This window comes from Bradyrhizobium macuxiense (genome assembly GCF_007993935.1).
Lineage (GTDB): Bacteria > Pseudomonadota > Alphaproteobacteria > Rhizobiales > Xanthobacteraceae > Bradyrhizobium > Bradyrhizobium macuxiense_A.
In genome coordinates, this window is sequence record NZ_VITY01000020.1 from 1 (window position 1) to 115,343 (window position 115,343).

100 protein-coding genes and 1 pseudogene are annotated in these 115,343 nt (G+C 60.0%); 24 read left to right on the top strand and 77 right to left on the bottom strand.

What is annotated here, in order from left to right; translation table 11 throughout:
* Window positions 1-648: 648 nt before the first annotated feature.
* Window positions 649-1,773 carry a PLP-dependent aminotransferase family protein gene (locus FBZ93_RS36440; RefSeq protein WP_208764110.1) on the bottom strand — a complete coding sequence of 375 codons (1,125 nt, stop codon included), beginning with the start codon at window positions 1,771-1,773 and terminating at the stop codon, window positions 649-651.
* 103 nt (window positions 1,774-1,876) lie between these two features.
* On the opposite strand from FBZ93_RS36440, the gene FBZ93_RS36445 reads away from it, so the two are divergent.
* From FBZ93_RS36445 to FBZ93_RS36455, 3 genes are read left to right on the top strand one after another with little or no spacing between them, the layout of a single operon-like run.
* On the top strand, window positions 1,877-2,344 hold the full coding sequence (locus FBZ93_RS36445; protein WP_146992227.1) for a cupin domain-containing protein: 468 nt from the start codon (window positions 1,877-1,879) through the stop codon (window positions 2,342-2,344).
* Window positions 2,345-2,351: 7 nt separating this feature from the next.
* A complete protein-coding gene (locus tag FBZ93_RS36450; RefSeq protein WP_246667789.1) occupies window positions 2,352-3,668 on the top strand; it encodes an MFS transporter in 1,317 nt (438 codons plus the stop codon).
* A gap of 18 nt (window positions 3,669-3,686) precedes the next feature.
* Entirely contained in the window at window positions 3,687-4,418 is a 732-nt protein-coding gene (locus FBZ93_RS36455) for an NAD-dependent epimerase/dehydratase family protein (protein WP_146992228.1), read from the top strand.
* 157 nt (window positions 4,419-4,575) lie between these two features.
* Here the strand turns inward: FBZ93_RS36455 and FBZ93_RS36460 are convergent, their stop codons facing one another.
* Window positions 4,576-5,766, bottom strand: a complete 1,191-nt coding sequence (locus tag FBZ93_RS36460) for a CaiB/BaiF CoA transferase family protein (protein ID WP_208764111.1) — start codon at window positions 5,764-5,766, stop codon at window positions 4,576-4,578.
* A 25-nt stretch (window positions 5,767-5,791) separates the two neighbouring features.
* The gene (locus tag FBZ93_RS36465; protein ID WP_146992230.1) at window positions 5,792-7,090 is read right to left on the bottom strand and encodes an enoyl-CoA hydratase-related protein; all 1,299 of its coding nucleotides are present in this window, start codon (window positions 7,088-7,090) and stop codon (window positions 5,792-5,794) included.
* Window positions 7,091-7,214: 124 nt separating this feature from the next.
* Here FBZ93_RS36465 and FBZ93_RS36470 point away from each other — a divergent pair, with 124 nt between their 5' ends.
* The 5 genes from FBZ93_RS36470 (at window position 7,215) to FBZ93_RS36490 (ending at window position 12,171) form a co-directional block, all read left to right on the top strand.
* Window positions 7,215-8,396 carry an acyl-CoA dehydrogenase family protein gene (locus tag FBZ93_RS36470; RefSeq protein WP_146992231.1) on the top strand — a complete coding sequence of 394 codons (1,182 nt, stop codon included), beginning with the start codon at window positions 7,215-7,217 and terminating at the stop codon, window positions 8,394-8,396.
* 71 nt (window positions 8,397-8,467) lie between these two features.
* Window positions 8,468-9,226: an SDR family oxidoreductase gene (locus tag FBZ93_RS36475; protein ID WP_146992232.1), complete on the top strand. Its 759-nt coding sequence runs from the start codon at window positions 8,468-8,470 to the stop codon at window positions 9,224-9,226.
* Window positions 9,227-9,243: 17 nt separating this feature from the next.
* Window positions 9,244-10,038: an enoyl-CoA hydratase-related protein gene (locus tag FBZ93_RS36480; RefSeq protein WP_146992233.1), complete on the top strand. Its 795-nt coding sequence runs from the start codon at window positions 9,244-9,246 to the stop codon at window positions 10,036-10,038.
* Between the two features lie 33 nt (window positions 10,039-10,071).
* Entirely contained in the window at window positions 10,072-11,001 is a 930-nt protein-coding gene (locus FBZ93_RS36485; protein ID WP_146992234.1) for a 3-keto-5-aminohexanoate cleavage protein, read from the top strand.
* A 24-nt stretch (window positions 11,002-11,025) separates the two neighbouring features.
* Window positions 11,026-12,171: an acyl-CoA dehydrogenase family protein gene (locus tag FBZ93_RS36490; RefSeq protein WP_146992235.1), complete on the top strand. Its 1,146-nt coding sequence runs from the start codon at window positions 11,026-11,028 to the stop codon at window positions 12,169-12,171.
* Between the two features lie 22 nt (window positions 12,172-12,193).
* Here FBZ93_RS36490 and FBZ93_RS36495 read toward each other — a convergent pair whose 3' ends face one another.
* From FBZ93_RS36495 to FBZ93_RS36505, 3 genes are read right to left on the bottom strand one after another with little or no spacing between them, the layout of a single operon-like run.
* Window positions 12,194-13,378 carry an acyl-CoA dehydrogenase family protein gene (locus FBZ93_RS36495; RefSeq protein ID WP_146992236.1) on the bottom strand — a complete coding sequence of 395 codons (1,185 nt, stop codon included), beginning with the start codon at window positions 13,376-13,378 and terminating at the stop codon, window positions 12,194-12,196.
* On the bottom strand, window positions 13,371-14,252 hold the full coding sequence (locus FBZ93_RS36500) for an HpcH/HpaI aldolase/citrate lyase family protein (RefSeq protein WP_146992237.1): 882 nt from the start codon (window positions 14,250-14,252) through the stop codon (window positions 13,371-13,373). Before FBZ93_RS36500 ends, FBZ93_RS36495 begins: the two co-directional genes overlap by 8 nt.
* A complete protein-coding gene (locus tag FBZ93_RS36505; RefSeq protein ID WP_146992238.1) occupies window positions 14,249-14,701 on the bottom strand; it encodes a MaoC family dehydratase in 453 nt (150 codons plus the stop codon). Before FBZ93_RS36505 ends, FBZ93_RS36500 begins: the two co-directional genes overlap by 4 nt.
* Before the next feature lie 143 nt (window positions 14,702-14,844).
* Between FBZ93_RS36505 and FBZ93_RS36510 the strand changes: the two genes are divergently transcribed.
* The gene (locus tag FBZ93_RS36510) at window positions 14,845-15,858 is read left to right on the top strand and encodes an NADP-dependent oxidoreductase (RefSeq protein WP_146992239.1); all 1,014 of its coding nucleotides are present in this window, start codon (window positions 14,845-14,847) and stop codon (window positions 15,856-15,858) included.
* 64 nt (window positions 15,859-15,922) lie between these two features.
* On the opposite strand, the gene FBZ93_RS36515 is transcribed toward FBZ93_RS36510, so the two are convergent.
* Complete coding sequence (locus tag FBZ93_RS36515; RefSeq protein ID WP_146992240.1) at window positions 15,923-16,798, bottom strand: SDR family oxidoreductase; 876 nt, start codon at window positions 16,796-16,798, stop codon at window positions 15,923-15,925.
* Here FBZ93_RS36515 and FBZ93_RS36520 point away from each other — a divergent pair.
* Window positions 16,797-17,732 (top strand): enoyl-CoA hydratase/isomerase family protein, encoded by a 936-nt coding sequence (locus FBZ93_RS36520; protein WP_208764112.1) that lies wholly within the window; start codon window positions 16,797-16,799, stop codon window positions 17,730-17,732. The two genes, FBZ93_RS36515 and FBZ93_RS36520, sit on opposite strands and share 2 nt — an antisense overlap.
* Window position 17,733: 1 nt before the next feature.
* Here FBZ93_RS36520 and FBZ93_RS36525 read toward each other — a convergent pair whose 3' ends face one another.
* The 3 genes from FBZ93_RS36525 to FBZ93_RS36535 form a co-directional block, all read right to left on the bottom strand.
* Window positions 17,734-19,359, bottom strand: a complete 1,626-nt coding sequence (locus FBZ93_RS36525; RefSeq protein ID WP_146992242.1) for an AMP-binding protein — start codon at window positions 19,357-19,359, stop codon at window positions 17,734-17,736.
* Between the two features lie 128 nt (window positions 19,360-19,487).
* Window positions 19,488-20,288: an enoyl-CoA hydratase/isomerase family protein gene (locus FBZ93_RS36530; protein ID WP_146992243.1), complete on the bottom strand. Its 801-nt coding sequence runs from the start codon at window positions 20,286-20,288 to the stop codon at window positions 19,488-19,490.
* 47 nt (window positions 20,289-20,335) lie between these two features.
* Window positions 20,336-21,217, bottom strand: a complete 882-nt coding sequence (locus tag FBZ93_RS36535; RefSeq protein WP_146992244.1) for an SDR family oxidoreductase — start codon at window positions 21,215-21,217, stop codon at window positions 20,336-20,338.
* Window positions 21,218-21,514: 297 nt separating this feature from the next.
* Between FBZ93_RS36535 and FBZ93_RS36540 the strand changes: the two genes are divergently transcribed.
* Complete coding sequence (locus tag FBZ93_RS36540; protein ID WP_167529383.1) at window positions 21,515-21,964, top strand: MarR family winged helix-turn-helix transcriptional regulator; 450 nt, start codon at window positions 21,515-21,517, stop codon at window positions 21,962-21,964.
* Between the two features lie 52 nt (window positions 21,965-22,016).
* Here the strand turns inward: FBZ93_RS36540 and FBZ93_RS36545 are convergent, their stop codons facing one another.
* Together FBZ93_RS36545 and FBZ93_RS36550 are read right to left on the bottom strand one after the other, a co-directional pair.
* Window positions 22,017-22,919, bottom strand: a complete 903-nt coding sequence (locus FBZ93_RS36545) for an SDR family oxidoreductase (RefSeq protein WP_146992246.1) — start codon at window positions 22,917-22,919, stop codon at window positions 22,017-22,019.
* A gap of 16 nt (window positions 22,920-22,935) precedes the next feature.
* Entirely contained in the window at window positions 22,936-24,195 is a 1,260-nt protein-coding gene (locus FBZ93_RS36550; protein WP_433995470.1) for an ABC transporter substrate-binding protein, read from the bottom strand.
* 886 nt (window positions 24,196-25,081) lie between these two features.
* Between FBZ93_RS36550 and FBZ93_RS36555 the strand changes: the two genes are divergently transcribed.
* A complete protein-coding gene (locus tag FBZ93_RS36555) occupies window positions 25,082-26,131 on the top strand; it encodes an HD-GYP domain-containing protein (protein ID WP_146992247.1) in 1,050 nt (349 codons plus the stop codon).
* Window positions 26,132-27,320: 1,189 nt separating this feature from the next.
* On the opposite strand, the gene FBZ93_RS41535 is transcribed toward FBZ93_RS36555, so the two are convergent.
* The 5 genes from FBZ93_RS41535 to FBZ93_RS36580 all read right to left on the bottom strand — a co-directional run bounded on the left by FBZ93_RS41535 (window position 27,321) and on the right by FBZ93_RS36580 (window position 34,048).
* Window positions 27,321-27,563: a GSU2403 family nucleotidyltransferase fold protein gene (locus tag FBZ93_RS41535; protein ID WP_246667790.1), complete on the bottom strand. Its 243-nt coding sequence runs from the start codon at window positions 27,561-27,563 to the stop codon at window positions 27,321-27,323.
* A 30-nt stretch (window positions 27,564-27,593) separates the two neighbouring features.
* Entirely contained in the window at window positions 27,594-28,310 is a 717-nt protein-coding gene (locus FBZ93_RS36565; protein WP_433995471.1) for a response regulator, read from the bottom strand.
* A gap of 80 nt (window positions 28,311-28,390) precedes the next feature.
* Complete coding sequence (locus FBZ93_RS36570; RefSeq protein ID WP_146992248.1) at window positions 28,391-31,447, bottom strand: efflux RND transporter permease subunit; 3,057 nt, start codon at window positions 31,445-31,447, stop codon at window positions 28,391-28,393.
* A gap of 25 nt (window positions 31,448-31,472) precedes the next feature.
* Window positions 31,473-32,588 (bottom strand): efflux RND transporter periplasmic adaptor subunit, encoded by a 1,116-nt coding sequence (locus FBZ93_RS36575; RefSeq protein ID WP_433995472.1) that lies wholly within the window; start codon window positions 32,586-32,588, stop codon window positions 31,473-31,475.
* Complete coding sequence (locus FBZ93_RS36580) at window positions 32,585-34,048, bottom strand: efflux transporter outer membrane subunit (RefSeq protein ID WP_349643278.1); 1,464 nt, start codon at window positions 34,046-34,048, stop codon at window positions 32,585-32,587. Before FBZ93_RS36580 ends, FBZ93_RS36575 begins: the two co-directional genes overlap by 4 nt.
* Between FBZ93_RS36580 and FBZ93_RS40915 the strand changes: the two genes are divergently transcribed.
* Window positions 34,038-34,709, top strand: coding sequence for a hypothetical protein (locus FBZ93_RS40915; RefSeq protein ID WP_167529384.1), 672 nt, complete (start codon window positions 34,038-34,040; stop codon window positions 34,707-34,709). The genes FBZ93_RS36580 and FBZ93_RS40915 overlap by 11 nt on opposite strands.
* 191 nt (window positions 34,710-34,900) lie before the next feature.
* Here the strand turns inward: FBZ93_RS40915 and FBZ93_RS41540 are convergent, their stop codons facing one another.
* The 3 genes from FBZ93_RS41540 to FBZ93_RS36600 all read right to left on the bottom strand — a co-directional run bounded on the left by FBZ93_RS41540 (window position 34,901) and on the right by FBZ93_RS36600 (window position 36,553).
* Window positions 34,901-35,497, bottom strand: coding sequence for a TlpA family protein disulfide reductase (locus FBZ93_RS41540; RefSeq protein WP_283810881.1), 597 nt, complete (start codon window positions 35,495-35,497; stop codon window positions 34,901-34,903).
* A gap of 4 nt (window positions 35,498-35,501) precedes the next feature.
* Entirely contained in the window at window positions 35,502-35,822 is a 321-nt protein-coding gene (locus tag FBZ93_RS36595) for a hypothetical protein (RefSeq protein ID WP_246667792.1), read from the bottom strand.
* Window positions 35,823-36,151: 329 nt separating this feature from the next.
* Window positions 36,152-36,553, bottom strand: a complete 402-nt coding sequence (locus tag FBZ93_RS36600) for a DoxX family protein (RefSeq protein ID WP_146992251.1) — start codon at window positions 36,551-36,553, stop codon at window positions 36,152-36,154.
* A gap of 123 nt (window positions 36,554-36,676) precedes the next feature.
* Here FBZ93_RS36600 and FBZ93_RS36605 point away from each other — a divergent pair, with 123 nt between their 5' ends.
* Window positions 36,677-37,693 (top strand): LysR family transcriptional regulator, encoded by a 1,017-nt coding sequence (locus FBZ93_RS36605; protein WP_246667793.1) that lies wholly within the window; start codon window positions 36,677-36,679, stop codon window positions 37,691-37,693.
* Between the two features lie 555 nt (window positions 37,694-38,248).
* Here FBZ93_RS36605 and FBZ93_RS36610 read toward each other — a convergent pair.
* The 15 genes from FBZ93_RS36610 to FBZ93_RS36680 form a co-directional block, all read right to left on the bottom strand.
* Window positions 38,249-38,887, bottom strand: coding sequence for a TetR/AcrR family transcriptional regulator (locus FBZ93_RS36610; RefSeq protein WP_167529385.1), 639 nt, complete (start codon window positions 38,885-38,887; stop codon window positions 38,249-38,251).
* A gap of 401 nt (window positions 38,888-39,288) precedes the next feature.
* On the bottom strand, window positions 39,289-40,968 hold the full coding sequence (locus FBZ93_RS36615; RefSeq protein ID WP_146992253.1) for a methyl-accepting chemotaxis protein: 1,680 nt from the start codon (window positions 40,966-40,968) through the stop codon (window positions 39,289-39,291).
* A 291-nt stretch (window positions 40,969-41,259) separates the two neighbouring features.
* Complete coding sequence (locus FBZ93_RS36620; RefSeq protein ID WP_146992254.1) at window positions 41,260-42,894, bottom strand: thiamine pyrophosphate-binding protein; 1,635 nt, start codon at window positions 42,892-42,894, stop codon at window positions 41,260-41,262.
* Window positions 42,895-43,004: 110 nt separating this feature from the next.
* A complete protein-coding gene (gene leuB / locus FBZ93_RS36625) occupies window positions 43,005-44,117 on the bottom strand; it encodes a 3-isopropylmalate dehydrogenase (protein ID WP_146992255.1) in 1,113 nt (370 codons plus the stop codon).
* The gene (gene leuD, locus FBZ93_RS36630) at window positions 44,114-44,755 is read right to left on the bottom strand and encodes a 3-isopropylmalate dehydratase small subunit (RefSeq protein WP_146992256.1); all 642 of its coding nucleotides are present in this window, start codon (window positions 44,753-44,755) and stop codon (window positions 44,114-44,116) included. Before leuD ends, leuB begins: the two co-directional genes overlap by 4 nt.
* Window positions 44,752-46,161: a 3-isopropylmalate dehydratase large subunit gene (gene leuC, locus FBZ93_RS36635; RefSeq protein ID WP_146992257.1), complete on the bottom strand. Its 1,410-nt coding sequence runs from the start codon at window positions 46,159-46,161 to the stop codon at window positions 44,752-44,754. Before leuC ends, leuD begins: the two co-directional genes overlap by 4 nt.
* A 127-nt stretch (window positions 46,162-46,288) precedes the next feature.
* On the bottom strand, window positions 46,289-47,128 hold the full coding sequence (locus FBZ93_RS36640; RefSeq protein ID WP_146992258.1) for an SDR family NAD(P)-dependent oxidoreductase: 840 nt from the start codon (window positions 47,126-47,128) through the stop codon (window positions 46,289-46,291).
* A 13-nt stretch (window positions 47,129-47,141) separates the two neighbouring features.
* The gene (locus tag FBZ93_RS36645) at window positions 47,142-48,371 is read right to left on the bottom strand and encodes an ABC transporter substrate-binding protein (protein ID WP_146992259.1); all 1,230 of its coding nucleotides are present in this window, start codon (window positions 48,369-48,371) and stop codon (window positions 47,142-47,144) included.
* A gap of 363 nt (window positions 48,372-48,734) precedes the next feature.
* Entirely contained in the window at window positions 48,735-49,622 is an 888-nt protein-coding gene (locus tag FBZ93_RS36650; RefSeq protein ID WP_146992260.1) for a VOC family protein, read from the bottom strand.
* A gap of 92 nt (window positions 49,623-49,714) precedes the next feature.
* The gene (locus tag FBZ93_RS36655) at window positions 49,715-50,497 is read right to left on the bottom strand and encodes an SDR family oxidoreductase (RefSeq protein ID WP_146992393.1); all 783 of its coding nucleotides are present in this window, start codon (window positions 50,495-50,497) and stop codon (window positions 49,715-49,717) included.
* A gap of 39 nt (window positions 50,498-50,536) precedes the next feature.
* Window positions 50,537-51,304, bottom strand: a complete 768-nt coding sequence (locus tag FBZ93_RS36660; RefSeq protein ID WP_146992261.1) for an alpha/beta fold hydrolase — start codon at window positions 51,302-51,304, stop codon at window positions 50,537-50,539.
* 205 nt (window positions 51,305-51,509) lie between these two features.
* Window positions 51,510-52,733, bottom strand: a complete 1,224-nt coding sequence (locus FBZ93_RS36665; RefSeq protein WP_146992262.1) for a cytochrome P450 — start codon at window positions 52,731-52,733, stop codon at window positions 51,510-51,512.
* 19 nt (window positions 52,734-52,752) lie between these two features.
* Window positions 52,753-53,700 (bottom strand): PDR/VanB family oxidoreductase, encoded by a 948-nt coding sequence (locus FBZ93_RS36670; RefSeq protein WP_146992263.1) that lies wholly within the window; start codon window positions 53,698-53,700, stop codon window positions 52,753-52,755.
* Window positions 53,701-54,078: 378 nt separating this feature from the next.
* Window positions 54,079-55,302 (bottom strand): ABC transporter substrate-binding protein, encoded by a 1,224-nt coding sequence (locus FBZ93_RS36675; RefSeq protein WP_167529386.1) that lies wholly within the window; start codon window positions 55,300-55,302, stop codon window positions 54,079-54,081.
* Window positions 55,303-56,071: 769 nt separating this feature from the next.
* Complete coding sequence (locus tag FBZ93_RS36680) at window positions 56,072-57,037, bottom strand: LysR family transcriptional regulator (RefSeq protein ID WP_208764113.1); 966 nt, start codon at window positions 57,035-57,037, stop codon at window positions 56,072-56,074.
* 344 nt (window positions 57,038-57,381) lie between these two features.
* Here FBZ93_RS36680 and FBZ93_RS36685 point away from each other — a divergent pair, with 344 nt between their 5' ends.
* Window positions 57,382-58,023 carry a TetR/AcrR family transcriptional regulator gene (locus FBZ93_RS36685; protein ID WP_167529387.1) on the top strand — a complete coding sequence of 214 codons (642 nt, stop codon included), beginning with the start codon at window positions 57,382-57,384 and terminating at the stop codon, window positions 58,021-58,023.
* Window positions 58,024-58,166: 143 nt separating this feature from the next.
* A complete protein-coding gene (locus FBZ93_RS36690; RefSeq protein ID WP_146992266.1) occupies window positions 58,167-59,021 on the top strand; it encodes a fumarylacetoacetate hydrolase family protein in 855 nt (284 codons plus the stop codon).
* 261 nt (window positions 59,022-59,282) lie between these two features.
* Here the strand turns inward: FBZ93_RS36690 and FBZ93_RS36695 are convergent, their stop codons facing one another.
* The 12 genes and pseudogenes from FBZ93_RS36695 to FBZ93_RS36750 all read right to left on the bottom strand — a co-directional run bounded on the left by FBZ93_RS36695 (window position 59,283) and on the right by FBZ93_RS36750 (window position 73,416).
* Window positions 59,283-60,680, bottom strand: a complete 1,398-nt coding sequence (locus FBZ93_RS36695; protein ID WP_146992267.1) for an MmgE/PrpD family protein — start codon at window positions 60,678-60,680, stop codon at window positions 59,283-59,285.
* Window positions 60,681-60,703: 23 nt separating this feature from the next.
* Complete coding sequence (locus FBZ93_RS36700; protein ID WP_146992268.1) at window positions 60,704-61,858, bottom strand: CaiB/BaiF CoA transferase family protein; 1,155 nt, start codon at window positions 61,856-61,858, stop codon at window positions 60,704-60,706.
* A gap of 16 nt (window positions 61,859-61,874) precedes the next feature.
* Window positions 61,875-62,744, bottom strand: coding sequence for an FAS1-like dehydratase domain-containing protein (locus FBZ93_RS36705; RefSeq protein WP_146992269.1), 870 nt, complete (start codon window positions 62,742-62,744; stop codon window positions 61,875-61,877).
* A gap of 128 nt (window positions 62,745-62,872) precedes the next feature.
* A pseudogene (locus FBZ93_RS36710) lies at window positions 62,873-63,953 on the bottom strand (maleylacetate reductase).
* Between the two features lie 6 nt (window positions 63,954-63,959).
* Window positions 63,960-64,799 carry an intradiol ring-cleavage dioxygenase gene (locus FBZ93_RS36715; protein ID WP_146992270.1) on the bottom strand — a complete coding sequence of 280 codons (840 nt, stop codon included), beginning with the start codon at window positions 64,797-64,799 and terminating at the stop codon, window positions 63,960-63,962.
* Between the two features lie 180 nt (window positions 64,800-64,979).
* Window positions 64,980-65,678 carry an alpha/beta fold hydrolase gene (locus tag FBZ93_RS36720; protein WP_167529388.1) on the bottom strand — a complete coding sequence of 233 codons (699 nt, stop codon included), beginning with the start codon at window positions 65,676-65,678 and terminating at the stop codon, window positions 64,980-64,982.
* 93 nt (window positions 65,679-65,771) lie between these two features.
* Window positions 65,772-66,992: an FAD-dependent oxidoreductase gene (locus FBZ93_RS36725; protein WP_167529389.1), complete on the bottom strand. Its 1,221-nt coding sequence runs from the start codon at window positions 66,990-66,992 to the stop codon at window positions 65,772-65,774.
* Between the two features lie 175 nt (window positions 66,993-67,167).
* Window positions 67,168-67,938, bottom strand: coding sequence for an SDR family NAD(P)-dependent oxidoreductase (locus FBZ93_RS36730; protein WP_146992273.1), 771 nt, complete (start codon window positions 67,936-67,938; stop codon window positions 67,168-67,170).
* Between the two features lie 186 nt (window positions 67,939-68,124).
* Window positions 68,125-69,324 (bottom strand): NAD(P)/FAD-dependent oxidoreductase, encoded by a 1,200-nt coding sequence (locus FBZ93_RS36735; RefSeq protein WP_146992274.1) that lies wholly within the window; start codon window positions 69,322-69,324, stop codon window positions 68,125-68,127.
* Window positions 69,325-69,335: 11 nt separating this feature from the next.
* Window positions 69,336-70,691: a cytochrome P450 gene (locus FBZ93_RS36740; RefSeq protein ID WP_146992275.1), complete on the bottom strand. Its 1,356-nt coding sequence runs from the start codon at window positions 70,689-70,691 to the stop codon at window positions 69,336-69,338.
* Window positions 70,692-70,962: 271 nt separating this feature from the next.
* A complete protein-coding gene (locus FBZ93_RS36745; RefSeq protein ID WP_146992276.1) occupies window positions 70,963-71,757 on the bottom strand; it encodes an aspartate/glutamate racemase family protein in 795 nt (264 codons plus the stop codon).
* Between the two features lie 771 nt (window positions 71,758-72,528).
* Window positions 72,529-73,416 (bottom strand): LysR family transcriptional regulator, encoded by an 888-nt coding sequence (locus FBZ93_RS36750; RefSeq protein WP_146992277.1) that lies wholly within the window; start codon window positions 73,414-73,416, stop codon window positions 72,529-72,531.
* Window positions 73,417-73,531: 115 nt separating this feature from the next.
* On the opposite strand from FBZ93_RS36750, the gene FBZ93_RS36755 reads away from it, so the two are divergent.
* Both FBZ93_RS36755 and FBZ93_RS36760 read left to right on the top strand, forming a co-directional pair.
* A complete protein-coding gene (locus FBZ93_RS36755) occupies window positions 73,532-73,942 on the top strand; it encodes a DoxX family protein (protein WP_146992278.1) in 411 nt (136 codons plus the stop codon).
* 2 nt (window positions 73,943-73,944) lie between these two features.
* Window positions 73,945-74,763, top strand: coding sequence for a DODA-type extradiol aromatic ring-opening family dioxygenase (locus FBZ93_RS36760; protein WP_146992396.1), 819 nt, complete (start codon window positions 73,945-73,947; stop codon window positions 74,761-74,763).
* A 430-nt stretch (window positions 74,764-75,193) separates the two neighbouring features.
* Here the strand turns inward: FBZ93_RS36760 and FBZ93_RS36765 are convergent, their stop codons facing one another.
* The 3 genes from FBZ93_RS36765 to FBZ93_RS36775 all read right to left on the bottom strand — a co-directional run bounded on the left by FBZ93_RS36765 (window position 75,194) and on the right by FBZ93_RS36775 (window position 77,960).
* Window positions 75,194-75,514 carry a 2Fe-2S iron-sulfur cluster-binding protein gene (locus FBZ93_RS36765; protein WP_146992279.1) on the bottom strand — a complete coding sequence of 107 codons (321 nt, stop codon included), beginning with the start codon at window positions 75,512-75,514 and terminating at the stop codon, window positions 75,194-75,196.
* 10 nt (window positions 75,515-75,524) lie between these two features.
* Window positions 75,525-76,748 (bottom strand): cytochrome P450, encoded by a 1,224-nt coding sequence (locus tag FBZ93_RS36770; protein WP_146992280.1) that lies wholly within the window; start codon window positions 76,746-76,748, stop codon window positions 75,525-75,527.
* A gap of 147 nt (window positions 76,749-76,895) precedes the next feature.
* Complete coding sequence (locus FBZ93_RS36775) at window positions 76,896-77,960, bottom strand: ABC transporter substrate-binding protein (RefSeq protein ID WP_146992281.1); 1,065 nt, start codon at window positions 77,958-77,960, stop codon at window positions 76,896-76,898.
* Window positions 77,961-78,165: 205 nt separating this feature from the next.
* Between FBZ93_RS36775 and FBZ93_RS36780 the strand changes: the two genes are divergently transcribed.
* Window positions 78,166-78,519 (top strand): hypothetical protein, encoded by a 354-nt coding sequence (locus tag FBZ93_RS36780; RefSeq protein WP_146992282.1) that lies wholly within the window; start codon window positions 78,166-78,168, stop codon window positions 78,517-78,519.
* Between the two features lie 4 nt (window positions 78,520-78,523).
* On the opposite strand, the gene FBZ93_RS36785 is transcribed toward FBZ93_RS36780, so the two are convergent.
* The 14 genes from FBZ93_RS36785 to FBZ93_RS36855 form a co-directional block, all read right to left on the bottom strand.
* Window positions 78,524-80,137, bottom strand: coding sequence for a bifunctional 3-(3-hydroxy-phenyl)propionate/3-hydroxycinnamic acid hydroxylase (locus tag FBZ93_RS36785; RefSeq protein WP_146992283.1), 1,614 nt, complete (start codon window positions 80,135-80,137; stop codon window positions 78,524-78,526).
* A 164-nt stretch (window positions 80,138-80,301) separates the two neighbouring features.
* A complete protein-coding gene (locus FBZ93_RS36790; RefSeq protein WP_146992285.1) occupies window positions 80,302-80,784 on the bottom strand; it encodes a MaoC family dehydratase in 483 nt (160 codons plus the stop codon).
* Window positions 80,784-81,239 (bottom strand): MaoC family dehydratase, encoded by a 456-nt coding sequence (locus FBZ93_RS36795; RefSeq protein WP_146992287.1) that lies wholly within the window; start codon window positions 81,237-81,239, stop codon window positions 80,784-80,786. Before FBZ93_RS36795 ends, FBZ93_RS36790 begins: the two co-directional genes overlap by 1 nt.
* 147 nt (window positions 81,240-81,386) lie before the next feature.
* The gene (locus FBZ93_RS36800; RefSeq protein ID WP_146992288.1) at window positions 81,387-82,502 is read right to left on the bottom strand and encodes a CaiB/BaiF CoA transferase family protein; all 1,116 of its coding nucleotides are present in this window, start codon (window positions 82,500-82,502) and stop codon (window positions 81,387-81,389) included.
* 141 nt (window positions 82,503-82,643) lie between these two features.
* Window positions 82,644-83,117: a PaaI family thioesterase gene (locus FBZ93_RS36805; RefSeq protein ID WP_146992290.1), complete on the bottom strand. Its 474-nt coding sequence runs from the start codon at window positions 83,115-83,117 to the stop codon at window positions 82,644-82,646.
* A gap of 63 nt (window positions 83,118-83,180) precedes the next feature.
* Window positions 83,181-84,050, bottom strand: a complete 870-nt coding sequence (locus tag FBZ93_RS36810; RefSeq protein ID WP_146992292.1) for an SDR family oxidoreductase — start codon at window positions 84,048-84,050, stop codon at window positions 83,181-83,183.
* A gap of 40 nt (window positions 84,051-84,090) precedes the next feature.
* A complete protein-coding gene (locus FBZ93_RS36815; protein WP_146992293.1) occupies window positions 84,091-85,260 on the bottom strand; it encodes an acyl-CoA dehydrogenase family protein in 1,170 nt (389 codons plus the stop codon).
* Between the two features lie 166 nt (window positions 85,261-85,426).
* Window positions 85,427-86,989, bottom strand: a complete 1,563-nt coding sequence (locus tag FBZ93_RS36825) for a long-chain-fatty-acid--CoA ligase (protein WP_146992296.1) — start codon at window positions 86,987-86,989, stop codon at window positions 85,427-85,429.
* Window positions 86,990-87,094: 105 nt separating this feature from the next.
* Window positions 87,095-87,886, bottom strand: a complete 792-nt coding sequence (locus FBZ93_RS36830) for an enoyl-CoA hydratase-related protein (RefSeq protein WP_146992298.1) — start codon at window positions 87,884-87,886, stop codon at window positions 87,095-87,097.
* Window positions 87,887-88,608: 722 nt separating this feature from the next.
* Window positions 88,609-89,319, bottom strand: coding sequence for a GntR family transcriptional regulator (locus tag FBZ93_RS36835; protein ID WP_146992300.1), 711 nt, complete (start codon window positions 89,317-89,319; stop codon window positions 88,609-88,611).
* A 268-nt stretch (window positions 89,320-89,587) separates the two neighbouring features.
* The gene (locus FBZ93_RS36840; protein WP_146992302.1) at window positions 89,588-90,805 is read right to left on the bottom strand and encodes an NAD(P)/FAD-dependent oxidoreductase; all 1,218 of its coding nucleotides are present in this window, start codon (window positions 90,803-90,805) and stop codon (window positions 89,588-89,590) included.
* Between the two features lie 316 nt (window positions 90,806-91,121).
* A complete protein-coding gene (locus FBZ93_RS36845; protein WP_146992398.1) occupies window positions 91,122-91,901 on the bottom strand; it encodes an enoyl-CoA hydratase-related protein in 780 nt (259 codons plus the stop codon).
* Window positions 91,902-92,512: 611 nt separating this feature from the next.
* Window positions 92,513-93,382, bottom strand: a complete 870-nt coding sequence (locus tag FBZ93_RS36850) for a fumarylacetoacetate hydrolase family protein (protein WP_146992304.1) — start codon at window positions 93,380-93,382, stop codon at window positions 92,513-92,515.
* A 159-nt stretch (window positions 93,383-93,541) separates the two neighbouring features.
* Window positions 93,542-94,738 (bottom strand): acyl-CoA dehydrogenase, encoded by a 1,197-nt coding sequence (locus FBZ93_RS36855; RefSeq protein WP_167529391.1) that lies wholly within the window; start codon window positions 94,736-94,738, stop codon window positions 93,542-93,544.
* A gap of 283 nt (window positions 94,739-95,021) precedes the next feature.
* Here FBZ93_RS36855 and FBZ93_RS36860 point away from each other — a divergent pair, with 283 nt between their 5' ends.
* The 3 genes from FBZ93_RS36860 (at window position 95,022) to FBZ93_RS36870 (ending at window position 97,937) form a co-directional block, all read left to right on the top strand.
* Window positions 95,022-95,924 carry a VOC family protein gene (locus FBZ93_RS36860; RefSeq protein WP_146992306.1) on the top strand — a complete coding sequence of 301 codons (903 nt, stop codon included), beginning with the start codon at window positions 95,022-95,024 and terminating at the stop codon, window positions 95,922-95,924.
* A gap of 71 nt (window positions 95,925-95,995) precedes the next feature.
* The gene (locus FBZ93_RS36865) at window positions 95,996-96,877 is read left to right on the top strand and encodes an alpha/beta hydrolase (protein WP_146992308.1); all 882 of its coding nucleotides are present in this window, start codon (window positions 95,996-95,998) and stop codon (window positions 96,875-96,877) included.
* A 1-nt stretch (window position 96,878) separates the two neighbouring features.
* Complete coding sequence (locus tag FBZ93_RS36870) at window positions 96,879-97,937, top strand: Ldh family oxidoreductase (protein WP_146992310.1); 1,059 nt, start codon at window positions 96,879-96,881, stop codon at window positions 97,935-97,937.
* Between the two features lie 339 nt (window positions 97,938-98,276).
* Here FBZ93_RS36870 and FBZ93_RS36875 read toward each other — a convergent pair whose 3' ends face one another.
* From FBZ93_RS36875 to FBZ93_RS36905, 7 genes are all read right to left on the bottom strand, one after another.
* Complete coding sequence (locus tag FBZ93_RS36875; protein ID WP_146992311.1) at window positions 98,277-99,461, bottom strand: lipid-transfer protein; 1,185 nt, start codon at window positions 99,459-99,461, stop codon at window positions 98,277-98,279.
* A 409-nt stretch (window positions 99,462-99,870) separates the two neighbouring features.
* Complete coding sequence (locus tag FBZ93_RS42025; RefSeq protein WP_433995473.1) at window positions 99,871-100,491, bottom strand: flavin reductase family protein; 621 nt, start codon at window positions 100,489-100,491, stop codon at window positions 99,871-99,873.
* A gap of 54 nt (window positions 100,492-100,545) precedes the next feature.
* The gene (gene eno / locus FBZ93_RS36885; RefSeq protein WP_146992315.1) at window positions 100,546-101,832 is read right to left on the bottom strand and encodes a phosphopyruvate hydratase; all 1,287 of its coding nucleotides are present in this window, start codon (window positions 101,830-101,832) and stop codon (window positions 100,546-100,548) included.
* Window positions 101,829-102,857, bottom strand: a complete 1,029-nt coding sequence (locus tag FBZ93_RS36890) for a phosphotransferase family protein (RefSeq protein WP_167529392.1) — start codon at window positions 102,855-102,857, stop codon at window positions 101,829-101,831. The genes eno and FBZ93_RS36890 overlap by 4 nt, the downstream gene beginning before the upstream one ends.
* A gap of 77 nt (window positions 102,858-102,934) precedes the next feature.
* Window positions 102,935-103,900, bottom strand: a complete 966-nt coding sequence (locus FBZ93_RS36895) for a C-terminal binding protein (protein WP_146992318.1) — start codon at window positions 103,898-103,900, stop codon at window positions 102,935-102,937.
* A gap of 27 nt (window positions 103,901-103,927) precedes the next feature.
* Window positions 103,928-104,707, bottom strand: coding sequence for an HpcH/HpaI aldolase family protein (locus tag FBZ93_RS36900; RefSeq protein ID WP_146992319.1), 780 nt, complete (start codon window positions 104,705-104,707; stop codon window positions 103,928-103,930).
* Window positions 104,708-104,738: 31 nt separating this feature from the next.
* Window positions 104,739-106,100, bottom strand: a complete 1,362-nt coding sequence (locus tag FBZ93_RS36905) for an NtaA/DmoA family FMN-dependent monooxygenase (RefSeq protein WP_146992321.1) — start codon at window positions 106,098-106,100, stop codon at window positions 104,739-104,741.
* Between the two features lie 134 nt (window positions 106,101-106,234).
* Here FBZ93_RS36905 and FBZ93_RS36910 point away from each other — a divergent pair, with 134 nt between their 5' ends.
* Window positions 106,235-107,053 (top strand): helix-turn-helix domain-containing protein, encoded by an 819-nt coding sequence (locus tag FBZ93_RS36910; RefSeq protein ID WP_146992323.1) that lies wholly within the window; start codon window positions 106,235-106,237, stop codon window positions 107,051-107,053.
* A gap of 267 nt (window positions 107,054-107,320) precedes the next feature.
* On the opposite strand, the gene FBZ93_RS36915 is transcribed toward FBZ93_RS36910, so the two are convergent.
* Window positions 107,321-108,181 carry an isocitrate lyase/PEP mutase family protein gene (locus FBZ93_RS36915; protein WP_146992325.1) on the bottom strand — a complete coding sequence of 287 codons (861 nt, stop codon included), beginning with the start codon at window positions 108,179-108,181 and terminating at the stop codon, window positions 107,321-107,323.
* Between the two features lie 244 nt (window positions 108,182-108,425).
* Here FBZ93_RS36915 and FBZ93_RS36920 point away from each other — a divergent pair, with 244 nt between their 5' ends.
* On the top strand, window positions 108,426-109,259 hold the full coding sequence (locus tag FBZ93_RS36920) for an amidohydrolase family protein (protein WP_167529393.1): 834 nt from the start codon (window positions 108,426-108,428) through the stop codon (window positions 109,257-109,259).
* A 107-nt stretch (window positions 109,260-109,366) separates the two neighbouring features.
* Here FBZ93_RS36920 and FBZ93_RS36925 read toward each other — a convergent pair whose 3' ends face one another.
* The 5 genes from FBZ93_RS36925 to FBZ93_RS36945 form a co-directional block, all read right to left on the bottom strand.
* Window positions 109,367-111,424, bottom strand: a complete 2,058-nt coding sequence (locus FBZ93_RS36925) for an acetoacetate--CoA ligase (RefSeq protein WP_246667796.1) — start codon at window positions 111,422-111,424, stop codon at window positions 109,367-109,369.
* Window positions 111,425-111,839: 415 nt separating this feature from the next.
* Window positions 111,840-112,334: a flavin reductase family protein gene (locus FBZ93_RS36930; RefSeq protein WP_146992331.1), complete on the bottom strand. Its 495-nt coding sequence runs from the start codon at window positions 112,332-112,334 to the stop codon at window positions 111,840-111,842.
* Window positions 112,335-112,377: 43 nt separating this feature from the next.
* Entirely contained in the window at window positions 112,378-113,166 is a 789-nt protein-coding gene (locus FBZ93_RS36935) for an ABC transporter permease (RefSeq protein ID WP_146992333.1), read from the bottom strand.
* Window positions 113,163-113,987: an ABC transporter ATP-binding protein gene (locus FBZ93_RS36940; RefSeq protein ID WP_246667794.1), complete on the bottom strand. Its 825-nt coding sequence runs from the start codon at window positions 113,985-113,987 to the stop codon at window positions 113,163-113,165. Before FBZ93_RS36940 ends, FBZ93_RS36935 begins: the two co-directional genes overlap by 4 nt.
* Window positions 113,988-114,015: 28 nt before the next feature.
* The gene (locus FBZ93_RS36945; RefSeq protein ID WP_146992334.1) at window positions 114,016-115,074 is read right to left on the bottom strand and encodes an ABC transporter substrate-binding protein; all 1,059 of its coding nucleotides are present in this window, start codon (window positions 115,072-115,074) and stop codon (window positions 114,016-114,018) included.
* Window positions 115,075-115,343 lie beyond the last annotated feature (269 nt).

Here is a 115,343-nt window from a genome sequence, read left to right on the forward strand (position 1 = left end):
AGGTCCCACACACCGCTTTCCTGCAAAATCGAATACTTTCTCAACACAATTTTTGCTTATTTTTCAGGTCAATCCGCATTCTTCACGGACGACTAATGAAAGAGGCCGCCAACTGAGGCGGCCTCCGTATTGAGCGGCCCCAGCAACTTTGGGGGCCTTGTAGGGGAAGGCTTGTTGCTGGGACCATCTACCGGCCCTGTAGCGTGGTGGGCCAGGTCCTCATAAAAGCAGTGCGAGTGCCGCAATAGCGACGGGACAGAGTCCCCATATCACGATGCCGGCGCGGAAAAGGGTTTCTGCCATGGCGCATCCCCACACCTGAGGGAACGCCTCAGTGTAGGTCCGGAACTTTTCTCGCGGAAAGTGCAATCTGTGCCAATCGGTTCACCACCGTAATCCTACGGGGCGGCCTCATTTCCTGCCATACCGCCCTCTGATCCTGCCGGTGCCCGGAACTCCATTCACCCACGGAGAACCCCGGTAATCCATCTCCGCAGTGGATTTGGAACGAATCGGGGATCATCAAAATCTATGTGCCCAGAACAGGGAATAAGGCTTCTCGGTAGGACTACTGTGAACGTCGTGCGCCGCATGGGTTGAGGATGGGTTAAGTCCAAACTAGGCCACTCGAATTTTCAAAACAGGCCACTAGGGATGGAAGTAGGCCAGCGCCCCTGCGCCGATGAAATCGGCGACGACGCGCTGCTTCAGCGTCGCATGCCCCAGGTGTCGGAGGCGATTGAAGCGCGTGAACGCTGCAATGAGCTGCTCTGGCACGACGAGATATCCAAGACGCAGGCCCGGGTACAGGACCTTGCTGAAGGTGCCGGCATAGATCACTCGCTGGTCGCGATCGAGGCTCTTGAGCGCAGGCAGCGGTCGGCCCACGTAGCGGAATTCGCTGTCGTAGTCGTCCTCGATGATCCAGGCACCGGCGGCGCCGGCCCAGGAAAGAAGCGCTAGTCGCCGCGGCAGCGACAACGCGACTCCGAGCGGGCTCTGATGCGACGGCGTGACCACGGCGAGCCGCGCGCGGCGCGCCCGTGCGAGGCCATCTGACACGCGCAGGCCCTCGGTATCCACGCGGATCGGAACCAGCCTCGCGCCCGCGGCTTTCAACGCCTCGGCGGCGGGCGGATAGCTGGGGTCTTCGATCCAGACCTGGTCGCCCATTCGCAGGAGAACGCCGGCAACGACGTTGAGGGCATCCTGGTAGCCGTTAGTTATCAGAATGTGGTCGGCGGAACAGCGGACGCCGCAGGACGTCGCGAGGTATCCGGCAATGGCCTCACGCAACGGCGCATAGCCGGCCGGATCGGGATATGCCATGTTGGCAGGTAAGAGGGCGCGCGCATGGCGCGCGACCAGCCGGGACCAGACCTTGCGCGGAAACGCGTCGAGTGCCGGCAGCGCCATTTGAAAAGGCCGCGGCACCTGGACCGCAAATCTCCGGGCCGATGTCGAAAAGCGCTGCCTGCTGACGGCATCTGCGACGACGTAGCGGTCGAGATCTGCGCTGACCACGGTGCCCGCCGGCCCGCGGCCGACCACGTAGCCCTCGCCGGCGAGGATTGCATAGGCCGCGTCCATCGTGCCCCGCGCAGTACCAAACTGCTCGGCGAGGCTGCGTGTCGACGGCAGACGATCGCCCGGCCGTAGCTGACCCGAGCTGATCGCGGTCCGGATGTATTCGTACACCTGGCGATAAAGCGGGTTGACGTCATCGCGCACGAGCGCCAGGCCACGCAGGCGTCTGTCCAGCGATCGCATCATGGCCTAGTCGATATAGCACCTCTTGGCACTACCAACTAGGCCATCCGACGCCTAGCTGTCGGGCGTTGCCGGCTCTTCGGCAGCGGAGACAAAGGAGGCCGTGATGACCCCTGACACCAGGATCGAAGCCACCGTGACAAGACGAGGATTCAACACCGCTTCCCCCCTCCCGTTGATCCTGACCGTGGCAGCGACACTGCCGCGCGCCGCTGTCGCGGCGACAGCTCCCGAAGGTGGCGCCTCCACGCGGCGCGAGGTGATCAAGCAACGCCTGCCTGGCGAACCGCAGCGCGACATCACCCTGGTTGAGGTGACCTATCCGCCGGGATCCGGATCGCCGCCGCACATGCATGCCAACGGTGTCATGGCATTCGTCGTCTCGGGCGCGATCCGCTCGAAGGTCGGCGACGGGCCAGAGCAGACATTCCACGCCGGAGATGCATGGTGGGAACCGGTAGGCGCGGTCCATCGCGTCTCGCGCAACGCCAGCTCCACCCAGGCCGCGACCCTCCTCGCGATCTATATCGCTCCGGCCGGCGCGGGCCCGGCCGACCTGATGAAGCCGATGTGAGCAAGCCATGGCCAATGCGCATGTCGGGGCGCATCGTCCGCCAGTGGTTGGCACGCACACACCGCCACAGGCGGCCAGGCAGTCACCCGCACTGACGCGAGACCTCGAGTTGCTGTTTGCGGCGGCGGTCGGCGTGATCGTGCTGCCGCTCTATGCGCCGCAGCCGCTCATCGACCTGATCGGGTCGTCGCTGGGCTTCTCGCTGGGCGCCGCATCGCTCATCGCGATGACGCCCATGCTCGGTTATGCGACAGGACTCGTCCTGCTGGTGCCGCTGATCGATATCCTCGAGAACCGGCGCGTGATCTTGTTGACGCTCCTCGTCGACGTTGTTGCCCTCGCCGGCGCGGCGGCAGCGCCTTCCGTGGCGCTATTTCTGCTCGCGGCGTTTGCGGGCGGATGCACAACCAGCGCCATACAAATGGTCGTTCCGGTTGCGGCAAGCCGCGCCGACGAGGCGCAGCGCGGGCGGGTAATCGGCAACGTCATGAGTGGCTTGATGATCGGCATCCTGCTGTCGCGCCCGATTGCAAGCCTTGGGGCCGCCGCCTTCGGCTGGCGTGGCGCCTATACGATCGACGCGATTGCCGTGGCGCTGATCGTGGTCGCTCTGCAACGGGTCCTGCCTCGGCGTCAGCCGGCGGTCGGGGTCACTTATGGCGCGCTGATCGCATCGCTGTGGATGCTGCCGGTCAAGGAGCCCGTGCTGCGCCGCCGCGCGCTTTATCAGGGGCTGTGCATGGGCGCCTTTGGCATCTTCTGGACCGCGGTCGCCCTGCGCCTCGCAGCTCCACCATTTGGATTGGGTCCGGTCGGGATCGCGCTGTTCGCCCTGGCCGGCGTTGGCGGAGCGGTCGTCGCCCCCATTGCGGGCTGGGCAGGCGATCGGGGGTGGACAATGCGCGCGACGCGGCTCGCCCACGCAACGGTGATCGCGGCGTTGTTCCTCGCTGGCGCTGCCGGCGCCGGCTGGTTCGGCTTCGATCCAGCCGTGCGGCCAGTGCTGTCGCTCGGCTTGCTCGCCGCCGCTGCCGTCGCCCTCGATTTCGGGGTCATCGGCGACCAGACGCTCGGCCGCCGCGCCGTCCACCTGGCTTGCACGCAGGCGAGCGGCCGGCTCAACGGGCTCTACACCGGCTTGTTTTTTGTCGGCGGTTCTGCCGGCTCGGCGCTCGCCGGCATGGCGTGGGTGGAAGGCGGATGGACGCTCGTCTGCGCGGTCGGCCTCGGTTGCGTCGCGCTGGCGCTGGCGCTGACGTCGATCCAGCAGTCCGACGACGGGCCGCGCACATCTGACGAAACCACCTGCCGATCTGACGGTTAATGTTGAGGAGATCGTGTCATGAAGATTTTCCTGGCCGGAGCTGCAGGCGCCATCGGCAAGCGTCTGGTCCCGTTGCTGCTCGATGCCGGACACCATGTCGTCGGCACGACGCGCTCTGCGGACAAAGCGGATGCGATGCGCGCGGCTGGCGTCGAGCCCGTGGTCCTCGATATCTTCGACGCGCCGGCATTGTCGCGGGCGGTTGACGCCGCCCGGCCGGACATTGTGGTCGATCAATTGACCGACCTCCCGCACGGCCTGGATCCGGCGCGGATGGCCGAGGGCTCGCGGCGCAACGCGCGCATGCGCCGCGAGGGGACCCGCAACCTGGTTGCCGCCATGATCGCTGCCGGCGTGCATCGGCTCATTTCGCAAAGCATCGCCTGGATGTACGCGCCCGGAGCGGAGCCCCACGCCGAAGACGACCCGCTCGACGTGCAGGCGGCGGGGCCGCGTGCGGATACGGCGGACGGCGTCGCAACGCTGGAGCGGCTGACCGTTGCGTCACCACCGATCGAAGGTGTCGTCCTCCGCTACGGTCATCTCTACGGGCCGGGCACTGGCGCGGACGCCGCTGAGATACCGTCGTTGCACGTCGATGCCGCGGCTTCGGCCGCTTTGCTGGCAATCGAGAACGCGCGGCGCGGAATCTACAACATCGCCGAACCAAACCGATATCTGACCATCGACAAGGCGCGAAGCGAGCTCGGCTTCGACCCAAGCTTCCGACTAACGGCGCGAGTCACCTGAAATGCCCTGACTTGCTCCGAAAAGCGTAGGCGGTCGGATAGGTAGAGATTTTCGGCAGGGCAAGGGTCAGATTTGCAATACCCTTAGTACCCTCTCCTTAAAAAAAGAGAGCACATTAACAAGCCTTGACGCTCGCGGGCCGCCCGCACTTTGCCGATCAGCTGATGATATCATCGCGGCGCAGATCACCGATGGCCGTATCGGTCAACCCCATCTCCTTCAGGACGTCGTCAGTATGTTGCCCGAGCATAGGCGGTGGCAGTCCGGGTGCGCGCTCCTCGCCGACGAACGTCACGGGGTAGCCGACGCAGTTCAAGCGGCCGGCCGCCGGATGATCGTATTGCATGATCAGCTCGTCCGCCTTGGTATGCGGATGGTCCAGCAACTGGGCGAGCGTGTTGATCGGCGAGCATGGAATGCCGGCCTCGTTGAGCGCGCCATTCCAATCCGCAACCTTTCGGGTGGCGATGACCGCCTGCACATGATGCAGCGTTTCGGCGCGGTTCCTGACCCGGTCCGCATTGGTCCGGAACCTCGGATCGTCCACGATCGCACTCAAGCCTGCGATCGCGCAGAACTTGCGCCAGAGATTGTCGTTGGCTACCCCGATCATGATCGGTCCGTCCGCGGCCTCGAACGCCTGGTAAGGACACAGCGACTCGTGGCTGGAGCCGCATTTGGCCGGCTGCGTCCCGCGCTGCCAATATGTCTGCAGATTGTAGCCGAGCAACCCAAGCGCGGTATCGAACAGCGAAACTTGGATCGCCCCGCCCCGGCCCGATTTCTCCCGCGCAAGCAGGCTGGCCAGAATGCCGCCGAAGGCATGCACACCGGTCATCTGGTCAATTGGCGAGATCGGGCTGCGGATATAGCCGCCGCCCTCGTCGCCGCTCATCGACATGATGCCTGCAAAGGCCTGCAAGATCACATCGTAACCTGGCGAATTCCTGAGCGGACCGGTCCGACCGAAGCCGGAGATGCTGCAATGGACCAGCCGGTCGTTGAGTGCGCAAAGCGTCACGGCATCAATGCCGAGCCGCTCGGCGACGCCGGTGCCAAAACTCTCGATAGCGACGTCGGCGGACTTCGCAAGCGTGTGCACCAGCTTGCGTCCCTTGTCGGACTTCATGTTGATCGCAATGCTGCGCTTGTTGCGGTTGGCGCTCAGAAACACCGTGCCGAGGCCAGGCGCCGGAAATGGCGGCCATCCCCGTGTCTCATCACCCTGCCCGAGCGCTTCGACCTTGATGACCTCGGCACCGAGGTCGCCAAGATACTGCGCGCAGAGCGGCCCAGCCAGCACCTTCGAGAGATCGAGAACCTTGATGCCATCGAGCGGTCTTGACACGATCGTCTCTCCTTCTGAAACCGGTTCAGTTCAACCCTGCGGCAAACAAGCCGCCGATATAGGCCGGAAAACCTCGCTGCGTGACCAGGATGTAGTCGGCAGCGCGTCGTTCCGCCTCGTCGAGTTCAGGACGCCAGCGCGCGGCGACGGAGTCCGCAGCCGTGAGCCGTGCACGCAGCAGCTCCTTGCCCCAGGTCTTCGGCTCGTCGTCGTGCCAATAGGCGCCAGCTGCGATCCGGCCGTCATAAGTGGCTTTGCGCTGCCCCTCGATGCGGAAGCCGGACCGGGCGAACGCCTCCAAAAGCTCCTGTCCGCTTTCCAAGCGCGCAGCAAGCGCATTGGTGACCGCATCCACGGCTTGCATGATCTTGGGATCGAGCCCTCTCTTCTTCAACCGTTCGTAGTCGAGCCTGCCGAGAAACAGCGTCCTGATCATGTTGCGTGGCTCCCGGCGCTGGATCAGTCTTGCGAAGATCTGCATCTCAGTCCTGATCGCCGTGTCGAAGTTCTGCGGCAATCCCTGCGCGACGCAGTCGAGGATCGCAGACGGGGCCGGATAATGTCCGAGGGTGGCGACGAGCATTTTGGTTCGGCACAAGTCGGTCTCGCTTGAGACACGCTGCGCGGCGGCCGGCTGCCAATCGGGACGATCCCAGGGTTGTGTGGCAGCGGGAGATGACAGCACCCATCGTTCCGCAGCAGCAACCTCCTCGCCCGGCATCGCCAACTCGTGCGCGAGGCCCGCGGCGATCGCTGCTTGTCCATTGATCCGTGCGCCGTCGAGCAGCACCGGCAGCGCCGCTTCAATTCCGATCAGACGCGGCAACCGCTGGGTTCCACCGCCGCCCGGCAACAATCCGACCAGCGACTCCGGCAGGCCGAACGTCGCCTGCGGGTGGTCGGCGACCACCCGGTGATGGGTGGCGAGCGCGAACTCACAGCCACCGCCCAATGCGAGGCCGGCGACCGCCACCGCGATTGGCTTGCCCGCGGTCTCGAGCCGACGCAATCCGTGGCTCAGCCGAAAGAAATGGTCGAAAGCCAGGCGATCGCGTTCAACCGGCGGTGCCGCCATGATCGTGTCGTAGGCGGTTTCAAGCTCGGCCAGATCGGCGCCGGCGCAGAACGCGGAAGACTTGCCGGAGCTGATGACGACGCCCGCGACGTCGCTCTGCGTGAGCCAGTCGGCAAACACGCCGAGCTCCTCGATCGCCGCGTTCGACAACACGTTCATCGAGCGGCCGGGCATGTCGAAGATCAGGTGCAGGACGCCGTTTCCCGCAAGCTCCATGCGAAACTGCTTCAGCTCCGGTCCGATCGGCATCCCTAGCCTCCCGATTAAAGTTCATTGGTGTACGATCAGGCTTGCGCTGATCCCGCCTTCGGTTGTATACCCAAACCGAATACTGTACACTAGCAAACTAAATCAGACGGGACGCGTTTTGACAATGATCGAGCGCACGATCTTTCGCGAAGAGCATGAAATTTTCCGGCAGACGGTGCGACGCTTCGTCGACCGCGAGATCGTACCCTTCCACGCCAAATGGGAAGAAGAAGGCATTGTGCCGCGGGAGCTGTGGCTGAAGGCGGGTGCCGCGGGGCTCCTGTGCTGCACCGTTCCGGAAGAATATGGCGGCATGGGACTGGACTACCTGTTCGATGTCGTCGTGTTCGAGGAACTCTGGCGCTCCGGTGCCAGCGGACCTGGCTTTCTGATCCATACCGACCTGGTTGCGACCTATGTCCTGTCGTTCGGCACCGAGGCGCAGAAGCGCCAATGGTTGCCCAAGATGGTCTCGGGCGAGGCGATCGGCTCGCTCGGCATGACCGAGCCGCACGCCGGCAGCGATCTCAAGGCGATCCGGACCCGCGCGGTACGCGATGGCGACGAGTTCGTCGTCAACGGCCAGAAGGTCTTCATCTCCAACGGCCAGCTCTGCGACTTCATCGTGCTTGCGACCAAGACGGACAGCCATGCCGGCGCGAAGGGTGTTACGCTGTTCATCGTCGAGAGCGACCGGCCCGGCTTCAAGCGCGGCCGCAACCTGGAAAAGCTGGGGATGAAGGCGCAGGACACCTCAGAGCTGTTCTTCGACAATGTGCGGATTCCCGCCGGCAATCTGCTCGGCAAGGAGGGCAAGGGCTTTGCCCAGATGATGACCAAGCTGTCGCAGGAGCGGCTGGCACAGGCGATCCGCTCGGCGACCGTCACCGAGACCGTGATCGACTGGACGCTGCAATACACCTCCGAGCGCAGCGCGTTCGGCCAGAAGCTCGCCGATTTCCAGAACACCCAGTTCAAGCTGGCCGAGCTCAAGACCAAGGCGGCCGTCGCTCGGGTCTTTACCGACAAGTGCATTGCGCTGTTCATGGAGGGCAAGCTCGATCCCGTCGATGCGGCGATGGCCAAGATGTTCACCTCCGAGGTGCACTGCGAAACGGTGGATGAATGCCTGCAATTGTTCGGCGGCTGGGGCTACATGTGGGAATACCCGATCGCGCGGGCCTATGCGGATGCGCGGATCGTCAAGATTGCCGGCGGCTCGATCGAGATCATGAAGACGATTATCGCGCGACAGATGTACGCGCAGCGCGGCTTTGACATTCAGAAGAACGGGTCGTCCTCATAGGCCCCTCTTCTTCGGAACACCGAAGATTGCGCGCGAGACTATCAAACGACAAACGACGAGGGAGATCAGCGTTGAAGGGCCTAGCTGGAAAAGTTGCCATCGTGACCGGCGGCGGACAGGGAATCGGGCGGGGATTGACGCTGCGGCTCGCCGAGGAAGGCTGCAAGGTCGCGATCTTCGACATCAATCCGCAGGGCGGCGAGGAGACCGCCAAGCTCGCGCCGCAGGCCACTATCAAGACCTATGCCGTCGACGTCGGTGACGCGGCCTCCGTGGATGCGGCGGTCGCCAGGGTCGAGGCCGATCTCGGTCCAATCTGGCTTTTGGTCAACAATGCCGGCTGGGATCGTCCGATGCCGTTCCTGAAGACCGACCAGGCGCTCTGGGACAAGATCATCCGCATCAACCTCTATGGGCCACTCAACACGCACAAGGCGATTGCGCCCTTGATGGTCGAGCGCGGCGGCGGCCGGATCGTCAATATCGCCTCCGACGCCGCGCGCGTCGGCACCAGCGACGAGGCCGTCTACTCCGCCTGCAAGGGTGGGCTGATCTCCTTCACCAAGTCGCTGGCACGCGAGCTCGCACGCAAGAACGTCCTGCTCAACGCCGTCTGCCCCGGCCCGACCAACACGCCGATGATGGCGGCGGTGCTTGGCGAGGGCGAGCACGCCGTGAAATGGAAGGACGCGATGGTCCGCGGCATCCCGCTGAAGCGGATGGGCGAGCCCGACGACTACGGCGGGATCGTCGCGATGCTCGCGTCCGACGACGGCAAATTCATCACCGGACAGACCATTTCCGTCTCCGGCGGAATGAACATGATCTAAGCGCGAGAGGAAACGCCATGACCGATCCGAAGCAATTCACCGACGTCATCTACGAGGTCCGCGACCGTGCCGCCTGGATCATCATCAACCGGCCGAAGGTGTACAACGCCTTCCGCGGCCAGACGCTGGAGGAATTGATCCAGGCCTTCCAGCTCGCCGCCAACGACCGGCAGGTCGCAAGCATCGTGCTGACCGGTGCGGGCGAAAAGGCGTTCTGCACCGGCGGCGACCAGTCCGCGCATGAGGGCCAGTATGATGGCCGCGGCGTGGTCGGACTGCCGATCGACGAAATCCAGGGCCTGATCCGCGATGTGCCGAAGCCGGTGATCGCGCGCGTCAACGGCTTTGCGATCGGCGGCGGCAATGTGCTTGCCACGCTGTGCGACCTGACCATTGCCGCGGATCATGCCCAGTTCGGCCAGGTCGGTCCCAAGGTGGGTTCGGTGGATGCCGGCTGGGGCACCGCTTTCCTGGCCCGCCACGTCGGCGACAAGAAGGCCCGCGAGATCTGGTTCCTCAATGAGCGTTACACCGCCGAGCAGGCGCGCGAGATGGGCTTGGTCAACAAGGTCGTCCCGATGGCGCAACTCGACGCCGCCGTGAAGGATTGGACCGACAAGCTCGCCCAGCGCTCGCCGACCGCGATCGCACTCGCCAAGCGGTCGTTCAACGCCGATTCCGACAATATCCGCGGCATCAGCAACTTCGCGCTGCACGCCGTGAAGCTGTTCTATGACACGGCGGAATCGAAGGAAGGCGTCGCGGCATTCAACGAAAAGCGCGATCCGGACTTCCACAAGTTCACGCGCTGACGGCCACGGCCCACAAGCTGAAAAGGCAACGCCATGGCGTCGCACAAGGTCGTCATCTCCTGCGCGGTCACGGGATCGATCCACACGCCGTCGATGTCACCGCATCTGCCGGTGACGCCGGCGGAGATCGCCGAATCAGCGCTCAGCGCCGCGGCGGCGGGAGCTGCGATCGTGCATCTGCACGCGCGCAACCCCGTCGACGGCAGGCCGGATCAATCGCCGGAAGCGTTTGAACCTTTCCTGCGCGTGATCAAGCAGAGTTCAAACGTGGTCGTGAACCTGACCACCGGCGGCTCGCCCTACATGACGGTCGAGGAGCGCGTCCGGCCGGCGGCGACCTGGAAGCCCGAGGTCGCAAGCCTCAACATGGGATCGATGAATTTCGGGCTGTTCCCGATGCTGAAACGCTACAAGAGCTTCAAGCACGACTGGGAGCCGCAGATGCTCGAGGGCTCCCACGATCTCGTCTTCCGGAACTCGTTCAGGGATATCCGCTACGCGCTGGAGACGCTGAACGGCTCCGGCGCGCGCTACGAGTTCGAATGCTACGACACCAGCCACCTCTACAATCTGCACTATTTCTGGAGCGAAGGACTGGTGAAGGCGCCTTTGTTCATCCAGACCTGTTTCGGGTTGCTCGGAGGCATCGGCTCGCATCCGGACGATGTGATGCACATGAAGCGGACGGCCGATCGGCTGTTCGGCAACAATTATCGCTGGTCCGTGCTCGGCGCCGGACGCGCCCAGATGCCGGTTGCTGCAATGGCGGCGTCGATGGGCGGCAATGTCAGGGTCGGGCTTGAGGACAGCCTCTGGCTCGGCGCCGGACGCCTCGCCGAAACCAATGCGGCCCAGGTGACGCAGGTGCGCAAGATCATCGAAGGGCTCGGACTCGAGATTGCGAGCCCGGACGAAGCCCGCGACATCCTCCAGCTCAAGGGTGGCGACAAGGTCGCCTTCTAGCTCTCAACTGACGGCTCGACAGACATGTTGCCAAATCGCCCGGTCTACGACGAAGAGCACGCGCTCCTGCGCGACAGCGTCCGCCGCTTCGCCGCGGCCAGGATCGAGCCACGCTTTCAGGAATGGGAGAAGGCCGGCATCATCGACCGCGCCCTCTGGCCGGCGGCGGGTGAAGCCGGCCTGCTCTGCCCGCAGGTGCCGGAGCAATATGGCGGCATCGGGGGTAACTTCCGCCACAACGCCGTCGTCATCGAGGAGCTCGCCTATTCGGGCTTCGCGGGTCCCGCAACCGACTTCTCGGTCCACAATGACGTGTGCTGCGGCTATCTCTTGAGCTACGGCACGGAAGAGCAGAAGCGGAAATGGCTGCCGCGCATGGTCTCCGGCGAGACCGTCTGCGCGATCGCCATGACCGAGCCCGGGACCGGCAGCGACCTGCAGGGCGTGCGCACCCGCGCGGTGCGCGACGGCGATGACTATGTCATCTCCGGCCAGAAGACGTTCATCTCCAACGGCCAGATGTGCGACCTCGTCATTGCGGTGACCCGCACCAATACCGACGGCGGATCGCGCGGCATGAGCCTGATCCTCGTTGAAGCGGACCGCCCCGGCTTTCGTCATGGCCGCAACCTCGACAAGCTCGGCCATCTCTCCTCCGACACCTCGGAATTGTTCTTCGACGAGGTCCGCGTCCCCGTGACCAACCTGCTCGGTGCGGAAGGCGGCGCGATGGCGGCGCTGATGAGCGAACTGCCGCAGGAGCGGCTGACCATCGCGCTGCATTCGATCGCGTCGGCGCAAAGGGCGTTCGACATCACCAAGGCCTACGTCCAGGAGCGAAAGGCGTTCGGGCAGGCGATCGGCAGCTTTCAGAACACGCGCTTCAGGCTGGCCGACCTCAAGTCCGACCTTGCCGTCGGGTGGGCCTATGTCGATCAGTGTCTGAGTCAGCATGTCCGCGGCGAGCTGACCACCTACGCGGCATCGACCGCAAAGCTCTGGGTTACCGAGATGCATGGCAGACTGGTCGATCAGTGCCTGCAATTCTTCGGCGGCTACGGCTTCATGCGCGAATACGAGATCTGCCGGCTGTTCGCCGACGCGCGGGTGCTGCGCATCTATGGCGGCACCTCGGAGATCATGCGCGAGCTGATCTCGCGCAGTCTCTGACCCGCACTGCTAGCGATCCGGATCAGTAGCTCTTCGGCAGATCGAGCACCTTCTCGGCAATGAAGCTCAGGATGAGCTGCTCGGTGATCGGCGCAAGCCGGGTGATGGTGACTTCGCGGAACAGCCGCTCGACATGATACTCCTTGGCATAGCCAAAGCCGCCGTGCGTCATGATAGCCTGCCAGGCGGCGTCGTGCCCGGCGCGGGCGCCGAGCAATTTGGCGCTGTTGGCCTCCGCGCCGCAGGGCTTGCCGGAATCGTAGAGCCAGGCGGCGCGCATCGCCATCAGCCATGCCGATTCCAGATACATCCACTTCTCGGCCAGCGGATGCTGGATGGCCTGGTTCTGGCCGATCGGACGGTCGAACACCACGCGTTCCCTGGCGTAGCGCGTTGCCCGGCGCAATGCGTCCTGACCGATCCCGATCGCTTCGACCGCGATCAGGATGCGTTCCGGATTGAGGCTGTGCAGGATGTAGGAAAAACCCTTGCCTTCCTCACCAATCCGGTCCGCCTCGGGGATGAACAGACCATCGATGAAGATGGCGTTGGAATCGACCGCCTTGCGGCCCATCTTCGGAATCCGGCGCACCTCGATCTTCGAGCGATCGAGATCAGTGTAGAAGATGGTGATGCCATCGGTCGGCCGCTTGCAGTCCTCGAACTTCGTGGTCCGCGTCAGCAGCATGATCTTGTTGGCGACCTGCGCGGTCGAGGTCCAGACCTTCTGGCCATGGACCAGGTAGCCGCCCGGCACCTTCTCGGCAAAGGTCTTGATGCGCGTGGTGTTCAGCCCGGCATCCGGCTCGGTGAAGCCGAAGCAGCATTGATCCTCGCCCGACACCAGCCGCGGCACCCAGCGCCGCTTCTGATCGTCGGTGCCCTTCACCACGATCGGATGCGGACCGAACAGGTTGATATGCACAGCCGATGCCGAGGTCATGCCGCCGCCATGGCTTGCCACCTCATGCATCATGATCGCGGCTTCGGTGACGCCGAGGCCGGCGCCGCCATATTCTTCCGGCATGGTGATGCCGAGCCAGCCGGCATCGGCCATGGCGCGATGGAATTCGCGGGGAAATTCGCCGTCCTCGTCGCGGGCCAGCCAATACTCGTCATCGAAGCGCGACACGACGCTCCGAACGCCCTCGCGAATGGCGGCGTGATCCTCCGGCACGTCGAGCTGATTGGCAAAGGATCTATCCATCCGAATGGCCCTCCCCGACCGACGCCAAGGTTCGTTTCGCGGCGACCAGATGCGGAATGTCGTACATCTTGCCGTCGATCCCGACGGTGCCGACATCGGGTGCAGCCGCGAATGCCGCAACGACGCGCCGCGCATGCGCCAGATCGTCATCGGACGGCGTGAAGCAGGTGTTGATGGTCGCGATCTGATCCGGATGGATCGCGATGCGGCCGACAAAGCCGTCGCGCCGGGCAATCCTGCAGCTTTCGGCGAGCCCCTGCTGATCCCTGAAGTCGACATACAGGGTTTCGAGTGCAGCCGCGCCGGCGGCGCCGGCGGCAAACAGGCATTGCGCGCGCGCCACCTGATAGGGAAAGGTCCAGCTCCCATCGGCCTCTCGCGGCGTCAGCGCGCCGAGCGCCGCGCTCAAATCCTCGCCGCCCCAGGTCACGCCGACCAGCCGCTTGTTGCCGCGCGCATAACCGCTGAAGCCGATCATCGCGGCCGGGGTTTCGGTCGCGACCGTCAGCAGCTTGACGTGACCGGTTGGAACGCCGTTCGCGACTTCGAGCACATCGACATAATGCGAGATGAGATCGACGTCCTCGATGCCGTTGACCTTTGGCAGCAGCAGGCCATCGAGCCCGGGACGAACCACGGCGGCGAGATCCTCCAGCGTCAGTCCGGTGCCGAACGGGTTGATCCGGACCAGGAAGAACCAGCTTCTCGGACCGCCGCCCAACAAGCCCTTGACGGCGTCGCGCGCAAACGCCTTGCGACCCGGCGCGACCGAATCCTCCAGATCCAGGATCAGGGCATCGGCGCCGATCCCGTCAGCCTTGGCGAATTTGCGTTCGCTGTCGGCCGGCACGAACAGAAGCGAGCGCAGTTTCATGCCGGCCTCCGCATCATCAGCCCGTTCCGGCGGCAATAGACCACTTCCTCGTCGCGCTGATTGAAGCCGCGATGCTCGAAGGTCACGATGCCCTGCGTTGGACGCGATTTGCTCTCCCTGACGGCGACGATCTTGGTCTCCGCCCGCAGCGTGTCGCCGGCAAACACCGGCTTCGGGAATCGCGTGTCCTCCATGCCCAGATTGCCGACGGTCGTACCCAACGTGGTATCCTGCACCGACAACCCGATGATCAGGCCGAGCGTGAAGATCGAGTTCATCAAGGGCTTTCCGAACTCGGTGCCCTTGGCATATTCGTGGTCGATATGAACCGCCGCCGGATTGTAGGTCAGCGACGAGAACAGGATGTTGTCCATGTCGGTCACGGTGCGCCGGATCTCATGGACAAAGGTCTGTCCGACCGAAAATTGCTCGAAGAAGAGCCCCGCCATGCTGCTTGCCTCTTGTTATGTCTAGCAGGTTATATCTCGCAGGGTGCCTCGGCGGCGTGGTCCGCCGGGACGTCCTTGTCTCCCGTGTGCTTTCTACCGTATAGTGATATCGTACACAAGCGTACTAATTATGGAGAGCGCACATGGCCCTTCGTGAAAACCGGCAGGTCCGGCTGGTGGCGCGGCCGCACGGGATACCGCACGCGGAGCACTTTGCGCTGGTCACGGAACCGGTCGCCGCGCCCGGCGAGGGCGAGATCCTGATCGAAAATCGCTATCTCTCGATCGATCCGGCGCAACGCGGATGGGCCAATGACGAGGGGAACTACAGCGCACCGGTGCCGCTCGGCACGCCGATGCGGGCGCTCGCGGTCGGCGAGATCCTCGCCAGCAATGCACCGGAGTTTCGGCCGGGCGAGCAGGTGTTCGGATGGTTTGGCTGGCAACGCTATTGCGTGACCACGCCGGACGCGGTGTTGCGCCGCGTCATTCCATCGCGCCTGCCGCTCAGTGCCAATCTCAGCGTGCTCGGCATGAACGGCATCACCGCCTATCTCGCCTTTCATGGCTTGGGCGATCCCAAGCCAGGGGAGCACGTGCTGGTGTCGACAGCGGCCGGCAGCGTCGGCAGCTTTGTCGGCCAGCTCGCGAAGATCGCGGGCTGCCGCGCCGTCGGGCTGACCAGTTCGGCAGACAAGGCCGCGCTGGCGAAAGCGCGTTACGGTTATCAGGACATGATCAACTACCGCGAGGCAGCCGACCTTGGCGCGGCGATCCGCGCGGCCTGTCCTGATGGCAACGACATCTTCTTCGACAATACCGGCGGTCCGATCGCCGATGCCGCCATCCGCACGATGCGGTTGCGCGGACGCGTGATCCAGTGCGGCACGGCCGCGAACGCGTCCTGGACTCCCGCCCCGCAAGGCCCACGTCCCGAACGCGAGATCTTGACCCGGCGCCTGCGCTGGTCGGGCTTCATCATCTTCGATCATCTCGCCGAGTTCGAAACGGCGGCGGCACGCCTCGCCGAGCTCGCGCTGGCCGGCAAGATCGTTCACGACGAGGAAATCCTGCCGGGCCTGGAGCACGCCCCCGGTGCAATTGCCCGGCTTTACCGCGGCGAAAACCACGGCAAGCTGATGATCGCTGTCGACTGAGCGGCTTTAGTTCTTTGAGCATGATCTTTTCGGAAAACCGCTTCGCACTTTTCCGGATCATGCTTTAAGCGCTCGCCTTCCGCTTCATCACCTCGGGCATTTTCGCGCGATGGAAGCCCTCGAACGCCGCGCTGCGGCTGTGCGGTTCGAGCTTCCAGGTCGTGCGGGCATTCGGCGTGCCGCCATCAACGCGGACGCAGGAGCCGGTGATATAGGCCGCCGCCGGCGACAGCAAATAGGTGATCGCGGCCGATATCTCCGCTTCCGTCCCGAAGCGCTGCAGCGGCACGCGCTCGGTGAAGTCGTGCAGCTTCTTCTGCATTTCCGGCGTGTAGGTGTCGAAGCCGCTCGAGACGATGCCGCCGGGCGCCACCGCATTGACGCGGACAGCAGAGGCCGACCATTCACACGCGGCCGTCTCGGTCAGCGTCAACATGCCGCCGCGCGCCGCGGCCGAATGGCCGAACTCCGGCCAGCCATGCCAGATGTCGGCGATGATGTTGACGATCGCGCCGCCATTCGCCTCCATCCAGCGGTTATAGACTTCGCGCATGAAGATGAAGCCGCCGGTGAGGTTATTGCGGACCACAGCTTCAAACCCCCTGGTGGAGATCGCCCTCAGCGGCGAGCGAAACTGGCCGCCGGCATTGTTGACCAGGCCGTCAATGCGCCCATATTTCGCCAGCACCGCCTCGACCGCCGCCGCCACCATCGCCTCATCGCGAATGTCGCAAGCCTGGGTCATCACCTGCCCGCCATCCTCCTCGATCTCCTGCCGCACCTCGGCGAGCTTCTCCGGGGTCCGGCCGACAATCGCCACATTGGCACCGAGCGCGGCGAGCTCATGGGCCGTGCAGCGCCCGATCCCGCTGCCGCCACCAGTCACGATGATGGTCTGCCCTCTGAACAGATCCGGCCTGAACACCGACTGATATGGCATGTCGAAATCTCCCTGGGCTCTTGTCGCCGGCGCGCGGCCCACCCCAAAGAGGGGGACCGCGAGCATTGCCTCCAATTATCGTACACTATATTACTATATGCCAGCAAAAGGCAATCAAGGGAGCGCTCCCGTGACGCAACCGACGACCATCACGATCGAGACCCGCGGCGCGATCGAAATCCTGACGTTGAACCGCCCCGACCAGCGCAATGCCGTCTCGCCCGCCATGATTACGGAACTGACCGCGTACTTCGCAGGGCTGCACGACCGGCCGACGACGCGCGTTGTGATCCTGCGCGGCAACGGGCCTGAATTTTCCGCCGGCGCCGAACTTGGATCAGACGCATTTGCGGCGCCTGGGAAGGGCCGGCCGCAGCGTCAACTCAAGATGCAGCAGAATTACTCCGGCGTGATCCGCCAGATGCGATCATGCCCGCAGCCGATCATCGGGCTTGCCCATGGGGCCGCATGCGGCGCGGGCTTCTCCTTCCTGCTCGCCTGCGACGTCCGCTTTGCCGCACCAGACGCCCGCATGAACGCCGCCTATATCCGCATTGGCGTCGGCGGTTGCGACATGGGCTCGGGCTACCTGCTGCCCCGCCTCGTCGGCCTCTCAGTGACCTCTGAACTCCTGCTCACCGGGCGCTTCCTCAAGGCCGAGCGCGCCAGGACCATCGGCCTAGTCAGTGACATCGTGCCCGCGAATGAGTTGCTCGCAACCGGGCTGGCGTTCGCCGAGGAGATGCTGCGGGTCTCGCCGATGGGGTTGCGCATGACCAAGCAGGCGCTCAACACGCTGATCGACGCACCGAGCCTCGATGCGGCACTCATGCTGGAAGACCGGCAACAGGTGATCCTCCTGGAGACGCACGATCACGCGGAAGCCGTCGCCGCATTTCGCGAGCGACGGGATCCGACCTATTCCGATCAGTGACCTACTTTACATCTGCAAACGCGGCCGCGATCTCGCGCAGCTTGAACTTCTGGATCTTGCCGCTCGCCGTACGCGGCAGCTCGTCCACGACCTCGACGCGTTCGGGCCAGAACTGTTTTGCCATCCTGGCCTCGCCCAGATAGACCTGCACCGTCGCGAGATCGATCGTGGTTCCGGAACGCGGGACGATGAACGCACAGCCGCGCTCGCCGAGCCGGGAATCCGGAAAGCCGACCACGGCGACGGCGGCCACCGCCGGATGCTTGTAGAGCAGGTTCTCGATCTCGACGATCGGCACGTTCTCGCCGCCGCGGATCAGGATATCCTTCACACGGCCGGAAATGCGGATATAGCCGTCCTTGTCCATGTAGGCGAGATCGCCGGAATCGAACCAGCCTTCGTGGTCGAACGTCGTCAGCTCGGATCGCTTGTAATAGCCCTTGAACATCTGGGCGCCGCGAACCAGCAGCCGCCCTGGCTCTCCCGTCGGCGAAGGCCGGCCCTCGGCGTCGACGATCCGCACTTCCATTCCCTCGAGCGGCCGGCCGTCCGTGCCGGCGGATTTCTCGGCCGCACGTACAGGCTCGGTCAGCGTGCCCGACAAGACCTCCGTCATGCCCCAGAGCGAGCAGACCGTGAGGCCGAGTTCGGCGGCCGCCTGCTCGATCAGGACCGACGGAATCGGGGCGCCGCCGCACAGGAAAGAGCGGAGGCTGGTCGGCTGCGGCGCCCCCGCCTTCACGGCGTCGCAGATGTCGCTGAGGAATGGCGTCGAGGCGGCTGTATAGGTGACGCCTTCGCGCGCCATCAGGCCGACGCCGCGCTTCGCTTCCCATACGTCCTGCAGGATCATGGTCCCGCGCAGATAGACCGAGAGCAGCACGATCGCGGCATAGCCGGTCATGTGGCCGACCGGCGACGCCACCAGCAGCACATCGCTGGTATCGAGCCCGAACCGCCCCGACAGCGCCTTGCAGCAGGCGACCAACGAGTTCGACGTGTGCATGACGCCCTTGGGCTCACCGGTCGTGCCCGACGTGAACATCAGCACCGCCATGTCATCCGGGCTCAGGCCCGCCGGCAGCTTGTCGGCCTCGGACGACAGCAGCATCCGCTCGAAGCTGGTCTCGCCCTCGCCATCGGCGACGATCACGTGCTTGAGGTGGGGCAGCTCGGCGCGCATGCCTTGCGCCATCGCGGCATAGTCGAAGCCGCGATAGGTCTTCGGGACGACAAAGACCTTCGCCTGGCAGAAATTCAGGATGTAGAGCAGTTCGCGCTCGCGCAGGATCGGCATCACCGGGTTCATCACCGCGCCGATCTTGCTGCATGCAAACGCCGTGACCACGAATTCCCACCAATTGGGCAGTTGCACCGTGACGACGTCGCCGCGTCCGACGCCGAGCCGGAGCAACGCGCTGGCGGCACGCTCCGCAAGCTTCTCCAGTTCCCGGTAAGTGAAGCGCCGCGCTTGCTCGCGATCCGCCCGGTCGGCGACGATCGCGACCTTGTCCGGCGCTTGTGCAGCGGCTTCGGTCAGCAGCTGATCGACGGTCTTGTCGAGCCAATAGCCGGCTTCGCGAAAGCTGGCGTGCGGCGCATCTCGTACGGTGGCGGCCACGGTCATTGTTCCCTCCTGCGGCATCGTCTTGTCCGATTTCACGATCGGATTATTTAGTTTATTGGTGTACTTTATTTCAGAGTACGATTGATTGCCAATGGTCTAGATTGTCGCTTGCCGCGACAAGGCTACGGTCACTCCCCGGCGAACACCGGCTTTCGCTTCTCGACGAAGGCCTTGACGCCTTCACGCGCATCCGCCGTTCGCGAGATCGCAGCCAGCGTCTGCGCCTCCTCCTCGAGCTGGCTTTCAAACGATCGCTCCGCCGCCTGGCAGAACAGCCGCTTGATCGCGCCGAACGCCTCCGTCGGACCCGCGGCGAGCTCTTTCGCGATCCGTTCGGCCTCGGATTGCACGGCGCTATCAGGAACGACGAAATCCACCAGACCAAGGGAAAGCGCGGTCCCGGCATCGAGCGTCTCGCCAAGCAGAAAGAAGCGCCTTGCGCGCGCAACGCCGATCCGGCGCGTGACCGTGGTGGTCGAACCGCTGTCCGGGCTGAATCCGATCCTGGAGAATGCCGCCGAAATCCGCGCCGATTCCGCCATAACCACCAGGTCTGCAGCCGCCATCAGCGACACGCTGCCGCCCGCGACGTTGCCGTGAACGGCGGCGATGACGGGGGCGCGCATCCGAACCATTCGTGCGATCGCGGCATGAAGGTCGGCGGTCCATGCCTTGATCGTTCTGGGCAAGGCTTCGCCCTCGTTGACCAGCGCCGTCAGGTCGCCGCCGACGCTGAACAGCCGCCCGCGTGCGGAGAGTAGCACCGCACGGACGTCGGCACGCTCGCTCAACTCGGCGATTGCCAAGCCGAACTCGCGGCAAAAATTGCCGTCGATCGGATTGCCCCGGGCGGGTTGATCCAGAACCATATGCGCAAGACCATCATCGATCACGCACTCGAAGCTCTTCGTCTGTATTGCCAATCCCATCGGCTATTCCCTTCGAAGGCACTCGAGGAGCGTCCACGCCTCAATGCTCAGATCGACCGCGCCTGCTTTTCTTTCTGCACCGAGGCCTGGATAGCCTCGCGTGCTCGCTGCCAGTCGGCCGGCGATAGTTTTGAGAGCCCGGCAAAGGTGCTCGGTGCCGCCAGATGATGGCCGCCGTCAATGCTGATCGTGGCGCCGGTGATGTAGCTGGAGCCATCCGACATCAGGAAGATCAGGAGATTGCGCAGTTCGTCCATCTTGCCGAACCGGCGCAGCGGCACCTCGTCGGCCTGGGTCGCACCGACGCCGGTCTCCGCCAGCGGATTGAGCTTGTCCCAGGCCCCTTCGGTCGGGAAAGGCCCGGGTGCGATCGCGTTGACGCGGATGTTCTTGGGGCCCCACTCGACTGCGAGCGACATCGTCATGGCATGCACGGCCGCTTTCGCCATCGCCGCCGGCACCACATAGGCCGACCCAGTCCATACCCACGTCACGAGATTGCTGATAATGACACCGGGCAGATTTGCGGCGATCCACCGCTTGCCACAGGCGAGCGAGGCGTAGAACGAGCCGTCCATCACCGTCGAACGAACTGCCTCATAGCCCCGTGGCGAGAGGCTCTCGGTCGGCGCCAGGAAATTTGCGCCGGCGTTGTTGATGAGCCCGGTCAGCGGCCCTTCCGCCCAGATGCTGTCCATCATCGCTTCGATGCTGTCCGGGTCGCGTACATTGGCGAGCAACGCGGACGCTTGCCCTCCCGACCGCCTGCAAATCTCCTGCGCCGCTTGATCCAGAACCTCCTTGCGTCTTCCGCAGATATAGACGTGAGCGCCGTAGGCGGCAAAGCCAACCGCCATCTCCTTGCCGAGCCCGGTCCCTCCGCCGGTGATCAGAATGCGCTTTCCTTTGAGCACAGCGGCGTCGAACATGGTCGCTCCCTTCCTGTCGCTGATACTGGCCGTCAGCTGGCCCGCAGGGTCGGACGCATCAGCGCTAATGCGGATATTAATACACTAGCATACTGATTTTGTAAATCGTCGGATGCCGCGTGCTGCGGAGGTCTTTTACCCATTTCGTGGCCTTTCCTTTAAAATACACTGGCGTATGGTATTGCCAGACTCTAGGCCCCGACTCGGGCTTCAAAGGGAAACAGCATGGTTGATCAGCCCGATTGGGATCTTCGACTCGGATACTTGATCCATGACGTCTCGCGGCTCAGGAGGATGATGTTCGATCGAGCTTTGGCGCCGCTTAGCATCACCCGCTCGCAATGGTGGGTGCTGGCGTTCATCTCTCGCAAAGATGGCCTACCCCAGACGCAGCTGGCCAATGAGCTTGACGTCGGCAAGGTCGCGGTCGGCGCCCTGATCGACCGGCTCGAGGCCTCCGGTTTCGTGCTGCGTCAGGCCGATCCGGTCGATCGGCGCGTCAAGCGCGTCTATGTCACCAAACAGGCGCGCGGCTTCCTGGAGAAGCTCAGGAAGGAGACCGACAAGTTCAACGCGCAGATCGTCAATGGCATCGATCGCAAGCAGCTTGAGGCAACCTCCGAGGCGCTGCTTGCCATGAAGCACAATCTGCTCGCCATGTCGGATGGGACGGTGGCCGTCAGCGCAGATGACGAACGAGAAGTCCAGTCCGCGAAAGCACGGAAAAAGCGGCGGGCGGCAGCCTAAGAGTCTGGCCGCCCGCCTGAGCGGCACTTCGGGAGCGTCTCGCAAGTCAAAGTTATGAGACGACGTCGCGCCCCCAGATGTCGGCATTTGGACGCGCATGACGCACCATGTCTAGGACACGAGGACCGAGTTCGCTGGGATCCTCGACGGGATCGGTGCCAGGGCCGGCATGCCAGCCCTCTGCAACTTTCAAAATCCCATCGCCCGCTTCGAACACACGGCCGGTAACCTCGGTAGATTCCTCGCTTGCGAGCCAGACCACGATCGGTGCGACCCAGCGCGGATTCCGGCGTTTGATCTCCTCTTCGGTGCGCTCGCGCAATCCCTCGGTCATTCTGGTCTGCGCGCGCGGCGCGATCGCGTTCACCGTGATCCCGTACTGCCGAAGCTCCATTGCGCTGATGATGGTGAGGGCGGCGATGCCCGCCTTGGCGGCGCCGTAGTTGCTTTGGCCGACATTGCCAAACAATCCCGAGGCCGACGAGGTGTTGATCAGACGAGCGGTGACCGGCGCTCCGCGGCGCTTGGTTTCCTGACGCCAATATTGCGCGGCGTGATGAGACGGCGCGAAAGTGCCCTTGAGATGCACCTTGATCACGGTGTCCCATTCGGCCTCCGTCATGTTGACGATCATGCGGTCGCGCAGGATACCGGCGTTGTTGACGAGCACGTCGAGCCGGCCGAAGGTGCTGACGGCGCCATCGATCAACGCTTTGGCGCCAGCCCAATCGCTGACATCGTTGCCGTTCACGATGGCTTCGCCGCCGGCACGCCTGATCTCGTCGACGACCTGCTGGGCAGGCAAGAGATCGACTCCCTCTCCGGCCGCAGTGCCGCCGAGATCGTTGACTACCACCTTGGCGCCTTGCTCGGCCAGCATCAGCGCGTATTCGCGCCCGAGCCCGCGGCCGGCTCCGGTCACGATCGCCACCCGCCCGACACATAGTCGTCCCATTCATCGTCTCCTTGCTCTATTTCTTTGTGTCGGCGCGCATCAGGTCGCCGAACAGACGCCAGTTGGTTCCCTCGAAGCGCATCAGTTGCCATTGCTTGATGGGCGCAAAATCGCCCGGCGACGTGTTCAGGCGGATACCAGGAAGCAGCATCCCTAGCTCGACGTCCGTTAGATGGGCTGCCTGCCGCATCACGTTTTCGCGCGTGAGATCGTCGCCACATTGCCTCAAAAGGTACACGAGCGCCTGCGCCGTATTGTAGCCGTTCACGATCAAGGTATCGCTGCGATCGGCGCCGGGAAAATAGCCATCGAGAAATGCGTTGAGCTGCACCAGGCCAGGATCGTCCGTCCATCCTGGATCGTTCGGATCCTTGAAATAAGCTGCCGAGATCAGGCCTTGTGCATTGTCGAACCCGGCGGGCTTGATCACGCTGCCGATCGATGCCGACACATAGCTGAGAAAATGCAACGGCTTCCAGCCCAGCTCCGACATCCTCTTGATCGCCTGCGCTGCGAATTTCGGCGTCGCAATATCGAACATCACGTCGGCGCCGGTCGCCTTCAGCTTGACGATATGAGAGCCAATCGTCGGCTCCGAGACGTCGAACGCCTCTTCGGCCACGATCATCGATGCGGCCTTGTCACCAAGACCCTGCTTGATTCCCTTTAGGTAGTCCTTCCCGAAATCGTCGTTCTGGAACAGGATCGCGATCTTCGCGGCGGGTCGCTCGCTGAGCACATATCTTGCGTAGATAAATCCTTCGGTCTCATAGCTCGGAGTGAATCCCATCGTCCAGGGGAAGTTCTGTGGATCGTTCCACTTGGCCGCTCCGCTGGAGACGAACAGCTGAGGCACCCGCTTCGAATTCAGGTATTTCTGGACGGCTGAGTTAGCTGCGGTGCCGAGCGCATTGAAGACCAATAGAACCTCGTCGCTCTCAACGAGGCGCCGCGTTTGCTCGACCGTCTTCGGCGGTGAGTAGGCATCATCATAGGACAAGAATACGATGCGACGTCCGTTGACGCCGCCTTCCGCATTGACCTTGCGGAAATATGCCTGCTCGGTCTTGGCGACCATGCTGAAGGCCGATGCCGGGCCACTATAGGGAGATGTGTTGCCAATCCTGATCTCGGTGTCGTTAGCCCCGGGACCGTACCGTTTCTCGCCCGCTAGCGCCTGAGCGGCGAGCAAAACGCTCAGGATCGGCGCCATAGCTCTCGCCATATCAAAACGCACCGCGCACGATGATCCTCGCTGGTCGGTACGTCGGTTCATGGCGCCTCCCCGTCCGGCACGCTCAATGCCGGCCCTTCCATTTAGTACACCTATTTACTATATTATAAGGTATCATTGCAACTGCCTGGAACCCACAGCGGACGGAGCAGCTCGGCAGAGACCGGGAGACGCCTCGAATCTAGCATCCGTAAGCCTGCGCTTTGAGCCTGTTACGCAGCGCTACACTCGCGGCCTCCGTTCCGGGTCCGACGCGCGGCATCGTGCACAACTTGATTTTGTCTGTGAGGCAAGCGCCGCAAAGACCGGCTTTTGGCGCGCCAATTCTGCGCCGCCTGTTTACGTTCGGCGTTACGACACGCGTTGTTCTAACCTCGTTCGCAGATGGAGTGTTGGGACTACTCGTCACGCCGTCAGAGCTGTAAACGTTTGTATGTATTGGACGCAACGCTTGGAGCGATTACGGTCCTCGGCGTCCGTAAGAATGACGATTAAGACACCGACATTTGGCGAGCGGCAGTCAAGACGCAGAGTCTCGCAGACCGATTGTTGCGTCGATATTGGGGATGACATCGATACGCCCTGTGCTGCTTGATAGTAATCAAGTCGGTGTAGCCCTAAGACAAGTGATAAGGACGCGCGGGTTCGGCTTTGGGCAATCACGCCTGTACCCGGCCGAGCGAACGCGCCAATCGCCGAAAATGCTATGCGCTTTCGATAACCGCGGCGCCGGCATCGCTGCGACTGGCCGGCAGAATGAAGACGCGGAACAGAAGCGATCAATTGCAAATGAATTCGCCGAATTGCCGGCGAACGTTTGCGTTGTCGCTTCGGGGAACAGGTCCACGCATCGATCTGCTAGGTGCGAAGACCGGTCGCGGCCAGCGATGGCGGTGCAGGCTTTTGATGAAACAACAGAGCTGTTTCAATGTCCGTTCACGTTGTCGCAGATAGCCCCGCAAAACTCCGTGCCATTTCCGGCATGCTGATGCACGAATACGACGTTACGGCTGAGATGCTTGGCGTTGGCGCGGCTTTTTCCGCTGCGATGGAAGCGGTAGTGGTTAGCGTCGATCTACGCGTCCTCGAGAATATTGCCACTTTGAAAGCCAGGCTGGCAAGCTTGTTGTCCGCGCCCAAACGTGTCTTCGTCGTTGAACAATCTACCCGCCTCGCAAGGGCTCAAGCCTACGCGTTGGGCGCGACCCAGGTATTGGTGTCTCCTGTCCAACCCGCTCAGTTGCTCGAAAAGCTCGCCAACAAATGCGCTCTACCGACCGGCGCCACCGAGATTCCTTCGTTTGGCGAGGAGGTCGCTGCTGAGGGAGCGGCATGTTTTTCAGCGATGTTCCAGGCTGTGATGCGCGGTTCGCCGATCGATGTGGCAAAGACGAGGCGTGCCGGCAATAAGATCACGGACTATATTAGCGAGCACGGTCTAACGGACTGGCTCGCGATTGTTCGTCTTCACCACGAAGGCACGTATCAGCACTGCTTGCTCGTTACCGGCGTTGCCGTGGACTTTGGCCTAAGCCTTGGCATGGCGAGGCGCGACATTGATCGGCTGCATTCTGCCGCGATGTTTCATGACATCGGCAAGGCGACGATCCCACTTGCGGTGCTGGACAAGCCCGGCAAGCTCGATGACCGAGAACGATCGCTGATCGAAACGCATCCTATGGCCGGATATCGGATGCTTCTCGGAACCGCCGACATCCCGAAGGAGATTCTCCATGCCGTGAAACATCATCACGAATATCTCGACGGCAGTGGCTATCCGGATGGTCTCAGTGCCGAGAATATTTCGGACATTGTGCGCATCCTTACGATCTCCGATATTTTCGCGGCGCTGATCGAGCAGCGGCCGTACAGGCCAACCATGTCGCGTGACGCCGCCTATGAGATTCTATTCGACATGAAAGGGAAATTGGAAAGTCCACTGGTGGATGCGTTCCGGCGCGTCGCATTCAGCAGATAGATCACCGGCATTTCTGAGCCTTTGCGATACGCGGGTTGGCCTCTGCAACTCGGGCAAGCTCGTTTACCTTCAGCCCAGGATGGCCACAGTCCTTCCACCGGCGGTAGAGCTATATGGGATAACCGGCTCCCATCCGAGGCGGTCCTTGCCTTCGCATCAAGCTCGATATGAACGAACAGAGGACTCTGATGGGAACAGATCGGAATCGGAAATGGACCGCGGAAGCCGAACACATTCGCTCGACCCGCTGTCCGGACGATTATCGATTTCGGGTCTGGTCCTTTCGTACTGCAGCCATGTGGTAGACGCTGCATGACGGGGGATCACGCAAGACGATTGAAGCCGGGCGACTATGTTTGCTGGCTAGATACTCCTGAGACGGGAGTTGTCAGGAGCGTGGACCGATTTGGAGTCGTCATCCGATGGGGAGACGGTCGGCAGACATCGCCCCTGTTCAACGACATGAAGTTGATCACCCAAATCGACATCAATGGCCGCATCATTCATGGATGATGGTTAGATCTGCGTTGGGGATGGTCTGCTGCTGCAAAGATCCGGCCCGCAGCGATCCTCGCCGGTTCATCCACCGCGAGGTCCATGCCGATCGACATCGCGTTGGCCGCAGAGACTTGTTCTCAAACCGTTGATACTCGCTTGATCGCGTCAAGCCCTCCGACGCCGGCTCTGGAGAAGCTGTCGGGATTGCCACTCTACGAGCCGAGCTGGTCCGAGATCCTCTGTTTCGATGTCGGGTTTTGGACCCGAGACGAGGCGAGCCGAGAAGAACCGCAACTCATCGTCCAACCGAGAGTGTCATGCCCGGTATTCAAGGATCGATTTTTCATTTGGTCTCGCCGATGGTTGGGGTCCGAAGTCATCTGTCGTAGGCCTGATCAGAAGGATGCGCTCTTGGGATTTCCACCAGGGAACAGTCCGTCACGAAATGCTTTAGGGTTCGCCGACGTGCGTCGACGAGGTCATCGATGTGGCCCGACATTTCAGCCGCCCACGGTCATTTCGGACGAGCTCTCGGCGCGCTGGTTGAATTATCTGCGAGAATCATAATCGGCTGGACGTGAGTCGAACCCGGGTATGTCTTGCTCAAGTTCGGTTCGGAGCAACGCCGCGAAGCCATTGTCATAGGTCGCGACGCTGGTGCGGATCGCCTCCTCCACTGATCGCCGCGATCTCATGCCTGGGTATGGGCGGCGACAAGATCAGCCTGCTTGGCCGTCATCGCTTCGATGATCGATCGGGCCTGGCGCCGGTCCTTCGCACTTTTCGCCGTGGCGTCGCGGTCCTCTTCGGCGGAGCCGACGATCAGCTTGTGAATGGCATGGCGTTCAGGCGATGGAACGAGGACCAACGCACCTGCACCATGCAAAGCCAGCACGAATTTCAGGGCATCGCTCGATCGAGACGAAGCGCCCACTGCTGAGCGGCAGCATGCGCTGGAAGTTGATCACGCTTCATCCACACGCGGCGTAAAGATGTAACCTCCCGCGCGCACCGTCCGGATCATCGATGCACCTTCGATCCGATCGAGCTTGCCGCGCAATCGACTGACGAGCACGTCGACGCTGCGCTCGAACGAACCGCCTTGTCGTCCGGTCATGCTCAAGAGCTGTTCCCTGCTGAGAATGTCGCCGCAGCGCTCACAAAACACTTGCAGGAGCTCAAATTCGGCGCTGGTAAGCGCAATCTTCGCTCCTCCTGGATCACGCAGCTCGCGCAGCCGGAAATCGATCAGCCAGCCCTCGAACGTCAGCCGCCTTGTGGTGTTCCCGGACGAAGTTGCCCAAACCGTGGCTCGGCGCCTCAGGATCGCCTTGATGCGAGCAAGCAGCTCGCGAGGGTTGAACGGCTTGACGAGATAGTCGTCCGCTCCCATCTCGAGCCCGAGGATTCGATCGACCTCGTCGCTTTTCGCGGTGAGAAAGACGATCGGCGTCGAGTGATTGACTCGCAAACGCCGGCATAGACTAAGGCCGTCCTCTCCCGGCAGCATGATGTCGAGTACGATCAGATCGACGCGCTTGTGCGACATATAGCGAACCATCTCGCGGCCATCCGACGCCAGAGCGACCGAGAACGAATGCTCCCGCAAATAACGGGCGATCAAACTAGCCGTCTCCCGGTCGTCTTCTACGATGAGGATGGTTTGTGGCGTCATCGACACGATGTCAGTATCGCTATTGAAAGGGGCCGATCCTCGGCATCCGTCCGACGCTGCCGTCACTCGGAGCCCGCACTGCAATCTCAGTTCCCATACCCGGCGGAGCTTACCTCGCGACGATGTGCGATAAGCGTGTAGGCAACCGGTACCACGAACAGCGTGAACAGCGTTCCGATCGACAAGCCGGAGGCAATCACAAGGCCCATATTGTAGCGGGACACCGCGCCCGCGCCGCTCGCCGTGACCAACGGCACGACGCCGAGTACCATGGCTACCGTTGTCATCAGGATCGGTCGGAGCCTGATCGTCGCAGCCTCGATGATTGCCTCGGAGCGGCTCTTCCCTTCGGCGAGCAATTCGTTCGCCACCTCAACCATCAGGATGCCGTGCTTACTGACTAGTCCCATCAGGGTGACAAGACCGACCTGGGTGTAAATGTTGATGCTGGCGCCCCCGAGACCGACGTCGATGAAAATCAGTGCGCCGACGAGCGACATCGGCACCGAGATCAGGATGATGAGGGGATCCAAGAAGCTGTTGAAGAGAGCGGCGAGCGCAAGATAGATGATAATCAGCGCGAACAGAAACGTGGTGATGAAGCCGCCTGACTCTAGTTCGAGCTGTCGGGAGGCGCCGGCGAAGTCGACCGAGTAGCCGGCCGGAAGTGATTTTGCGAGGCTCTTCAAGGTCGCGAGCGCATCACCCATCGCCACCCCCGGCATGGCAACGCCCGAGATAGTCGCGGCGTTGAGCTGCTGGAAATGGTTGAGCGTCTGCGGAACGGTCTTGTCGTCGAGGCGGGCGACCGTCGCCAATGGCACCATCGTGTTGTTGCTGGTGCGGATCTGGTAACTCAGGAGCTGCTCGGCCGTGAGACGATCCATCTGACGAACCTGCGGGATCACCTTGTAGGAGCGGCCGTCGAGGCTGAAATATTCGACGTAGTTGCCACCCAGCATGCTCGCCAGCGCGCCGCCTAGATCACTCATCTTCAACCCGAGATCGCCGGCCTTGTCGCGATCGAACACCACGGTGCTCTTCCGCTTATCGATCTTGAGGTCGTTGTCGAGGAAGATAAACCGTCCCGTCTTGAGCGCCTCGGTCATAAAGCTCTGAGCGACCTCGCCGAGCTCGTTGAACGTGCCCGTTGTGCCGATCACGAACTGGATCGGCAAGCCATTGCTGCCGGGCAGCGACGGCGGTTGAAAGGCCACCGAGCGCGTGCCGGCGATACCATCGAGTAGACCCTGCAGTTCGGGCTGCAGCGTCTTGGTCGGCGCAGTCCGCTTGTCCCACGGCTTGAGCACCCAACCGGCGATCGCTTGCGCGGGTGTGTCGATCTGGAAGACCACGCGGGTCTCGGGACGCTTGGCAATCAGATCATAGAGCTGTTGACCATAGAACTGGCGCTGCTCGGGCGTTGCCGATGGCGCAGAATTGGTGATGGAGAGGACCACGCCCTGGTCCTCATCGGGCGCGAGCTCGCTCTGGGAATTCGCATAGAGCCAGGGAATGGCGGCGAGCAGCAGCAGCGCGAACACGACCACCACGGATTTGGTGACGAAAACGGATTCGAGCCGGCGGCGGTAGGCGTCGGTCAGCCGCTCCAGTGCGTGGTCGATCCCGCGCACCAGGCGCGCCTCAAAATTCGCGGCATCCGGGTCCGTCCGACGCAATAGCCAAGCGCAATTCACCGGCGACAGGGTCAACGCAACGACAGCCGACACGGTAACCGCGCCCGCCAGCGTGAACGCGAATTCGGTGAACAGGGCACCGGTGAGCCCGCCTTGGAATCCGACCGGCACGTAGACTGCGATCAGGACCACGGTCATCGCGAGGATCGGACTGCCGAGCGCGCGCGCCGATTGGATCGCCGCCTCGATCGGCGCCTGCCCTCGGTCGATCAGGCGATGGACGCTCTCGACCACGATAATGGCGTCGTCAACGACGAGTCCGATCGCCAGTACCAGCGCCAATAGCGTCAGAAGATTGATCGAAAAGCCCAACGGCAACATTAGCGCGAACGTGCCGATCAGCGACAACGGAATTGCAATGACCGGGATCAGGACGGACCGCCAAGAGCCGAGGAAGAGGAAGACGACCAGCGTCACGATGACGACCGCCTCGACCAGTGAATGCACGACCTCGTCGATCGAGCTGTTCACGAATTCCGTAGCGTCGTAGAGGATCTCGCTCGTAATACCGTTCGGCAGATTGGCATCGATATCCGGTAGGGCCGCCTTTACGCCCTTGACGACGTCGAGCAAGTTGGCAGTCGGTGCGACTTGGATGCCGAGGTAGACGGCTGTCCTGCCGTTGAATTTCGCCGAGCTGTCGTAATCGTCGTTGCCGATCGTCACGTTCGCCACGTCCTTCAGACGGATGATGGCGCCGTTCACCTGCTTGATGACGAGGTCGCGGTATTGCTCAAGCGAATGAAGGTTGGTCGTGGCCGATAGGTCGACCTGGACCAGACGCCCCCGCGTCGATCCGAGCCCGGCGATGTAGTCGTTGCCTGACAGCGCGGTGGAGACATCGCTCGCCGTCAGCCCATAGCCAGCGAGCTTGTCGGCATCGAGCCATGCGCGCAACGCGAACTTTTTGCCGCCGAGTAGCTCTGCGGTCTGCACGCCCGGCACGGATTGCAGACGCGGCTGCACCACGCGCGTGAGGTAGTCGGTGATCTGGTTCGGAGCCAGCACGCCGCTCGCAAAGCCGACATACATCGCGTCGATGGTCTGGCCGACCTTGAGCGTGAGCGTAGGCTGCTGCGAGCCGGCCGGAAGCTGGTTGAGGACCGAATTGACCCTGGCATTAATCTCCGTCATCGCCTTGCCGGAGTCGTAGTTCAGCCGCAGGTTCACCGTGATCGTGCTCGTGCCGGTGATGCTGCTGGAATTCATATAGTCGATGCCATTGGCCTGGGCGATGGCGTTTTCCAGCGGCGTCGTGATGAAGCCGGCGATGATGTCGGAATCCGCCCCGGCATAAGCCGTCGTCACCGTGACGATGGCGTTCTGGGTGCGCGGATATTGCAGGATCGATAACGAAGTCATCGACCGCAACCCGAGGACCAGGATCAGCGCGCTGAGGACGATGGCCAGCACCGGCCGGCGTATGAAGATGTCCGTGAAATGCATCGTATCGGTTCTTCTCGCGTGTCGCTTAATGGTCCACCACGGTCGGCGCCGCCTCGGCGAGCGGAACGTGCGAATTATCGATCCTGACCGGGCTACCGTTGCGGAGCTTGATCTGGCCCGCGATCACCACGCTCTCGCCGGGCTTGATTCCGTCGGTGACGGCAACGCGGTCACCCTTTGCCGGCCGGGTCTTAACGAACATCTGACGTGCCGCGCCCTGCCCGTCGTGTAGATTGTCGACGACATAGACGAGGTCACCATAGGGGTTGCTGACGATCGCGGTGAGCGGAACGGTGACGATGTCCTCAACCTTGCCGATGTCGATCTCAGCCCTGGCGAACATGCCGGGCAACAATCGCGCAGGACTATTCGCGATCGTCGCGCGGACCTGGATGTTGCGGTTGGCGCTATCGACTTTGGCGTTGATCGCCGAGACGCGGCCGTTGAAGCGTTCACCGGGGAAGGCATCGACCGTCGCGGTGACGTCCTGCCCGATGCTGATCGAGGCCAGGGCCTGCTGGGGAAGGTAGAAATCGACATAGATCGGATCGAGGCTCTGAAGGGTGACGATGGTGGAGCCGGCGCTCAGGAACTGGCCGATGTCGACGGCGCGGATTCCGAGCCTGCCGGCGAACGGCGCCTTGAGCGCTTTCTGCTCGACGATTGCCTTCTGCTGCTCGACCAGGCTCCTGGCGTTCTTCAGATTGGCCCTGTCGCTGTCGAGCGTTGCCCGGCTGACCGCGTTGAATTTGATCTGCTCCTCGTCGCGCTTGAGCACGATCGCGTAGTTCTCGGCGGTCGCCTGCAACGAGTCCAGCTTAGCGACATCGTCCGTCGCCACGAGCTGGAGCAAGGGCTGCCCCTCGGCTACTTCGTCTCCGGAACTGAACTGGATGCGTTGCACGATGCCGGATGCTTGCAGCGCCAAGTCGGCGCCATTCACGGCGCGCAGCGAGCCGACCGATGAGAGCGTTGACCGCCACGGTGCAGTGGCCGCAGTCACGGCGGAGACAGTTTGCGGCGGATTCGCCATGGCGCCGATCGCCTTCCGGATCATCATGTTTTTGAAGGTCTGGAAGCCGTAGAGGACACCGAACAGAACGGCCATCACGGCCAGCATGATCGTCATGCGCTTTATCATCGCGCGGCTTCCTGGGTTGAGCGGTTGGGGCCGGCGAAATAGCCGGGATTTGCGCGGGGCGAGGCATCGGCCGTCAGATCGGTCCTGTTCCACCAGCCGCCGCCGAGCGCCTGGAATAGCGCCGCGCAATCTGAGAAGCGCGCGGCTTGCGCCTTGATGCGCGCGATGCGAGCGTTCAGGTAGGATTGCTGAGCGGTGATGATATTGGCGTAGGGCACCGCACCGGTCTTGAACTGCTCGATCGACATGGACAGGCTGTCCGATGCGGCTTTCTCGGCTTGCCCCTGCGCCCTCAGCGTCGAGGCGTCGTACTGAATCGCCCGCAGCGAATCCGCGACGTTTTGGAATGCGGTGATCACCGTGCTCTTGTAGGCTGCCATGTCCTGCTCGAAGAGCGCGACGTCCGCTTCCTTGGTGTGGTAGAGCGTACCTCCGTCGATCAGCTTCTGCGTGATGGTAGAGGTTGCGTCCCATGCGATTGTACCGGGCGAGAACAGCTTGCCCGCCCCGCTTGCGCCGTAGCTGCCCGACAGGGTGATCTGCGGTAGAAGATTTGCGACACCGACGCCGACCGTCGCGGTCGCCTGATGCAACGTCGCCTCGGCTTGGCGGATATCCGGACGCTGACGGACAAGCTCAGACGGCAGGGACACCGGCAGCCGCCCGGGCAGATGCAGCTCGGCAAGTGTGACATGCTCGCCACGGTCTTCGTTCGGCAGCCGCCCGAGATAGGCCATTAACTGATTGCGCTGCTGCGCTAATTGCTTCTGGAGCGGAGGTAGCGTCGCCTTGGCCTGTGCGAGGGTCGACTCCTGAGCCAGCACGTCGGACTTGGAGACGGCGCCGATCTCGAACTGACGTTGGATGCGCATGAGCTGATCTGTCTCGGCTTTGACGATGTCCTCGGTCGCGGATATCTGGTCTCGTAGCGAGGCGTCGGTTATCGACGCCGTGATGACGTTCGCGGTCAACGCCAAATACGTCGCTTCTAGCTTGAAAGCCTGATAGTCGGCCTGCGCCTCGAGCGCCTCGACCTGCCGACGCGTGCCTCCCCAGAGATCGAGCGCATAGGACACGCTAACCGACGTGTTGAAGAGCTTGTAGAGCGGCCCCTGCTCGCGCGCGGCCGACCCGCTTCCGCTCACTTGCGGAAATAGGACACCCTGCTCCGCGAGGGCGTTCTCGCGGGCGGCGCGCAGGGCGAATTCGGCGGATTGCACGTCAGGATGGTTGCGCACCGCTTCATCGACAAACCCCGTGAGTTTGCGCGAGCGGAAGAGTGTCCACCAGACGCCCGGGACGTCGTTTCCCGGCGAGAAGGACTGCGAATTGCCGCCCAGCGTCCCGGTGCTCTCTGTCGCGGCTAGCTGAGGCTCCCGGGTATAGCGGCTGACGGCTGGGGCGTCGGGCGCGACGAAATTCGGTCCGGCCGCGCAAGAGGCGAGCAGAATGGTCGGCACGGCGACGCAGACCACAAGACTCGCGCGCCGAACTATCGACGCACGAATACAGCGTTCGGTCCGTCGCCTTGCGAAGTTCCGCAGTCTTCTCAAATCGATACTCTCTCATCCAAATAATCGAACCGTACGGTTCGGTACTATTAACACCAGCAATGCTGGCCTGTCAATAATCGCACCACGAAGTTCTATTTCTGGAGAGAACGCAAAGCGCCGTCCCAGACAGCGGATGCCGCTCGCTATCGAACGGCCTCGCCGCGAGGCGGCAATGCGAGGCGCCGCCTACTCCGGTCTTCTCTCCGTGAAAGTCCCCTCGCACACGCCTCTGCTCGACGAGGCCTGCCCGCCTCTGCAACGGGCGCTCGCATCCGGCAGACGCTTCCCGATCACAAGCCGGGAGATCCTTCTCGCCGGTAGCGATGGTGATCGCATCTTCTCCGCATCAGATGCACTAGCGAAGCTGGCCTGCCAAATTAGGCGCCCTATCGACCGGGCGGCGACACTGGAGGCTCTTGCAGAGCTCGGGGTCGACCGTGTGCTGGGTCTGGGTCCAGGACATGCGCTTGCCGAAATGATGCAAGCCCACTCTCCATCGATCCGCTGCTACGCCGCCAACGGATTTCACACGGTCGATGGCCTGCGCGACTGGGTTCTATTCGAATAGACAGGTGTGGCTGGCCTGCGAGGGGGTTCACGAAGTCCGAACACGACAGACAGAAGCGCAACGACGATTGCTCCAAGCGCAACATAAAGAGTGACCGTGATGCCAAACAAAGCCGGCCAGCTGTGCTGCCACCATACACGCTCGGCACGAATGAAACGCCTACGCTCGTATCGCGGCACGAACCACCACAATCACACAGCGGCGTAATAGGCGAGCAGCCGCTGTGCTTCGGGCGTCAACCAGTCGGTCGCGCCTGAAATCACGCCCGCGATGCGTCTCGATCGCGTAACCAAGTATGTAACCGGGATGCCGTAGAGCGGGAAAACGGGTGGTTGGTCGGCACTTTCTTTGGATAGTTGTCCGCGATCATCAATGACCGTTTTCAGGCCGAGTGCTCCCAGAGATCGAAGGTAGGTAGTCACCCTTGCAGGATTTCCTTCATCGGTGGATACCGTGACTACGGACAAGAGGTCCCCCATGGCGGACTGGGCTTTTGCGAGCATCGGTAGTTCCGACCGACACGCCGCACACCAGGTTGCCCAAAAATTGACGAGCAGAGTCGCGCCGCGTTGTCCATCAAGGCTAGTCATCTTACCGTCGCTAGACGGAAGTGAAATCGACGGAAGCTGCCGAGATGGCACGAGGACTTCAAATTGATGCCGGCCGTTGCTGAGAACGGGCGGCAGGTCAAAATTGGCTGACTTCGTTGGCGAAATCGACGACAGCGCCCCCCCAACCGAAATTGCGCCAAGTAAGAACTTTCGACGAGAGGGTAAGCAACGGCTCATGCAATCACCCGTGGATGTAGGTCCAGCCAGCTTCTTCAAGGTCGACCACGCGTCCAATGCCAAACGGAACCAAACGGGCCCCCGGCACCAATTCAATTGGGTGACCTTCTTTCTGTTCCGCGATAAGACGCGAGGAATCGCACATGCTGAGTACAATGTCGGGATTAGCTTGGCGCAGCATCGCCAGAGGCTCTTTGAGAGGCGACGTATCCGCCCTGAGCAACTTGATCCCGGCTCCGTTAGCGACAACTTCGACCGATACTTGCTCTCCCCTCGACGCGAAGTATCGGACGAGGTTCATCGAGTAGCTAATCGAGTGACCCATGACCTTTTCGTTGTCTGAATCAATAAGGATGACTATCCGATGCCCTGGCGAGGCGGGACGAGACACGCGTTCCCCCGCGCTCGCGCAAGACGGTAAGACAAGCATAGCGAAAACAAGGCAGGTTGCCGCTGACAACCTAATGCGCCGCTGTCGCGGACGAATGTAGTGGCTTGAGGCGAGCGATAGGCTATGCATTTTCCGTCTTTCGTTGAGAAGTCGGCTTTGTCGGAGAGTCGGGGCGGGGTCCTGATCCAAGGACGGAAGCTGACATTCGAACAACAGCTCACCGGTTGGATCTAAGGATCGTCCCGCCTCGCACGGCGAGAATGCTATCGGCGCTCCCCGATAAGCCTGCCAGCAATTTGTGCTCGGTTGGCCCAAGCCAACCCGACCATTGCGACGACAAAGATGATAGTGTGCACGACGTCTCCATGCAAAACCAGTAGCTGTACGACGAACGCGCCAACGCTTACGCAAGCCAGAAGGAATGCACCAAAGCCCGTTGTTGCCGGCAGAAGGAGGAGAACAGCACCAACCACTTCACACGCAGCGGTAAAGTAGCGGAACCATTGGCCCAATCCGATTTGGTCGAACTCAACGACAACCGGCGCGGCGCCAGAGAGCTTGAAAAGTCCAGCTCCGAGAAACGCCAAGGCGAACACGATCTTCAAAGACCAAGCAGCGATTGTTTTCCAGCGCGGGCGGCTTAGGGCAGACAAACTCGAAGACATAACATCGCTCCTTGCGAAGTGGCGACCTGTGGCTCAATGAGCTAACATCACCGTCACATAAGCCGCTCTCTGCCTTCAAGAAAGTTGCAAAGATATGGGCATAGATATTCAGATTATTCGAACATGATGGATGCTCTTACTCTGGATCAAATCCGGACATTCCTTGCTGTGGTTGATGCTGGCAGCTTTTCGGCGGCCGCTCGAAGACAGAACCGCGCGACCTCCGCAATTACTTACGCCATCGACAAGATGGAGGAGCAGCTCGGCGTCCAGTTGTTCAATCGGACGGGTTATCGACCGCGCTTGACAGAGGAAGGGCAAGCACTGCTCCCCCGCACCAGGCGCGTAGTAGATGAGATCGACGGCTTGCGCATAGCGGCTCGTGGAATCGCTAGTGGTCTCGAGCCCGAAGTGTCCATCGCCATTGACACAATGTTTCCGATGAGTTTGCTCTCAGCACCGCTGCGGGAGTTTCAGGCGAGATTTCCGGGTGTCCAGCTCCGCATTATCGTAGAGACCCTCGGAAGTTCGGCACGACTGGTCGCAGAGGGGCACTGCGCAATTGGGCTCGTTACGGAATTCGCCGCTTCGGGACTTGATCTGGCTAGCCTTCCCTTTTTAGAGATCGCGTTGGTGTTAGTCGTATCCCCCGATCACCCGCTCGCTAAGATTGCCGATAACATTGACATCGAGATACTGAAGCAATACGTGCAGCTGGTCTTGGCAGATCGCTCCAGAGTGACCGGCTCACGAGACTACGGCGTCTACACTGGTCAAACTTGCCGGCTCAGCGATCTTGGAGCGAAGCATGAGATGCTTCGCGCAGGCCTCGGTTTCGGCACCCTCCCCGTCCATCTCGCGCGCGATGATTTGTTGGCCGGCCGCCTCGTCCCTCTAAGATTGACAACGAACCTTAGCGGCCCAGCACGATTTCCTATCGTTCTCGCCCGGCGCAACGACTACCCCTTGGGACCGGCAGGCCAATGGCTGGTCGGACGCCTGAGTTCTAACGACTTCACATCCGAGAGCCTGAAGCAGCGACTGATACAACTTCCCGATGGCGTGCGAAATAAAAACTCGAAGCGAAACCGAAAGCGAAAGGCGGTTCGGCGAACTAGCGGACGCAAATCTTCACATTAGCTCGATTTTATTGGCCTACGTTAACGGCGAGCCGCTTCATCGACGAACGAACCTAGTGAGCTTCGGCGAGCGGTCGGAGACGCTGTCTCCCGTTGCGAACGACCGTGAATGTCAGCCCGGGGTTCCGGCACCCGCCGTCGGGGCCAAACGAGGCTCAGGCGCGCACCGACTTACTAACGGAGCGTCTGGCACAGGCGAAATTGGCCCGACCACTCAGGAAGCGAGCAAAAGGGCCGGCACTACGATGCGTGCACCTACGCTCAAGGATGCGATCGACAGCCACCACGCAGTCCCGCCCCTCGGACGCAGTGGCCCGCTGTGAAATTCCTACCTCTTCGCAAACGATGCTCTTTCGAGCATGAAACTGAACCATGCGGGGTTCGGTACTATCATAGACGACCCGGCATCGCGCCGACTAAAGATACCAAGGAGTTCTATTTTAGATAGAAGCGAAGGCGGGGCGACCGCTACGCTCTGATCTGGCGTGCCGACGCGAGTCCGCCCAGGGACAACGTCTAGGCTGTTCCCCATCAACCGGCCCGGCTTGTGTCGGTCCTAGCCGGCTTCCTGGTTGCGGCAAGCTGCAAGGAAAAACGAGACGCTCTCAGTCACATGGCTACGGACAGAGGCCCTTAGCCTTTTGGGATCGTCGCCGAATACGGCTCGCATCACCAACGGCGCGACCACGAGGTCCAGGAAAAACTGAGCGGTCCTAGTTAAGCGTTCGGGAGCAAAAGCGGCGTAGGCAGCGCCCTGCTCCGGCCCGGTCACATCCTTCAGGACGGATGCTGCATGATGGGCCCCACGTTCGCGCATCAATCGCTCGACCTTCGCCAGTTCTGGAAAGCGGCGCGCTTCGGTGGCCGCAAGCCGGATGAAATCAATAGTATCAGGGGTTAGAACGTGCTTGAGTATCTCGCTTCCGAGCATCGAGAGCCGCTCTTCGATCGTATCGCCGGTCGGCACAGCGTGCTCGTATCCCTCCCGCACTCGTTCGGCGTTGTTCATCGCAATAGCGGCGAACAGCTCCTCTTTTGTTGAGAAGCGAGCGTAGATTGTCCCCTTGCTCGCGCGCGCAAGCCGCGCGATTTCCCCGACGCTGACACCTAGTCCGCGCGCAAGGAACAGTTCGCGTGCCGCCTCGAGAATCCGCGCGTCTACTTCGGAGGCGAGCTTCTTCGGGGGGCGTCCCATGCGAACAGTCTTTTGCTTAGACTTTGGCCTGCGTTCTGTCTCCATTTATCCCCCTTGGCTCTGCTATTTCGGAAGGAGCTCCGCAACAAGTCGCGTTGCGAAGCAGAGTGTTATCCTTCGTTCCCAAGGAAGTAAATAGAACTACGCAGTACATATTTCGAGACCATTCAGGTGGGCTGATTTGGCCGCCTTGTGTTCCTTGGTGGGCCCATTGCTTGTCAGTCATCGAATCTTAGCAATCGATCCTGAAAGACGATCAGACCCGCTCGCCCTCTCGGACAGCTTTGACGAGCCCGACAGGCGTCACAATTGACTGGTACGATCTTCGGATCCCCCGCCTGGACGGGGTCGCGCCTTTACTTCGATATCTTTCTTGCGGCTTTCGGATTTCCCGGGCCGCGTCACGCCGCCCGAACAGTGTCGAGGAACTGCGACACTTCAAGCTTGAGGCGATTGCTGTCGGTTGAGAGGGACTGCGCCGCACTCAGCACCTGTGAAGACGCCGTGCCAGTTTCGGTCGCCCCTCGCTGTACATCAGTGATGTTGGTCGAGACTTGCTCGGTTCCCTGCGCGGCTTGTTGTACGTTCCGCGAGATTTCTTGTGTTGCTGCACCTTGCTCTTCGACTGCGGCAGCGATCGTCGAAGATATTTCGGCCAGTTGACTGATCGTCCCGCTGATCTGTTGGATCGCCTTGACGGAATCTTGGGTCGCGGCCTGGATACCAGAGATCTGCTGACCGATCTCGCCGGTCGCCTTGGCAGTCTGCTCAGCCAGTGCCTTCACTTCCGACGCCACCACCGCGAAGCCGCGGCCAGCCTCGCCGGCCCGCGCCGCCTCGATCGTGGCGTTGAGCGCGAGCAGGTTGGTCTGCCCCGCTATTGTATTGATTAACTCGACGACATCCCCGATTCGCGTAGCGGCTCTCGACAGCTCGCTCACGCGATCATTGGTGACGTCGGCCTGCTTGACGGCCTCGCTCGCGATTCGAGCCGATTCCTGCACTTGACGGCTGATCTCGTTAACCGAGGACGACAGCTCTTCTGTAGCCGACGCGACCGATTGCACATTTGCCGACGCCTCTTCCGAAGCTGCAGCGACCATAGTGGCGCGCTCCTGGGCGCGCTCGGCGGTCGAGGTCAGAGTTGATGCCGAAGCTTCGAGCTCGGTCGAGGCTGACGAAACGGTCTGGATGATCTCCCCAACGGCCCCCTCGAAGGCATCGGCAAGTTGGACCATGTCTGCCTTGCGCTGTGCGACGGCACGTTGTTCGGCCTCTTTCTGCTCCCCTTCCATGCGACGGACGCGGAGACCGTTCTCCTTGAAAACCAGAAGGGCCTTTGCCATGGCACCGATTTCGTCGTGACGCTCGGTATAGGCGATCTTGGCATCGAGATTGCCGTCGGCGATTTCGCTCATCATGCGGGTCATCCGCTGCAGTGGCGTCGTGACGCGCACGAAGATGAAGAGACCAGCCAGCCCACCAATCAAAATTGCCACGCTCGCGGTCACAAACGTTGCAAGTCGCGCGGAACCATAAGTCTGCTGAGCATCCGCGACGGCGCGTTCGGCACCCTTGTTGTTCAAGTCGACATCGGAATCAAGAACAGCCAATGCCTCATCAAACGTCTTGACGCACTCGGTATTAAACAACTCTACGGCAGCCGTCGTGTTTCCCGCAGCCATGGCGTCGAGCGACCTCTTCTGCGTGACAAGGTACGCCTGCCATTTGTCCTTGAAATCCGCCCAAATCTTGCTCTCCTCAGGAGACGCGATCAGCGCTTCATACGCCTTGAAATCTCGACCCAACATCCGATCGTACTCTGCCGCCTGTACACCGATCGCGCGACGCTGCTCGGCGACAGACGTCATGACCGCACGCCCCGCAGCCAAGCGGAGCCGAGTTACCAAAAACTTGATCTCGCTGAGAGCCCTGACCGATGGCAGCCAGTTTGTCGCCAGATCCTCCGCATTCGCGTTGACTGCCTGGGTTTTCGAAATTCCGAGCCAACCCTGAACGGCGAGCAGGACAAGGAGGGTCGAGAGAACACCTAGAAGGGCAGTTTTGAGCGTGACGCGCATGTTCGAATCCAATCAGGTGACGTATAACGCTCTCGATCATATATTTTCGAAAATTTACATATTACTTATTCAGGGGTCTGTAGAAATACGGATTGCTTCGATACGGTCATCATCCAGGCCGGCTGTCACATAGCGCGACGCGCGCCGGTGAGTGCTTGCCAACGACAAGTTGTTGCTGGGCTCTTTCTTGGTACGAGAACCTAGTCGGCCGGCCGCAGGAGTAACGCAGGCTTACCGTGAGCTGGACAGATACAGCCTGAGACAATCTTAGGTTTCAGTGATCAGCCGCGCCTAACGATCCGGATCGAGCTTGAGGTCAATTAAGAGCGGCTTATTTCTTGTCTTTATTGCCTCAGCTACAGCCAGCAGATCGTTTTCGGCCCTTACCGTCAATCCCTTGCCGCCAAGTACGTTCGCTACCGAGGCAAAATCCGGCCAATCGAAAATCGACAGACTGGGATCCAAGTCCTTCGCACGAAACTGGACGTGCTCCGCTCCATAACTTCCATCATTGCACACCACGACGATCAAATCGAGTTGGTACCGAACGGCAGTATTAAATTCGGCCATTCCCCCAAGCATGAACCCGCCGTCGCCCGAAAACAGGACCACGGGCTTGCCCGGCACGGCCTTCGCTACACCGATTGCCTGCGACATCCCTAGGCCAACCGCTCCAAAGTGACTTGGAAGCATGAACGAGTGAACGTCCGGCGCATCAATTAATCGAAATACGGCAAGGGCAAACCGGCCAATATCCGTTACGAGAAAGCGGTCCTCGGGAAGAAGCTTATTAAACTGCAAGAGAGTGTCGGTGATCTCGATCGCGCTATCGGAGCTCTTGCTTTTACCTGACTTCTCTCCAGGCGTATAATTCCGCAGCCTTCGCTTTATGTCCTCGTTGCGGAAACCGGAACTCGGAATCTCCGCTTCATCCAACCAATGCAATATGGTCTCGGCCACAAGCACCGTGTCACCGACCAGGCCTGCGTCGGGAGAGGCGAAATTGCCGACCTCCGCTTGCTCATCACAAACCTGAATGACACGCTTGCCCTTCAAGAACACACCACCTGACGTCGTATATTTGTTAAGGCTTGCTCCAAACGCAATGACGCAGTCTGCTTCCATTATCAGGTCGACGGCAACAGGTGTACTCAACGTACCGAAGAGACCAATATTGAAATCTTGATCCCGGAATAAGTCCTTCCCCTTGAGCGATGTGGCTAGCAGGGCCCCCGTCCGCTCGGCAAGACGCAGAAGAGCCGATCTCGCCTCGGAGCTCGATGCGCCATAGCCTGCCAAGACGATCGGCCTTTTGGCAGCAGCGATGATGCCAATCGCATTGTCAAGGTCGGTGCCGGTCGGAACGAGGCCTCGCTTTTCTGACACTTTGAAGCGAACAGGACTATACGTGATATCGACCTGCTGCATATCAATGGGCATGTTGAGGACGACTGGACGACGCTCAACGATCGCGCGTCGCAACGCTATCGATACGCCGTGCGCCATCGTCCTCGCCGAGCGGAGCTGCTCGAAGCCGGCGCCCGTCGCAACGACGATATCGCGTTGGGATATATCCTGAATGTTTTCTCGATCCTCAGCTGCTGTGTCACCACACATCACGACGAGTGGAACGCGGCCCTTCACGGCCTCTACCAAGGTCGTACAGATATTGGTGAGCCCTGGACCATGGGTAACAGTTGCGACCCCGATTCTCCCCGAAGCATTCGCATACCCAATCGCCATGGAGGTGGCATTCGCCTCATTGGTAGCCGCGATATAGTTGCCACCATGCTCGCGGACAAAACTGTCGACGAAAAACAAGTTGGCATCGCCTATCAGGCCGAAGATCGTGTCCACGCCATTGTCGATGAGCGCCTTCGCAAGAACGGAGTGCCCTTTGATCAACTTATTTTCCAACGCAGCCATCTCTGTATCCCATCGTCTCTAGCGTCACTAGCTCTGGCCACTCGCTTGAGCCGGTGCTCGTGACGGAACGGCACACCCGCAAGTTCACGCGCGTGGCCTTTGGCTTGTAATCAGTTCAGGAGCGATGTCAGTTCTGATGCAACGGCGTCTCCCATCTCCCTCGTCGAGACATACGTTCTGCCGACGGCTATGTCGATCGTACGCGCTCCGGCTTCGAGTGCATCGGACACGGCACGCTCGACAAGATCTGCTTCTTCCGGCATGCCAAGCGAAAACCGCAGCATCATCGCGACGCTCAAGATCGATCCGATTGGATTGGCCAGGCCCTTGCCCGCGATATCGGGAGCGCTGCCATGCACCGGCTCGTAGAGAGCTCCACGTCGCCCGTCGGCGCGAACAGCCCCGAGCGAGGCGGACGGTAGCATTCCCAACGAGCCGGTGACCATTGCAGCAGAATCCGAGAGAATATCGCCGAACAGGTTGTCGGTAAGCAGCACGTCGAACTGTGCGGGCGCTCGCACCAATTGCATTGCGCAGTTGTCGACGAGCATATGGGTCAACTCCACATCGGGGTATTGATTATCATGAACAGCCTGAACCTCTTCACGCCAGAGCTGGCCGGCCTCCATGACGTTTTCCTTCGCAACGGAGCACACTCGTCCCTTTCGCGTACGCGCAATATCAAATGCGAAGCGCGCAATACGCTGAATTTGCGACGACGTGTAAATGTGCGTATTGACCCCGCGCCGCTCGCCGCCCGGAAGCGTTTCGACACCTCGCGGTTCACCAAAATAGATTCCGCCCAGGAGCTCACGCACGATGATCAAATCAACGCCTTTGAGAACGCGTGGTTTGAGAGACGACGCTTCGTAGAGAGCAGGCGCCGTCTTGATCGGCCGCAGATTGACGAAAACGTCGAGGCTGCGGCGCACCGCGAGCAAACTATCCGTCCTATGCATTTCGGGAGGCAACGGTTGTGCCGGGCCGCCGATGGCACCGAAAAGTACGGCATCCGCCTCGGCCATCGCGACACGCGTCGGCTCGGGCCACATCCTGCCGCGCTTTTCGTACGCCTCGACACCGTAGTCTCCATCCACGAGCTTCATCGGCAGCGAGCGTTTTTCGGCGACGAGGGCCAGGACGCGACGACCCTCCGCCGTCACCTCCGGGCCGATGCCATCTCCGCCGACGATGGCAACACTTCGATTGTCAGAAGGTGTCACGACAGTACCTCCACAGACTCATAGATCCACGGCCGGCGCCAGCGATCACGCGCCTGGAAAGCCGCTATTTCTGCTTCTCGCTTGAGGGTGAGGCTGAGGTCGTCCGCCTCGACCCCGTCCAGCAGAGCCTGCCGCCGCAGCGGCGGCGTCTCAAAGGTATATTCCCTGCCGCCCGGAGACACGACGAACTGACGCTCAAGATCGACCGTAACGGACGTCCCCCCACTATCCGGCCTCAGCTCGGAAATGATCTCTTCGATCGACGTGCGAGGCAGCACGATAGGGAGCAAGCCGTTTTGAAAGCAATTGTTGTAGAAGATCTGGCCAAAACTCGGCGCCAGCACGGCCTTGAGGCCCATTCCCATCATGGCCCACACCGCGCCTTCGCGCGAAGATCCACACCCGAAATTCGCGCCGGCCAGGAGAACCTCCGATTGGCGATAGGGTTCCTGGTTAAGAATGAAATCCGGGTTCTCGGAGCCGTCCGGTAAATAACGAAGGAGCTCGAAACACCAATGTCCCAAATCCGCGTGCCCCATCAAACCGACCAGTCTTTCGATCCGAATGATGATGTCGGTGTCGATATTGTCGCGCAGAAACGGGGCCGCTGTGGCGGTCAGTACGCCAAAAGGCTTCATGTCAGTTCCTCAAACTTTCGGACGTCGGCGATATGCCCGGCAATAGCAGCCGCGGCAGCCATTGCCGGGCTCGCAAGATGAGTGCGCGCCCCGGGCCCCTGACGACCCACAAAGTTGCGGTTCGAGGTCGAGACCGAACGTTGACCGGACGGAACCGTCTCGCCGTTGGCCGCGACGCACATCGAGCAGCCAGGCTCCCGCCATTCGAAGCCAGCATCTCTAAAGACGTGGTCGAGGCCTTCGGCCTCCGCTTGACGCTTGACTGATTCCGATCCTGGTACGACCCAGGCCCGCACAGTCGAGGCCACTTTGCGCCCGCGCGCCACCTTGGCCGCCGATCGGAGGTCGGAAATCCGGCTGTTCGCGCAGGAACCGATAAAGACCCAATCGACTGGCGTCCCTATGATCGGCCTGCCTGGTTGAAGGCCCATATATTTCAACGCCGCCGCGGCAGCCTCACGCTTGCCGGCATCCGCCAAGGTGGCGGTGTCGGGAATCATGCCATCGACTGGCAGAACCTGCTCCGGACTGGTGCCCCAAGTGACATGCGGCGCAACGTTGTCAACTTGGATCTCGACCTCGTGGTCAAACTCCGCGTCAGCATCCGAAGGCAGCGCTCGCCAATAGGCGATCGCGCGATCCCACAATTCGCCGGCCGGCGCGAACTTGCGTCCTTTCAGATAAGCAAAGGTCTTTTCATCGGGTGCGATCATACCAATCTTGGCACCCAATTCGATCGACAGATTGCAAATCGTCAACCGCTCTTCGATGCTCATGTTACGGATAGCGCTGCCAGCATATTCCACCGCGTAACCGGAGCCTCCGCCGACACCGATCGCACCAATCACGTGAAGCATCAAATCCTTGGCCGTCACGCCCACTGCCATGTCACCCTCGAGGTGCACGCGCATCGTCTTCGGCTGCGGCTGCACCAACGTCTGTGTCGCAAGCACATGAGTTACCTCCGTCGTTCCGATTCCGAAGGCCATGGCTCCGATCCCGCCATGCGTGCAGGTGTGGCTATCGCCGCAAACTAGCAGCGCACCCGGCAGGGTCAGTCCAAGCTCCGGTCCAATGACGTGCACGATTCCCTGCACCGGTTCGCCGATATCGAAGAGGCGAATGCCGGCAGAACGCGTGCCAGTGCGCAGACCCTCCAGGAGGCGCACTCCCACCCCCGAGGTGCCTGCGCGCCCCTTGGCCGTGGAAATGGCATGGTCTGCGGTCGCGAATGTGAGCTCGGGATTGCGGATGCGTAGTCCACGTTGCTCGACACTAAGTATCCCTCCCGGTCCGCCTAGGTCGTGCATGATGTGACGGTCAATGTGCAACAGATAGAAACTGTCCCCGAGATCGGCGAGCACGTGGTCGTCCCATATCTTCTGGAACATCGTTCGGCCGGGCATCTTTCGCCTCCCATGCACATCTGACTCACGAGGTCATCACGCGATTGGCATCGGTGGACGCCATTCTTGTCGCCCGCGACTCTACATACCGCGTCTCCATGCTTCGCTCGGGCGACGATCGGCTCCTTTAGGCTACGGCCGACCGATTCACCATAGGGCCGCTCTTGCAGGTTTTTCCCCCATCGACCGGTAAGTTAACTCCGGTGATATACAACGCTTCGTCCGACGCAAGAAACAGTCCCGCGTAGGCGACGTCGATCGGACATCCGGTCCGCGCCAAGGCCGGAGTGTCATCGAACTGCGCTCGCAGGCGCATGTCGGCTTCATAGCGCGGGCGTATGTTCTCCGTCAGGATGGGACCGGGTGCGATGGAATTTACACGGATCCAATGCGGCGCACCTTCCGTTGCAAGCTGCCGCGTCAGAGCTATCACACCGCCCTTGCCGGCTGCATGCGCGCTGGCACCCGTTCCTTCGCCGCCGAGCATGCCGGCAACTGACGCAATATTGATGATCGAGCCACCCTGTTGGGCGACCATGTGCGGCCAGACCGCCTTGGTAGGGAAGAATACGACGTCCAGCTCGCAGCGTAGAGTCTCCTGCCATTGCTGTGCTGTCATTTCGGAGAACGGCGCCATCCGCACGCTGGCGGCATTGTTGTAGAGCACGTCGACACGTCCGTGCTTGCGTACCGCCTCCGCGATCCAACTTATCGCCTGTTGCTCGGACGAGGCGTCGACCGTCGCGATCTCAATCGACAGGCCGCGTTGCGAGGCCAGACGCGCGGTCTCATCCAGCCCAACCGCATTCACATCGCTGCCAAGCACCTTGGCTCCGGCCTCGGCGAACAGGAGCGATACCGTTCGACCCATGCCGGCGCCTGCACCGGTAATCAAAGCCACCTTATCTTTCAGCCGACCGGCGCAAGGGCCGCGGCTTCCGATCTCCTCGACGGTAGCAACGCTCACAGAACTCTCCCGACTATTGATCTATGTCACCGGAGATGACGTCGCCGACTGGCTCCCATTCCTCTCCATTGAGGCGTATCATTTGCATTTGGCTCACGGGTGTGTAGTTGGTGGACGAGGTGTTGATCTTAATGCCAGGCAAGAGCACTTCGCTGCGAAAGTCCTTCAGGTTCGTCGCTTGCTTCATGACATTCTCGCGCGTCAGGACGTCACCACACTGCTTGAGCACCTGGACGAGCATTTGTGCCAAGCCGTAGCCAATCAGGGAATTGGAGTCACGCCTGTCGCCCTCTGGGAACGCTTTCGTCAGGAATTCATTGTAGGCCTTCATCCCAGGGTCGTTCTCCCAATGCCTGTCTTCGGGATCCTTCGAAATAGTGGCCGAGATGATGCCCTGAGCGTTCTCGAGCCCGGCTGGCTTGATAACGCCGCCCAACGACTTGGAGAAGCTGGCAAGAATATGCAGTGGCCGCCACTCGAAGGCCGCAACCCTCTTGATTGCCTGCGCGGCAAACTTCGGCGGCGCCAGGTCGATCAGTGTGTCTGCACCGGACGCCTTGAGCTTGGCGATATGGGTGTCGATCGTTGGCTCGGCGACATCGAAGCTTTCTTCCGCCACGATCATCGAGCCGGCCTTCTCGCCAAGAGCCTCCTTCAGGCCTTTGAGATAGTCCTTACCGCCGTCGTCGTTCTGGTAGAGCACGCCGATCCGGGCCAGCGGCTTCTCTTTCAATAGGTATTTGGCATGGATGCTCGCCTCGAGTCGATATGTGGGCAACCAACCCATCATAGTCCATGGAAAGTTGCGTGGATCCGCGAATCTTGAAGCGCCCGAGAACACGAATAGCTGCGGCACTCTCCTTGCGTTGAGGTATTTCTGGATCGCCGCATTTGAAGGCGTTCCAAATGGCGAGAACACAAACAGTACCTCGTCCCCCTCAACAAGCTTTCGCGCCTGTTCTACGGCCTTCGGAGGACTATAGGCGTCGTCATAGGTAATGAAGTTGATCTTGCGGCCGTCGATCCCACCAGCGCCATTGATCATCGCGAAATATGCCGCCTCGGCCCGACCGATGGCCCCTCCAGCGGACGCCGCTCCGGAATAGGGCATGATGTTGCCGATCTTGATCTCCGCATCCGTTGCGCCGGTCTCGTATCTTGTTTGCGCGCTGCCAGATGTCACAGCGCTCATCAAGGGCACCGACACGAACGTGATGCATGCCATTCGTGAGATCAGCTTCATTTGTCTTTGCTCCCGCGTATTCCTGAGGAAGGGCAGTCAAGACTAAAGATGGCCAGAGCTTATTGCATACCCGCAGTTTCGTGCCGCTTTCGCCTTGCAAGCCAGAACATCACGTATCTGATTGATTCAGAGGTGCTCTGCGCCGTCCAATCATCTTTTTGACCGATCGACGGAGCTACCGATCTCGTCCGAATGCGGGGTTTCGGAGCATCCTCCTCGTCGCTCACGATCAGATCGCCCCAATCAACTAGACGCAGCCGTCGCCGCGGTTCTCGCCGTATGGCTGGGCGACGGCGAGCGCTCCGAGAAATATCTTCGCGTGACGCTGCCGATCGGCGGGCAGTTCGGTGCGGCGGCGGCTCGTTAGTCCAGAAAATCTGCAGGCGGGAGTGCGCCCCACACCGCCAACCGATCTTTACCAAACTTCCAATCTCTCGGTCGTTGCGGGTCGTCCCTATGCCAAGGGCGAGGGTCGAAATAGCCGTTCGCTTCGTCAGACATCTGGTCCAGCTCAGTGAAGATTTCGACCATGTAGCCATCCGGCGCACGATGATAGACATGGAGATTGTGACCGGGACCGGCGCGCCCGGGCCCATAAACTATGTCGATATCATGGGCGCCAAGAACTTCGCAGGCGTCCATCAGGCTTGCTCGATCCTGCACTTCAAACGCTATGTGGTGAAGGCCGGTTCGTGGACGACCAAGGAAGTTCAACGAATGATGATCTGCTCCGCATCTGAGGAATACAAAGGACCCCTCAACGGAATCAGAATACCGAAATCCCAAAACGTCTTTGTAGAATTCAATCAGCGGATCGAGGCCCTGCGTACAGGACGCAACATGGCCGAGCTTTACGGGATTCACGCCGCCTCGCCCGGGCTGCTGAGCCTGGTTTGTCACCGAGCTGAAAATGTCAATGGTCACGTCATCGGGCCCAGTGAAACTCCGCGTCGCCGGAATTCCGGGATAGAACCCCGTCTGCGTCGCCGGTGATATTCCATCGTCACGAAGAATGCGGTCGACATCCGACAATTCCATATTGGAATCCACCTGCAAACAGATGCGGCGCAGTCGTGCAGCAGGCCCTTTCTGGAGCGTGACGGCTAAAGTGCCCGCTTGTGTCCCGAGGTTAACGGCGGAGCCGTCTCTACCGAGTTCAACCAGTCCAATGACACGTTCGTAGTACGCAACCTCCCGCAGAACATCGGGAGATTCCATGACGATATGGCTGAGACGTTTGACAGGTAGCAATTTAGACTCCTCTTGCGTTAGTGAAACGATCCCGCCCCGCGCTTGGCTGCGTTAAGTGTCTCTAAAAGGCAAATGGCGCGCTAGCCTGCCCGTCAGATCAATCCCGAGTACGAGCCGCCGTCCAGTTGCAGGTTCTGTCCGGTGATGAAACCAGCGTGAACGCCGCACAGGAACGCGCACGCCGTAGCGAATTCTTCTGGCCGGCCGAACCGTCGCGCAGCAATCGTGTCTGCCATCCGACGGCGGGCTTCATCGTAGGTGATGCCTTTCTCGTCCATCAACCGCCGTGCCATGAATTCTTGGCGAGGCGTATCGATGCGTTCGGGTAACAGGTTGTTTATGGTGACGTTGTCTTCAATGACGTCCCGAGAGATGGCCTTGCATGCGGCCGTCAGAGCGGTCCTTGCGGCGGTTGAGAGAGCCATCATGTAGAGGGGCGATTTCACCATTGCGGATGTGATGTTCACAATGCGTCCGAATTTTCTGGCCCGCATGCCCGGGATTACCGACCGCATCAACAACAAGGCCGGAATCATATTGGCATCGAACGCCCCGATCCAAGCCTCGCGATCCCAGTTCTCCAGTCTTCCCGGCGGCGGTCCCGCATTATTGTTGACCAAAATATCGGGATCCGGACAAGCTTCGATGAGCGCGGCGCGCCCGGGGTCTGTCGTTATGTCGGCGACCACGGTTAGGCACGCTCGGTCGGACGATGCCGCCGCTACCGTCTCGCGCGCCGCCTCGAGTTTTTCCGCGTTGCGACCATTGATCACGACCTGGACTCCCTCCTGAGCCAGTGCCACGGCGCAAGCGAGCCCCAACCCTTGGGAAGAAGCACACACGATGGCCTTTCGACCTGAAATTCGTAGATCCATGGTCACTTTTCCGTTGAGCTTTCGCAGCAATCCGGCTTGCTATTCAGCCGCGTCTGAACTCGCCGGCCGCGCGATAGCGCCCTCCCGCAGCAACAGTTCGGCCATTTCCTTCGCGTGTGTAACGATTGCGTTGTGACCGCCATTGAATTCGAGCACGCGCCAGTCCGGCTGCTTCCTTGCATATCCGACGCTGCTGGCGGCGAATGGCAAGCGAGGCGATACACATTCGACGTAGGTCACGGGCAAGCCGTTGGCGAGGGGGTTGACGAGCGGCAACGTCGAACGATTCACGCTCAACGGCTGCGGCGTCAGAAAGCGATTGAGCCAAGCTACCTGCTCCGGGTCCTGCACTCCAAAAACGGTCGCGCAGGGAGGGGGGAGACTGATCCCGCCGTCGAAATCGAATGAGGTTTTTGTAAACGTCTTCTGCATTTCCTCGGGGAGAGCATCGAAAAAACTGCGGCCATCCGGCGCTAACCCGCCATCGATGTAGATCAACCGGCGCAACCGCTCGGGGATGCGGTCCGCCACTCCACTATTCGATCGGCCACCATAGCTGTGACCGACGAGCACGACATCGTTCAGATCTTCGCTGAGGATCAAATTCACGATGTCGAGCACGAAGGTTTCCATTGTAATCTTGTCCGACATCAAATGCCGGCGCTCGCCGAGGCCGGTCTGGGTCGGCGTATATACCTCGTGACCGGCTGCGCGCAGCAGTCGCGCAAGTGGTTTCCAGCACCAACCTCCGTGATATGCGCCATGTACCAGCACGAAGGTTGGAGGGAGCGCGGCAGATAGAGCCATCTTGGTCTCCGGTTAGGATTAGAATTCGATAAACTTTCCACAGACTTTCAACGAGCAACTGCGGATCGAGGCACCACGCTTGCCGCCGGATGACACCGGACAAGGACTCATCTTTGATCGAACAAATTCGAGGCGACTTACTGGGTTCACCATTCGACCCGCGCCGGCAATCGAATTCGCAGGCGCGATCGGCTAGAGGTGACATTTAGGCGGGAATGAGCCGCACAGGCAGCGTCTTCCACCCCCTCAACGTGTTGTTCAAATGCGGCTTTGGCTCACCCGAGGGTTCGATCCGTGCAACCCGTCGCGCAAGCTCGTGCAACACGACTTCCGCTTCCAGCCGTGCAACATGCTGCCCGACGCAACGATGAATTCCCATTCCGAAGCCCACGTGACCCGACGGGTCCCTATTGAGGTCGAATTGGTCGGGATTGTCCCATCGTCGCGGATCACGGTTCGCCGCACCAAGGAACATGAGTATTTTCTCCCCCTCGGGTATCTTCGTCCCGGCGACACCAATGTCCCGTGTGGCTGTGCGGAAGAATGTCTGGACCGGCGATGCCCAGCGAACAGCTTCATCGAACGCGACCCGCGCGCGCGTCGGCTCTGCGCGCAGAAGCTCCCATTGTCGGGGCGCAGACAAAAATGCGTCGATGATTGCGCCCAGCGCATGCACCGTCGTGTCAAGTCCTGCGATGAGCAGAGATCTTATGACTCCCGCCGCTTGCGCGGCGGTGAGATCCCCCTCATCGGTCTTCGCCCAGATGCGGGCTCCCAGACCGTCGGGACGAAGCGACTCTCGGCTGCCTTGCTGACCCATCCATCCGACCAGCTTGGTGAAAGCCGCTCTCCCGTTTTCAACGAGCGCGTTGTTGGGTCCGAAGGAATTGAAGTTGTGGTCCGAATAGAGCAGCAGGTTCTCACGCCCCTCTTCCGGTATGCCCATCGCCTCGGGAAATACCTTCAAGGGAAATGCCTCCGCGAGGTCGGCTACCGCGTCTATCACCTCGCGATTCAAGAGTTCCTCGACCATGATTTCCGCGGTGCGCGCCCAACCATCCCTGAAACCTGTCAGCATACGAGGACCGAGCGCCTGTTCGAGCGCATGCCGGGGGGCATCGTGGATCGGGGGGTCGAGCTCCAGGATCGCGCTGGGCGGACGCCGGTAGGGTGTCTCGTGGCGGGGGTTAAACAGCCCAACACCGTTGCCGGATTCGAAACCTTGCCAGTTGACTAACGCCGCGCGCACTTCCTCAAAGCGGCCCATAGCATAGACGTTGTGGCTGGACAGATAGACGACGGGTCCCGCCTCTCGGAGCGCGTGTTGAAATTCGAACGGGCTGCTCAACACCGCTTCGCTGAACGGGTCGTCAACAAGGATGGGCGGCTCATGCCCAGAGCTCGGAACGAGTTGACTCAGTCGCGCCATTGCGGTGCTCCTTGGAATCTCAGAGATCGATGACCAGCCTGTCCGAGGCCGCCCTCGAGACACAGGGATAGAACGACAGGTTGCGCTCCCGCTCAGTATCGCTCAAGATCGAGTCCCGGTGGTCGGGAACTCCGCTGAGGACCGTAGTTTCGCAGGTCCCGCACAGCCCCTCGCGGCACGAAGCAAGCAATGGTGCGCCAGCTTTGAGGATGGCATTGAGCACGCTTTCACCGGGCTCGACGGTCAGCACCTTTCCGCTGCGCGCGAGTTCGACCTCGTAAGCGGTAGAGCGCGCCGGGCTAGTCTGCACCTTCGCGGTGAAACGCTCTCTTCGGAGCGCACCGGTCGGAAGAGAACGACAGAACTGTTCTAGTGCATCGATCATCGATGTCGGCCCACAGCAATAGACCTTGGCTCCTTGCCGCAGGTTTGAGACCGCGGCACCAAGGTCAAAGCGTCCCTGCGTGTCTCGAGACCTGATCACGACTCGGTCACCGTATGACTGCAGCCGATCGATGAATGCCATCGAAGACAGTTGCCGGCCGCTGTAGAGTAAGGTCCATGGCGCTTCCATCTTCGCTGCATGCTCGATCATCGGGAGCAGCGGCGTAATGCCAATTCCTCCGGCGACGAAGAGATAGCTATCCGCAGGCACGAGCCTGAAATTGTTGCGCGGCCCCCCCATTTGCACGAGGTCGCCGACTTGTAGCTGCCGGTGGATGAATTCAGACCCGCCGCGGCTGTTTGGCTCCAACAGCACGGCAATCTCGTACGACATCGCGTCCCAGCGATTTCCACAGAGCGAGTATTGACGAGTGAGGCCGTTTGAAAGATTCAGGTCGATATGTGCTCCGGGTGCCCAGTCCGGGAGGCGTACGCCACGCGGATCAACCAGACGGAGTCTGACGACGCCCTCCGCGACGAGCTCTTTCTGTTCCACGCATAACGCAGCGCGACCGCCATTCATAGCGAGGCTCCGACGGCACGGAATTGGTGAGATCCATCGCACGCACTCGAACTTTGGGTTTGGCTGGATCGCGCGATGGCAGCAGTCCACCGGCGATGAGAAAATGCGCGCATATCGGCGCCGTCGCCTAGAAACACTATATCCTCCCACCGATTCCGCTCTTGTCGTGAACAGAGCTTAGTCTTCAGGGATCATCCGAAACATGCCCGCGCCGCAATAGACTATTTCCTCGCCTGAACGAATGGACGGCGCCCCTCGCCCTACTTCGGCTATACCGAATCCGTCACTTGGAGCTACGACACTCGAGTCCATGCGCCGATGGCACAGACTCGAGCCGAGGAGCGCACAACAGGATCGTTTCACTAACGCAGACGCACGCTATTCGCGTTGAGCGTCTCTACTGAGAAGGTCGCCGAAAAGCTCCCATTTCTCACCCTTGAAACGCTGCATACGGAGCTGCGTGATCGGAGCGTAGGACGTCGCGCTCGTGTTAATCTTTACTCCGGGCAGCAGAGTGTCGGGTGCATAGTCTCTCAAGCTCGCCGCCTGCTTCATGACGTTGGCACGGGTCAGATCGTCGCCGCACATTTCGAGGACCTTAACGAGCGTCTGAGACACTCCGTAGCCATGAATGATGCCGCCATCGGTCTTGTCCGCACCCGGCATATATTTGTCCAAGAAGTCGTACACCCTTTTCATTCCCGGATCGTCGTTCCACTGCGGGTCAGAGCCATCCTTGGCGTAGGCCGCAGACAAGACGCCCTGCGCATTTTCGAACCCGGCCGGCTTCATGACGCTGCTGACGAAGGATGCTCCGTTGTTGATGATTTGGAGCGGCTTCCAACCGAGCTCGGCCGTTCTCTTGATGGCTTGCGCGCCGAACTTGATCGTCGCGAAAATCATCAACACCTCGGGGTTTGCCGCCTTAAGCTTGATGATGTGCGAGTCGATCGATGGCTCGGACGCCTCATAACTTTCTTCCATGATGATGTTCGATGCCTTCGGCCCGAGCCCTTCTTTGACGCCCCTCAGATACTCCTTTCCGAAATCATCGTTCTGATAAAGAATTCCGATCTTGGCGTCTGGCTTTTCCTTCGTCAGCCACTTGGCATAGATTTGGGCTTCGGTCTGAAAGTCCAATAGAAAGCCCATGGTCCAGGGAAAGTTGTTCGGGTCATCCCACTTCTTGGCGCCGCTAGCGATGAAGAGCTGCGGGACCTTTTTGATATTGAGGTATTTCTGGATTGCGGTGTTGGTTGGAGTGCCGATCGAGCTAAATACGGCCAACACTTCGTCACTTTCGACAAGTTTGCGAACCTGCTCAACTGTCTTGGGCGGAGAATAGCCGTCGTCATAGCTGATGAATTTGATCTTTCGGCCGTTGATACCGCCCCTGTCGTTGATCATCTTGAAAAACGCTTCTTCCGTTTTCCCGATCACGCCATAGGACGAGGCTGGACCGCTGTAGGGCGAGGTATTGCCGATCTTGATCTCGGTATCGGTAGCGCCGGCGTCGTATTTTGGTTGGGCGAATGTTACGCTCGTAACGAACACGGTGGTCGCTACGGCGAGAAGGATACACCGCAGAGTCCTCTCAATCATTTTCATGGCTCCTTGCTAGGGTTTCAAAATGCTTTCGGTAATTCACGATTCACGCTCGTCGGCGATCGCGATCTGCCTGGCACCACGCGGCCTTGAGCCGGATAGCGAGCAGCACGAGCGCACCGATCGGCGCACGCCACAGCGCGGCTGGAAGTGCCTTCCACGGTGTCCAACCAGAGGAGGATGAGAGCGGAAGCGGCAGTCGAGCCAGGCATTCGGCTGACGCCACCGACCGCCATGCCAGGGGCTTCCTCATTTGGGGCGCTTCTGGGCACCGAACGGCAGCCCCGAGACCATGATGCGGGCAATGTCGTCGAGGTCGCGATGGGCAGGGATCTCATAAACCTTCTTGTTGACGCTGGCTCTCCCCGCGCCGCTCGAACACCGAAGACGGCCAAATCGCGCGCCATCTGTCAGCCGGCTGCCACGCCTGCTCCCTTAGGCTTGCGTGCCCATCACAGTATTGGGCAAGACAAGCGCCAGAAATGCTGCGACGGAAAGAGAGTCTTGCGGTATCCGCAACTATCCTTGCGCGAGACCGCCCCGCGCCCGCATGCGACCGTGCGCTTCGTGCGACCTCCACAGGCGGCTGGATGGCCTCGACGCGAGGGTTACTCGAAAGTCGCAATGGGAAGTGAGGCTTAATGGGATTTGGTGCGCTGAGCTCACATGCGCAATATCGTAACAACTCAAGCGGGCGAAGCGGATGCCCGATTACGATGTCCCGCCGGCATCAGCTTACTCACAGCTTGTAGACTGCGCGACAGCTTCATTTCATCCACTTCTGCTCGTAATGTCGCTCTGCAAACTGTTTGAGAATGAAGTCCACGAAGATGCGGATCCTGGCAGGTTGATGCTTGCGCGTGTGGTATGCGATGTTGATGGTCATGGGATCGAGTTTCCATCCTTCAAGAACGGGCGCGAGCCGTCCCGCCCGAAGGTCGTCATAGATGGTGTACATGGGTTGAATAAGGATGCCACCATGCGCAAGTGCCGCTGCGCAAAGCACGCGGCCTTCGGTGGACTGAATTGCAGGGTTCAGACGTACGGTTTCTTTTCTGTCCCCACGCGCGAAACGAAATGGCTGCAGCCCGCGAGCAAATCCATATAGCAGCATAGGATGATCTTGGAGGTCCTTTGGTTCCGAAGGGCTACCACGCTCCTTCAGGTACTTTGGTGAAGCCACCGGTAGATACCGCGTTCGCGCTAGCTTCCGGACTGTAATGCTCGAATCTCGCTCGAAAGGACGGGTCCGAATAGCGATATCTACGCCCGGATCGATCACGTTTTGATAGTGATTTGCTGCCATCAAATGAACGGAGATGTTGGGATAAAGACGCTGAAACTGCGGCAGAATCGGAGCGAGGTGCATCATTCCGAACGACGGCGAACTCGTGACGGAAAGTATGCCTGACGGTCGCTTCGTGGAGTCAGCGGCTTCCGCATCCGCCTCCGCGAGCTCGGCCAACAGCTCCGTGCAACGTTGATAGTAGCTTCGCCCCGCATCGGTCAGCCAAAGTCGGCGCGTCGTCCTCTCTAACAGACGAGTGCCAAGCCGCTGCTCTAACGAACTGAGACAGCGACTGGCGCTTGGATCCGACAAGCCCAGCTTTTCAGCTGCACGCGTAATGCTGCCAAGCTCAACCGCCCGAACAAACATCTCCAGTTCCGTTAGCCGATCCACCGAACCCCTCCGCCGGTTCACGCCTTCTCGCAGCGATACGTCGTCGTCCATCACAATCGATCTAATCAAGCGATCGATCTATCGCCGCAGCGAACGCTGCAGCACCTTCACCTTCTCTGTGAGCGCACCGGCACCTGATCGCCGCCTTCCATATCTGATCCCCGCGCAACCAACGCTTGGGGCGCAGTGCGCTGTATGGCGCGCGCACATGCCGCTCACCGTCGTTGGACCTCAGCCCAAGCCCCTCAATAGTCGAGAGTTTTGGGCAGAAACAGATGTTGCCCTATCGCCCTGTGGATGGGGCCGGAGCAAGCTGCGGTTTAAATTCAACAACTGTTGAATATATTCGGCAACGGCATTAAGGTCAAGGTTCGCCGCGGATCGTGGAGGTGTTCTTGAAAGTCCGTGAGGTACCGAAAACGCGCGGTCGGCCGCGCAAAGGGGCGGAACGCAATGAGGAAATACTCCTCAAGGCCGCTCTAGATGCCTTTGCCGAACACGGCTTCGACAAGGCGAGCCTGCGGTCAATCGCAGCCGCGGCGAATGTTGATGTGGCGCTGATTTCCTACCGGTACGGATCAAAGATCGAATTATGGGAGGCGGTGGTCGAACGTTTTGCGCGTGAGGCGATCGCGTCCTTGGCGACGTTGCAAGTTGATCATGCCGAGGTTTCGTCGGGTAACCGTCTCGACGCCGTCATTGAGCAGTTGATCGTCCTGGCTTGCCAAAGGCCTCAATTTCCCCAGTTCATTGTCAGGGAACTCGTCAAGGGCGAGGGGAGCGAGCAAGTAGAACTGCTCCAGAACCTTTTGACCGAGCCGCTGCGTCGGATCGTGGTGCCGCTTGTCGAGACTGTCCATGGCGAGGTCGGCAATCGGGAATTCGACGCGAATCTTGCGTTCTTTGGTGCCATTAGCGCGATGGGAATGACGCTGGCAACGCGCAAACACATCGCGCGGTTTGCACCAGCGATCCGAAATGACGACCTGCTGCGCCAGCATTTGATCACGGTTACGCGCAGCATCCTCTGCCCTTGACTTACGATGAGCCGGAGGAACGGCAAGACATTGACAAAGCCAGCCGGCGATCCAGGGCACCAAGTGGCCGTTGTAGCTGTGCGCCGTTCGTCGAACTTCCCAAAAATGACTGAACCGCAACCCGAAGAACAGAGGAGAACAGCGTGAAACTGGCGAGCTTCAAGCATAAAGGGCAATCAAGTTACGGCATCGTCGATGGCGCGATCATAAGGGACATCGGCGCTGCAATGGGAGCACGCGCGCCGACGTTGAAGGATCTGCTCGCGTCCGAGGGGCTCGATGATGCCAATTTGGCTGCAGCATCGCCGCCTCCCCTCCCGCTCTCCGAGATCGATTTCGAGCCTGTCGTCCCGAACCCAGGCAAGATCCTCTGCGTAGGGATAAACTATGCAACTCACATCGCGGAAGCCGGTCTCCCCACGCCAGAGAAGCCGATGATATTCGTGCGTTATCCGGACAGCCAGGTCGGCCACAAGCAGCCGATGATCTGCCCGCGCGAATCGTCACAGTTCGACTTCGAGGGCGAACTCGCGGTCATCATCGGCAAGCGGGGCCGGCGAATCCCAACAAGTGAGGCCTTCGACCACGTGGCCGGCTACTCTTGCTACAATGATGGCAGTATTCGCGACTGGCAATTTCATACGACGCAGTTTACTCCCGGCAAGACCTTCCCCGGCACCGGCGGGTTCGGTCCTTGGCTGGTTACGACCGACGAAATCCCCGATCCCGCGACGCTTTCGATCGAGACGCGGCTCAATGGCGCGATGATGCAGAAGGCGCCGATTTCCGATCTCGTTTTCAACGTGCCGCAACTGATTGCCTATTGCTCGGCCTTCACGATTCTCAATCCTGGCGACGTCATTATCACCGGCACGACTGGCGGTGTTGGCGCGTTCCGTAACCCCCAGGTATGGTTAAAGCCGGGCGACACGATCGAGGTAGACATATCCAGTGTCGGCGTGCTGTCCAACACCATTGTGGCAGAGCCGGATGACTGATCGGACGGTTGATTTCTGCGCATCAGATCCGGTGTCAAAGCCGCGATACGATCGGTGGAATCGCCGTCGCGCTTTGGGGCTTTTGTTCAGCGTGATCTCGGCGCAGGACCGCGCCGGGTGAAGGCTGCGCGAGAGGAAGCCGACGGCCAACGAGCCGCGGCTTGATCAACGAGAGCTAGGCCTCAGTGTCGGCCCCAGGCATCCTCGGCTTAGCGCAGGCCGGGTACTTTGCTGTAGCCCGGTCCCGCTACATCCCCGCTATCATGGGAGTTCACTCCTTACCTTCAGTGCGTTGAGCAGGCTCGTGACGTCCGACGCCTGGTCTAGCCCCTCCACTGCTGATATGAGCGCGTCGGCCAAGGCGGGATCAATCGGATCGACCAGGGCGTGCGCCTTCGCAACCACTTCGACGTGCGTCATCGGCTGCACAGCCGATCCCTTGGCGAGCGTCGGATTTCCTGCGGGTGTGGCGATGATCGTGCCATCAGTCAGCTCGATGTGCAATCGAGGGCCATCTTCCAAGCCAATTGATTGGTCCATCGTAAAGCTGATCCGGTCAAACACACTGCGCACCTCGGGCTCGTTGAGCCTCGGTGGCTCAAACTGACCGAGGCCAGCCTCGCCGCTGACCAGCACCACACTCACCGCATAGGGCAGGTTGAACTGCGCATCAAAGACTGTTTCGATCGGATAGACATTGATCATGTCATAGGCGGTCTGACCAGCGGCGATGTCGATGCGCTTCACGTTGTCCGACCGCAGGCCGCGACTGCTCATCAGCGCAAGCAACGTGTCGATTGTGGAGTGACTGCCGCGGCAACAAGCGTAGGGTTTGAGGTAAGAAGAGGCAACGTTGAGATTAACGCCGAGACCATCCAGGGCTTTCTCCCGGAAGCCAACACCGCTATTGTACGTAGTGAAAAGCCCCCCGAATTCCGACTCGAAAATCCGACGCGGACCGGTAACGCCGCCCTGAGCAAGCAAGGCTGCCTCCACGCCAGTCTCGCACGCCTTTCCGGGGTGAAGGCGCTTCGTCATCGCCCCGTCGTCGATGAATGCCCACACACCTCCGGTAAAGGAGCCCGCGATGCCTAAGGCATCGGCAAACTGCTCCGCGTCCAACCCAAGCACCTTGGCTGCGGCGGCCGCAGCACCAAGGCTTCCCATGGTGCCCGACGAGTGCCAGCCTCGGCCGGTGTGCACCGCAAATCCCCCGATAGCGAGCAGACAGCGATACCCGACGTCGTAGCCGGCGATTGTTGCAAGCAGGAAGTCACGCCCCGAGGCGCCTGTTGACTCGGCAACCGCCAGAGCAGCCGGAATAACCGTCGACCCGGCATGTCCTGCCCCGCCACCGTCGTCAAAGTCACGGGCGTGCGCCGATGTACCATTCGCGAGCGCGGCTTGCGACAGCGGCAACCGGTCCGCGGTGCCCCACACGGTTGCGCCAGCCTTGCGCCCGTTCGCCGTCGTGAGTACGCGGATAACACGAGCGGCTTCCGAGGTACGCGCGCCCGCAAGCGCAACGGCGAGCGTATCAAGGACGTGATCCTTGATGCCCGCGATATCCGCCTCGGGAACGTCGGTCCATCTCAATCCTGACCACAGTGCCGCGAAGCGCTCGGTTAAGGTGCCAATGCCGTCGGTGTCAAATGCCATGGTTTACCTCTGCAGCTCGTGCGTCAGGCTGGCTTTGAGCCAGCAGCGAGCTCCTGAAGGATTGCCTCGGTGTGCTCGCCCAATTGCGGAATTGGTCCCATTCGAGCCTCCCAGCGATTGCTGCGCCCGGGCGGAAGAAGGGCCGGAATTTCTCCGGCCGGGCTGCCGACGAAACGCCAGCGGTCGCGGGCCCCCAACTGGGGGTGCCGCCACAGCCCGGCCATATCATTGACCGACGCATTGGCGATGCCCGCCAAGTCCAGCCGTTCGAGCACTTCGGCACGGTTCAGACATTTGAACTTGCCAACTATGATAGCATCGAGCGACTGCCGGTTGGCGTTGCGTCGTGTATTGCTGTCGAACCGCTCATCGAGAGGGAGCGTCTCATCGTCGAGAACAAGCTTGCAGAACGCGTTCCACTCTCGCTCGTTCTGCAGGCCGAGCATGACCGTGCCACCGTCCCCAGTGGCGAATGGTCCATAGGGGTAGATGCTGGCGTGGGAGGCTCCTGCCCGCAAGGGTGGCGATGCGCCTTCGAAAGCGTAATACAACGGATAACCCATCCACTCTGCCAGAGCTTCGAGCATGGACAGATCGATATGTGTCCCCTCGCCCGTTTTATTGCGCAACAGCAGCGCGGAAAGGATATTGCTGTAGGCGTACATGCCAGCGGCGATGTCGGCGATCGAGTTGCCCGCCTTGCTCGGCGTGTCGGGCGTGCCGGTGATGGAGAGAAAACCTGCTTCGCTCTGGATCAGGAGGTCGTACGCCTTCTTGTCGCGGTAGGGACCGTCGCTGCCGTAGCCAGAGATGTCACAGACGATCAGCCGCGGATGCGCGACGCTGAGCGAAGCATAGTCGAGCCCCATGCGCGTCGTGGCGCCGGGCGCCAAGTTTTGTACGAGCACGTCCGCCTGACCCACCAAGGTCTTCAAGGCCGACAGCGCCTCCGGCTGCGTCAGATCCAGGACCAAGCTTTCCTTGCCACGGTTGGTCCAAACAAAGTGCGAGGCCTCGCCACGGACCCGATCGTCGTAAGCGCGGGCGAAATCGCCTGTGCCAGGCCGTTCGACCTTGATAACACGCGCACCCAAGTCCGCGAGCTGGCGGGTGCAGAAAGGCGCGGCAATGGCGTGCTCGAGGGACACGACGGTGATGTCTTCCAGTGGCAATGACATGAGGGAGCTCTATCGTTCAGGCAAAGGTCACGGTTGCCTGCATGGTCAGCCAACCTTCATGATCAGCCGCCCACAGGCCAACAGAGCGGCCATCCGCGGACGGTGCGCCGTTAAGGCTGAAGGATTTCCCGTCGAACGTGGGGCGAACAGCCTTGAACTGAAAGCGGGCAATCTCTCGACCGGGCGCTTGCCGGCGTACCAGATCAACAAGAAGCGTAGCAATCAGTGGACCGTGAACCACCAGGCCGGGGTAACCTTCAACTTTGGTCACGTATTCCCGGTCATAGTGGATGCGATGGCCATTGAACGTCAGGGCTGAGTAGCGGAACAGAAGAACGTCGTCGGGATCGACATGACGCTGCCAGGGAGCACCAGTCTGTGCTGGCGTCGGAGCGGGTTCCGCATCGGCGGGATGTTTCGCTGCACGATAGACAATGTCGTGAAACTCGGTGATCGCCGGTCCAGCATGACCAGCGCGGAGCAATTCATGCCGCACCTTGACGAATACCAGCCGACCAGTGCGCCCGTCCTTAGTGACAATATCGTCGATCGTCGAGACTCGTTCTGCCGAGTCGCCCACTCTTAGCGGCGAGTGGAATTCAAATTGCCCGCCAGCCCACATCCGACGCTGCAACGGCACCGGCGGCAAGAAGCCGCCTCGGCGAGCATGGCCATCTGAACCGAGTTCGTTTTGCCGGTGAGCTGGCAGAAAATACAGCCAATGCCACAATGGCGGAAGCGGCATCCCGTCAGAAATTTCCATCTCAGGAAGATCCAACGTCGCACTCAGGGCCCGAACCGGCGCGCGCGTGATCTCATCATTCAGCGTCTCGCTCCGTCCGATCCATTGGCGGAGGTGCGAAAAATCGATAGTTGCGTCGCTCATTTCGTACTGCCTCCTGAAAAGGTACCGACGGGGGGGCGTCAGCGTCGTGAAGCCGTGTCGTGGAATGCACCGGGCGGTGTTCGCCACCTTGCTCTTCGGCGTCTCAAATAATCAAGGCACCGCATAATTCACGGCCCTCTCGCATCCGGGCGAGCACCTTCAAAGGCGTGTTGCAACAACTGACGGATTTCACCACGCTGGGCCGTACTGATCGGTCTGGGGTTCCAGTACGGGTTGCTGACCGCGATGTCTGCCGCCCGGTCCAAGTCTTCTTCCGCCATTCCGATATGGCGCAAAGCCACCGGGGCGCCGTTGTCGCTTGCCAGATCGAAAAGACCTTGCGCAGCATTGGCGGCGCCCAGTGCCCGAGCAATGCGCTCCATCGCCGCCGGCACCGCCGGCGCGTTGAAGGCAATGGCATGCGGTAGCACAATGGTGTGCACCTCGGCGTGGGGCAGGTTGAAGCTTCCGCCGAGCGTGTGGCAAAGCTTGTGGTGCAGCGCCATTCCCACGTTGCCGAGCACCACGCCGCATAGCCAGGCACCGTACAGCGCAGCGCCTCGAGCCTCCAGATCTCTGCCGTCGGCCCGAATCCCCGGTATCGCCTGGGCCAGCGCGCGGATGGCCTCCTCGGCGATCAAATCCATCACCGGATTGCTGTCTTGTGCAAACAGACCTTCAGCCGCATGCGCAATGGCGTTCATAGCACTAGTCACACTCAGTCCGATCGGCAAACTGAATCGTCAGTTCTGGATCGTAGATCACAGTGCGTGGCAGCACGCGGGGGTCGCGTCCGGTCTTCTTCAGCCCCGCCTCGGTGACGCCGTAGATGGGGGTCATTTCACTGCCGGCGTAGGTGGTGGGAATGGCCAGGATGGGCAAAGCAGTCTCCATCGCGATGGCCTTGCCCAGGCCCGTGGTGGAGCCACCGCCGATGGCGATGGCGCAATCAGCACCCAGGCGGCGAGCTTCGTCTCTGGCGTCGCGGGCGGTTTCAACGGGGACGTGCATCGCCGCACGAGGAAAGAGTCCCGCGACCCGCGACCCCAGTCGGTCCACCAGCTGCTGTGCCTGCGCCTGCTGCTCGGGGGTGGACAACACCAAGGCGCGGTGCGCGCCGAGCAGATCGATTTCCCGCTCAAGGTAGCGCAACGAGCCCACGCCGAACACGACGCGCGAGGGCTGAGCATGAAAGACGAAATCCCGCATAGCCGATTACCCCGTCACCCGTGTCGGATTCAGCACAAAGTCATGTTCCAGCAAGTACGTGCCGTCTGCCTGGCGCGTCCAATCCGTGATCAGCGACTGGCGCACCCCAAACACCGCGTCGGAGTCGAGATATTGGTCATCGCTGCGGAACACATGCGTGATCAACGTCTCGTAGCCGGCCGCCTTGATCAGAAAGTGCAGATGAGCCGGCCGCCACGGATGCCGCCCTGTGGCGATGAGCAGCTCGCCAACAGGCCCGTCGTGCGGGATTGCATAGGGAACGGCGAGGATAGATTTGAACCAGTACTCCCCCTCGCCATTCGAGCTCAGAATACCTCGCGCCTGCGCGTGGCCGATCTCGGGGTGCTGAACGTCGTAGAGGCCATCCTCATCCGACTGCCAAACGTCGATGTGTGCGTTGGCGACCGCCTCTCCAGTGAGGCCACGCACGGTGCCTCGCACCAAACAAGGAACGCCACGCGCGCCGTTGGAAATATCCGCGCCCAGCTCATAGCGGGGCGCGCCTTCGACATGAAAGGGTCCGAACACCGTAGCTTCGGTGCAGCCAACGGGCTTGTCGTTGTTGAGCGCCACCGTCAGCATCGAAAGGCCGAGGACATCGGATAGCAGAATGAATTCCTGGCGCTTGTCGCCGCTGATTTGACCACACCTGGTCAGAAATTCAATGCCCAGGAGCCACTCCTCCTCGGTCAATCTCACGTCACGTGCGAAGTCGTGCAGGTGATTTACCAAACTCGTCATGATTTCTTTGAGGCGCGGGTTCGTCGTATCAGCGTGACGTGCGAGCACCGCTTCCGTGATCGTGTTGCGATCCAGATTTCGCATGGGTGCCCCGCTAGCCCTGTCCAAAGAGCGAAAGGGCCGGGACGCATCCCTGCGTCGACCAACACCCATGCGCCCTACACCCGCATGGCGCCGGTCTGCGGACGGCTCGTCGGCAGAAATGGTCGCCAATCGGCTGGCCATGCCCGCGGCGCACGCGATCGGGTTTGGCTACGGAAATGATCACGCCCGGGCCTCGATTCGCCGTGAAAGCCAATCGCGCAGGCTTGCCGACACCATCTCCGGAACTTCGACGGTCGAGAGATGCCCACAAGGGAAAATCTCCAGTTCGGCCCCTGGCACCGATCGCGCGATCTCATTGGCCAGGCTAGGTGGACAAATGCGGTCGTCATCACCGGCTATCACCAGCGTCGGAACGGCGATCTGCGGCAATAGGCTGCGTTGATCTGGACGATTGAGTACAGCCTGTTGCTGTCGCAGATACCCATCGCACCCAAGCCTACGAGCCATCGCAGCGGCGAAGGCCGCGACTTCGACTTTTCCCCCTGCAACGGTCTCCGCAAGCTTACCGGCGACCGCGTCAAACAAACCACGCCTGGCATCCTCAAGAAGCGCAGTTGAGCGCTGCAACTGGAGCGTGGAAGCCGGTCTCGCATTCGTATTCAGAAGGGCAACGCCCGCCAGCCGCGTGTCGCCTCGCAGAGCTACCTCAAGCGCCACGTACCCTCCCATCGAAATGCCGGCAATCACAAATCCGTCGGGCGCATCCGCCAGAATCTCGTCAGCAAAATCAGTGATCGATTTGCCGCTACATCTGGCAATCGTTGATTCTACTATATCGGAAAGCGGGTCGATCACGGGCTGCCACAGGCGCCCATCGGACGCCAACCCAGGAACGAAGATAATCTTATGCTTGCTCAAGAGATGCTCCATGTCGTATTCGGCGTTGGATCCTCCGGCTTCGCAGCGCCAGCAGGCGCTCCAGAGCCCACTTGTGCGGATCGGTTGAAAAACTCAAATCGTCTCGCGCTGCGGAGACGTTCTGGATAGGGTCACGGGCTCCGAGCTCATCCGCGACGTCAGCAACAACCGATCGACTAACGTGGCCCGATCCGTGGCAAGGCTTCGAATCTTCGCCATATCGGCAGCACGTTGTACCGGATCGCTGGTATCAAAAATCATCCGCTTGGTCTCCGATGCAGCCGGCGAGACGATCTCCAGAAAGACCCGGCGACGATCTTCCGCATACCTGTCGAGCGTCTCGTCGCCTGCACGGCCTTGCACCACGGCGGCAAGGGCTTTGTAGAGCGCGTACACATCGAACAGCCCACCAACCAGGCCGTAGCCACCGCTGGGATTGGTAGCATGGGCCGCGTCACCAGCGAGCAGCACCCGGCCAACGCGAAACGTCGAGGCGGCACGTTGGTGCATTCGATAGGGTGAATAGGCGTCCAGCGCATAGTCGTCCTTTGCCGCCGGGACGATGACCTCCAAGAACTTCCTCAGGCGCTCCGGAATACTCTCCTCGGGGAGGTTCAAATCCTCACTGTAGGTGCATCGCCACAGGTCCTTTTGATCGAGCTTGACGATGATGGCTCCATACGTGGAATCGATCAGAAATGTCGTTCGAGCAAAACCGTACTTGGCGAAATCGAGACGGAGATTCGCTGCGACAAAGCGTTTCGGCCAAGTGATGCCGTCGAATTCCAGGCCGATCTTGCTTCGAACCGTACTACCCGCACCATCGGCGCCAACAAGCCAGCCACTGCGGAACTCGACTTTTCCGTCAGGTCCAATGGCATCAACCGAAACGCCTTCGGCATTTTGTTTGACGTCCGTGACGTCGACGCCCCAGTGAACGGTCACATTCGGACAAGCCGCGAGCTTCCGCAGAGCGATCTCTGCGAGCCGGTGCTGACCGAGATGAAGGTTGTATGGAAACTTGGTGAGACCCTCCAACACGTCCAAGCTGAAATCGATGCGTTCACCGGTCGCAAATTCGATGTAGCTGTAGTCTTGCTTCGAAAACCCAACCCGCAACGCATCATCGAGCAGACCCAACTCTGACAAGCCTTCAAGACAAGACCAATGGTACGTGATTGCGCGCGGCGATTCGATGATGCCGTTCGCCCGCTCCAACACAGTGACACTGACTCCGGACTTCGCCAATCCGAGTGCAGCGATAAGCCCGACAGGGCCAGCGCCGACGATCGTGACAGTCTCTGCGCAGGTCATGATTGTCCTTTCCGTCTTCATTCAACATGGATCACGGTTTTCTACGGAGTTGTACGGCGCGAGCCGCGAGCAAATGCCTTTACTCAACAGTTGGAGTTGCGTGATAAAGAAGCAGCCGTCATGCGGCCCTCCGCCGAAGCGGACGACCTTCGTGCAATCGTACATTTGCATTCGACTAGGACCGAAAGACTGTGGCAGATGCGCCCCCATCGACAGCGAGGATCTGTCCGGTGATGAAGCTGGCGTCATCGCTGGCGAGAAAGAGACACGCCGCGGCAACCTCATCCGCTCGGCCCGGCCGCCCCAAGGGAGTCGATTGCACGGACAGCTTTCTGAATGCGGGGCTGTCGCGAAGACGTTCTTCTGTCCGTGGCGTGTCGATAATGCCTGGTGCGACGACGTTGACGCGAACGTTAAAGCGGGCGCAGTCGTTGGCCATTTGCCTGGTCAGGCCGATCATCCCGGCCTTCGTCGCCGCGTAGGAGGCGTTGTTGGGGAAACCAAGAATCCCCTGGACCGAGGAAATGTTAACGATTGACGCAGGGGCACTTTGGGAGCGGCATAACTGCAGAAACGGTCGTGAGACGCGCAACACGCTCTTGAGATTGACGTCGAAGACGCGGTCGAACTCTTCGTCCGTGGTATCGTAAGCCGCAGTCGTCCCGGCAATTCCTACGTTGTTCACCAAAACATTGGCACAGCTCGAAATGCCGAGCGCAGCCTCAAGGATGGCTTCTCCCGAGGTCGCTTGACTGACATCCGCGACGGCGGCGACGGCGCGGACCCCCGCCTCCCGGCAAAACTCGACGGTTTCGTCAAGCCCCTCGGGTAGGCCCGCCGCAACAACGGAGGCGCCTTCCTGCGCAAAACGAATCGCAGTCGCGCGACCGATCCCCGATCCGGCGCCGGTCACGATGGCCGTCTTGCCGGAAAGCCTACCCGTCATGTTTCGCCTCTCCTGGATCTGTTAAACGCATTGGGCTTCGAGCGAGGTGAAAGCCCCGCCAGCTATCCCCGCTGTCGTCGAGCTGCGTCAGTTTCCCCGCAGTTCGTCGCGCAATCAGAACCGACTGATGCGCCGGCAGCTCGCCGAAACTTGCCGACCATGTAGCCTTCGTCGTCACAGGCCTGCTCAGGAGACGAGCGAACTGGCCGCCTGCCAGCTCAGTTCATTTCTCAGCATCGTTCGGATCCTTACAAACTCCGCACGACGCTCGAACGCCAACACTCCCGTGACGATGTCGCCTTGTCTGTACAGAAAAAGAGAGCCTCCGGCGTTTTGACTTTCGGTGATCTCCTCGTCGCCGGTGCGATAGCCGGCAAACTGGATCCGCACGCCGTGCTGATCCGACCAGAAATATGGAATGTTGGCGCAGACCTCTAGCGGCCATCCAAGAACGTCATTTGCGGCGTTGACGCCGGCTACGCGACCTTGCTCCGCCGCGTTGGTCCAATGTTCGACCCTCATGTCCGCCCCCCAACGCTGGTTCCACCATCGGACCGTATCACCTGCCGCGAATACATGATCGGCCGCGCGCAACGTGGTGTCACAGAGAATGCCATCGTCGAGGCGCAACCCCGATCTCTCCAACCATCCGGTCGATGGCCTAACGCCGACGCCGACGACGATCACGTCGGCAGGAACTCCAGTCCCGTCGCCGAGATTGAGGACACGGCGACTGTCCTGCTTTTCGACACCGACCGCCTGTTCTCCGAAGTAGAGCTCGATACCGGCCTTGCGATGGAGCGCTTCGTAGCTTTTGAATACGGCCTCACCGAACCTACCGAGTGGCTTTCGCGCAAGATCGACAAGCGAGACCTGTCGTCCTTCAGTCGCCAGCATCGACGCCAGTTCACCGCCGATGAAGCCTGCGCCTACTATAGCCACCGACTTTACGGGATCAGCGAGTGCACTACGAAGAGACACCGCATCGTCGTAGCATCTCAGTGGGAAGGTATCCGGCCGGCCGGACAATGCAGGTGGTATGACTGCCTCGCAGCCCGTGGCGATCACGAGCGACCGATACTGGAGTGCTCCGGACGAGTGGCGTATCGTTCTCGCGTCGACATCCAGTCCGACGGCCCTCGTACCGAGCATGAAGTTGACCCCATGGCTCTTTAGGTCGTTAACGGCCGGATAAGTCAGCGTATCGAGCGACAGAGGGTTCGTCAGGCCGACCTTCGACAAAGGAGGCCGTTCATATGGAAGATGCGCTTCGTCACTGATCATTGTGATGGTGAGGTCGGGTGCATAGCCGGCGACCGTCTGCGCTGCACGCAACCCAGCGATCGACCCGCCGACAATGGCTACATCACAAGTCGTCTGCGGCATCGTAGTATTCATTACCTTAGATCGACGGTAAGCGACTTGACCAGCCACCGACCACCAACCTGTGCGACCTCGGTCGCATCGTCGACGACAACCGAGTTCGGGTAGTGCGCTGCGAGATAACGGACGACTTCCTCCATCTCGACCCGTGCTAGGCTCTGGCCCAAGCATCCGTGCGCACCCGTACTGAATGTGAGCGGTTGGTTTCTCTCTCGATGCAGGTCGAATTCATTAGGCCGCTCGAAACGCTCTGGATCGCGATTGGCAGACCAAATTGCAACGTGAACGTCCATGCCCTGCGGGATCACGGTTCCGTCGAGATCGATGCTTTCCGTGGCGATCCTGCTCACGACGCCCGGTCTCGGAAACAGCCTGGTGGCTTCGACGACAGCCGCGGGGATGAGCGATGGATCGCTTCTGATCTTGGACCAGACGTCACGATCGCGCAGGAGAGCCCACACGGTAAGGCCAATCTGGTGGGAGGTATTGACGGAGCTGGCTTCGAGCATCGCCGTCGCCTCATTCAGGAGCTCTTCCGGCGAAAGCTTGCCGGCCTCCTGCTCCTTGATCAGAAAGGAAAGCATATCACTACCGAGACCGTCCGCTTTCTTGCGTGCGAACAGGTTTCGCAAGTAGTCGAACAGCTCGTCGTACGCCGCCAAGATCACCGGAGCGAGGCTCCGGTCGCGGCTGAGGAGCGACAAAGTACGCGCTGAAAGGCTAGCAACCTTCGGAGTGTCGGTGGTTGGAGCACCGGCCAGATGACAGTAGATGCGCGCGGGAATAGGGTCCGCGACGGCCGTATGAAACGGGATCTGTCCGCTCATGCCATGCATGATGTCCCCGAGGATGCCCCTGAGAACGTCCCTGATGGCCTCCACGGTATTGGGCCCCATAAAGCGGGCCAGGGGCGCCCTGAGCCGCATATGTTGCGGGCCTTCCGCCATCAGGACGCTTCGTGAACGGAATTCATGCACGGGCCCGGCCGTAATGCCAAACTTCTCCATCAGATCGAGCGCCGCATTTTTGAACCGCGAATCGCGAAGCACGCGGGCGGCAAGTGCGTAGCCGAGCACGACATATCCCGCCGAGCCGAAGGCCAGCGGCTTGCCGTCGAGCGATCCCCCGATATGCACCTGCGATTCTGCCGAGAACGGCTCCATGACCGGGAGTGTGTCCGATACGCGCGAGATTGCCCCCATCGGACAGCACAAGATCACTTCCTCGACCTCGTTCTTACGGCTCTCCTCGACCTCGCTCTTGAGTAGCTTCAAGGCGCCGTCTTCACCGATCTCGAAGACATCGGGCATAAGTGCCGCACACGAGCCGTTGGCATCGCATCGAGCGAAATCCACCTTGATCTTGATCATTGCGGCAGCCCCCCCAACCCGAGCGAGCGATGCTGTGGGTTCATAATCGCGCCCGGAGCCGCGCCCACGGCGCGCCCCAATGCCACGACCCTTGTGACGGCGGCGGCGGAGGAGGGGGCGAGACCTGCGCGCGCCCGCTCAAGCCAAGATCGGACCGCATCAAATGGCACTTGGCAAAAAGGGACATTTCGTTTGATCATGAGTATTTCCTGCTATCTATCTGAAAGGCTCTCAGATGAAGCTGCACCTGTATCCATAGGCGAGGCGTGCTTCATCCCCTCCTCCTAGGCGTGTCGAGCGCATCTCTGAGATCGGCCGGCACCTTGGGGTACGCCCACCGTCGTCCAGTGCGCAGCACGGATCTCTGATAAGCTCGTACCAACATCTCGGTATGCATCAGCGTGAGCGCGGTCGCATCTATCACTCCCACGCGGTCCAGATCCCGAATGTCCAAATGCGCGACGAGCTCGTTCAGCACGCCTTCTCCCGGAATAATGACGTCCGCCCCCGCATTGATCACCTTGCGAGCAGCGCTCTCGAAGGCCGCCCGAACCTTCTCAGGCTCGCCAAAAGCGCGCTGTAGATCGAATTCATCGAAAGCTGGATCGAGGCTGACGATCCCTACAATTCGTGTATGAAGTTGATGGCGGTCGACACACTCTCTCAGCATCCGCGCGCCTGCTGGCGAGATCGTTATGATTCCAATCAGCGGCGCGACTGAGCAGCCGGCCAGGAGACAGCTCTCCATCATCGAGGTAACCGGGATATCAAGAACCGCTCGAGCCTCGCGCAGCGCGGGCTCGGCAAACGAAGCGATCATGACAGCATCGAATCCTTCACGTTCGGCACGTTCGACCTGCCCAAGCACGACATTCGCAACACGAGTTCTCTCACGCGGATACTCGAGAGCCTGTGCGGGAGAGGAGGTTCCGTAAGTCCCGATCGGTACGCCATGAAGGACGATCTCGACACCCGGCCCTGCAACAGCCGCAAAGCGGCGCGCAAGCGATTCCGCATAGTGAGGAAGCGCCTCGAGTTCTGTGACGGACTGGTGCCAAATGCGCATCTAATCGCTCGCTACACGCTTACTCGTCAGCTCGCCAAAGCACTGCTTGACCTGCTCGAACCATTTCCCCATCTCGGCGGCCTCACTGGAGATCCCCGCGGTCGACATGTGTCCACGGGGAAGCGTTTCGGGCTCAGAATTCGAATACGCCGGTCATCGCGTTGCTGATGCTTGGCGATCGCGCCCCCCCTTGTTGGTCGTTTGCTGGGGTGCGGCAACTCTAGTCGTGCGCTTCCCTTCAAGAAATGCGTCAATTGCAAGACATTCTTTCTCGACTTGAATGAATGCGAGAGTGATGCCCGCAGCATTTCTGCTTGTGGATCGAGAGTGCGTAGACCAGTGCCAGAAGTAGCAGCACCCGGACAATCTCGCCGGTCGTCCTGCCCTTCACGCCGCGCCTGGATACTGCGCTGCCGGCTACATGGATGGTGGCCCACCCGTAGACCAGCGTCTCGGCGAGCGAGCCGACACTCTCCGGTGGAGACTGCCTTCAAGAAACTGATGGTCCGCACGGGATGGTTAGTTTGCGAGCAAATTGGCCGAGATAGCGGTTACCGATCTCGAGAACCGTCTGATCGGTTTGAACCGAGCATCACCACCTGCTGCCGCCTTGTCCCGCATCGCTGCCGCAATCTCGGCTACGGCGTCCTTGTAGCAGCCCGCTGCGGAAGACAGCCGCGCCGCTGCCGAACCGCGGCAGCATTGGGGTACAATGCACAAATGTACCGTCAGGACGAATGGCCACGTTCGACCAACCCTACATGTCGGCCGTTATTTCAATCGGGCATCGCGCGCGATGAAGTCAAGGAAGCTGCGCACCTTGGCCGACAGATATTTGCGAGTTGGATAGACGGCGAGCAGACGGCCCGCAAAAGGCAGCTTGTCTGGGAGTACCCATTCCAACCGCCCTTCGGCCAGATCATCCGCAATCAACCACTTCGGCAAAAAGGCGTAGCCCATACCTTGGAGACAGGCCTGGTGCATGAGCGTTTCATTAGCGCTCTGGAGGACCGGCCTAAACTTGATCACTTTGCGCCCTTGCGCTGTATCTTGCGTCAAGGTCCCGTCGGCATGCGCCAAGCTGTAGGCGAGCAAGGGCGCCCCCTTCAGAGCCTCGAGCGAAACAGGCCGGCCATGTTCCTCCAGGAAGCCGCGTGAAGCGACCAGACAGAACGGCACGTTGGCGATCGTCCGTGCGATCAAGCCGGGATCGGGAGAAGCCGTTACCCGCAGCGCGAGATCGAATCCATCCTCGATCAGATTGACCAATCGGCCGCTGAGGTCGACCTCTAGCGTCACGTCCGGATAGCGTGCACGGTAATCGGCCAAGACGCGCGCAAACAGCGCACTTGCCATCCACACCGGTGCAGTCAGCCGCAAGCGGCCTTTTGGCGAAACCGCGGTCTGACGGACGGCGGCTTCCAGTTCGTCAAATCCATCCATCATCAACCGCGCTTGCTCGAAGAACAACGCGCCGGTTTCGGTGAGACTAACGTGCCTGCTCGTGCGATTGAGCAAGCGCGCCGAAAGACGTGCCTCAAGATGCACGACATGCTTGCTCGCCATCGCAGGAGAGACGCCCAGGCGGCGGGCCGCCAACGTGAAGCTCTTGAGCTCGGCCACGGCGCAAAACACGCGAATATTCATCAGCGTATCCATTCGGTACCCTAGCACGACCATTTCCAAAATGGAAATGATGCATCAACAACATCGCTGATGATCAATTGGCAAGAAACAGTAACCATGAGGCTCCTTCAACTGGAGCTTAGAGCCGATGATTAGTTTCGAAACCTGGTCCCCCCGTGTGCTCGCCGTCGTACGTATCATCACCGCCCTGCTGTTTATCGAGCATGGACTGATGAAGCTTTTTGAATTCCCCGCCCCTGTACCCGGGCTGCCGACTCCCCTTCCTCTGATACTGGTCGTCGCCGCGGTCCTCGAAATCGCTGGTGGTGCCCTGATCGCCGTGGGCCTGTTCACCCGAACGGCAGCCTTCATCTGCTCAGGCGAAATGGCCGTTGCGTACTTCCTTTTTCACGCGCCCCAGAGCTTCTGGCCGGCGGTCAATAATGGCGAGCCCGCGATCCTGTTTTGCTTCGTATTCCTCTATCTCGGGTTTGCCGGCGCCGGCGCGTGGAGTCTGGACCGGCTGTCGACCACGCGTTCGAACCTTGTGAGGGCATGACCATGTCCACGCGACGACTTCCGACGTACTATCTGTCGCATGGCGGTGGCCCTTGGCCCTACATGGAAGGAGCCATGCGCGGTCGCTTCGACAAGCTTGAGCGGGCGTTGCTCGCCATCCGCCAGGAATGGGGCACGGCCGTGCGGGCAGTGCTCGTGGTATCGGGTCATTGGGAAACACCGGAGTTTGCCGTCTCTTCGAGTGCTTTCCCCGGTATGGAATATGACTATCACGGCTTCCCCGAGCACCTCTATCACATCAAATACGACGCACCTGGATCACCCGAACTTGCGATGCAGGTCCGCGCGATGCTGGAGGCAGGTGGCATCGCTTGCGGAAGCGACCACGAACGCGGGTTCGATCACGGTACATTCAGCCTGATGCAGCCGCTCTACCCCGCCGGCGATGTGCCGATTGTACAACTGTCGGTCCGGCAGGATCTTGATCCTCAAACACATCTTTCGGTCGGCCGTTTGCTCGCTCCGCTCCGGGACCAAGGCGTCATGATCGTCGGCAGCGGCTCGAGCTTCCACAATCTCGGGCTGCGCGGGCCTGTCGCGGTCGAACCATCCCGCCAGTTTGACGAATGGTTGCAGCAGACGCTGCTCCAGGTTTCGGCGGCCGAACGCCGGCAGCGGGTCGTGGGTTGGACCCAGGCACCGCATGCGCGGCTCGCTCATCCGCAGGAGGATCACCTGATCCCGCTGATGGTTGCGCTTGGCGCCGCAGAGGAGGAAACTGCCACCTTGGTTTATCATCAGCCCGATTTTCTGGACAGCTGGGCGCTATCGAGCTTCCGCTTCGGCAAACTATCCGGATAACTCGTCAAAGAGGCAAGGGCCGCTGCCTGCAACGGGAGCGGCCCTTATCTCGATGTCCGTCGAAGTCTGAAACGGCCCCAAATAGTCTCGGCGGCACGCCAGCGGCATTGGGCGCGGTGGCGGGCCGCGTTTCCGCTTTTGCGAGACGCTTCAAACATCAACTGTTACTTGCCAGAAAAATTGCGATCAACAATGCAAGATTGGCTAGCACGCCTGCCAGGGCTAACAGCCAAGTCTCGACGGCCGATAGCTGCCCAACTCCATCACCTTCGGTGCTCCACAGGGGATGCATTACAGACCCTTTCAATTAGCAAGGAGATTTACACCTTTGGGCCCCTCTCACGTATGCACGATCGCGGAATCTGTGCGAATGATTCCGCGGTCGCACCCGGCCGAGATGCCGGACTCCTGCGCGCGATACGGCTAGCATTCAACGCTGAGAACCAGGCACCGTGACGACAATGCCGTCCAAATCGGAGCATGCCTGGATCTGACACGACAGCCGGCTGTTCTCTCGTCGCTCCAAGACCGCGCAATCGAGCAGCTCAAGCTCGCCGACCGATGGCTCCGGCAACTGGGCTAAATGGGGCTCGTGGACGAACACATGACAAGTGCCGCACATCATGGAGCCACCGCATTCGCCGATAATACCGTCAACGTTATTGACGATTGCCGTGCGCATGAGGGTGTCACCATCGGTAGCTTCGAGCGCGATCCTCTCGCCGCTCGACATCACATACGTCACTTTCATGGCTTACCATCTAGTTGGGCACAAAGGTCATAGGCATGCGATCGAGCGCATGCATCGCGTTGTTCGGACGCCAAACGGCCTCTCCGGCGAATTCGATTCGATTGACCTTACGGGCGATGGCCGTCAGAACAGCGTCGACCTCGGCACGAGCTACGTTCTGACCAACGCACCCGTGAATTCCAGTGCCGAGAGCAAGATGTCCAAATGGGCGGCGCCTGATATCAAAGCGGTCAGCGTTGGGCCAGTGGGACTCATCGAGATTGGCAGAGCCCAAAACGCAGAGAATCTTTGAGCCCTCGACGATTCTTGTGCCGCTGACCTCGGTGTCGCAATTGGCCGTACGGTAGAAGGCTGATACCGGTGACGTGTAGCGCAGCGTTTCCTCAAACGCCGGCCGCGCCAAGTTTGGATCTTCCTTGAGCAACTCGAAAGCGTCCGGATTTTGCCCCAGGCACCATAATGCGTTGCCAATCCCGGTCACGGTTGTGTCGATTCCTGCCCCGAGCAGCGCGCGCACAAGCATGCCTGCCTCCTGCTCGGTGATTTCCCCCTCGTCGGCGGCAGCGTAGATGGTTGCACCGAACGTTTCCGGCTCGATCATGTCGCGTTTTGTTCGCTCCATGACCCAGGGAAGGATTTCCTCCACCCTTTTCATGGCTTTCCGTCGCAGGTCGTTTTCCGGACCGATCGCGTTGAAGACCATAGCCCCGTAGTCGATCAGACGGCGGCGGTCAGTCTCCTTGAGGCCGGCAGCCCTCGGGAACACATTCGTCGGAAACACTTCGGCAAGGTCCTGAACGGCGTCAAAAGTCCCCCTTCCGATCAAGGAATCGACCAGCCGCTCGGCATCCTCACGGAACTTCTCCTTGAGTTCTGCGACCGCCCGCGGCGACATCGCTCTTGCCAGAACCGTTCTGGTCTTCGCGTGATACGGAGGATCGACATCGATTATGATGCTCCTGGCTTGAAATGGCGCCGCGAACTTCAAATCCAGAATGCCCACCCCCCGTGAGGAAACGAAACGACTCCAATCCGAAAAGACCTCCTTGGTTTCTCCATAACGGCCGCAGGCCAGAATCGAATAACGCGGAATGTATGCAAAGGGGCCCTTGGATCGCAGCTCAGCGTAATATTCCCTGGGATCCGACAAGATGGCCGGGTCATACGGATCAATATCCCACACCGGCACGCCGGAAGGAGGGTCGATCGCGAGGTGACCTTCAATCAGATTCATTAGCTTTCCCCCTTCAGCGGGATTCCTTGAGGAACGAAATCCTCTCCTCGAAAGTGTTCCATGGCCTGAGCGTGCGAAGGATGGTGGACCGTCGTTGTCTTCGATCGCAGCGCACCTTCCGCACTCATCGCGTGGCGCGATCCGCATTCACCTCACCACTTCGAACTTCCCGTTCTTGACCGTCACGAGAACGCGCGAACGCGGATCCAACCCGTTACGATCATTCTCGGTAAAGTTATAGACCCCTTCTGTCGTGACGAAGTCGCGTTCCGCAAGCAAAGCCCGCCGAAGCGCCTCGCGAAACTCGCTGCTGCCCGGTTTGGCCTTCTCCAGGGCGACAGGGACAATGCGCTGAAGTATCAAGAAGGCGCTGTACATATTGGCCGCGAACTGATTGCGGGTGTTCGGGCCGTACTTGCCTTCATATTGTCCGTTGAATGCGACAGCCAATTTCCTGGTTTCGGAATTCTCCGGTTGCGACTCTGGCGCCATGGTCAACCCGGTCGCCACATACGCGCCTTCGGCAGCTTTTCCTGCGATACGGATTAGATCGGTAGCGGTGCCATTGGTGTGATAGATCGGCCCTTGATAGCCTCGCTCGCGCAACGTCAATTGCGGAAGCGCGGCCGCGGTACCTGAAGCGCCAACAATGACAGCATCAGGATTGCTAGCGATCAGACGCAGCACTTGCCCGACAACGGACGTATCCGGTCGAGCGAAACGTTGTTCATCCACGACATTGAGCCCCATGGGAGCCCCGAAGGTCGCAAGATCATTGCGCCACTGATCTCCGAACGCGTCGGAATAACCGATGAACCCGACGGTCTTCACACCATTGGCTTTCATGTGATCGTAGATCGCTTGCGCAGCGATCCGGGCCGGCTGAGGCAGCGAGACTGACCACTTCGCCAGCTTCGGCGTCACGATGAAGGGCGACTGCCCAAGGTGAAGAACCCCGACCTCATTAGCGACCGCCGCCATCGCCAGCGTTGGCGGAACCGTAGAGCCGCCGATGAGTACGTCCGCGTTGGCTTCAATAACAAAGCGCCGTGTATTATTGGCGGCCGCTGTGGGATCTCCACCATCATCCAGCACCATCAACTGGAGTGGCAAACCGCTTATCGCCCGTGGAACAAAATCAAGCGCATTCTGGCCAGGCACGCCCAAAGCCGCTGCGGGCCCGGTCGTTGAGACATCGATGCCAATGACCATTTTGCCCTGAGCCCTCGCAGGCTGAACGAGGGCGAACAGGGCAACGACAAGCAGAATTAGCCTTCTCAATTCCCGCCCCTATAGAATGGCATCACATCGATGATGCTTTGATTTTCGAAAACCTATCACCATGTCAAACCTATTACAAGTCAATAGAAATCGGCCATATCTCAACCTTCCCTCGGAGCGATTAGGAGGATCGCGCATGAAGCTCAGCGTTATTTTCGAAATCGGCCTGGCTGCCCAAAAAGGGCCCCTGGATCTTTTCAAATCATCGATCGGACAGAAGATTTTGACGGATTGGCGGCTGGAGGTGCCTAAGAAGCAGCGCGGCCCAACGACTTATGACGATAAGGCACGCGTCCGCTGGTCGACCGGCGGGGCGCCTGCGATGACGCCGGCACGGCTGCACGAACCCCGTCTTGCTTGGTGGTCAGCAATACTTCCATTCTCGGCGTCGACAGGCAGTTCGCTTGATGGCCTCGCAGCGCATTCTTCTGTCCAACGAATATCGCCGCGGTGGGAAGTGCCGGAGTCCCGCCTCGTTCTGCACCAATGACATCCTATTGGCGGGTAGCGAAATTTCGCAAGTTCGCTTGCTCATCCCGAAGAAGAACGCGCTCAATATTCTCACCGAGATTCAAGAACTCCGAGCTGCTTCTCGCGACCCCAAAGACGTAATTGTCGGGTCGCACGAACACGGCCAGCAGTTGATGTCTCACGAACCAATTTTCCAATAGGCCGTCACCTTCGACGATCACGAACTCGCGCTTGCTAACCGGGTGCGAGACCCCGCTACGCGTCAATTTCAACACCGATGCATTCAAGCGATCCATGAGGCCGCAAAGTGCGGCCGGAATGTCGTCCACGTCGGCGCGGACAACAAGTCGCATTTGCGATCCAACGAGATCGTCCAGCAAAGTGACGCCCCCCGGCACGAGAACCTTGGGCTGCGGGATTAGCGTACCGACCGGAAGTCCTTGTTCACGCATCAAGGCGCCCGCTAGTAGCGGAGGCAGAAACTCTTGGCGATACTTGACCGGCAGCTGCTGACCTGGAGGCGCTCGCATGCTTCGATCTCTCTCAAGTGCTTTCTTCGGATCGAGTTCGCAAATGACCCGGCCAAGGATCTTCGCAGTGGATGTCGTCGTCATGACATGCGGACGGCGCTCCTCCTGATATGTATCCAGAAGAACGTCGGATCCACCCTGTCTGATGACGCTTGCAAGCTTCCATGCCAGATTGGCGGCATCGCGGACCCCCTGACACATCCCTTGTGCCAAGAAGGGTGGGGTCATATGAGCGGCATCACCAGCAAGGAGCACGCGGCCTTTTCGCCATTCGTGCGCGACGAGAGCGTGGAATACATAGGTCGCGGAACGCCACAACTCGCCATCACCAGGCTTCAGCCATCGCTCGAGCAGCCGCCAAATGACCTCAGTTTGGTTCATTTGTTCCGGCCGCTCCCCGGGCAGAAGCATGATTTCCCACCGCCGATGGTTACCGGTGCCGACGACATAGGTCATTGGCCTGGCCGGATTGCAATACTGCACCATCGTCTGCGGCAGTCGACCTAGGGCCTCCTCATTGGCGAGCACATCCACGACCAGCCACGGTTCATCGAAGTCCAGGGATTGAAGCGTGCCACCGAGGATCTTGCGAACGAAGCTTGGTCCGCCGTCGCAACCGACAACATACCGAGCGCGATGGGTCTCGATCTTGCCGTGAGGCGCTGCGACCGAGAGTCCAACATGATCGTCATGCTGCGTGAGGGCCAGGAGCTCCGTCGCGAGCCTGACAGTCACGCCAGGCAGCTCTGCCAAGGTTTCTCGAATGATCTGCTCAAGCTTGGGTTGATTGAAAACATAGCCTGGTGCCCAACCTTGTGCATGAGGCGGCGGCACGGAGTCATAGCGAGCAATGATCTCACCGCCCAATCCGTGATACTCAGTCGGCCGATACGGCATCACGTAAGGGGCAATTCGTTCAGCCAGTCCCAGCCCCTGCAATACGCGCATCACTTCATGATCGAGACCGATTGCTCGCGGCAACGGATAGACATGGTCCTGTTTATCAATTGCAAGAACCGTCATGCCTTGTTGCCCGAGCAGGGCGGCCAAAACCGCACCGACAGGGCCAAGACCGATTACTGCTACATCAACTTCTGCCTGTGACATCCTGACCTACCCAAGACGCATCCTGCGCACCATGATCATATTTTCGAAATTTTAGCAATCAGCTAAACGAACGACTGCCATGGTTGCGAAGAGCCTGCCATCCTCGCGGGAGAGCGACCACCTAATAAATTTCGAAAATCTAGCAGGTGGCGGCGGAACGCGGCCTACCCACCCGTGCCGTGCAGTGAGACCGAGACGTTACTGCGGATCGTGAAGACTTCCTCAGCGCGCTGGTTGATGCCCGTCGTGCGGACCTGCAGGCTTCCCAAAGCCGGGGGCGACATCGAAAGGCGTTTGTCTAACACCTCTCTGAAAAAAGTAATGGTATCACCAGCGAGCACCGGCTTGATCCAGCGCAATTCGCGGAAGCCCGGCGATACGTCCCAATGCGCGAACTCTTCGAAACGAATTGCCGCTTCCTCCGCAAGCCGGTCGGCGTCCTCTACGATCAGCCTCATACAGGCGGATCCGACATGCCAACCGGAGGCCGCCAACCCGCCGAAGAGCGATTTACGCCCCTCCTCTTCGTCCAAATGAAAAAGCTGTGGATCGAACCGCTCGGCGAACTTTCGGATAGCCTCCGCCGTGAATGTGGACGAGCCGATCTCGCGGCGCTGGCCAACTTCAATGTCCTCAAAACGACACATCAGCGCTGCCCCATTTCGCGCCGCTTGATCAGAATCGGCGCGATCATCTCGCAGAGCGCCTCCCCCTTGGCATTGCGCGCTGTGCATTTGAACTTCAGAATGCCAAGCTCAGGGCGGCTCTTGGAGATGCGCGCCTCGATGACGTCGACATCCAAGGTGAGAGCGTCCCCTGGCCGCAGCGGCGACATCCAGCGCACCTCGTCCACACCGGGAGAGCCTAAAGAGGCGGTACGATGGATGAAGCCATCGACCATGATCCGCATCATCAACGAGCAAAGGTGCCAGCCCGAGCCGGACAACCCTCCCAGCATGCTACCGTCTGCGGCCTGGTCGTCCAGGTGCGTTGGCTGCGGATCGAATTCAGCGGCAAAGGCCAGAATTTCGTCGCGCGTTACATGGTGCGGACCGAACGTTCCGAATCGACCAGGTCGAAAATCTTCGAACGTAAGGGTCAACGTAAAGCATCCTGCAAATTGAATGTGAGCATGGTGTGCGGCAACCTCCAATTTCTCGTCGGCCCCAACTCACGGATTGAGGCTAAAGGAGGCTGGCGGACTTACTCCGCCAGCTGCTAATCTAGGACGGACCGAATGCTCAGACCGTCAGGTTGAAGCGTCTTCCCAGCGCGCTAACGCGTCCGCCAGGGCAATGTTGCCGGCCGTCTCCGGTAGCGGCGCTGGATAGTCAAAGCGCGGCGCTGGCGCAGGTTGCATTACTCCATTGCCCATCCTGAAAGTTCGCCGTTCAACGAGGTGCGGGTGAAGAGCTGCCTCAGCCAGCGTCAATACCGGCGACACACAAGCGTCCGTTGCGGAAAAATGCGCCTCCCATTCGTCACGCGTACGACTGCGGAAAGCCTTGGCCAATTCTGCGCGGATGCGTGGCCACCCCTCCTTGTCGGTGCGCCGCGGCAACTCATCGGGATTGATTCTGAGCCCGCTCAATAGAACCAACCAGAATGGTTCCTCAACCGCTCCCACTGCGACATAACGGCCGTCGGCGGTCTCGTAGGTATCGTACCAAGGCGCCCCGCCGTCGAGAAAGTTCGTGCCGCGCGTCTCGCTCCATTTGCCGAATGCCGCCAAACCGTAGAAAAGCGTCATCAAGCTGGCTGAGCCGTCCACCATAGCAGCATCAACGACCTGCCCTCGCCCAGACCTGCGAGCCTCCAGAAGCGCAGCTAACACGCCCATGGCTAGGAAAAGCGCCCCCCCGCCGTAGTCGCCTACGAGATTGAGGGGCGGCACTGGCCTTTCACCTGGCCTCCCGATCGTGCTCAACGCTCCCGAGAGCGCGATGTAGTTGATGTCATGGCCGGCCGTGTGGCTGAGCGGTCCATTTTGCCCCCAACCTGTCATGCGGCCATAGACAAGTCGGGGATTGGCAGCTGCAAGATCCTTAGGCCCGATGCCAAGCCGCTCCATTGCACCTGGGCGGGATCCCTCGAGGAAAATGTCGGCGCTCGCCGCGAGGCGACGCACGAAGGCGACCCCATCGGGCGCCTTCAAATCCACGTCGACAGATGGCCGTCCCTGCCTAGTGATGTCGATCCCCGCGAGCGGATCGGAAGCCTTCGGTCGCGCGACGTGGACGACATCAGCCCCCATTCCGACGAGAAGCAGTGCGCAATAAGGAACTGGACCGAGAGCATCCATCTCTATCACTCGCACGCCCGCCAGCGGTCCACGCGGTGGCACATTGGTGTCGTCGGCGTCCATTGCAGGCCCCCTTGTACTCCGCATCGTCGCCTCCGTACCGTGCCGCGCCCGATATGCACGGTTTCTGCGCCGCGACGTCTTGCGTAACGGCATCGTAAGCCGATCGAGCGCTGCCGGCTCCTGAGGCGATAGCAGTTCGCGTTAGCCCCCGACGATGCTCGACCAATCTGTGATATGCTCAGATTTAGGCTTCACAGATCGAGATATCTTGGACGTGCTCGAAGCCGTGGCTAGCAGCGCTCCTCTTTCATCGTGCAGCTGCGCCTCGGCAAAGCAAATCGAAGTACCCTTGCTGATGACCTTTCCAGTGCCGAGGATCTTGCCGACCTTAGCAGGCGATATGAAATTGACTTTGAGCTCCAGCGAAGGAGCGAACTCGCCGGCTGCCAGGACTGCAGCGACAGTCGGCGCCAGCGTTTCGTCGAGCATGGCTGCCAACATGCCACCGTGAATGAAGCCTGCCGGGTTGATGAACTCGGGACCCGCGCGCATCTCGACCTTAAGGATCAACTTCTCTTCATCGAAATCAAGATACTTCCAGCCAAGTAGATTCATGATCGGCGCTCTTGGAAGCCGTCCATCCAACACTTTTGCAAGAAAGCCCTCAGCATCCATTGTGTAGCCCCGAAATTTCAAAAGAACGGTAAGGAGGAGACCGGTGACGCTCAGCCCGTGTCACTAGCTGGAGTCACCAAGTAACCCCGGACGAACGGACCGATGAAATCCCTCGAATGGTTGGGATTTGGCATGTGCCTCAAGTTCCCAATCCTGGCGCACGTTGGGCGCGCCGCCGTCGACGCGGAGGCAGGCCCCCGTGATAAATGACGCCGCAGGAGATAGTAGGAAGACGATAGCTGCCGAGATCTCGGATTCTGTCCCAAACCTTTGCAACGGGATCTTCAAGGGACGTTTGAGAATGGCGGGCTTGACGTCGGGCGGATATGTGTCGAGACCGCTCGAAGCAAACACGCCAGGCGCCACAGCATTCACGCGCACCCCGGATGATGCCCACTCGCATGCGGCGGTCTCGGTGATATTCAAGACACCCGCGCGTGCCGCTCCGGAATGGCCGTAAATCGGCCAACCATGCCAAATGTCAGCGATAATATTGACGATCGATCCGCCATGATTCTGCATTGAACGATTGTAGACCTCTCGCGAGATGATGAACGTCCCGGTGAGATTGTTTCTTACAACCGCCTCGAATCCCTTGGTGGTGATTTGCGCAAGTCGAGAACGATACTGACCACCTGCGTTATTGACCAATCCGTCAATTTTTCCGCAGCTGGAAAGCACGGAATCGACCGTTGCACTCACGGCGGACTCGTCACGGATATCGCAGACGTGCGCCGTGGCCATCCCACCATCTTCTTCAATCTCCGCTCTGACAAGCTCAAGCTTCTCCGCGTTGCGTCCCAGCAAGGCGACCGTCGCCCCCAACGAGGCAAGCTCATGTGCCGTGCATCGCCCGAGTCCGCTGCCTCCTCCGGTTACAATGACAACCTTCCCAGCAAACAGGCCTTCGCGAAATACGGAGCGATAAGTCAAGATGAGACTCCTGAACAGTGGTCAGCAGATCGCCGGGGAATCATTTGCGAGCATCGGCTGGAGCGCTCGCCGGCAATGCCCCCAGCCGTTCGCGGCTCACGATGAGCTTCATGATCCCGGCAGTTCCGTCACCGATTTCAAAACCCATAACGTCCCTCAGTCGCTGCTGATGAGGCAACTCTTTCGAATAGCCGTAGTGTCCGCACGTCAAAAGGCACTGATGAATGGTTTCGAATGCGGTCTTGGGACCCAGCCATTTGACCATGGCCGCCTCGGCGGTATGAGGCAAACCGGCGTCCCTGAGCTCGAGAACGTGGTACGACAGCTGCCTCACAGACTGGATCATTGCATCGGCTTCGGCCAACGGGAATGTTATGCCTTGCATTTGAGACAACGGCCCGCCGAAGGCGTGTCGTTGCTGGGTATAAGCCCATGCGTCGTCGAGCGACGCCTGCGCGGCTCCGATACATAACAGCGCGATGATCGCCCTGCTGTAGTCGAAGCCAATCATAACTTGCGCGAACCCTTTGCCTTCGTCGCCGAGACGATGGCGTCGAGGCACTCTCACGTCGTCGAAGAAAAGTGAGCCGCGACCGCAGATCCGACCACCGACGTCGTCGATGCCGGTTCGCGACAATCCTGCCGCATCTCCTGGGACGAAGATCGCGGTAATGCCCCTGGCCTTTTCAGCAGCTTCGCCGGTTCTGGCCAGCACAACGAAGCCATCCGCTTCGGTGGCAAAGGTGATAGATGTCTTTTCGCCCCGCAGAACATAATCGTCGCCATCGATCCGAGCGCGAAGTTTCAGGTTCGCGGCGTCTGATCCGGTTGCAGGCTCGGTAATCCCAAGGCCAACAATAGCTTCACCCGCGACCATCTTCGGGACCCAGTGGCGCGCGAGTTCTGAGTTCGAGCTGCGCGATAAGATCGTCCCCAAAAGTGAGGTGCTCAGCAATATGCCGGTGCCCACATTGAAGTCGCCACGAGCGATCTCTTCGGCAATGATGCCGGCAGTCACGCTTGGGGCGCCCGAGCCGCCATACTCCTCTGGCAATTCGCACCCCAAAAAGCCGAGCTTGCCCATCTCCTGCGCGATGGAGCGGTCAAGAACTCCCGATTTGTCGTGCTCCTGATAACGTCCCCGCAGTTCATGGGCCGCGAACCTGCGCGCCAGATCACGCACTGCAAGTTGATCGTCCGTCATCAGCATTTCATTTCTCCCATCTCCGCTGCCAGTGGCAAACAGCACCTAGAATGCGGACCCGGCCAACAACGTCATTCGGGTCATACCGAACGCTTACGATCGAGCCTCGCCACCTGACAAGGGGATGGTACACTGCAGGCTCGACGGCCGCGTCCAACGGATGCGACGGCGGTCATACAGCCCCAAGTCGGCCCTCGCAAAGTTGGTCGCGTAAAGATCGTTTGAGAACCTTTCCTGCTCCATTCTGAGGTAATGAAGTGGTAAAGTGAATTTCCTTGGGAACTTTGAAGCCCGCGATGAGCGTGCGGCAATGCGCCATCAGTTCGTCAGCGTCTGCCGTGGCACTCTCCCGGAGCACGACTACCGCAGCAACCCTCTCACCCCAGCGCGGGTCAGGAACACCGACCACTGCCGCAACACTCACGGCCGCGTGCTGCAAGAGCGCTTGCTCAACCTCCGCCGAGTAGACATTCTCGGCACCTGTTACGATCATGTCTTTGACGCGATCGACGACGTAGTACAAACCGTCAGCGTCTTTATATCCAGCGTCGCCGCTACGATACCAACCGCCACCTACGACCTCTGCTGTCGCCTCAGACTTTCCCCAATACCCCTCGAAAAGCCCGGGAGTGCGGATGACAAATTCTCCGACAGTGCCGGGCGGTACTTCCTGCCCATCGGGGTCCAGCACCTTGATTTCGATTAAAGGAAGCGGGGTGCCGCAGGACTTTAGCTTGGCTTCGTCTTTGAGATCATGCTGCTCGGGCCTAAGGATGGTCACCGCCCCTGTGGTCTCGGTGGCTCCGTAGCCTTGAAGAAACTCGCAATTCATTTCGACGAGAGCGCGCTTCAGCAGCTCTTTGCCGATCGAGGAACCACCGTAGACCACGCGCCGCAACGACGCAAAAGCGGACGATTTGGCGTCCGGATGATCGAGCAGCATTTGAATCGCGGTCGGCACCAATGCGGTCACCGTCGGCCGGTGCGCCTCGAGCGCGCTCAGCATCTGCCCGACATCCAGTTGGGGCAAGATCGAAACTGAGCAGCCGTGGTACAGCGCCTGCATGGGGATATCGATGCCAAAGAAATGAAAGTTTGGCATGACGGTAAGCACGATATCGTCCGGCCGCAACTGGAAGGCCGGCTCCAAATGGTCGCATAGCCGCCGGAAGTTGAAGCATTGATGGCTGAGTTGCACCCCCTTCGGCTTTCCAGTCGTCCCCGACGTATAAATCAGAAGCGCAGTATCCTGGGGCGCGATTTCAAAGTTAGGCCTGACCTCTGGATCCGAGGCCCACGCCTCTAACGAGAACGAACCACGCGAAGCAGGATCGAATGTAACGACCTCGAATTGCTGCCGTGTGCCTGCCCGCACGCGAGCGAGCGTCTCTGAGAATTGAGACTCGACGAAGACGAGCGGAGCTCCCGCATCCTCGATGATTGCAGCCAATTCTGCATCAGACAGTCGCCAATTGAGCGGAAGCAGGGCGCACCCCGCGCTCGCGACTCCGAAGAACAGCTCCCAAAATTCGAGAGAGTTTTTCCCGATAAAGGCGACATTCGCCGCCTTCGGGACCCGCCGCATTAACGCTGCAGCGATCCTGTCAGTCGACGCTTCAAGATCCGCAAATGACCTCTTGGCGTCTCCCTCGATCAGCGCCGCCTTCTCGGGCTGACGTCGAGCATGGTACCGCACAACGTCGGAAACGCTCTTTGCTTCGGGGTAAAGCCACATACCAACCTCTCGCAAAGCGAGCCAATCGCACTCATTTCGAAAGGTAAGCGAACCCGGGAGTTCGCTTACCGATTTGACCTACGCGGACAAAGCGCAATGCGCGCCTTAAGTCACATACTTCTTGAAGTCCGGCTTGCGCTTCTCATTGAATGCATGCACCCCCTCCTTCGCCTCCTCGCTCTGGAAGTACTGCTTCAGCGATAGGGTTCCGAGCAAATTGATGCTGCGGATATTCTCCGTATCGGCATTGAACGACCGCTTAGCCATAAGCAGCGCGGTCGGGCTCATGGCGTCGATTTCCAGACACCACTGGTCGATCTCCGCATCAAGCTGGTCCGACGGAACCACCTTGTTGACGAGCCCCATCTCGTAAGCCTGGGCCGCGCTATAGCGTCGGCACAAGAACCACATTTCCCGCGCACGCTTTTCGCCAATATGCCGCGCGAGATAGGCGGTACCCCAGCCGGGATCGACGGACCCAACGCGAGGACCGACCTGGCCAAAAACGCCCTTGTCAGACGCGATCGTGAGATCGCACATCGACGCCAAGACGTGACCGCCGCCAATCGCAAAGCCTTGCACTCGCGCGATACTTACCTTGCGGAGGTCGCGCAGCGCGGTTTGCAACTCCTCCATGCGCATGCCTGTGAGGCCGCGCGAGCTATATTTGCCATCATCTCTGTGATGGGCCTTCTGGTCTCCGCCCGTGCAGAACGCCTTCTCGCCAGCGCCGGCAAGCACCAGGGCATTGACAGAAGACTCGTCGTTCGCGCGCTCAAACGCGTGCAACAACTCCTCGACGGTCTCCGGGCGGAAGGCGTTATAGACCTCCGGACGGTTGATCGTCACTCGCACGGCGCTATCACGCACCTCGTATTGGATGTCCGTGTACGTCATGTTTCAAACCTCCCTGTTCGGTAGCCGCTTCCTCGGCAGTCCCCCGACCGGCGTCGGCCACAATGCGACTCCCGTCCGTCCATCTCGGGTATCCCACGATTTTCGAAATTGCAAGATTTTTTTGAACGAATCTCACCCTGCGCCAATGGCCAAAAGCCGTGGGGCAGGATACGAAGAATTGCACTAACCCAAGGAAAAATAATAAGAACTTAGACCGCCATCGCGCGTCCGAACCCAACTCGAATCCGCTTCAGCGGCAAAATATTAATTTCGAAAATGCTCTGACAATCCTTCAAACTTCGCGTTGAGAGGCCAAAACCACGCGACCGTGTGGCGCGAACCGCGAGGCGCCATTGCTTGTCGATTGGATAACACGGCGGTCAGGGACCGCACATTTGCCCGGCAACGGGCCGCGCGCCGGCCAGATCTCGAGACGGCGATCGCAGCCGAGTGCGCCGCGACCGGGGCCGGTCGACTAAACAGTGCTCCGGTGATCGGGCGCTTGAACATCGATGGCGACAACATGCCGGCTTCTTCCAGCGGAGGGCACCAACCTCTGCGGGTCGAAACGGGATCAGAGCCGCGATCAAAGGCTGACGGAGGCGGGCGTCATGAACTTCATGAAGTCGGCGAACGATGGCGTGGAAGTTGCTAAAGGCAACGATCGATTGCCGTGTTGCGCATCGTGCAGCCAAGACGGCGGCTTGTTCCGGCTGTGAGGTCTATTTTTCGGCCACCCCGGTGAGAGCCTTGAGCGCATACTTCTTCACGTTTTCAGTCGTGGCCCTAATGTGCCGCTCTATCAGCATGGTTGCCTCGTCGGCATCTCGGGCAATCGCCGCCTTCATCAAGGCCTTGTGCTCGCCCGACTTGTTCCTGGGATTGGGACGGTAGGAGGCAGATAGACTTCGGAAACGTTCAGAGCGATCGAAAAGAACCGACTGAAATGAAATGAGCGTTGGAGAGGCACAGCCCGAAACGAGAGCCTGATGAAACTCTCGATGGGCCCTTCTCCACTCCACATCATGCGAAAGCTTGCCCTTCGTCCTTTCCTCTATGCGGTTCAATTGATGAAGAGCCGATATCAATCGAATCTCCCAATCATCATTACCGCGCTCGATCGCTTTGCGGAGCGCTTCCTTTTCCACTAGCACCCGCGCTTCCGTTATGTCGACCAACTCTTCGAGGGTCGCAGGAGCAACATGGAAGCCACGCTGCTGCTCGTTAATGACAAACCCGTCCGAGACGAGCGTCATTAGCGCTTCGCGTAGAGTGGAAAAACTCACTCCGAATCGGCTACGAAGATCTTCAAATTTGAGCGACTCGCCCGGCTTTAGCCTGCAAGTAATGATCTCTTCGCGAAAGCGATGGGCTACATCGGCAGCGACAGTTTTACCGAATTCCTTCCGCAAACCGAGCGTGTGCACATTCATGGCGTTTTGATCCGAGTCATTCAATTTCGAAAATTAGCGCTTATCGGATTAAAAAACAAGAGCTCGGAAGTGCGGTACTACCTGTAGGTAGTGTGGCGAGCGATCCGTAACGATGCGAGCTGCGCTCTGCGCGCGTATTGCCGAAGCGCGATAGAGACTTCAGGGCAAACTCGTCCTGGGCCGGTCCCGCCCGCAGCTCCGGCGTCTTGGGGCATCTGCCAAGAACCAGGCGCGCACCGTCCCATAGATACTGGTCCGTCCCTCTCTATTAGGTCAGCGCGCTCTTGAGATCGAAGCTCGCATCCCCCGCCTGCTCCGGCGTGATCGAGGCGCCGGCGCCGAGCAACCTGCGGCCGAACATGTGATCGCCGGCGCGATTGACCGACTCGATGCCGAGCAATTTGTCGCCGCGATAGCAGAACGCCGAAAACGCGCCCTGCGCGCGATCGCCGCGCACCACGACGCGGTCGTAGCCGGTGGTGAGCCCCGCGATCTGCAGCTTGTCGGGACCCTGGTCGCTCCAGAACCACGGCAGGCCGTCATAGACCTCGGTGTTGCCGGTCAGCCGGGCCGCCACGCAGCGCGCATGGTCGGTCGCGTTCTGCACCGATTCCAGCCGCAGCGATCCGCGGAAGCGCTTGCTGGTGTAGAGCGCGCAATCGCCGATCGCGGAGACGTTGGGATCGGCGGTCAGAAGATGCTCGTCGACGATGATACCGGATGCGACCCGGAGCCCTGCCTCCGCGGCGAGCTCGACATTCGGCAGCACGCCGACGCCGACCACGACGAGATCGGCCGGGATATGCGTGCCGTTGCTCAGGCTGACGCCGGTGACCTTGGCGCCATCGGCCTCGATCGCGATGACCTGCACGCCGAGATGGATCCGGATGCCGGCCGCAGCGTGGCGCGACTGCGAGAACTCGGAAATCTCCGCGGTCACCGCGCGCGCCATCACGCGGGAGGCGAGCTCGACCACATCGACCTCGAGCCCCTTGGCCCGCGCAGTTGCGGCGAATTCGAGCCCGATGAAGCCCGCGCCGATCACCACGACCCGCATGCCGGGCGCGATCAAATCGCGCAGCGCCTGGCTCTCGTCGAGGATGCGCAAATAGCGGACTGCATCAAGCTTCGCGTTCGGAATATCCAGCAGCCGGTTCCGCGCGCCGGTCGCGAACACCAGATGGCCGTAGCCGAGCAACGCGCCGGAAGCGAGCGCCACTTTCCGCGCCTTGCGGTCGATCGCGTGCGCCCGATCGGTGATCAGCTCGATCTTGTTGTCCTGGTAGAACTTGTCGGGCCGGAACATCAGGGTCTCGGGCCCGCCGGTGCCCTTCAGATAGGCCTTCGACAGCGGCGGCCGCTGGTAGGGCAAATGGCCTTCGTCATTGAGCAGGGCGATGCGCTCAGAAAAGCCTGCCTGGCGCAGCGACGCCGCGAGCTGGAAGCCGGCGTGGCCGGCGCCAACGATGACGACCGAGCCTGTCATCGGAACAACTCACATACACACGCGCAGGAGTGACCCATGCCGTTTTTTCTCCATCGATACTGGCTTGCCCCAGCCCCACGGGGCTTATATCTGCATCCGAAGCGGGCACACTTTTGCCACCTCGCAGGGGCCCGATGCAAAGCGGGTCCGCACTCGATCAGGCCGCGTGGCGCCGTCCCTTAGACAACACGGTTGCACGGCCTCGACTGACGAACCAAGCCCCTTTCCCAATCAAGTAGCCCCCCTGCACGACACGCGGCAGGGAGGATACGATTCGCTTCGGTGCCGCGCCTTTCGTCGTACTTCATGTCGGGATCTACCTGCCCTGCCACTTCGGTGCACGCTTCTCTGAAAACGCCAGAGGCCCCTCGATGGCATCTTGCGAAGCGAACATCGCCTCTATTGCTGGATAACGATCCTGATCCGTCAGCGCCTGCTCGAGCGACACGGAAAGCCCCTTCGCGACGGCCTGCTTCGAAGCACGAATCGACATCGGAGAGTTTTTGCAGATTGTCTCGGCCCATCGTTGGGCCGCGGCTAAGGCCTCGCCCTGCGGCACCACTTCGTTGACGAAGCCTAGATCGTACCCCTCCCTGGCGTTGACGTGGCGTCCCGTCAAGATCATTCCCAAAGCTCGTTTCTGCCCGATCTGTCGCGGCAGCCGGTGTAGACCACCCGCAAGCGCAGCGAGTCCCACACGGGGCTCGGGTAGCCCGAAAGTGCCATTCTCGGCGGCGATTATCAGATCGCAGGCAAGCGCGATTTCAAAGCCCCCTCCCATTGCAAGGCCATTGACAGCGGCGATGATGGGCTTGTCGCAGTCAAATCGAGCTGTGATTCCACCAAAGCCTCCCTTCCCCCACGCTTGGCTCTCGCCGGCCGCGCGCGCTTTCAGATCGTCACCAGCGCAGAACGCTTTGTCGCCCGCACCGGTGACGATCGCAACCCATTGCTCAGGATCCACGGCGAATTGGTCGAACACCTTGCTGAGTTCAATATGCGCCTCACTATGCAGGGCATTGTGCCGTTCAGGGCGCGACATCGTCACAATAGTGATTGGGCCCTTACGTTCTACATTGGAAAATTTTAAGCTCATATTTTGCTCCCGAAGACCTTTGATCATCATCTCGTTTGCGCAACGACGAAGCCCTGCCCAACTATTGAACCGGGCGCGAGCAGACGCGCCCGCTTTCGGCGCAGCAAGGACTACGACATCGACCGATCCACCATCGACGATTCGCTGATTATTTCGAAATTTTTATTGATTTCGAAAATCTCGTCCGGTACCTTATTCAGGTCCGGCCGCAGCTTCAAGGGCGCATTCGCGAGTTGGCTGTACGAGACGAGCTAGCGCTGCGAAGGGGGTGCGGCATAGCTCGCCGACAATTCCGGAATTTGCCTAGCGAAGCTGCGACCGAGACACCTATTTGATTGGCGACGTTACCTCCCGAGACTAGGCCGGGGTCTCTCTATCCGAGACCCCGGCTCTTTTTTCGAAGCAAAACACCAGGTGTGAAGACCGGCGCTCGACGGAGCCGCGCTGGATCTGTGCAGCTCCCGTGCTCTTCAATTCGAAGCGAAAGCTGAAGCAATTGATCCTTCCGTTCGCGGGAGCGCAAACGTCCTGCAGTCCTGCTTCAACCCGTTCGTGCCATCTCAACCCGAGTGATCTCACCGCACCCCACACGGGCGAGCCCGGCCATGAGCCTATCCGTCCGTTTCTTGCGCGACCGGATTGCTCAGCGTTCCGATATTTTCGATCTGCACGTCCACCAGATCGCCAGGCTTTAGGAACACCGGCGGCTTGCGTGCTGCGCCAACGCCCGCTGGAGTTCCCGTCACAATCACGTCGCCAGGCACCAGATCGAAGATGGTCGAGCAATATTCGATGAGGTGCGGAATTGGAAAGATCAGCAATGATGTGTTGGCAGATTGCATGACGGCGCCATTAACGCGCGTTTCGATCTTCAACTTTGAAGGATCCCCAATCTCATCAGGCGTAACCAACCAGGGCCCAAATGGACCAGTGCCGACGAAATTCTTGCCGGAGGCGATTTGCTGGGCGTGACGCTGCCAGTCGCGCACGCTCACGTCGTTGAAGATCGAATACCCTGCGATGTGGCTCCATGCATCGGCACGGCTTATGTGTCGTCCGGACTTGCCGATGATTACCGCAAGCTCGCCTTCCCAGTCGAGATCGAGTGAAACCTTCGGACGGACAATTGGCTGGTTATGCCCGACTTGGGAACGCCAGACGCGCAGAAAAATCGGCGGATAGCCCGTGATCTCGCGCTGGATTCCAGAGGCCAGTGACTCGTTATGATGATCTAGATAGTTGCGCACGGCGCAGACGATTTTCTCAGGCCGCGGAATGACCGGAAGGAAAGAAACGTCGGACAGCTTTGGGCCAGGCCGCTGAGCTGCCACGATGGCATCGCGCCGGGCAAAGTCGGAGCTGGCAATGAAATCGGCCAGCGTCGGATAGTTTGGAAGAGCCCGACTCAGATCGACGATGTCCTCCCCTGAAACGGCCCCCCACCCCTCTTTTCCGCCTTCGGAAAACGACAGCAACCTCATATCGAAGTGTCCTTTCTGGTGCATTTTTCGAGGAGCGGGATTGCCTCTACAAAGCAATCGCACTCAAGGGCAGACGTCCGCATGCCTGATCGGTTTCTGAACGAGCTAGTTAAGACGCTATTCTCTCCAGGCTTCGCCAGTTCACCGCAGGGAGCCCTGTCAGAAAAAGGCCTGCAACCCCGTCTGGGCGCGCCCGAGGATCAGGGCGTGAACATCGTGCGCGCCTTCGTACGTATTGACTGTTTCGAGATTCAGCATGTGCCGCATCACGGGGAAGTCGTCTGAGATGCCGTTGCCCCCATGCATGTCGCGCGCCATCCGCGCAATATCGAGTGCCTTTCCGCAATTGTTTCGTTTGATCAAGCTGATTGCCTCGGGAGCCATTTGTCCGCTGTCGAACAGCCGGCCCACGCGCAGGGCCGCCTGAAGGCCGAGCGTGATTTCGGTTTGCATGTCCGCCAATTTCTTCTGATAAAGCTGGGTATTGGCGAGCGGACGCCCGAACTGCCTGCGATCCAGGCCATACTGACGCGCGGCGTGCCAGCAGGTCTCCGCAGCGCCCATGGCTCCCCAGGCAATGCCATAACGAGCTCTGTTCAGGCAACCGAACGGGCCCGACAAGCCCTGAGCACCGGGCAACAGCGCGTCCTCGCCAAGTTCTACATTGTCCATCACGATTTCACCGGTTATCGAGGCGCGCAGCGATAGCTTGCCCTCGATTTTCGGAGCCGACAGCCCAGCGGTCCCCTTGTCCAGGAGGAAGCCACGGATCTGTCCTTCATGAGCATCTGACTTTGCCCATACGAGGAAGACATGGGCAATCGGCGCGTTGGTGATCCACATTTTCGTGCCGATCAGCCGGTATCCACCAGCAATCTTGACGGCTCGTGTTTTCATTCCACCTGGATCAGAGCCGGCATCAGGCTCAGTTAGACCGAAACACCCGATCCACTCGCCAGCCGCCAGTTTCGGAAGATACTTCGACCGTTGCGCCTCCGTGCCGTACTCACAAATCGGGTACATCACCAAGGATGATTGCACGGACATCATCGAGCGGTAGCCGCTATCGACCCGTTCAACCTCACGGGCAATAAGGCCGTAGGCCACATAGCTGGCGCCGATGCCCCCATAAGTCTCCGGCGTGGTCGCACCGAGCAGACCCAGCGAGCCCATCTCTTGAAATATAGCGGGATCAGTTCGCTCATCGCGAAACGCTTGGCGGATCCGCGGAACCAGGCGCCCCTGCGCGTAAGCACGTGCAGTGTCGCGGATCATACGCTCGTCCTCGGCCAACTGCTCCTCAATGAGGAGCGGATCATGCCAAACGAAGGAAGTCTGGCCGTTCACGTTTGCCATACTGCTTTCTCATGGTGGTTCAAATTGAACGCGCAAGTCGCTTCGGCTGCGGATTTCAGCCCCATCACCCGCTACAGGTATTTTCGAAAAAATGCAAATGGCCAGTTCCACCAGTGAGCCATAAGGATCGTTGAAGATCGTCAAATCCTCGATTTTTGCACTCGTTATGGTACTTCAACGGCCTATTCGTCACTAAAGCCCACCAAATTATTTTCGAAAATAGTTGCCCTCGGCGCGCCAGTTCGGTACAGGAAAACTGACATAGGAACATCGGGAGAGCACAATGACGCATCTTGTGCACGCAATCGGGCACTTAAAGATCAACACAACCGTCACCGAAGCCGCCGTAAGGGAAGCAACCGAAATACTGGGGCTCCACGTCACCCATTCTGACGAAAAACAGGTCTGGTTGAGCTCGAACGGACGCGCTGCGGAGTTGGTCTTGTTACGCGCCAACGAAAACTCAACGCATACGATCGGATTGGAGGCGCTGACACGCGATGCCGTGCGGGAAGCAGCATCGAGGGTCGAAGCGGCTGGATGCCGAATCCTCTCAAGCGAGCCGAGCCTTGACTGTATGGCCGCTGGCGTCACCTTTGCCACCCCAGATGGGTTGCGGTTCGAGATTCACACGCCGGTTCGCGATGTTATCTACAACAGGCGCCATGCGACGACAGGGGTTGGCGCCAGCCGCATGGATCACATCAACATCATTTCGCCGGATCCGGTGGCGACCCGCGCTCAGCTCGAAGTCATCGGCGGCCTAAGGCTCTCGGAGCGAATGGTGAACGAGAGTCTGAGCTGGATGTACGGTGGCAATCGTCAGCATCACATTCTCGGGCTGGTGAAGGGAAAGGTTGGCCTTCATCACTATTCGTTTGAGTTCCTCGAATTCAACCAATACCTGCGGCTCGGGGATACCTTGGATCGCTTCGACAAGCAGATGCTCTGGGGACCGGGGCGCCATCGCCCGGGCGACAACACATATGCCTACTACACGGACCCCAGCGGAGCGATGGTCGAATGCTCGGGCAGTATGGCCCTGATCGCGGATGATGCCGCGTTCACGCCCAACGTGATCACCAACCTGGCACGGCCGGGCAACGTCCGTGACATGAACGTCTGGGGGACACCTGCGCCGCTCGAATGGCGCGAGTTTCATTTTCCTTTTGCCTCAATCGATTGAGCAGCAGCCCAATCCCGCCTTCCCAAGTCGTAGCCCAACTACGGTCTCGTAATTAAGCAAGGTACCCGCTCATGCTGGAAAAGCTTTCGTTCTATTCGGATGGTCTGAAGTTATCGGCGGTCCTCCACATCCCGGAGAGCAGGAAGCCGGGTCAGCGACTTCCGGCTTTTATCGTTCTGCATGGTTTTGTGGGATCGAAGGACGAGTCGCATGCGGAAATTCAAGCGCGCATGCTCGAGCAGATGGGCTATGCGGCACTGCGTTTCGACTTTCGATGCTGCGGAGAAAGCGAAGGTGAGCGAGCGCAAGTCCGCTGCTTCGACCAGGTCGCGGATACCAAGAATGCGCTGACTTTTCTGGCCACGCGCGAGGAGATCGATCCCGAACGCATCGGTGTTGTTGGCCATAGCTTTGGCGCGGCGGTCGCGGTGTACACCGCTGGCGTGGACAGCCGCTTCGCCTGCGTTATTTCGTCCTGCGGCTGGGGCGATGGCGAACGCAAGTTCCGGGGGCAGCACCCTACGCCTGACGCTTGGGAAAAGTTTGCGGGGCTTCTCGATAGCGGACGCAAACACAAGCGAGAGACAGGCGAGAGTATGTGGATTTCCCGCTTCGATGCGGTTCCGATTCCCGAGGCGCTGCGCAAGAACCTTTCTCCGAAAGCGATCATGGAAATTCCAGTAGAGACTGCATGGAGTATGTACAACTTCCGCGCCGATGACGTCGTCGCCAACATCGCACCGCGTCCGATCCTGTTTCTCCACACGGCCAACGATGTCATCACTCCAACTGAGCAATCGATCCGCATGTTTGAGAAAGCCGGTAATCCGGCCGAACTCGTTCTGATTACCGGTACATCTCATTTTCCTCTCGCGGAGAAAGATGCGCCGCGAACAAAGTCCATCATCAAGGGATGGCTCGAAAAATTCTTCCCGTCTCCGCTGGGAGCCTAGGATGGGCGCGGCGTCCTCGACCAAGAAGAATATCGCACACTCGGACTTGCTTGCATTCGCCGCCGCGCTCCTCAAGGCCGGTGGTTTTGCGGCGCATCAGGCAGACCAGACGGCTGAAATCCTGGTCTGGGCCAATTTGCGCGGCATCGACTCACATGGAGTTCTGCGCATCCCGCGTTATGTCGAAATGGTGGAGCTCGGCCTGATCAATCCATCCGCAGAGATCTCCGAGGTAACCTCCAAGGGAGCAATGTGCGTGGTCGACGCGGATTGTTCTCCCGGCGCAGTAGCGATGAACTACGCTACGCGGATGGCCCTGCTCCGGGCGGATGATCACGGCCTTGGCTGGTGCTCCGTGCGCGGGATGACCCATGCAGGAGCCATTGGTTTCTATGCCGAAAGGATCGCCAAACAGGGCCGCGTTGCAATCGTCATGACGGCATCGAAGCCGCTAATGGTTTATTTCGGCTCCAGAGCTGAAGGCGTGTCGACCAATCCGCTCGCGATCGCAGCCCCCACCCTCGATCCCAACCGCCCTCTTCTCCTTGATATGTCGACCGCAGCGGTCGCACTCGGAAAGATTATGGCCGCCAAGGACGCCGGCGTCGCCATTCCACCGGGCTGGGGGGTCGATCAGACTGGACAGGAAACGACAGATCCAGCGAAGGTCAAGGCTGTTCTACCCATGGCCGGTCCGAAGGGTTCGGGCCTGTCACTCATGATCGAGGTCCTTGCCAGCGTATTATCCGGCAATCCGCTCGTCGCCGCGGCCCTGAACCGGGGTGGCGATCCTGGAGCAAACGGATTGGTTGTCGCGCTCGATCCGACAGCCTTCTGCTCCGACACTTCGTTCGCGGGGAGCGTTAGCGAGCTGTGCGAGGCGATCAAGAAGCTGCCCCCGGCGGTCGACACTGAAGGACTTTATCTTCCAGGCGAACGAGGCTTTAACGAGATGGAACGCCGACTGCGTTCGGGAATTCCGGTACCCGCAGGAACCCTATCCAGGTTGGCGGCGCTTGCTTCAAAGCTCGGCATAAGCGTTGCGCAAGCGCTCCAATAGTCGGTGGCAGCCTGCCCGCGTGCGCCCATCGGCATACGCGTTTCGACTGCGTTTGACGATTTTGCTCCCCCGAGCCGCTCGAAGAGCGTTACACTGGCCTGTTGGCCTGCAATTCGGTGAGCCCGTCGCGCTCCGTTACGATTGCGGCGGGCCGACCTAAATGCTGACAATACCCCCGGTCGTGGCGATTGCGCCGACCAAGATGTGAAGATGGCTCCGCTATCGCGGAGCGGGCCTAGAAATCCCTTGAGACTTGTCGGACCAATTGCCATGCTTGGAGACGGCGGACGAGCACAATTGGAACCAGCCGCTAGATCGGAAGAGCTGAGCGCCGATCTCTCAGCCAGCACGTTCGTAAAGCGTGACGACGCAGGCGCCGCCGAGACCGAGATTGTGCTGTAGTCCGATCCGGGCGTCCTCGACCTGCGTCGCCTCGGCAGTGCCACGCAGTTGCCTAGTGAGCTCGTAACATTGGGCCAGTCCAGTCGCCCCAAGAGGATGTCCCTTTGAAAGTAGCCCTCCGGAGGGGTTTGTCACGCACTTGCCGCCGTACGTATTGTCGCCATCCACGATGAACCGCTCCGCATCGCCTTCGGGGCACAGCCCGAGTGCTTCGTAGCTGATCAGCTCATTATGGGCGAAGCAGTCGTGCAGCTCGACGACGTCGACGTCGTTGGGTGCGATGCTCGCGCGTTCGTATACGTTGCAGGCGGCCGCCTTGGTCATGTCGTATCCAACCAACTTCATCATGTCTTGTGACGCAAAAGTTGATGGCGTATCGGTGGTCATGGATTGTGCGCGAATGCTGACGTCCATGCGCAGTCCGTGACGCAACGCGTACTGCTCGGAGACAAGTATCGCGGCCGCGGCACCGCATGTTGGCGGGCAGGCCATCAGGCGGGTCATCACCCCGGGCCAGATCATCATATCGCCCATGACGTCCTCGAAGGTGAGTTCCTTTCGAAACAGCGCGAGCGGATTGTTTTTGGCGTGCCGGCTTGCTTTGGCCCGGACCTTGGCGAATGTTTCCAAAGACGTGCCGTATTTCTTCATGTGACTAAGGCCGGCGCCGCCGAAATAGCGCAGGGCAATCGGTACGCCGGGCGCCTCGACCAATTTGTCGGCCAAGGCGTCAAACTCTTCGAATGGGCTCGGCCGATCCGTGAAGACTGCGCCCAGGGCGCCAGGTTTCATCTGCTCAAACCCGAGCGCCAGAATACAATCTGCGGCGCCGCTTTCCACCGCCTGGCGCGCAAGGTAAAGCGCCGTCGAGCCGGTCGAGCAATTGTTGTTGACGTTGATGACCGGGATTCCGGTCATCCCGACAGGATACACTGCGCGCTGACCTGCCGTGGAGTCGCCGTATACGTAGCCCACATATGCCTGCTGGACAGCGCCGTAGTCGAGATTGGCATCACCAAGAGCGCGGCGCGTCGCCTCGGCTCCCATCGTCGTATAAGGGTCGCTCGCGCCTGGTTTAGCGAAGGGAATCATTCCAACGCCGGCTACGTAGACTTTTGACATCGCATTCCTCCAGTGAATCCAGCTTGTTCGACAATGAGATCCCGAGCTCGGTCGTCGCGCCTCAACTCAACACTATCGATTTAGGGGCCCGGTGCGGCGGCTTGGCCTGCCGACGCTCCCCAAGCGCAGGATCAGACGCCTGCCCTCATATTGCGTCCAGCCAACGCTCTTAGCGGCCGTCCGACACATGCCGCGTAATCTTGCCAGCACCCGTAGCATCGCCATACAGCGACGTGTGGCACCGTGTGACCTTGCAGGTTACGCATTGAGCGATATGACGCCGCGTGCCGTGGCACGTTGGCAGGAATTCGAGCGATCGCCCTGGCTCCAACGGCGCTGACCCATCCCCTAGCTGGCACGCGAAACGCATTCGCGTGCACTAGCTCGATCAGCTCAAAACCCGCAGCTGCTAGGTTGTCCCGACAGCCGCCGTGGTGTGAAGCTGGTGAAAGCGGCTCCCATGAAAAATCAGTGGGCTAAGCTCGGGATGCCGCGTGGCCGAGTGCACACGGAACAGCGCGATGACATGGTCACCTGCCTCAATTTCGCTGTGCAAGGAGCAATCGACCCATGCGGTGGCGTCCGATATGAGAACCGCGTCTTCCGACGTTGCGTCCCACTGAATGCCCTGGAAACGGTCGACACTCTTGCCTGCCAATTGACGTGCGACACGGTCGTGATCCTTGGCCAGAATACTAATTCCGACCCTGGGCGCCGTTCTCAAGGCTTGCCAGGTAGTCGACGCGTTCTGGATACAAACGGAGACAAGCGGCGGCCGCAACGACACTGGGACGAACGCACTGACCGTCATTCCAACGGGGTCGCCGTTCAATATCGCGCACACGGCGATTACTCCGCTAGCGAAAGATCCATAGAGATCCCGGAGTTCTCTATCATCCGTTATGAGAGGGAGAGAGAGCACGACGCCTCCTTGACTTGGCGAGTTATGGGACCAGCATAACCGGATCAAACATACAAGTGCCGACCCAGCATTGCCATTCCGCCCTATGGAACAGCCCGCACCGGCCACAACGCCTTCGTGACCGGTACGGCCTGCAGTGACACTGAGCTGAACAGGATTGAATTATTTGGAGAATGCAAGCGCCGAGCGGCCCGCAAACGCCACCTTTGACCCGAGCGCCTCTTCGATCCGCAGACATTCATTCCATTTCGCCATCCGCTCGGACCGCGCAAATGAGCCTACCTTGATCTGACCGGCATCCAACCCGACAGCCAAGTGAGCCACCAGGGTGTCTTCCGTTTCGCCTGATCGCGCTGAAACAATCGTGCCGAGCCCGCCAGCCTTGGCCTTGGCCAAAGCCGCGAGCGTTTCGGATATCGTGCCAGCTTGGTTGGGCTTGATCAGGGCGGCCGTCAGCGAACGGCGTTCAACGGCGGCGTCAATTCGGTCCGCATTGGTAACCAGAAAATCATCTCCAATGATCTGGCACCGCGCTCCGACCAGTCGCGTTATTTCCGCAAATCCTGCGGCGTCGTCCTCCGCGACGGGATCCTCGATCGACACGATCGGATAGGCGTCGATCCAGCGGCAAAGTAGCGAGATCAATTCCGCAGCGTCCAGTTCACGCTGATCGAGCGCGAGCCGATACCGACCCGCAGTTGCGAATTGGTTCGCCGCGATGTCAAGTGAAATACCTACATTCGCACCGGGCTTGAGACCGGCCTGGTCGATCGCGCGCACCAGATATTCCAGCGCCTCTTCATTCGACAGAAAATTGGGCCAATAACCACCTTCGTCCGCGACGCCTTGGAGCTTACCTGCAGTTTTCATCGCTGCACCGGCTGCGCGATAGACTTCGGAGGTCCAATCGAGTGCTTCTGCAAACGAGCCTGCACCGAGTGGCATGATCATGAAGTCTTGGACATCAACGCGTCGGGACGCGTGTGCTCCTCCGCCGAATATCTGGATCTCAGGAAGCGGCAAGCGGACGTCCCGACCGGAACTCAGATGTTCCCATACGGCCTGTCCATTTGCGGATGCTCGAGCACTGAGTACAGCCATCGACACGGCGATGGTGGCGTTGCCTCCCAAGCGCGACTTGTTCGCTGTACCATCAAGAGTGATCAACGACTCATCGATCGCGGCTTGGTCGTTCGCATCACGATTGACCAGCACTGCGGCGATCAGTTCATTCACGGCGCCAACGGCCTTGCGCACATCGTGCCCACCGTGACGAGTGCCGCCGTCGCGCAGGTCGACGGCCTCACCGGATCCGGTCGATGCTCCGGCCGGAGCGATCCCACGACCGACGGCTCCGCACTGTAGCGCGACTTCAGCTTCGACAGTCGGCCGTCCCCGAGAATCCCATACCCGTCGACCACGAACTGAGATTATTTTGGTGCCAGTCAATGCTGCAACTCCTCCTGCCAAGCCATTCCTATCGTGGACAATCGTGCTGAGGGCTCGACGATGAACCGCTTCGCAAAACGCCTTACGCGGATTTTGTCATCCTCATTCGAAAGGTACTCAACAGGTGACTTTCCGTCGACCCTTGCGAGCAGCAGCGCCGGTAGCAGCCGTGAAACCCGTGCTTCGAGGCTTTCCTTAGGCTCCCAACCCACATTGTCGAAATAGTGCCGTGCGAGACAATCAAAGCAGGCGAGCAAACTTTCGTGCCGCAAGGGCACGATTAGGCATTTCAGCAACAGATGATTGAGACAGAATGCCAAGTCGAAGGCCGGCTCTCCGTACCAAGCGCACTCTGCATCGAGGAACACCGGCCCTCGGTTGCCGACAAGGATGTTCTTTGGACTCACATCACCGTGCACCAGGGCCCGCTTGTTCTCCAGCACGCTTGCTGCGATCTCCAGCAGTGATTGAGACACATCCTGGTTGACCTGTGCGGTCGCTTCCAGGTACGGCTCGATTCGTAGCGCCTTGAACACCTGGTCGTCATTGACGCGGCCTGTGAGTTCGCTCAAACCGGCTGTTGAGGCGTGAATCAATGCCAGCATTGACCCAACCTTGGATGCGAAGTCCGGCGAAACCCGTCCTGCCCAGAGCTCGTCTTTCCAGTTGGGATACTCAACTGGATGAAAATAGTTCATCGCCACGATCCCCGCTCGGGAGTCGCTTGCTATGACGGTTGGTGCGGCCCCCGGGACGATCCGTCCGGCCTCGATAAACCACTCGACCTCACTCCTGCTCCGTGAAGTCGGAGCTCGCCAGTCCTGGGCGACCCGCAACTTCTCCCGCGCGCGCTTGACGACGAAGATGCGGCCGTCGGTGGTGATCTTCCAGATATCGGAGGACACCCCTCCGGCTAGAGGGATGAACGTGGTCTGCTGAACGTTTTGTAGCAGCCGGTTGGCAACCAGAAAGTCCAGGATCGATTGTGCCGGATAGGCCGGCTCACGGTCGGCATCGACTACCATTGCCTGCCTCCTTGACGAACAATCGTCGTCACGTCGAATAGCCATGTCAGAGCCTTGAACCGACGCATTGTCACCACTCAAGGCTTGTCCGCGTTCGGCCGATTGCACGCGTGAAGGGGTTTTTCTCCGCGCAGGACACGAACCACTTCCTCGCATGCACGCGTGCGCAGCTCGATCAGCGAGACATCCGAGGAAAAGGCGACGTGCGGCGTCATGGTGACGTTGGGTAGCTCTCGGAGTTCAAGCGGGACCGCAGGTTCGTCTTCGAGGACGTCGAGCCCAGCGCCGCCAATCTGACCTGCCTGAAGTGCGGCAACCAACGCAGCGCTGCTCACGATTGCGCCCCGACTGACATTGATGAGCATGCTGTCGGGCCGCATCGACGCCAGCGTATCCGCGTTGAACAGATGGCGGGTGACTGCATTCAGCGGAGCGTGAACGATGATGGCATCACTCAGCCGAACTAGTTCCGCTAAGCTGCACGATTCGACCGGCGGCTCGATATTGGCCGACGGGTCATACGCCAGCAGACGAACTCCCCATCCCTCGAGCTTGGATGCGGTACGTCGCCCAATACGACCAAAGCCCAAAATTCCAACCGTTAGCGCGGAAAGGCGGCGAAGCCGCGCTTTACCCGGATCCCAGTGGCCCGCACGAACATCGGTGGCGAGGCCCACGATGCCCCTGGTCCATGCCAGCAGCATTCCGATGGCGTGATCGGAGACCTCCTCGACACAGTAGTCCGGTACATTGGTAACCCAGACGCCGGTCTGCGTCGCTGCAGCGACGTCGATATTGTCCAAGCCGACGCCGAGCCGTGCGACAATCTCGAGCCGAGGCGAGCTTTGGATCGCGGCAGAGGAAACCCGAGACCAGCACGTCAATACTGCGGACGGCTCAAGGTCGCGGACCAGACGTTCGACGTCCTCAGCCTTGGCCGGCGTGTCGGCGCCGGCGACAAGCCGATGCCCCGCCGCGGTCAGGATGGCCTCTTCAAGCTCAGTATCGGGCCACGCCCGATCCGTCATCAATACGGTCTTCATGTTTGCAATGTTCGAGAGCGGTTGAAGTTAGGCTTTGAGTCCCGAAAGCATGCTCTTGGCGGCACTTCTCAAGAAGCCTTGGTCGGTGCCGAGCGCGAGCATGGTTACGCCGATTGATCGCAGCCATTGTGCATCGTTGCCGTCACGCGCGAGGGCGCCGACGGGCTTCGATTGCCGGATTGCGGCTTGGGCGATAGTCTCGACAGCCTTGCGGACCGATATGGCGTCCGGAGACCTCTCGCCCAAAGCCAGCGTGAGGTCACCTTGGCCAATGAACAAAGCGTCGACGCCATTGACGGCGGCGACGGCCTCGGCATTGTTAACACCTTCGATGCCCTCGATCAGCGCAATGATTGCGGTGAGCCGATCAGAATCGTCGATATGGTCTTGTATTGACGCGCCCCCATATCTGGCTGCGCGGGGTGAGTTGGATATTCCACGATGCCCTCCTCTGTAGCGGCATGCCGCCACCAAGGCACTGGCCTGCTGTGGCGTGGCCACGTGAGGCAGGAGAAGCCCTCTGGCACCGCAATCAAGCGCTGTGAGGAGATGCTCGGACGAGTTCGATGCCGGCCGGACTACGCTTGCCAGACGCCAAGCTCTGGCGGCCAGGATCATGTGGTCAATTGTCGTGCGGTCAATTGGGGCATGCTCGGCATCGACGATGACGAAATCGAAGCCGAGGTCCCCCAGAATTTCGGTCGCATGGACGGTCGGCGTCTTCACGAGCGCCCCCGTCAGCAAGTCGTGCCCAAGCAGACGCTCGCGAAACTGGCTGTCGCGAGAGGAAGCGCCACTGTTGCTCATGTCATCTCGCTGGTTGGAGGCGGAGGCGGCGCTATTGCGCCAGATTCTCGCGCAACGTCCGCCCTTCGTAGCAGGTACGGACCCGCCCTCGCCGCTGCAACTCAGGTATCAGGAGACCCGTCAAGCCTTGCAGCAGCGCGCGATCGGCCGACTGAGATTGAAACAGCATGAAGCCGCCGCGCTCTCCGGTCGCAACGAACGCCTCTTCAAGATAGTCAGCAATCTGGCTCGCGGTCCCGGGACGGGTATCGGCATAGCCGGTCGCCAGGTGCAAGCCCTGCTCCAGGAACTCGGACCGTGAGATTTCCTTGTCCTCGCCATACTGCTGAGCGAGCTTATGAATGTAACCGACGGGAGACGCATTGGCCGCCTTGATGCGCTCATTCAGCTCCCTCAGCGTGAAGTGCTGCGGGAGCTTTGACATATCGAGGCCAGTATTGTGCGACAGGAACACGCCGACAGCCTCCATCGGGACATCAGCGATCAGCCGCTCTTTCAGGCGAATTGCCTCCGCTTCGGTTTCGGCCACCAGGGGCCTCGCCCCCCAGAACACGCCGATCTTGGCCGGATCCCGCCCGGCGCCCTTCAGTGCGGAATCGAGCTTGGATCGCGCTTGGACCATTTGCGGAACACTGCCGCTGAAGGCGAAGACATGATCGACAAATCTCGCGGCAGACTGCAGTCCGCGAGCCGATCCACCGGCCTGGATCAGCACAGGGGTGATCTGGGGCGAGGCCATCACGCTTAGCGGCCCCTTTACCTTGAAGAACTTTCCAGCATGGTTGATCGGATGGACCTTGGTCGTATCCGCGACAATGCCGGTCTTCTTGTCCCAGAGAAAAGCGTCAGGCGCGACGCTACCCCAAAGCGCACGGCAGACGTCCATGAACTCGTCCATGCGATCATAGCGCAGATCGTGCTCCATGAGCTCGTCGAAGCCATAGTTTTCGGCATCGGATTTTCGCTGGGAAGTAACGACATTGAAAGCGATACGCCCATTCGTGACGTGATCGAGCGAGTTGAGCAGCCGCGCCACGTAGAACGGGTGCATGAATGTGGACGAGTAGGTCAGCCCAAACCCAATGTGGCTGGTCACAGCGGCCATCCGCGCAATCCAGGGGCTCATGTCCATGCGAGGCCAAGCAACCCCGGTCCGGACTGCCGCATCGATCGAGCCTTCCCAGGTATTTGGGATCCCGGTGCTGTCGCCACAAAAGAGCAGATCGAAGCAGCCCCGCTCTGCGGTTCTGGCGATATCTTCGAACAGTCCAATATCGGGGTAGCTGCGGTTGACCCAGGACGTCGCGCTGCGCCAGTCGGTATCGACTGCCTGCCACGAAATATCTAGCGCAAGGTGCATTCTTGGTTTGTTGGCAACTTGCGGTGCGCTCATGGCTGTCCTCGGTACTGGCTGCGAGCGCCGTCGGCGCTCCTGTATGCAGTGCTACCGCAAAAGCAGCCACGAGGTGCGCCAATGGACATGCATTCCACCTTGTGGTATGACGACAAAATAATGACGAGTTACATATGAGGAAGCGCTCGCTAGCCCACCCCCCGGTGGAGGCAGTTCGGCGCGCATTTACGCTACTTGAATTGCTGAACTGCCGCAGGATCAGCAGTGTAAATGACCTGCACAAGGATACCGGGTTGGCGAAATCGACCATCGTCAGGCTGTTGGATTCGCTGGTCACGCTTGGCTACGTGACGAACGATCCCAGGCAGGGTGGCTATCTTCTTTCCTCCGGAGTCAAATCCCTGAGCTCTGGGTTTTGCCACGACTCGCTTTTTGTCGAGGCGGTAAAGCCGCTTGCCCAAGATCTCACGAAGCGACTGAAGATTCCAATTGCCGTTTGCGTTTTCGATCGCGATGCGATGGTCGTGCGCTATGAAACAGATAGAGACAGTCAGATGTCGCCGTTTCACCCAGGCATGTATCAGCGCCTGAGACGGCTGCGTATGCTTACCAGGGCCGTCGGCCGAGCGTACATATCGTTCTGTCCCGACTCAGAGCGCAACGAGATTTTGGACGTTCTGAGGGTCTCTGATGAGCCTGAAGATCAGATTGTGCACAGAGCCGATGAAGTTGAGGAGATAATTGCAAAGGTAAGACGGAATGGATTTGCGGAGAGATCCCGCGACGTGGAGCCGAAATCGTCATGCTCGGTAAGCGTACCTGTTTTTCAGGGCGCCGAAGTGCTGGGCGCTATTGGACTCAGCTACTTCACATCCGCGATGCCACGCTCCAAAGCTCTTGAGCTTTACCTGGGTCCCCTGCTGAAGCTGGGAAAAGATGTGGAAGATCGCATCGAGGCCATCAGGCAAGCGCCAGCTAAAGCCTCCCTTTGAATGTGGGACTAGGTGAATGGCGGCCTCTCAGTGGCTTCGTCAACGAAGGCAACCGCGACGCAATTCAGCGGCGCCCCGACGGCTGATGCCCTCATCGTGAGGGCTGGTGATGGAGGCCAGCCCCATCATGGCTAGACCTCTGTCGCCGGACCTTCGCCTTCGCGCTATTCGGGCCGTGGAAGATGGTGAAGCACGATTTTTCCCAGAAGGAAATCCCTCGCGATTCCGCCAGATCAGAAAGCGCTCTAGAACGCGCGAGGATGCGAGTTAATCGTTCCCTTTCTGAAGAGCCCAGCGGGCGTCCTGCTTTAGGAATACCTCACGCCGCGTTGCAATCGACATTTCGATCTGGTCAGCCATTCGGCCGGTTGTCCCGTTCTTGATATTTCTAAGCGCGTCACGGACGTAGTGCACTGTCGTCGCCAGAACGGCGTATGGATGAAGAATCAGCTTTACTCCTGCTTCCGCCAACTGTGCATCACTGAGCGGAGCTTGCGAATGGACTGCAACGGCGGGTATTGATCCGCAGGCCTTCACGAACTCCCGAACTTCAGTCTCGCTCTTGGGCGAGTCAAGAAACAAGAGATCGGCACCTTCTTCTGCAAAAACGCTTATCCGAGCCATTGCCTTCTCAAAGCCCAATGAACTGCGAGCATCGGTCCGCGCCAACAGGAGGACTCCCTGCTCTCGACAAGCTTCGACGGCAGCCCGGCACCTTGTGCGCGCAGCCGCAAGGTCCACAACGCACTTGGCTCCGCCGGTGCCGTGTGGACGAGGCCACACCTTGTCTTCAATCAGGACCGCTGCGACTCCGGCATTCGCGAAATTGCGAATAGTCCGTTGAACAGCCAGTTCGTTGCCGTATCCCGTATCGGCATCGGCAAGCCAAAGAACCTCAGGCGCAGCCATCAAGATCCGTCGAACCGAGTCCAGCATTTCAACGAACGTCAGGATATCCATATCTGGAAGTGCCAACTGCGCTGCTGCGACGCTGGCTCCCGAAATGAAACCGGTTCCAAATCCGGCCTCACCGATCAGGTGAGCGGACAGTGCATCGCCACAACCGGGCATAATGCAGGGTTCAACGCTCTCGAGAAGGGTCTTGAGTGCAAGCGCCCGTTTTCGCATATGATATGCCTCCCTCGCATGCTCACCGCCATCCAGCCCCTCGCGCACCAGACCGCACTACCCACTGTAGTCGTTGGGATCTGGTCATTTGTGACGGTGGCGACCCATGTTCGCCCCTTTCGGCTTCAATTGGGTTCCTTTTATTGAAGATGCCACCTGCCGGAACGCTCGAGTCGTCCGATTGACGAAGGCGAGTTGGTACCGGATCCTAGTTCGAGGGATTCACCAAAAGTCGACACAAGCGATGATCATCGATGCCCAGGTCCATGCGTACGAGCGCAACAAACCGGAGCGACCATGGGCTGCCACAATTGCCGGCCCTGAAGAGGTGACAGCCGAGGACATGGTTAGAGCCATGACTGAAGTTGGCGTGAATGGCGCCATTTTGGTCTCCCCGTTCTCCCTCTACCGATATGATGCAAGCTACGCGCTGGAAGCGCACGCCAGGCACCCTACTCGTTTTGGTCTCGTGCGCCCGTTTGATCCTCTTAATCCCGCCATTACTGAGCAGATCGCCGATTGGAGGTCGACGAAAGGCGCGATAGGTGCACGGCTAATGTTGGATCCAAAGGTCGCCGTTGATAACCCAGGCATCGGCCAAATGCTTGCGGCCTCGGCGAACCACGCATTGCCGGTAAATGTATTCTGTTGGGGTCAACTCGACCGGCTCGATACAATAGCCGCGCGCAATCCGAATACCATCATTGTGATTGATCATATTGGCCTCCCCCAGCCCATTGCGCCGCCAGCTCCACCAGACCCGTGGGCCGAACTGCCCAAGGTTTTGCACCTTGCCCGTCATCCCAACGTAATGATCAAAATCTCCGGCGCTTGCACACTTTCCCATCAGAGCTATCCCTACGACGATATCTGGGCACCGCTTAAACGGATCTTCGACGCGTATGGACTCGATCGTTGCCTGTGGGGAACCGACTGGACCCGGGCCACGGCATTGTTGAGCTATGGTCAGGGTGTCGACGCGTTCCGCCGATCCACGCGGCTATCCGAAAGCGACCTTGCCAAATTGATGGGAGACACTCTAAGCCGGGTCTATAACTGGGCTCCCCGAGAGCCGTGAATTTGCTCCGCCTTGAGAGCGCAAGAGTGACCCTCTCTTAGCCACCCCTAAGCCACTATGGCGGAAGGCAACAACAGCCAATCCGCGTCATTGGCACCGTGACAGCTCTATGCGTTCGTCCTATCGCGGTTCAAGTACTTCTCGGCGAAGCCGCGGTACCACTCGAGACATCCTGGATTCGCCATCGCATCCTTGTTGATCACGTTCTCAAGCGGCTGCCCAAGCAACAGCTTCTTGATCGGCAACTCCTGCTTCTTGCCAGAAAGGGTACGCGGAATCTCCGCCACCTGATAGATAGCATTCGGCACGAAACGCGGCGACAAGGCGATCCTTATCGCATCATTGATTTTTCCCTTGAGTTTCTCATCAAGTACGACGTCTGTACCCAAGGCGACAAAGAGCGGCATGAAGCTCTCTCGTCCAAGGTACTCGATATCGACGACTAACGAATCTACGACCTCGGGAAGCGCTTCGACCGCACGATAGAGTTCACTCGTACCCATCCGCAGACCGTGTCGATTGATCGTTGCATCGCTGCGGCCATAGATAATGCAGGTCCCACGGCCGGTTATCTTCAGCCAGTCACCGTGGCGCCAAGCGGGTCCACGTCCTGTCCCATCATAATTGTCTGGATATGTGTCGAAGTAACTTGCGATGAGCCGCTTGCCGTCCGTATCCCCCCAAAGGAAAAGCGGCATTGAGGGTATCGGTTCGGTGCAAACGAGTTCGCCTACCGCATCAATGACGGGTTTGCCGTGCTCGTCGAACGTTTGCACCGCACACCCGAGCAGCCGGCACTGCATCTCTCCAGGAATTGTGGGCAACTCTCGGTTTCCGCCGATGAAGGCACCCGCGAAGTCGGTCCCCCCGGAAATGTTACACCACCAAATATCCGCTTGTTCCTGGTTGCCGTTCGAAAGCGCTAAAGCCGCAAACTGCCTGCTACCCCAACTCTGCACCTCTTCGCTAAGTGGAGATCCCGTCGTACCAAGTGCCCGAATGCTAGAGAGATCGCCACACTTTGAAAATTCAACGCCAGCCTTCATGCAATTGGCGAAGAACGCAGCGCCTACTCCGAAGAATGACACCTTCAGGTCCGCGGCGAAGCGCCATAATGTCGTCCAGTCTGGGTTCGCTTTCGTCCCACCAGGATTGCCGTCATAGATACAAAGCGTCGTACCATTGAGCAGGCCGCCAATTTGGGCGTTCCACATCACCCAGCCCGTCGAGCTGTACCAGTGGAAGCGTTCGCCAAACGAGCTTTGCTTATAGCTGCAACCGATGTCGCAATGAATGGCTAGGGTTGTGAGCGCCACGATGACGGTGCCGCCATGGCCATGAACGATCGGCTTCGGCAACCCCGTAGTGCCACTGGAGTACACGATCCAGAGCGGGTGATCGAACGGCAACCACTGCGGCTCGAAGGATGCCGTTGCGTTATCATCCCGCGACACCACGCGGTCAAACCGCACACAGTCGGCGACGCTCGATGCGGTGCCAATATTCTCATGGACAATGACGTGGCGGACCGAAGGAAGTGCGGCTCGAATCTGCGCTAAAACCTCGGTTCGATCGTAAACCACACCTGAATAAGTTACGCCGTCACATGCAATCAAAACTTTGGGTTCGATTTGCTTGAACCGATCGAGGACCGCCTGCGTTCCCATGTCTGGGGCACAGATACTCCAAACTGCCCCAATGCTGGCAGTCGCCAGAAATGCGACTATCGCCTCTGGAATGTTGGGAAGATAGCCGACCACGCGATCGCCGGGCTGCACACCTTGCGATCTCAGGTGGAGTGCGAGACTTGCGACCTGCCGCCTGAGATCAGGCCAAGCGACCTCGCGATGATCGCCCTTTTCGTTCCGAGACACAATCGCCGGCAAGCCGGCCGCAGACGCCCTATCAACGTGACGGAAGACTTGTTCGACATAGTTGACGGTAGCCCCCGGAAACCACTTCGCTCCGGGCATGCGCCGTTCCGCAAGAACGCACGTGTGCGGCGTCGGAGATCGAAGGGCGAAATAGTCCCATATGCTTTGCCAGAATTCTTCGAGATTTGCTGTCGACCACCTCCAAAGATCATCGTAACTGTCGAATGAAAGCTGTCGGGTTGCCGCGAGCCAAAGTCTATAGCGCACAATTTCAGGCTCACGCCGAACTATTGTGAATCCGCCTACATCTGGCTCGCTGCCGGGCAACACTTGACCTAGTGACATGGGAACACCTTACTCTTGGGGATCGCTGTGGGGCGGGAGCAACTGGCCCCAGACGAGCGAGCTGGCGTAACACCATGAGGCCACTATCTCTCCCAGAACAACAACCATCGGGGCAGCGGTCGGATGTTCAGGGCGCATCTCCTCGTCGACGCGCGCGCGACAAAACCCCGGCTCGTCGCCGCTATTCTCAGCGGGATTGACCAACGCGCGCTGCTGTCGTCCACGAAACTGCAGCACGTTTCGCACCTCCGAGCTACTCATGCGGCATCACCACCGTATCCTGAGTCGATCCGCATATTGATTGCTTACCTCGTGTCACTCGCCTTTTGATGTACCAAGGCCTGTGTTTGTTAGGTGTCTTTCACTGACCTAAAAACTTGCCGCCGAAGCTAACAAGCGGAGCGCGCTGACTATCGGACGCAAAGCAGAGGATTCGCCCAACAGCGATGATGGTGTTGGCTCGGTCTATTGTATCTTCCAGTTTGCAATCAATGACGCCAACGGCACCCTCAAGGGTTGGAGCTCCCGACATCATCGTGGTCCACTCGGCAAGCAAGAAGCGATCGGTGCCCTGTCGCGTGCCTCGCCCCCCAAATTCAGCGGCCAGATCCTCGCTGCCAACCGCCAGAAAATTGATCGCAAAGTGCTTGCTGTGCAGAACAGCGGCAAGCGCCGACGTCGATCGCCCAATCGAAACTGTCATAAGCGGCGGCTCTGACGACAGATGAGCGGTCGACAATGCAAGAAAGCCGGCTGGGCCGTCAGGACCCTGAGCCGTGACGACGGCGGTACCGATTGCCCGCATACCGACGGCCTGCCAAAATGCGCGTTGGTTAGTTATCAGCTGATAGTCCATGGGACCCCACCTTCAGACGATCGTTCCGCTTACCCGTGAACGCTTACCAATCCACAAGCCTGCGCTTTGCAACGCGTACAACGCCGTTCAGCGTCACGCCCATGCAGGAGAGAAACACCAATGTCGAGAACACGCCGGCGACATCCATGGCGGCCTGACGTTGGATGACGAGGGCGCCAAGCCCGACCGATCCGCCGATATATTCTCCGACCAGCGCCCCCAGAACCGCGAAGACAATCCCCGTTTCCATCCCTGCGAAGAAGTATGGCAGCATGCTTGGGAGCCGCACCTTGAGGAAAATCTGAACAGGAGTCGCGCGCAAGGCCCGCATCAGCACGATGCGCTTTTCGTCAATGTCCTTGAGCCCGGATACGACGTTGACGAAGATCGGAAAAAACGCGAGCAGCGCCGCCGACACGACCTTTGCCGACAGTCCGAAGCCGAACCAAATGAGAAAAAGAGGCGCGATCGCGATTTTCGGAATCGTCTGAATAACCAGGACGTAGGGCAGGAGAATGACTTCCACTATGCGAATGCGCGCCACGGCCGTACCAAGCGCAACCGCCGCAATCGCCCCTGCGAAGAAGCCAAGCACGACTTCGAGTAGCGTTATCCCAACGTTCATCCAGACTTCGCCAGACTGAACATCTTGAGCGAGCCGAACCGCGATTGCGGAGGGAGCCGGAAAAATGTAGGGCGCGACGTGGAAGGCTGAAATGGCAATTTCAGCCACGGCAAGCAGAATCACAAAAGAGATCGCCGCGGTGAGACTTTGAGGAAACTTCATAGACCTAGCCGGGCGATCCGTCGCCGTTGCAGTAGCTTGGGTCATTCGTTGTGACCTCCATCAAGCCGCCGGCGAAGCTCACTGACATAGCTGCCGAACGCATCAGTATTCATCATTTCGATTGGCCTCGGACGCGGAATCTCAATGGAGACGACTGCGCTGACCGTGGACGGCCGGGAAGACATGACAAGCACGCGATCCGAAAGGAACACCGCCTCTGGGATGGAATGCGTGACGAACATGATCGTTGCGCCGGTTTCGATCCCGATTCGCTGCAAGTCAAGATTCAGTTTGTCGCGCGTCATCGCGTCCAAGGCACCGAACGGCTCGTCCATCAAGAGCAAGGATGGATTCATGACAAGTGCGCGCGCGATCGCAACTCGCTGGCGCATGCCACCGGATAGCTCGTGCGGATACTTGGCACTGAATCCAGCAAGCTTTACCAATTCGAGCATCGCCACCGCCCGACGCGAAAGTTCTGGCCCCGACATGCCTCGGAGCTCGCCCGGCAGCTCGACATTCTTCTGGACCGTCCTCCAAGGAAGAAGAACTGGATCTTGAAAGACGAAGCCGAAATCTTCGGGAGGGCCTACGATCTCGCCTCCCTTGAAGGACACCGACCCTCCGCTCGCCTTGAGCAATCCGGCCATAATCATGAGAAGAGTGCTCTTCCCGCATCCCGATGGGCCGAGGATCGATACAAACTCACCCTGCCGGATATCAAAGCTGGCGCGTTGAATAGCCGTGACCGACGACCCGTCACGGGATGTGTACGAGCAGGTGACGTCCTTTGCCTGCAGAATGGCTGCTTCGGGCTCTCCGCTCGGCGCCTGGGCGCTCTTTCGCATGATTGTAAGTTCCGCCATTGGGTCTCCTACGGTCGAACGGACGCAGTTAGCTCTTCGACCATCCGCGCGCGATCCGCTGCACGGCTCCGCGATCAAACTCGTTGATTGTCGAGAGGAATTGATCGGTGAGGATCTCGTTAGCCGTGACGCTCCCGCTCAGTACACCTTCCTCGCGGAGCGTCTGCAGATATTCGTCGACCGCCTTGGAGTCGAAGAGCCCGAACTTGCCAGATGCCGGGTTCAAATCAAAATACGGCAAAGCCACGTCAAGTTCCGCCATTGCCGCCTTCATCGCTTCCTCGTCTGATCCAGCTCCGCGAACGGCTGGATAGGCCTTCCAAAGCATGCGGACCGCGGCCTCTCGGTTCGCCGCGGTGAACACGTACGACTTCGCAATCGCACGCATAAAGCCGCTGACATCCTTCGGTCTATTTTGCATCAGCGAAGTCGACACGAAGAACCCACCGTTCCCTACGCGCGACAGTCGGGGATGCTCGAAGTACCGAAACTTCATGCCAAAGCGGGCCAACACCGCAAACGAATAGCTATTCGCCGCATAGGCCGCGACCTGGCCTGACTGAAGAGCGGCGAGCGCGCTGGCGCCCAGCCCGATCGGCACAAAATTCGAACTGTCGACTTGAATGCCGGAGCTCTTGAAGATGGACTTAGCGATTGGAATGGACGCGCTTGCGATCGTAATTGCGCCTAGCCGCTTTCCCTGGAGATCGGCCAGCGCCTTGACGGGGCTCTCTTCAGGTACGCCGATCGCATAGACCAGCTTGCTCCAACCCGAAAAGACATACTTGCCGCGGACACCGTTCAAATAACCCGCGGCTACAGGCTCGAAGCTGACCTCCGAGACGTCCGCATTGCCGTTGCCGACCATCTGTGTGGCGATCGGGCCACCTGCCGTGTATCGGAATTCGACACTTAATCCCTCATCCTTGAAGAATCCGGCCTCCTGCGCAACAGCGTAGAAGATGTTTCCGGTCGAGGGAGTGGGCGCGGCTATTGCGCAAACCACGGAAGACTCGGCGAACACAGGTGCCGCCCCGGCAATAAGCGCAGCAGCGACTAACAGGGCTTTGCCAGCTTTTTCAATCATAGGTCCCTCCCCTCTTCAGATTGCACTTGCACGTGCCTTTTTGGCTCGCTCGGGTTTAACCAAGGCAGCCAAATCCAGGCAACAACCCTAACAACAAATCCCATCAGGCGGAATGCGCGTTCACGCCCCTCTCGACGCCGTTTCGGCCATGTTAGGCTCAGAAGAAAATCCGAAATCTTGAGCTTGAGCTATCCAACGGGATTGGAGGGGGGAGAAGTGAAGAGACGCCTTGATCGAAAGTGCTACGCCAGTGCCTCGGGACACCGGGG

Coding starts and splice junctions, on each gene's coding strand:
- FBZ93_RS36440 (WP_208764110.1), bottom strand. CDS start 1,773: ATGATGCGATCGCTGGACAGACGCCTGCGTGGCCTGGCGCTCGTGCGC.
- FBZ93_RS36445 (WP_146992227.1), top strand. CDS start 1,877: ATGACCCCTGACACCAGGATCGAAGCCACCGTGACAAGACGAGGATTC.
- FBZ93_RS36450 (WP_246667789.1), top strand. CDS start 2,352: ATGGCCAATGCGCATGTCGGGGCGCATCGTCCGCCAGTGGTTGGCACG.
- FBZ93_RS36455 (WP_146992228.1), top strand. CDS start 3,687: ATGAAGATTTTCCTGGCCGGAGCTGCAGGCGCCATCGGCAAGCGTCTG.
- FBZ93_RS36465 (WP_146992230.1), bottom strand. CDS start 7,090: ATGCCGATCGGACCGGAGCTGAAGCAGTTTCGCATGGAGCTTGCGGGA.
- FBZ93_RS36470 (WP_146992231.1), top strand. CDS start 7,215: ATGATCGAGCGCACGATCTTTCGCGAAGAGCATGAAATTTTCCGGCAG.
- FBZ93_RS36480 (WP_146992233.1), top strand. CDS start 9,244: ATGACCGATCCGAAGCAATTCACCGACGTCATCTACGAGGTCCGCGAC.
- FBZ93_RS36485 (WP_146992234.1), top strand. CDS start 10,072: ATGGCGTCGCACAAGGTCGTCATCTCCTGCGCGGTCACGGGATCGATC.
- FBZ93_RS36490 (WP_146992235.1), top strand. CDS start 11,026: ATGTTGCCAAATCGCCCGGTCTACGACGAAGAGCACGCGCTCCTGCGC.
- FBZ93_RS36495 (WP_146992236.1), bottom strand. CDS start 13,378: ATGGATAGATCCTTTGCCAATCAGCTCGACGTGCCGGAGGATCACGCC.
- FBZ93_RS36500 (WP_146992237.1), bottom strand. CDS start 14,252: ATGAAACTGCGCTCGCTTCTGTTCGTGCCGGCCGACAGCGAACGCAAA.
- FBZ93_RS36505 (WP_146992238.1), bottom strand. CDS start 14,701: ATGGCGGGGCTCTTCTTCGAGCAATTTTCGGTCGGACAGACCTTTGTC.
- FBZ93_RS36510 (WP_146992239.1), top strand. CDS start 14,845: ATGGCCCTTCGTGAAAACCGGCAGGTCCGGCTGGTGGCGCGGCCGCAC.
- FBZ93_RS36520 (WP_208764112.1), top strand. CDS start 16,797: ATGTCGAAATCTCCCTGGGCTCTTGTCGCCGGCGCGCGGCCCACCCCA.
- FBZ93_RS36515 (WP_146992240.1), bottom strand. CDS start 16,798: ATGCCATATCAGTCGGTGTTCAGGCCGGATCTGTTCAGAGGGCAGACC.
- FBZ93_RS36525 (WP_146992242.1), bottom strand. CDS start 19,359: ATGACCGTGGCCGCCACCGTACGAGATGCGCCGCACGCCAGCTTTCGC.
- FBZ93_RS36530 (WP_146992243.1), bottom strand. CDS start 20,288: ATGGGATTGGCAATACAGACGAAGAGCTTCGAGTGCGTGATCGATGAT.
- FBZ93_RS36535 (WP_146992244.1), bottom strand. CDS start 21,217: ATGTTCGACGCCGCTGTGCTCAAAGGAAAGCGCATTCTGATCACCGGC.
- FBZ93_RS36540 (WP_167529383.1), top strand. CDS start 21,515: ATGTTCGATCGAGCTTTGGCGCCGCTTAGCATCACCCGCTCGCAATGG.
- FBZ93_RS36545 (WP_146992246.1), bottom strand. CDS start 22,919: ATGGGACGACTATGTGTCGGGCGGGTGGCGATCGTGACCGGAGCCGGC.
- FBZ93_RS36550 (WP_433995470.1), bottom strand. CDS start 24,195: ATGAACCGACGTACCGACCAGCGAGGATCATCGTGCGCGGTGCGTTTT.
- FBZ93_RS36555 (WP_146992247.1), top strand. CDS start 25,082: ATGTCCGTTCACGTTGTCGCAGATAGCCCCGCAAAACTCCGTGCCATT.
- FBZ93_RS36570 (WP_146992248.1), bottom strand. CDS start 31,447: ATGCATTTCACGGACATCTTCATACGCCGGCCGGTGCTGGCCATCGTC.
- FBZ93_RS36575 (WP_433995472.1), bottom strand. CDS start 32,588: ATGATAAAGCGCATGACGATCATGCTGGCCGTGATGGCCGTTCTGTTC.
- FBZ93_RS40915 (WP_167529384.1), top strand. CDS start 34,038: ATGGTCGGCACGGCGACGCAGACCACAAGACTCGCGCGCCGAACTATC.
- FBZ93_RS41540 (WP_283810881.1), bottom strand. CDS start 35,497: ATGAGCCGTTGCTTACCCTCTCGTCGAAAGTTCTTACTTGGCGCAATT.
- FBZ93_RS36595 (WP_246667792.1), bottom strand. CDS start 35,822: ATGGGTCACTCGATTAGCTACTCGATGAACCTCGTCCGATACTTCGCG.
- FBZ93_RS36600 (WP_146992251.1), bottom strand. CDS start 36,553: ATGTCTTCGAGTTTGTCTGCCCTAAGCCGCCCGCGCTGGAAAACAATC.
- FBZ93_RS36605 (WP_246667793.1), top strand. CDS start 36,677: ATGATGGATGCTCTTACTCTGGATCAAATCCGGACATTCCTTGCTGTG.
- FBZ93_RS36610 (WP_167529385.1), bottom strand. CDS start 38,887: ATGGGACGCCCCCCGAAGAAGCTCGCCTCCGAAGTAGACGCGCGGATT.
- FBZ93_RS36615 (WP_146992253.1), bottom strand. CDS start 40,968: ATGCGCGTCACGCTCAAAACTGCCCTTCTAGGTGTTCTCTCGACCCTC.
- FBZ93_RS36620 (WP_146992254.1), bottom strand. CDS start 42,894: ATGGCTGCGTTGGAAAATAAGTTGATCAAAGGGCACTCCGTTCTTGCG.
- leuD (WP_146992256.1), bottom strand. CDS start 44,755: ATGAAGCCTTTTGGCGTACTGACCGCCACAGCGGCCCCGTTTCTGCGC.
- leuC (WP_146992257.1), bottom strand. CDS start 46,161: ATGCCCGGCCGAACGATGTTCCAGAAGATATGGGACGACCACGTGCTC.
- FBZ93_RS36645 (WP_146992259.1), bottom strand. CDS start 48,371: ATGAAGCTGATCTCACGAATGGCATGCATCACGTTCGTGTCGGTGCCC.
- FBZ93_RS36655 (WP_146992393.1), bottom strand. CDS start 50,497: ATGGATCTACGAATTTCAGGTCGAAAGGCCATCGTGTGTGCTTCTTCC.
- FBZ93_RS36660 (WP_146992261.1), bottom strand. CDS start 51,304: ATGGCTCTATCTGCCGCGCTCCCTCCAACCTTCGTGCTGGTACATGGC.
- FBZ93_RS36665 (WP_146992262.1), bottom strand. CDS start 52,733: ATGGCGCGACTGAGTCAACTCGTTCCGAGCTCTGGGCATGAGCCGCCC.
- FBZ93_RS36670 (WP_146992263.1), bottom strand. CDS start 53,700: ATGAATGGCGGTCGCGCTGCGTTATGCGTGGAACAGAAAGAGCTCGTC.
- FBZ93_RS36675 (WP_167529386.1), bottom strand. CDS start 55,302: ATGATTGAGAGGACTCTGCGGTGTATCCTTCTCGCCGTAGCGACCACC.
- FBZ93_RS36680 (WP_208764113.1), bottom strand. CDS start 57,037: ATGGACGACGACGTATCGCTGCGAGAAGGCGTGAACCGGCGGAGGGGT.
- FBZ93_RS36695 (WP_146992267.1), bottom strand. CDS start 60,680: ATGGCATTTGACACCGACGGCATTGGCACCTTAACCGAGCGCTTCGCG.
- FBZ93_RS36700 (WP_146992268.1), bottom strand. CDS start 61,858: ATGTCATTGCCACTGGAAGACATCACCGTCGTGTCCCTCGAGCACGCC.
- FBZ93_RS36705 (WP_146992269.1), bottom strand. CDS start 62,744: ATGAGCGACGCAACTATCGATTTTTCGCACCTCCGCCAATGGATCGGA.
- FBZ93_RS36715 (WP_146992270.1), bottom strand. CDS start 64,799: ATGCGAAATCTGGATCGCAACACGATCACGGAAGCGGTGCTCGCACGT.
- FBZ93_RS36725 (WP_167529389.1), bottom strand. CDS start 66,992: ATGACCTGCGCAGAGACTGTCACGATCGTCGGCGCTGGCCCTGTCGGG.
- FBZ93_RS36730 (WP_146992273.1), bottom strand. CDS start 67,938: ATGACGGGTAGGCTTTCCGGCAAGACGGCCATCGTGACCGGCGCCGGA.
- FBZ93_RS36735 (WP_146992274.1), bottom strand. CDS start 69,324: ATGCCGCAGACGACTTGTGATGTAGCCATTGTCGGCGGGTCGATCGCT.
- FBZ93_RS36740 (WP_146992275.1), bottom strand. CDS start 70,691: ATGATCAAGATCAAGGTGGATTTCGCTCGATGCGATGCCAACGGCTCG.
- FBZ93_RS36745 (WP_146992276.1), bottom strand. CDS start 71,757: ATGCGCATTTGGCACCAGTCCGTCACAGAACTCGAGGCGCTTCCTCAC.
- FBZ93_RS36750 (WP_146992277.1), bottom strand. CDS start 73,416: ATGGATACGCTGATGAATATTCGCGTGTTTTGCGCCGTGGCCGAGCTC.
- FBZ93_RS36755 (WP_146992278.1), top strand. CDS start 73,532: ATGATTAGTTTCGAAACCTGGTCCCCCCGTGTGCTCGCCGTCGTACGT.
- FBZ93_RS36760 (WP_146992396.1), top strand. CDS start 73,945: ATGTCCACGCGACGACTTCCGACGTACTATCTGTCGCATGGCGGTGGC.
- FBZ93_RS36765 (WP_146992279.1), bottom strand. CDS start 75,514: ATGAAAGTGACGTATGTGATGTCGAGCGGCGAGAGGATCGCGCTCGAA.
- FBZ93_RS36770 (WP_146992280.1), bottom strand. CDS start 76,748: ATGAATCTGATTGAAGGTCACCTCGCGATCGACCCTCCTTCCGGCGTG.
- FBZ93_RS36775 (WP_146992281.1), bottom strand. CDS start 77,960: ATGGTCATTGGCATCGATGTCTCAACGACCGGGCCCGCAGCGGCTTTG.
- FBZ93_RS36780 (WP_146992282.1), top strand. CDS start 78,166: ATGAAGCTCAGCGTTATTTTCGAAATCGGCCTGGCTGCCCAAAAAGGG.
- FBZ93_RS36785 (WP_146992283.1), bottom strand. CDS start 80,137: ATGTCACAGGCAGAAGTTGATGTAGCAGTAATCGGTCTTGGCCCTGTC.
- FBZ93_RS36790 (WP_146992285.1), bottom strand. CDS start 80,784: ATGTGTCGTTTTGAGGACATTGAAGTTGGCCAGCGCCGCGAGATCGGC.
- FBZ93_RS36800 (WP_146992288.1), bottom strand. CDS start 82,502: ATGGACGCCGACGACACCAATGTGCCACCGCGTGGACCGCTGGCGGGC.
- FBZ93_RS36805 (WP_146992290.1), bottom strand. CDS start 83,117: ATGGATGCTGAGGGCTTTCTTGCAAAAGTGTTGGATGGACGGCTTCCA.
- FBZ93_RS36815 (WP_146992293.1), bottom strand. CDS start 85,260: ATGCTGATGACGGACGATCAACTTGCAGTGCGTGATCTGGCGCGCAGG.
- FBZ93_RS36825 (WP_146992296.1), bottom strand. CDS start 86,989: ATGTGGCTTTACCCCGAAGCAAAGAGCGTTTCCGACGTTGTGCGGTAC.
- FBZ93_RS36830 (WP_146992298.1), bottom strand. CDS start 87,886: ATGACGTACACGGACATCCAATACGAGGTGCGTGATAGCGCCGTGCGA.
- FBZ93_RS36835 (WP_146992300.1), bottom strand. CDS start 89,319: ATGAATGTGCACACGCTCGGTTTGCGGAAGGAATTCGGTAAAACTGTC.
- FBZ93_RS36840 (WP_146992302.1), bottom strand. CDS start 90,805: ATGACAGGCTCGGTCGTCATCGTTGGCGCCGGCCACGCCGGCTTCCAG.
- FBZ93_RS36845 (WP_146992398.1), bottom strand. CDS start 91,901: ATGAGCTTAAAATTTTCCAATGTAGAACGTAAGGGCCCAATCACTATT.
- FBZ93_RS36850 (WP_146992304.1), bottom strand. CDS start 93,382: ATGAGGTTGCTGTCGTTTTCCGAAGGCGGAAAAGAGGGGTGGGGGGCC.
- FBZ93_RS36855 (WP_167529391.1), bottom strand. CDS start 94,738: ATGGCAAACGTGAACGGCCAGACTTCCTTCGTTTGGCATGATCCGCTC.
- FBZ93_RS36860 (WP_146992306.1), top strand. CDS start 95,022: ATGACGCATCTTGTGCACGCAATCGGGCACTTAAAGATCAACACAACC.
- FBZ93_RS36865 (WP_146992308.1), top strand. CDS start 95,996: ATGCTGGAAAAGCTTTCGTTCTATTCGGATGGTCTGAAGTTATCGGCG.
- FBZ93_RS36870 (WP_146992310.1), top strand. CDS start 96,879: ATGGGCGCGGCGTCCTCGACCAAGAAGAATATCGCACACTCGGACTTG.
- FBZ93_RS36875 (WP_146992311.1), bottom strand. CDS start 99,461: ATGTCAAAAGTCTACGTAGCCGGCGTTGGAATGATTCCCTTCGCTAAA.
- FBZ93_RS36890 (WP_167529392.1), bottom strand. CDS start 102,857: ATGGTAGTCGATGCCGACCGTGAGCCGGCCTATCCGGCACAATCGATC.
- FBZ93_RS36895 (WP_146992318.1), bottom strand. CDS start 103,900: ATGAAGACCGTATTGATGACGGATCGGGCGTGGCCCGATACTGAGCTT.
- FBZ93_RS36900 (WP_146992319.1), bottom strand. CDS start 104,707: ATGAGCAACAGTGGCGCTTCCTCTCGCGACAGCCAGTTTCGCGAGCGT.
- FBZ93_RS36905 (WP_146992321.1), bottom strand. CDS start 106,100: ATGAGCGCACCGCAAGTTGCCAACAAACCAAGAATGCACCTTGCGCTA.
- FBZ93_RS36910 (WP_146992323.1), top strand. CDS start 106,235: ATGAGGAAGCGCTCGCTAGCCCACCCCCCGGTGGAGGCAGTTCGGCGC.
- FBZ93_RS36915 (WP_146992325.1), bottom strand. CDS start 108,181: ATGCGAAAACGGGCGCTTGCACTCAAGACCCTTCTCGAGAGCGTTGAA.
- FBZ93_RS36920 (WP_167529393.1), top strand. CDS start 108,426: ATGATCATCGATGCCCAGGTCCATGCGTACGAGCGCAACAAACCGGAG.
- FBZ93_RS36930 (WP_146992331.1), bottom strand. CDS start 112,334: ATGGACTATCAGCTGATAACTAACCAACGCGCATTTTGGCAGGCCGTC.
- FBZ93_RS36935 (WP_146992333.1), bottom strand. CDS start 113,166: ATGACCCAAGCTACTGCAACGGCGACGGATCGCCCGGCTAGGTCTATG.
- FBZ93_RS36940 (WP_246667794.1), bottom strand. CDS start 113,987: ATGGCGGAACTTACAATCATGCGAAAGAGCGCCCAGGCGCCGAGCGGA.
- FBZ93_RS36945 (WP_146992334.1), bottom strand. CDS start 115,074: ATGATTGAAAAAGCTGGCAAAGCCCTGTTAGTCGCTGCTGCGCTTATT.